At 69.3% G+C, this 115,343-nt stretch carries 102 protein-coding genes and 1 tRNA gene (2 of these 103 only partly in view); 44 read left to right on the forward strand and 59 right to left on the reverse strand.

The features are described 5' to 3' along the window. Nucleotides 1-615: 615 nt before the first annotated feature. Nucleotides 616-1,875 (reverse strand): UDP-N-acetylglucosamine 1-carboxyvinyltransferase, encoded by a 1,260-nt coding sequence (murA, locus tag ASG12_RS14520; protein WP_055791058.1) that lies wholly within the window; start codon nt 1,873-1,875, stop codon nt 616-618. A gap of 74 nt (nt 1,876-1,949) precedes the next feature. Here murA and ASG12_RS14525 point away from each other — a divergent pair, with 74 nt between their 5' ends. Then, entirely contained in the window at nt 1,950-2,543 is a 594-nt protein-coding gene (locus ASG12_RS14525; protein WP_055791061.1) for a cob(I)yrinic acid a,c-diamide adenosyltransferase, read from the forward strand. A 4-nt stretch (nt 2,544-2,547) separates the two neighbouring features. Here ASG12_RS14525 and ASG12_RS14530 read toward each other — a convergent pair whose 3' ends face one another. From ASG12_RS14530 to rpmE, 15 genes are all read right to left on the reverse strand, one after another. Further along, nucleotides 2,548-2,988, reverse strand: a complete 441-nt coding sequence (locus ASG12_RS14530; RefSeq protein ID WP_045822307.1) for a DUF2550 domain-containing protein — start codon at nt 2,986-2,988, stop codon at nt 2,548-2,550. 178 nt (nt 2,989-3,166) lie between these two features. Continuing rightward, nucleotides 3,167-3,553: a F0F1 ATP synthase subunit epsilon gene (locus tag ASG12_RS14535; protein ID WP_045822210.1), complete on the reverse strand. Its 387-nt coding sequence runs from the start codon at nt 3,551-3,553 to the stop codon at nt 3,167-3,169. A gap of 9 nt (nt 3,554-3,562) precedes the next feature. Further along, nucleotides 3,563-5,014: a F0F1 ATP synthase subunit beta gene (atpD, locus tag ASG12_RS14540; RefSeq protein WP_055792090.1), complete on the reverse strand. Its 1,452-nt coding sequence runs from the start codon at nt 5,012-5,014 to the stop codon at nt 3,563-3,565. A gap of 87 nt (nt 5,015-5,101) precedes the next feature. Then, nucleotides 5,102-6,046, reverse strand: coding sequence for a F0F1 ATP synthase subunit gamma (locus ASG12_RS14545; protein WP_055791064.1), 945 nt, complete (start codon nt 6,044-6,046; stop codon nt 5,102-5,104). Between the two features lie 54 nt (nt 6,047-6,100). Next, entirely contained in the window at nt 6,101-7,732 is a 1,632-nt protein-coding gene (atpA, locus tag ASG12_RS14550; protein WP_055791066.1) for a F0F1 ATP synthase subunit alpha, read from the reverse strand. A gap of 60 nt (nt 7,733-7,792) precedes the next feature. Then, on the reverse strand, nt 7,793-9,142 hold the full coding sequence (locus ASG12_RS14555; RefSeq protein ID WP_055791069.1) for a F0F1 ATP synthase subunit B/delta: 1,350 nt from the start codon (nt 9,140-9,142) through the stop codon (nt 7,793-7,795). A 2-nt stretch (nt 9,143-9,144) separates the two neighbouring features. Next, nucleotides 9,145-9,645 carry a F0F1 ATP synthase subunit B gene (locus ASG12_RS14560; protein WP_055791072.1) on the reverse strand — a complete coding sequence of 167 codons (501 nt, stop codon included), beginning with the start codon at nt 9,643-9,645 and terminating at the stop codon, nt 9,145-9,147. Between the two features lie 38 nt (nt 9,646-9,683). Further along, a complete protein-coding gene (locus tag ASG12_RS14565) occupies nt 9,684-9,935 on the reverse strand; it encodes a F0F1 ATP synthase subunit C (RefSeq protein ID WP_045822205.1) in 252 nt (83 codons plus the stop codon). Nucleotides 9,936-10,139: 204 nt separating this feature from the next. Beyond that, nucleotides 10,140-10,922, reverse strand: coding sequence for a F0F1 ATP synthase subunit A (gene atpB / locus ASG12_RS14570; protein ID WP_045822204.1), 783 nt, complete (start codon nt 10,920-10,922; stop codon nt 10,140-10,142). Then, nucleotides 10,919-11,335, reverse strand: coding sequence for an ATP synthase subunit I (locus ASG12_RS14575; protein WP_045822203.1), 417 nt, complete (start codon nt 11,333-11,335; stop codon nt 10,919-10,921). Before ASG12_RS14575 ends, atpB begins: the two co-directional genes overlap by 4 nt. A gap of 268 nt (nt 11,336-11,603) precedes the next feature. Next, the gene (locus ASG12_RS14580; RefSeq protein ID WP_082502084.1) at nt 11,604-12,755 is read right to left on the reverse strand and encodes a glycosyltransferase family 4 protein; all 1,152 of its coding nucleotides are present in this window, start codon (nt 12,753-12,755) and stop codon (nt 11,604-11,606) included. 134 nt (nt 12,756-12,889) lie between these two features. Continuing rightward, nucleotides 12,890-13,543: an L-threonylcarbamoyladenylate synthase gene (locus ASG12_RS14585; protein ID WP_055792093.1), complete on the reverse strand. Its 654-nt coding sequence runs from the start codon at nt 13,541-13,543 to the stop codon at nt 12,890-12,892. 4 nt (nt 13,544-13,547) lie between these two features. After that, nucleotides 13,548-14,486: a peptide chain release factor N(5)-glutamine methyltransferase gene (gene prmC, locus ASG12_RS14590; RefSeq protein ID WP_082502026.1), complete on the reverse strand. Its 939-nt coding sequence runs from the start codon at nt 14,484-14,486 to the stop codon at nt 13,548-13,550. Further along, on the reverse strand, nt 14,483-15,562 hold the full coding sequence (gene prfA / locus ASG12_RS14595; protein WP_443089098.1) for a peptide chain release factor 1: 1,080 nt from the start codon (nt 15,560-15,562) through the stop codon (nt 14,483-14,485). The genes prmC and prfA overlap by 4 nt, the downstream gene beginning before the upstream one ends. A gap of 87 nt (nt 15,563-15,649) precedes the next feature. Beyond that, complete coding sequence (gene rpmE, locus ASG12_RS14600) at nt 15,650-15,898, reverse strand: 50S ribosomal protein L31 (RefSeq protein WP_055791084.1); 249 nt, start codon at nt 15,896-15,898, stop codon at nt 15,650-15,652. A 272-nt stretch (nt 15,899-16,170) separates the two neighbouring features. Between rpmE and ASG12_RS14605 the strand changes: the two genes are divergently transcribed. After that, complete coding sequence (locus ASG12_RS14605; protein WP_082502027.1) at nt 16,171-16,884, forward strand: DUF3105 domain-containing protein; 714 nt, start codon at nt 16,171-16,173, stop codon at nt 16,882-16,884. A 33-nt stretch (nt 16,885-16,917) separates the two neighbouring features. Here ASG12_RS14605 and rho read toward each other — a convergent pair whose 3' ends face one another. The 7 genes from rho to ASG12_RS22120 form a co-directional block, all read right to left on the reverse strand. Beyond that, the gene (rho, locus tag ASG12_RS14610; RefSeq protein ID WP_055791089.1) at nt 16,918-19,086 is read right to left on the reverse strand and encodes a transcription termination factor Rho; all 2,169 of its coding nucleotides are present in this window, start codon (nt 19,084-19,086) and stop codon (nt 16,918-16,920) included. A 344-nt stretch (nt 19,087-19,430) separates the two neighbouring features. After that, nucleotides 19,431-20,354 (reverse strand): homoserine kinase, encoded by a 924-nt coding sequence (thrB, locus tag ASG12_RS14615; protein WP_055791093.1) that lies wholly within the window; start codon nt 20,352-20,354, stop codon nt 19,431-19,433. An 8-nt stretch (nt 20,355-20,362) separates the two neighbouring features. Then, nucleotides 20,363-21,454, reverse strand: coding sequence for a threonine synthase (gene thrC, locus ASG12_RS14620; RefSeq protein WP_055791096.1), 1,092 nt, complete (start codon nt 21,452-21,454; stop codon nt 20,363-20,365). Next, on the reverse strand, nt 21,447-22,757 hold the full coding sequence (locus tag ASG12_RS14625) for a homoserine dehydrogenase (RefSeq protein ID WP_055791098.1): 1,311 nt from the start codon (nt 22,755-22,757) through the stop codon (nt 21,447-21,449). The genes thrC and ASG12_RS14625 overlap by 8 nt, the downstream gene beginning before the upstream one ends. After that, a complete protein-coding gene (lysA, locus tag ASG12_RS14630; protein ID WP_055791101.1) occupies nt 22,754-24,175 on the reverse strand; it encodes a diaminopimelate decarboxylase in 1,422 nt (473 codons plus the stop codon). The genes ASG12_RS14625 and lysA overlap by 4 nt, the downstream gene beginning before the upstream one ends. Next, complete coding sequence (gene argS, locus ASG12_RS14635) at nt 24,172-25,824, reverse strand: arginine--tRNA ligase (RefSeq protein ID WP_055791105.1); 1,653 nt, start codon at nt 25,822-25,824, stop codon at nt 24,172-24,174. Before argS ends, lysA begins: the two co-directional genes overlap by 4 nt. A 22-nt stretch (nt 25,825-25,846) precedes the next feature. After that, a complete protein-coding gene (locus tag ASG12_RS22120; protein WP_235457268.1) occupies nt 25,847-26,149 on the reverse strand; it encodes a hypothetical protein in 303 nt (100 codons plus the stop codon). On the opposite strand from ASG12_RS22120, the gene ASG12_RS14645 reads away from it, so the two are divergent. From ASG12_RS14645 to ASG12_RS14660, 4 genes are all read left to right on the forward strand, one after another. After that, nucleotides 26,079-26,879 carry a DUF3105 domain-containing protein gene (locus tag ASG12_RS14645; RefSeq protein ID WP_055791111.1) on the forward strand — a complete coding sequence of 267 codons (801 nt, stop codon included), beginning with the start codon at nt 26,079-26,081 and terminating at the stop codon, nt 26,877-26,879. The two genes, ASG12_RS22120 and ASG12_RS14645, sit on opposite strands and share 71 nt — an antisense overlap. Nucleotides 26,880-26,883: 4 nt before the next feature. Then, nucleotides 26,884-27,639, forward strand: coding sequence for a DUF305 domain-containing protein (locus tag ASG12_RS14650; protein ID WP_055791113.1), 756 nt, complete (start codon nt 26,884-26,886; stop codon nt 27,637-27,639). Between the two features lie 118 nt (nt 27,640-27,757). After that, complete coding sequence (locus tag ASG12_RS14655) at nt 27,758-28,777, forward strand: fused (3R)-hydroxyacyl-ACP dehydratase subunits HadA/HadB (protein WP_055791116.1); 1,020 nt, start codon at nt 27,758-27,760, stop codon at nt 28,775-28,777. A gap of 115 nt (nt 28,778-28,892) precedes the next feature. Next, nucleotides 28,893-29,762: a cyclopropane mycolic acid synthase family methyltransferase gene (locus ASG12_RS14660; RefSeq protein WP_055791119.1), complete on the forward strand. Its 870-nt coding sequence runs from the start codon at nt 28,893-28,895 to the stop codon at nt 29,760-29,762. A 52-nt stretch (nt 29,763-29,814) separates the two neighbouring features. On the opposite strand, the gene ASG12_RS14665 is transcribed toward ASG12_RS14660, so the two are convergent. From ASG12_RS14665 to ASG12_RS14680, 4 genes are all read right to left on the reverse strand, one after another. Next, entirely contained in the window at nt 29,815-31,107 is a 1,293-nt protein-coding gene (locus tag ASG12_RS14665) for a glycosyltransferase (RefSeq protein WP_082502029.1), read from the reverse strand. A 48-nt stretch (nt 31,108-31,155) separates the two neighbouring features. Continuing rightward, a tRNA-Arg gene (locus tag ASG12_RS14670) sits at nt 31,156-31,231 on the reverse strand. Between the two features lie 74 nt (nt 31,232-31,305). Then, nucleotides 31,306-34,290, reverse strand: a complete 2,985-nt coding sequence (locus ASG12_RS14675) for an AAA family ATPase (protein WP_055791124.1) — start codon at nt 34,288-34,290, stop codon at nt 31,306-31,308. Then, nucleotides 34,287-35,474: an exonuclease SbcCD subunit D gene (locus ASG12_RS14680; RefSeq protein WP_055791127.1), complete on the reverse strand. Its 1,188-nt coding sequence runs from the start codon at nt 35,472-35,474 to the stop codon at nt 34,287-34,289. Before ASG12_RS14680 ends, ASG12_RS14675 begins: the two co-directional genes overlap by 4 nt. An 80-nt stretch (nt 35,475-35,554) precedes the next feature. Between ASG12_RS14680 and ASG12_RS14685 the strand changes: the two genes are divergently transcribed. Next, complete coding sequence (locus ASG12_RS14685) at nt 35,555-37,183, forward strand: molybdopterin-dependent oxidoreductase (RefSeq protein ID WP_055791130.1); 1,629 nt, start codon at nt 35,555-35,557, stop codon at nt 37,181-37,183. Here the strand turns inward: ASG12_RS14685 and ASG12_RS14690 are convergent. The 3 genes from ASG12_RS14690 to ASG12_RS14700 are packed head-to-tail and all read right to left on the reverse strand — an operon-like array spanning nt 37,170 to nt 40,171. Further along, nucleotides 37,170-37,853, reverse strand: a complete 684-nt coding sequence (locus ASG12_RS14690; protein ID WP_055791131.1) for a TetR/AcrR family transcriptional regulator — start codon at nt 37,851-37,853, stop codon at nt 37,170-37,172. The genes ASG12_RS14685 and ASG12_RS14690 overlap by 14 nt on opposite strands. Before the next feature lie 48 nt (nt 37,854-37,901). After that, complete coding sequence (locus tag ASG12_RS14695; RefSeq protein WP_082502030.1) at nt 37,902-39,470, reverse strand: MFS transporter; 1,569 nt, start codon at nt 39,468-39,470, stop codon at nt 37,902-37,904. After that, nucleotides 39,467-40,171 (reverse strand): PadR family transcriptional regulator, encoded by a 705-nt coding sequence (locus ASG12_RS14700; RefSeq protein WP_082502031.1) that lies wholly within the window; start codon nt 40,169-40,171, stop codon nt 39,467-39,469. The genes ASG12_RS14695 and ASG12_RS14700 overlap by 4 nt, the downstream gene beginning before the upstream one ends. A gap of 127 nt (nt 40,172-40,298) precedes the next feature. On the opposite strand from ASG12_RS14700, the gene ASG12_RS14705 reads away from it, so the two are divergent. The 4 genes from ASG12_RS14705 (at nt 40,299) to ASG12_RS14720 (ending at nt 50,196) form a co-directional block, all read left to right on the forward strand. Next, on the forward strand, nt 40,299-41,372 hold the full coding sequence (locus ASG12_RS14705; protein WP_055792098.1) for a glutathione S-transferase family protein: 1,074 nt from the start codon (nt 40,299-40,301) through the stop codon (nt 41,370-41,372). A 77-nt stretch (nt 41,373-41,449) separates the two neighbouring features. Further along, nucleotides 41,450-42,160: a hypothetical protein gene (locus ASG12_RS14710; RefSeq protein ID WP_055792101.1), complete on the forward strand. Its 711-nt coding sequence runs from the start codon at nt 41,450-41,452 to the stop codon at nt 42,158-42,160. A gap of 59 nt (nt 42,161-42,219) precedes the next feature. After that, nucleotides 42,220-46,002, forward strand: a complete 3,783-nt coding sequence (locus ASG12_RS14715; protein ID WP_443089099.1) for an ABC transporter ATP-binding protein — start codon at nt 42,220-42,222, stop codon at nt 46,000-46,002. A 336-nt stretch (nt 46,003-46,338) separates the two neighbouring features. Beyond that, a complete protein-coding gene (locus tag ASG12_RS14720) occupies nt 46,339-50,196 on the forward strand; it encodes a multifunctional oxoglutarate decarboxylase/oxoglutarate dehydrogenase thiamine pyrophosphate-binding subunit/dihydrolipoyllysine-residue succinyltransferase subunit (protein WP_055792108.1) in 3,858 nt (1,285 codons plus the stop codon). A gap of 18 nt (nt 50,197-50,214) precedes the next feature. Here the strand turns inward: ASG12_RS14720 and ASG12_RS14725 are convergent, their stop codons facing one another. Continuing rightward, a complete protein-coding gene (locus tag ASG12_RS14725; protein WP_082502085.1) occupies nt 50,215-50,814 on the reverse strand; it encodes a TetR/AcrR family transcriptional regulator in 600 nt (199 codons plus the stop codon). Between the two features lie 70 nt (nt 50,815-50,884). Between ASG12_RS14725 and ASG12_RS14730 the strand changes: the two genes are divergently transcribed. The 4 genes from ASG12_RS14730 to ASG12_RS14745 are packed head-to-tail and all read left to right on the forward strand — an operon-like array spanning nt 50,885 to nt 55,390. After that, nucleotides 50,885-52,405, forward strand: a complete 1,521-nt coding sequence (locus ASG12_RS14730) for a flavin-containing monooxygenase (RefSeq protein ID WP_055791136.1) — start codon at nt 50,885-50,887, stop codon at nt 52,403-52,405. 14 nt (nt 52,406-52,419) lie between these two features. Continuing rightward, entirely contained in the window at nt 52,420-53,247 is an 828-nt protein-coding gene (locus ASG12_RS14735; protein WP_055791138.1) for an SDR family NAD(P)-dependent oxidoreductase, read from the forward strand. A gap of 4 nt (nt 53,248-53,251) precedes the next feature. Next, nucleotides 53,252-54,166: an alpha/beta hydrolase gene (locus ASG12_RS14740; RefSeq protein WP_055791141.1), complete on the forward strand. Its 915-nt coding sequence runs from the start codon at nt 53,252-53,254 to the stop codon at nt 54,164-54,166. 30 nt (nt 54,167-54,196) lie between these two features. Then, the gene (locus ASG12_RS14745) at nt 54,197-55,390 is read left to right on the forward strand and encodes a hypothetical protein (protein ID WP_156378124.1); all 1,194 of its coding nucleotides are present in this window, start codon (nt 54,197-54,199) and stop codon (nt 55,388-55,390) included. Here the strand turns inward: ASG12_RS14745 and ASG12_RS14750 are convergent. Then, nucleotides 55,382-56,155 carry an MBL fold metallo-hydrolase gene (locus ASG12_RS14750; protein WP_235457068.1) on the reverse strand — a complete coding sequence of 258 codons (774 nt, stop codon included), beginning with the start codon at nt 56,153-56,155 and terminating at the stop codon, nt 55,382-55,384. The genes ASG12_RS14745 and ASG12_RS14750 overlap by 9 nt on opposite strands. A gap of 1 nt (nt 56,156) precedes the next feature. Then, nucleotides 56,157-57,128 (reverse strand): glycine betaine ABC transporter substrate-binding protein, encoded by a 972-nt coding sequence (locus ASG12_RS14755; RefSeq protein ID WP_156378125.1) that lies wholly within the window; start codon nt 57,126-57,128, stop codon nt 56,157-56,159. A 79-nt stretch (nt 57,129-57,207) separates the two neighbouring features. Between ASG12_RS14755 and ASG12_RS14760 the strand changes: the two genes are divergently transcribed. Beyond that, the gene (locus ASG12_RS14760; RefSeq protein WP_055791150.1) at nt 57,208-58,275 is read left to right on the forward strand and encodes a magnesium and cobalt transport protein CorA; all 1,068 of its coding nucleotides are present in this window, start codon (nt 57,208-57,210) and stop codon (nt 58,273-58,275) included. A 2-nt stretch (nt 58,276-58,277) separates the two neighbouring features. Here the strand turns inward: ASG12_RS14760 and ASG12_RS14765 are convergent, their stop codons facing one another. Then, the gene (locus ASG12_RS14765; RefSeq protein WP_055791153.1) at nt 58,278-58,877 is read right to left on the reverse strand and encodes a suppressor of fused domain protein; all 600 of its coding nucleotides are present in this window, start codon (nt 58,875-58,877) and stop codon (nt 58,278-58,280) included. Nucleotides 58,878-58,938: 61 nt separating this feature from the next. Between ASG12_RS14765 and ASG12_RS14770 the strand changes: the two genes are divergently transcribed. After that, entirely contained in the window at nt 58,939-59,721 is a 783-nt protein-coding gene (locus ASG12_RS14770; RefSeq protein ID WP_055791157.1) for a metallophosphoesterase family protein, read from the forward strand. After that, nucleotides 59,711-60,568, forward strand: a complete 858-nt coding sequence (locus ASG12_RS14775) for a chromosome partitioning protein ParB (RefSeq protein ID WP_055791159.1) — start codon at nt 59,711-59,713, stop codon at nt 60,566-60,568. The genes ASG12_RS14770 and ASG12_RS14775 overlap by 11 nt, the downstream gene beginning before the upstream one ends. A 69-nt stretch (nt 60,569-60,637) precedes the next feature. Here the strand turns inward: ASG12_RS14775 and ASG12_RS14780 are convergent, their stop codons facing one another. From ASG12_RS14780 to ASG12_RS14805, 6 genes are all read right to left on the reverse strand, one after another. Beyond that, entirely contained in the window at nt 60,638-61,813 is a 1,176-nt protein-coding gene (locus tag ASG12_RS14780) for an ABC transporter ATP-binding protein (RefSeq protein WP_055791162.1), read from the reverse strand. Between the two features lie 2 nt (nt 61,814-61,815). Next, the gene (locus tag ASG12_RS14785) at nt 61,816-62,646 is read right to left on the reverse strand and encodes a carbohydrate ABC transporter permease (RefSeq protein WP_055791164.1); all 831 of its coding nucleotides are present in this window, start codon (nt 62,644-62,646) and stop codon (nt 61,816-61,818) included. An 8-nt stretch (nt 62,647-62,654) separates the two neighbouring features. After that, complete coding sequence (locus ASG12_RS14790; RefSeq protein ID WP_082502034.1) at nt 62,655-63,662, reverse strand: carbohydrate ABC transporter permease; 1,008 nt, start codon at nt 63,660-63,662, stop codon at nt 62,655-62,657. Continuing rightward, nucleotides 63,659-65,230 carry an extracellular solute-binding protein gene (locus ASG12_RS14795; protein WP_082502035.1) on the reverse strand — a complete coding sequence of 524 codons (1,572 nt, stop codon included), beginning with the start codon at nt 65,228-65,230 and terminating at the stop codon, nt 63,659-63,661. Before ASG12_RS14795 ends, ASG12_RS14790 begins: the two co-directional genes overlap by 4 nt. A gap of 77 nt (nt 65,231-65,307) precedes the next feature. Further along, a complete protein-coding gene (locus ASG12_RS14800) occupies nt 65,308-65,799 on the reverse strand; it encodes a general stress protein (protein ID WP_055791170.1) in 492 nt (163 codons plus the stop codon). Between the two features lie 38 nt (nt 65,800-65,837). Next, nucleotides 65,838-66,806, reverse strand: a complete 969-nt coding sequence (locus ASG12_RS14805; RefSeq protein ID WP_055792116.1) for an HpcH/HpaI aldolase/citrate lyase family protein — start codon at nt 66,804-66,806, stop codon at nt 65,838-65,840. A gap of 128 nt (nt 66,807-66,934) precedes the next feature. On the opposite strand from ASG12_RS14805, the gene ASG12_RS14810 reads away from it, so the two are divergent. The 4 genes from ASG12_RS14810 (at nt 66,935) to ASG12_RS14825 (ending at nt 71,534) form a co-directional block, all read left to right on the forward strand. Then, complete coding sequence (locus tag ASG12_RS14810) at nt 66,935-68,254, forward strand: magnesium transporter MgtE N-terminal domain-containing protein (protein ID WP_055791174.1); 1,320 nt, start codon at nt 66,935-66,937, stop codon at nt 68,252-68,254. Continuing rightward, on the forward strand, nt 68,251-68,793 hold the full coding sequence (locus ASG12_RS14815; RefSeq protein WP_055791180.1) for a DUF1003 domain-containing protein: 543 nt from the start codon (nt 68,251-68,253) through the stop codon (nt 68,791-68,793). The genes ASG12_RS14810 and ASG12_RS14815 overlap by 4 nt, the downstream gene beginning before the upstream one ends. 220 nt (nt 68,794-69,013) lie before the next feature. Further along, complete coding sequence (locus tag ASG12_RS22350; RefSeq protein ID WP_443089100.1) at nt 69,014-70,336, forward strand: lytic murein transglycosylase; 1,323 nt, start codon at nt 69,014-69,016, stop codon at nt 70,334-70,336. Nucleotides 70,337-70,397: 61 nt separating this feature from the next. Further along, the gene (locus ASG12_RS14825) at nt 70,398-71,534 is read left to right on the forward strand and encodes an Mrp/NBP35 family ATP-binding protein (protein ID WP_055791185.1); all 1,137 of its coding nucleotides are present in this window, start codon (nt 70,398-70,400) and stop codon (nt 71,532-71,534) included. 19 nt (nt 71,535-71,553) lie between these two features. Here the strand turns inward: ASG12_RS14825 and tatB are convergent, their stop codons facing one another. The 4 genes from tatB to sigE all read right to left on the reverse strand — a co-directional run bounded on the left by tatB (nt 71,554) and on the right by sigE (nt 74,980). Next, the gene (gene tatB / locus ASG12_RS14830) at nt 71,554-72,066 is read right to left on the reverse strand and encodes a Sec-independent protein translocase protein TatB (protein ID WP_082502036.1); all 513 of its coding nucleotides are present in this window, start codon (nt 72,064-72,066) and stop codon (nt 71,554-71,556) included. 13 nt (nt 72,067-72,079) lie between these two features. After that, a complete protein-coding gene (locus ASG12_RS14835; RefSeq protein ID WP_082502037.1) occupies nt 72,080-73,606 on the reverse strand; it encodes a S1C family serine protease in 1,527 nt (508 codons plus the stop codon). A gap of 31 nt (nt 73,607-73,637) precedes the next feature. Continuing rightward, a complete protein-coding gene (locus tag ASG12_RS14840) occupies nt 73,638-74,174 on the reverse strand; it encodes a hypothetical protein (protein ID WP_327197955.1) in 537 nt (178 codons plus the stop codon). 143 nt (nt 74,175-74,317) lie between these two features. Next, nucleotides 74,318-74,980 (reverse strand): RNA polymerase sigma factor SigE, encoded by a 663-nt coding sequence (gene sigE, locus ASG12_RS14845; protein ID WP_082502088.1) that lies wholly within the window; start codon nt 74,978-74,980, stop codon nt 74,318-74,320. A 296-nt stretch (nt 74,981-75,276) separates the two neighbouring features. Here sigE and ASG12_RS14850 point away from each other — a divergent pair, with 296 nt between their 5' ends. Next, the gene (locus ASG12_RS14850) at nt 75,277-75,969 is read left to right on the forward strand and encodes an O-methyltransferase (protein WP_082502038.1); all 693 of its coding nucleotides are present in this window, start codon (nt 75,277-75,279) and stop codon (nt 75,967-75,969) included. A gap of 15 nt (nt 75,970-75,984) precedes the next feature. Here ASG12_RS14850 and ASG12_RS14855 read toward each other — a convergent pair whose 3' ends face one another. From ASG12_RS14855 to rfbD, 4 genes are read right to left on the reverse strand one after another with little or no spacing between them, the layout of a single operon-like run. After that, nucleotides 75,985-76,785 carry an SGNH/GDSL hydrolase family protein gene (locus ASG12_RS14855; RefSeq protein WP_055792124.1) on the reverse strand — a complete coding sequence of 267 codons (801 nt, stop codon included), beginning with the start codon at nt 76,783-76,785 and terminating at the stop codon, nt 75,985-75,987. Nucleotides 76,786-76,796: 11 nt separating this feature from the next. Beyond that, nucleotides 76,797-77,909, reverse strand: coding sequence for a sugar phosphate nucleotidyltransferase (locus tag ASG12_RS14860; RefSeq protein ID WP_235457106.1), 1,113 nt, complete (start codon nt 77,907-77,909; stop codon nt 76,797-76,799). Further along, nucleotides 77,910-78,824 (reverse strand): glycosyltransferase family 2 protein, encoded by a 915-nt coding sequence (locus tag ASG12_RS14865; protein WP_200932797.1) that lies wholly within the window; start codon nt 78,822-78,824, stop codon nt 77,910-77,912. A gap of 47 nt (nt 78,825-78,871) precedes the next feature. Beyond that, nucleotides 78,872-79,804 (reverse strand): dTDP-4-dehydrorhamnose reductase, encoded by a 933-nt coding sequence (gene rfbD, locus ASG12_RS14870; protein ID WP_055791190.1) that lies wholly within the window; start codon nt 79,802-79,804, stop codon nt 78,872-78,874. A gap of 224 nt (nt 79,805-80,028) precedes the next feature. On the opposite strand from rfbD, the gene ASG12_RS14875 reads away from it, so the two are divergent. After that, nucleotides 80,029-81,750, forward strand: a complete 1,722-nt coding sequence (locus tag ASG12_RS14875; RefSeq protein ID WP_235457108.1) for an LCP family protein — start codon at nt 80,029-80,031, stop codon at nt 81,748-81,750. A 70-nt stretch (nt 81,751-81,820) separates the two neighbouring features. Continuing rightward, a complete protein-coding gene (locus tag ASG12_RS14880) occupies nt 81,821-82,552 on the forward strand; it encodes a TIGR03089 family protein (RefSeq protein ID WP_055791194.1) in 732 nt (243 codons plus the stop codon). Between the two features lie 37 nt (nt 82,553-82,589). Here ASG12_RS14880 and ASG12_RS14885 read toward each other — a convergent pair whose 3' ends face one another. Next, nucleotides 82,590-83,750, reverse strand: a complete 1,161-nt coding sequence (locus ASG12_RS14885) for an acyl-CoA dehydrogenase (RefSeq protein WP_045822159.1) — start codon at nt 83,748-83,750, stop codon at nt 82,590-82,592. A 145-nt stretch (nt 83,751-83,895) separates the two neighbouring features. On the opposite strand from ASG12_RS14885, the gene ASG12_RS14890 reads away from it, so the two are divergent. After that, entirely contained in the window at nt 83,896-84,720 is an 825-nt protein-coding gene (locus ASG12_RS14890) for a dienelactone hydrolase family protein (protein WP_055791196.1), read from the forward strand. A 7-nt stretch (nt 84,721-84,727) separates the two neighbouring features. Here ASG12_RS14890 and purE read toward each other — a convergent pair whose 3' ends face one another. Beyond that, nucleotides 84,728-85,279: a 5-(carboxyamino)imidazole ribonucleotide mutase gene (purE, locus tag ASG12_RS14895; RefSeq protein ID WP_235457109.1), complete on the reverse strand. Its 552-nt coding sequence runs from the start codon at nt 85,277-85,279 to the stop codon at nt 84,728-84,730. Nucleotides 85,280-85,289: 10 nt separating this feature from the next. Then, entirely contained in the window at nt 85,290-86,549 is a 1,260-nt protein-coding gene (locus ASG12_RS14900) for a 5-(carboxyamino)imidazole ribonucleotide synthase (RefSeq protein WP_268810451.1), read from the reverse strand. A gap of 129 nt (nt 86,550-86,678) precedes the next feature. On the opposite strand from ASG12_RS14900, the gene ASG12_RS14905 reads away from it, so the two are divergent. Continuing rightward, on the forward strand, nt 86,679-87,245 hold the full coding sequence (locus ASG12_RS14905) for a GtrA family protein (protein ID WP_055791199.1): 567 nt from the start codon (nt 86,679-86,681) through the stop codon (nt 87,243-87,245). Nucleotides 87,246-87,259: 14 nt separating this feature from the next. On the opposite strand, the gene ASG12_RS14910 is transcribed toward ASG12_RS14905, so the two are convergent. The 3 genes from ASG12_RS14910 to ASG12_RS14920 are packed head-to-tail and all read right to left on the reverse strand — an operon-like array spanning nt 87,260 to nt 89,841. Beyond that, nucleotides 87,260-88,576, reverse strand: a complete 1,317-nt coding sequence (locus tag ASG12_RS14910) for an ATP-binding protein (RefSeq protein WP_055791202.1) — start codon at nt 88,574-88,576, stop codon at nt 87,260-87,262. Between the two features lie 31 nt (nt 88,577-88,607). Continuing rightward, nucleotides 88,608-89,285: a response regulator transcription factor gene (locus ASG12_RS14915; protein ID WP_055791205.1), complete on the reverse strand. Its 678-nt coding sequence runs from the start codon at nt 89,283-89,285 to the stop codon at nt 88,608-88,610. Nucleotides 89,286-89,301: 16 nt separating this feature from the next. After that, nucleotides 89,302-89,841, reverse strand: a complete 540-nt coding sequence (locus tag ASG12_RS14920) for a PH domain-containing protein (RefSeq protein ID WP_055791208.1) — start codon at nt 89,839-89,841, stop codon at nt 89,302-89,304. A 181-nt stretch (nt 89,842-90,022) separates the two neighbouring features. On the opposite strand from ASG12_RS14920, the gene ASG12_RS14925 reads away from it, so the two are divergent. Further along, nucleotides 90,023-90,694, forward strand: coding sequence for a DUF6069 family protein (locus tag ASG12_RS14925; protein WP_055791211.1), 672 nt, complete (start codon nt 90,023-90,025; stop codon nt 90,692-90,694). Between the two features lie 15 nt (nt 90,695-90,709). Here ASG12_RS14925 and ASG12_RS14930 read toward each other — a convergent pair whose 3' ends face one another. Then, on the reverse strand, nt 90,710-91,543 hold the full coding sequence (locus ASG12_RS14930; protein WP_082502040.1) for a biotin--[acetyl-CoA-carboxylase] ligase: 834 nt from the start codon (nt 91,541-91,543) through the stop codon (nt 90,710-90,712). An 88-nt stretch (nt 91,544-91,631) separates the two neighbouring features. Here ASG12_RS14930 and ASG12_RS14935 point away from each other — a divergent pair, with 88 nt between their 5' ends. From ASG12_RS14935 to ASG12_RS14985, 11 genes are all read left to right on the forward strand, one after another. Next, nucleotides 91,632-93,260, forward strand: coding sequence for an acyl-CoA carboxylase subunit beta (locus tag ASG12_RS14935; RefSeq protein ID WP_055791214.1), 1,629 nt, complete (start codon nt 91,632-91,634; stop codon nt 93,258-93,260). 80 nt (nt 93,261-93,340) lie between these two features. Then, nucleotides 93,341-93,610 (forward strand): acyl-CoA carboxylase subunit epsilon, encoded by a 270-nt coding sequence (locus ASG12_RS14940; protein WP_055791217.1) that lies wholly within the window; start codon nt 93,341-93,343, stop codon nt 93,608-93,610. Beyond that, complete coding sequence (locus ASG12_RS14945; protein WP_055792138.1) at nt 93,607-94,257, forward strand: nucleoside triphosphate pyrophosphatase; 651 nt, start codon at nt 93,607-93,609, stop codon at nt 94,255-94,257. The genes ASG12_RS14940 and ASG12_RS14945 overlap by 4 nt, the downstream gene beginning before the upstream one ends. Nucleotides 94,258-94,368: 111 nt before the next feature. Beyond that, on the forward strand, nt 94,369-95,496 hold the full coding sequence (locus ASG12_RS14950) for an ATP-binding cassette domain-containing protein (protein WP_156378126.1): 1,128 nt from the start codon (nt 94,369-94,371) through the stop codon (nt 95,494-95,496). A 65-nt stretch (nt 95,497-95,561) separates the two neighbouring features. Further along, a complete protein-coding gene (locus ASG12_RS14955) occupies nt 95,562-96,344 on the forward strand; it encodes an ABC transporter permease (RefSeq protein WP_055792145.1) in 783 nt (260 codons plus the stop codon). Between the two features lie 54 nt (nt 96,345-96,398). Continuing rightward, nucleotides 96,399-97,772: a hypothetical protein gene (locus tag ASG12_RS14960; RefSeq protein ID WP_156378127.1), complete on the forward strand. Its 1,374-nt coding sequence runs from the start codon at nt 96,399-96,401 to the stop codon at nt 97,770-97,772. Nucleotides 97,773-97,777: 5 nt separating this feature from the next. After that, complete coding sequence (locus ASG12_RS14965; RefSeq protein WP_055791226.1) at nt 97,778-99,058, forward strand: glycosyltransferase; 1,281 nt, start codon at nt 97,778-97,780, stop codon at nt 99,056-99,058. A gap of 161 nt (nt 99,059-99,219) precedes the next feature. Continuing rightward, nucleotides 99,220-100,197 (forward strand): alpha/beta hydrolase, encoded by a 978-nt coding sequence (locus ASG12_RS14970; protein ID WP_235457110.1) that lies wholly within the window; start codon nt 99,220-99,222, stop codon nt 100,195-100,197. A gap of 260 nt (nt 100,198-100,457) precedes the next feature. Continuing rightward, nucleotides 100,458-101,966 (forward strand): condensation domain-containing protein, encoded by a 1,509-nt coding sequence (locus tag ASG12_RS14975; protein ID WP_055791231.1) that lies wholly within the window; start codon nt 100,458-100,460, stop codon nt 101,964-101,966. After that, nucleotides 101,963-103,399, forward strand: a complete 1,437-nt coding sequence (locus tag ASG12_RS14980) for a hypothetical protein (protein ID WP_055791234.1) — start codon at nt 101,963-101,965, stop codon at nt 103,397-103,399. The genes ASG12_RS14975 and ASG12_RS14980 overlap by 4 nt, the downstream gene beginning before the upstream one ends. After that, nucleotides 103,396-104,754 carry a condensation domain-containing protein gene (locus ASG12_RS14985; RefSeq protein WP_055791237.1) on the forward strand — a complete coding sequence of 453 codons (1,359 nt, stop codon included), beginning with the start codon at nt 103,396-103,398 and terminating at the stop codon, nt 104,752-104,754. Before ASG12_RS14980 ends, ASG12_RS14985 begins: the two co-directional genes overlap by 4 nt. Nucleotides 104,755-104,764: 10 nt before the next feature. Here the strand turns inward: ASG12_RS14985 and ASG12_RS14990 are convergent, their stop codons facing one another. Both ASG12_RS14990 and ASG12_RS14995 read right to left on the reverse strand, forming a co-directional pair. Then, entirely contained in the window at nt 104,765-106,111 is a 1,347-nt protein-coding gene (locus tag ASG12_RS14990) for a hypothetical protein (RefSeq protein ID WP_055792147.1), read from the reverse strand. A gap of 43 nt (nt 106,112-106,154) precedes the next feature. Further along, the gene (locus tag ASG12_RS14995; protein WP_156378128.1) at nt 106,155-107,516 is read right to left on the reverse strand and encodes a hypothetical protein; all 1,362 of its coding nucleotides are present in this window, start codon (nt 107,514-107,516) and stop codon (nt 106,155-106,157) included. Between the two features lie 177 nt (nt 107,517-107,693). Between ASG12_RS14995 and ASG12_RS15000 the strand changes: the two genes are divergently transcribed. Together ASG12_RS15000 and ASG12_RS15005 are read left to right on the forward strand one after the other, a co-directional pair. Then, nucleotides 107,694-108,998, forward strand: coding sequence for a glycosyltransferase (locus tag ASG12_RS15000; protein WP_055791244.1), 1,305 nt, complete (start codon nt 107,694-107,696; stop codon nt 108,996-108,998). A 99-nt stretch (nt 108,999-109,097) separates the two neighbouring features. After that, nucleotides 109,098-110,000, forward strand: coding sequence for a glycosyltransferase family 2 protein (locus ASG12_RS15005; protein ID WP_235457117.1), 903 nt, complete (start codon nt 109,098-109,100; stop codon nt 109,998-110,000). A gap of 34 nt (nt 110,001-110,034) precedes the next feature. Here ASG12_RS15005 and ASG12_RS15010 read toward each other — a convergent pair whose 3' ends face one another. Next, nucleotides 110,035-110,841: an ABC transporter permease gene (locus tag ASG12_RS15010; RefSeq protein WP_055791251.1), complete on the reverse strand. Its 807-nt coding sequence runs from the start codon at nt 110,839-110,841 to the stop codon at nt 110,035-110,037. Further along, a complete protein-coding gene (locus ASG12_RS15015; protein ID WP_055792150.1) occupies nt 110,838-111,824 on the reverse strand; it encodes an ATP-binding cassette domain-containing protein in 987 nt (328 codons plus the stop codon). The genes ASG12_RS15010 and ASG12_RS15015 overlap by 4 nt, the downstream gene beginning before the upstream one ends. A 503-nt stretch (nt 111,825-112,327) precedes the next feature. Between ASG12_RS15015 and ASG12_RS15020 the strand changes: the two genes are divergently transcribed. Then, nucleotides 112,328-113,836 carry a condensation domain-containing protein gene (locus tag ASG12_RS15020; protein WP_055791253.1) on the forward strand — a complete coding sequence of 503 codons (1,509 nt, stop codon included), beginning with the start codon at nt 112,328-112,330 and terminating at the stop codon, nt 113,834-113,836. A gap of 7 nt (nt 113,837-113,843) precedes the next feature. Then, on the forward strand, nt 113,844-115,343 hold the 5' portion of the coding sequence (locus ASG12_RS15025; RefSeq protein ID WP_055791256.1) for a condensation domain-containing protein. 3 nt of this gene lie beyond the right edge of the window; the window shows 1,500 of its 1,503 coding nt (coding positions 1-1,500); the start codon lies at nt 113,844-113,846; its stop codon lies off the right edge, out of view. Beyond that, nucleotides 115,327-115,343, forward strand: the 5' portion of a protein-coding gene (locus ASG12_RS15030; RefSeq protein ID WP_082502044.1) for a condensation domain-containing protein. It continues 1,408 nt past the right edge of the window; the window shows 17 of its 1,425 coding nt (coding positions 1-17); the start codon lies at nt 115,327-115,329; its stop codon lies off the right edge, out of view. Before ASG12_RS15025 ends, ASG12_RS15030 begins: the two co-directional genes overlap by 20 nt.

A 115,343-nucleotide genomic window follows, 5' to 3' on the forward strand; every position in this document is an offset into this window, starting at 1 on the left:
CGATCGAGGTCGTAGAAGGCCACCAATCTTCCACAATCTTCCCAGCAGAGAAAAAATCCCAACCAAAAAAACAACTGACAACCACCCCCAAAAGGGCGGCATCAAAAAACAGTGCCGGACTCAAAACCGACACCACAAAAAATGGCATAAACAATCCATCAACACACTATCGAGTTCTCAAAGAACACACACCCACGTCGTCAGAACCTCGTCGAGGCCGTCCGTTCGTGGACTTGTTCAGATGTTGTCGCTCCGTCTCCGGGGCAACTTTTCCAGCCTAGCAGAGGTTTTCCGTGACGCCAACCCGGTGTTCGGGAGGCCATCTCGACTCTGCCCACCGCAGCCGCGACCGCCGCTCTCGCGGTGATCAGTCGATCTGTGGTGGTCTGCGCTGAAGCCCGGTTTCCTTCTACCCGGTGATCTCTCTCCGGGGCGGCGCCGTGGCGCGCTGACTTGGAAGAAGTTACGCGGATCGCGGCGCCGGCGTCAAATCGCGTGGTGACGAGCGTGTCGCACCCGACGTGACCTGCGACGTTCCTGGTACGTCCGCCCCGTTTTCGGTCGAATTCGACTGCTGGACAGCAATACTGAGACCCACGCCACACGAATCGACCCTCAGGTGCCGGTGACCCGCTCGATCTCGGCACCCAGGCCGCGCAGCTTGTCGATGAACTCCGGGTACCCACGATCGATGTGGAAGACGTCGTGCACCTCGGTCACACCGTCGGCGACCAACCCGGCCAACACCAGTCCGGCGCCGGCGCGGATGTCCGAGCACCACACCGGGGCACTCGAGAGCTGCTCGATCCCCCGGATCACCGCGTGGTGACCGTCGGTCCGTGCGTCGGCCCCGAGTCGGATCATCTCCTCCACGAAACGGAAGCGTGCCTCGAAGACGTTCTCGGTGATGACCGACATCCCCTCGGCGACGGCGGCCAGTCCGATCGCCATCGGCTGCAGGTCGGTCGGGAACCCCGGAAACGGAAGTGTGGAGAAGTTGACCGCGGTCGGTCGCTCGAGCTGACGCACGCGGAATCCGTTGTCGAAGCGATCGACCTGCGCGCCGGCATCGCCGAATTTGTGGAGCACGAGTTGCAGGTGTGCCGGGTTCACACCGGTGACGGTGATGTCCCCCCGTGTCATGGCCGCGGCCACTCCCCAGGTGGCGGCGACGATCCGGTCCCCCACCACCGAGTGTGTGGTCGGAGTCAGCGTCGTGACGCCCCGCACGGTGAGCGTCGAGGTCCCGGCACCTGCGATGTCGGCGCCCATCTGGATCAGCATCTCGCAGAGATCCACGATCTCCGGCTCGCGCGCGGCGTTGTCGATGGTGGTGACACCGTCAGCCAACACCGCCGCCATGAGGATGTTCTCGGTGGCGCCGACCGACGGGAACTCCAGAGCCACCGCCGCGCCGGTGAGCCGGTCGGCCTCGGCGACCACGCATCCGTGCTCGATCGTGCTCTGTGCACCCAGCGCGCGGAGACCGGCCTGGTGCATGTCCAAGGGTCGTGACCCGATGGCGTCGCCACCCGGCAACGCGACGACCGCCCGGTGACATCGGGCGAGCAACGGTCCGAGCACACAGACCGACGCGCGGAACTGCTTCACCGCGTCGAAATCGGCGTGGAAGCTCGGCTGCGCCGGTGTGTCGATGTGCACGGTCTCGCGGTCGAGAACCACCGTGGCACCCAGTCCGCGAAGCACTTCCGCCATCAACGGGACATCGGCGATCAGCGGGCAGTTGGTGATGGTCGTCCGCCCCTCTGCGAGCAAGGCAGCGGCCATGAGCTTCAGGACACTGTTCTTGGCTCCCACCACGGACACCTCACCCTGTAGGCGGGCACCTCCGGTGACGAGAAAGCGATCATTCACACCCCGAGCCTATCCACCCCCCGGCTACGGTCGGCCCCGGGAGCACCGGCGACGCAGACGGTAGGTTGACCTCCATGGCCGTTCACCTGACCAAGATCTACACACGCACCGGCGATGACGGCACCACCGGTCTCAGCGACTTCTCCCGCGTCAGCAAGACCGACACCCGCGTGGTCGCCTACGCCGACTGCGACGAGGCCAACGCCGCGATCGGGACCGCCGTTGCACTCGGTGCACCCGACGACCACGTCCGAGCGGTCCTGGTCACGATCCAGAACGATCTCTTCGACGCCGGCGCCGACCTCGCGACGCCCGTGGTCGCCGACCCGGAGTACCCGCCGCTGCGTGTGCAGCAGTCCTACGTCGACGCACTCGAGACGTGGTGCGACGAGTTCGCCGACGGTCAGCCGCCGCTCGACTCATTCATCCTGCCCGGCGGCAGCGTTCTCAGTGCGCTGCTCCACCAGGCGCGCACGGTGGTCCGTCGCGCGGAACGATCGGCGTGGGCCGCGATGGCGGCGCACCCCGACGACATGTCGGAGCTGCCGGCGAGATATCTGAACCGCCTGTCGGATCTGTTGTTCATCCTCTCGCGGGCGGTCAACACCGACGGGGATGTGCTGTGGACTCCCGGCGGGAAACGTCAACGTCCGTCGGCGAAGGACTGAGCCGTCAGGCCGAGCGGCGACGCTGCGACCGCACCGGCGGCCGGGACTCGACCCACGACTGGAACGCGGTGATCGCGCCGGGGGCCATGGCGAGCTCGTAGTCCGCCCCGTCGGCACCGATCTCCACGATCGTCATCGCGTCGATCACGTCGACCTCGGTGCCCTGGGGACGGCGGCGGCCCCGGGTCTCGATGGACTGCCGGGCGATCACCTCGCTCGGTCCCGTGCGGAGACTGCTCAGCCGGTAGAAGACCATCGTGTTGTCGTCGTAGCGGACGATGCCGTGCCGCCAACCCTGATCCGGTCCGGCGGGAAGTGGGCGCAGGAGTACCGCGGTTCCGCTGTTGCGCAACCGGTTCACGCGGGAGCCGACGACCACGACCATCCCCACCGCGAGGACGGCGAGCGCGACAGCGATGGTCACCACGACCGTCGTCGTGTTCATCGCCACCTCCTGTCCGAGCCCCGCCGACCGCAGGGCATCGTGTCCGCACCGGTGTGTCGTGCGCCGGATACAGCGATCCCCGCAAACACCAAGTGTTTGCGGGGATCGGCACCGTGTCGGCGCTGACCTCCCCAGAATGCCACGGCGACAACACCGTGGACATCTGGCGAGGTGGAGATCACTTCTCCTGGTTCAGCTGTTCCACCGCTCGGATCCGAGACAGCGCACGCTCGTGCTCCTCGGTGCCCTCCTCGGACGACTCGAGATCGGCGCGCGCGGCGTCGACATCGATGTCACGAGCCCATTCGGCGGACTCCGCCAGCACCGTGACCGTCTCGCCGGTGACGGAGAGGAACCCTCCCTGTACCGACGCGACGCGACGTTTGCCGTCGGACTGCTCGATCATCACGAACCCGCCGGGGATCAACTGTCCCAGGAGCGGCTCGTGATGGTTGAGGATGCCGAGTTCGCCCTCGGTGGTCTGAGCGATCACGAAGGTGGCCTCGCCCGAGTACAGCCGTTCCTCGACGGAGACGACCTCGACCGGAAAGCCTGTGTCAGCCATGGGCGTCGATCACTTCCCCGAGATCTTCTGGGCCGCGGCCTCCACGTCGTCGAGACCACCGCAGCTGTTGAACGCCTGCTCGGGCAGGTGATCGAACTCGCCCTTGGCGACACGGTCGAACGCCTCGATCGTGTCCGACAGCGGGACGACCGAACCCTTCTGTCCGGTGAACTTCTCGGCGACGATGAAGTTCTGGCCCAGGAACTTCTGGATGCGGCGGGCACGCTGAACGGTGACCTTGTCCTCTTCGGACAGTTCGTCCATACCGAGGATGGCGATGATGTCCTGCAGTTCCTTGTACTTCTGCAGGATGCGCTTGACCTCGTTGGCGACGCGGAAGTGCTCGTCGCCGACGATCGAGGCCTCGAGGATACGCGAGGTCGAGGTGAGCGGGTCGACGGCCGGGTAGATACCGAGCTGCGAGATGGGTCGCGAGAGCTCGGTGGTGGCGTCGAGGTGCGCGAACGTGGTCGCGGGCGCCGGGTCGGTGTAGTCGTCGGCGGGGACGTAGATCGCCTGCAGCGAGGTGATCGAGTTACCGCGCGTCGAGGTGATCCGCTCCTGGAGCTCGCCCATCTCGTCGGCCAGGGTCGGCTGGTAACCGACGGCCGACGGCATACGACCGAGCAGGGTCGAGACCTCGGATCCGGCCTGGGTGAAACGGAAGATGTTGTCGATGAACAACAACACGTCCTGGTGCTTCTCGTCGCGGAAGTACTCGGCCATGGTCAGGGCCGACAGGGCAACACGCATACGCGTGCCCGGCGGCTCGTCCATCTGACCGAACACCAGGGCGGTGTCCTGGAGGACGCCCATCTCCTCCATCTCGAGGTGGAGGTCGGTGCCCTCACGGGTGCGCTCGCCGACGCCGGCGAACACCGACGTACCGGCGAACTCGCGGGCGATACGGGTGATCATCTCCTGGATGAGAACCGTCTTGCCGACACCGGCACCACCGAACAGACCGATCTTGCCGCCCTTGACGTACGGGGTGAGCAGGTCGATGACCTTGATGCCGGTCTCGAGGATCTCGGTCTTGCCCTCGAGCTGATCGAAGGGCGGCGGCTTGCGGTGGATGCTCCACTGTTCGCCGTCGCGACCGGTTCCGGGGGCGTCCAGGCAGTCACCGAGGGCGTTGAACACGTGACCCTTGACCACGTCGCCGACGGGCACGGAGATGGACTTGCCGGTGTCGCTCACCTCGGTGCCGCGGGTGAGACCGTCGGTGGGCTGCATCGAGACGGTGCGCACGAGGTTGTCACCGAGGTGCTGCGCGACCTCGAGGGTCAGGGTCTTGGCGACAGACTTCAGTGCGATCTTCGCGTGGAGGGCGTTGAACAGTTCCGGAACCGACCCGCGCGGGAACTCCACGTCGACGACGGGGCCGATGACGCGGACTACGCGCCCCGCCGACTCGGTCGCCGAGGAGCCGCTGGGCGCTTCGGTTGTTGCTGTGCTCATGGTGGTCACTTCCTGGCTTCGGGGGCCGTTACGTCGTTGTCGTGTGTTCGTGGCCCCGACGAGCGATGCTCGCGCGCGGCCGTTGCGTCATTTCGCGAGTGCGCTGGCTCCGCCGACGATCTCGCTGATCTCCTGGGTGATCTGTGCCTGGCGGAGCTGGTTGGCCTGCCGCGACAGATCGGTGATCAGTTCGTCGGCGTTGTCGGTCGCCGCCTTCATGGCGGTGCGTCGTGCCGCCGACTCCGAGGCCGCGGCCTCGAGCAGCGCCGCGTAGACGCGCGTGGCGATGTACTTGGGCAGCAGGGCCGAGAGCAACGTCTCCGCGCCCGGCTCGAACGAGTAGTTCCGATCCGGGTTCGCATCCGAGTCGTCCACGTCGTCACCCTCGTCGTCGCTCGACACCACCAGCGGTGCCATGCGACGGACCTCGGGGACCTGGCTCAGCATCGACGCGAAGCGCGTGTAGACGATGTGCAGTTCGTCGACGCCCTCGGTCGACGGCAGATCCTCGTCGCCGTCGGCCTCCACCTGCTCACCCGAGCCGGCGACGAACAGGTCGACCAGTCGGTCGGTGGCCGTCTTGGCGTCGGAGTACCGCGGCTGCTGACTGAAGCCGGTCCACGAGCCGGCCACCTCGATGTCGCGGAAGGTGAAGTAGAGCAACCCCTTCCGTCCCATCACGAAGATGATCGGCTCTTTGCCCTCGTCACGCAGCAGGGAGAGCAGCTCGCGCGTCTCCCGCAGCACGTTCGAGTTGTAGCCACCACACTGGCCGCTGTCGCTGGTGACCACCAGCACGGCGGCCCGCTTGGGCTCGGGACGCTCGACGAGCAACGGATGGTCCAGCGTGCTCGACTTGCTCGCGAGCTCGGTCAGGACCGTCGTCATCTCCTCGGCGTAGGGCTTCGACGCGGTCACCCTGGCCTGGGCCTTGGTGATCCGGGACGTCGCGATCAGCTCCTGCGCCTTGGTGATCTTGCGCGTCGACTGCACCGACCTGATGCGTGAGCGCAGTTCACGGATGCTTGCCATCGGCTGCCTCACACCCCTTTCGGATTGGTCGTACGGACATGGTTGGTCACCGGTCTACTTCTTCTTGAGCTTGATCTCTTCGTTGGTGACCTCGTCGGGATCCAGCGAGCCGGACTCCTCCTCGTTCACCACACGCGAGCCGTCGCTCGTCAGGTAGCCCTGCTTGAACTTGTTGACCTCGGCGACCAGGGCCTCGGCCTGATCGTCGGACAGCGCCTTGCCGCCGGCGATCGACTCGTACACACCCGACGCCGCGTGGTGCAGGTGGCTGACGAGCTCGCCCTCGAAGCGCTTGACGTCGTCGACGGGAACCGAGTCGAAGTGACCCTCACCCGCGAGGTAGATCGTGATGATCTGGTCCTCGACCGACACCGGGCTGTACTGGTTCTGCTTGAGCAGCTCGACCCACCGGGCGCCTCGCTCGAGCTGCGCCTTCGACGCGTCGTCGAGGTCGGAGGCGAAGGCCGAGAAGGCCTCCAGCTCACGGAACTGCGCGAGCTCCAGACGCAGCGAACCACTGACCTTCTTCAGGCCCTTGGTCTGCGCGGCGCCACCGACGCGCGACACCGAGGTGCCGACGTTGATGGCCGGGCGGACACCCTTGTTGAAGAGGTCGGACTCGAGGAAGACCTGGCCGTCGGTGATCGAGATGACGTTGGTCGGGATGAACGCCGAGACGTCGTTGGCCTTGGTCTCGATGATCGGCAGGCCGGTCATCGAGCCGCCGCCGAGCTCGTCGGACAGCTTGGCGCACCGCTCCAGCAGACGCGAGTGCAAGTAGAAGACGTCGCCGGGGTACGCCTCGCGGCCCGGCGGGCGACGCAGCAGCAGGGAGATGGCGCGGTAGGCCTCGGCCTGCTTGGTCAGGTCGTCGAACACGATGAGGACGTGCTTGCCCTCGTACATCCAGTGCTGGCCGATCGCCGAGCCGGTGTAGGGCGCGAGCCACTTGAAGCCGGCCGAATCCGAGGCGGGAGCGGCGACGATGGTCGTGTACTCCAGCGCACCCGCGTCCTCGAGCGCCTTCTTGACGCCGGCGATCGTCGAACCCTTCTGACCGATGGCAACGTAGATGCAGCGCACCTGCTTGGCCGGGTCACCGGTCTCCCAGTTCGCCTTCTGGTTCAGGATCGCGTCGATGCAGACCGCGGTCTTGCCGGTCTTGCGGTCGCCGATGATGAGCTGGCGCTGGCCGCGGCCGATGGCCGTCATGGCGTCGATGGCCGTGATGCCCGTGGCGAGCGACTCCTCGACCGGCTGGCGCTCGAGCACGCTGGCGGCCTGGAGCTCGAGCACGCGGTCCTCGGCGGACTCGATCTCGCCCTGACCGTCGATGGGCTGGCCGAGCGGGTTGACCACGCGGCCGAGGAACTTGTCGCCGACCGGGACCGAGAGCACGTCGCCGGTACGCGAGACCTGCTGGCCCTCTTCGATGGACTCGTAGTCACCGAGGATGACCACGCCGATCTCGTCCTCGTCGAGGTTCAGCGCGACGCCGAGCACGCCGCCGGGGAACTCGAGGAGTTCGTTGGCCATCGCGCCGGGCAGGCCGCTGACGTGCGCGATGCCGTCGGAGGTGTCGGTCACGACGCCGACCTCCTCGCGGGATGCCTCTGCTGTGAACGACGAGACGTACTGCTCGATAGCGCCCTTGATCTCGTCAGATGAGATCGTCAACTCCGCCATGGGTTTTCGTCTTCCTTGCGTAGGGGTGTGATCTGTGGTTGGTGGGTCGCCGGTCGGCGACTACGTGGGCAGCTCGTCGGCCGCGCGGGCCAGACGGGTTGCGATGTCGGCGTCGATGACCTCGTCGCCGATGGCGATCCGCAGTCCACCGAGCAGGTCGGGGTCGACCTCCACCTGGGTGGAGATCTCACGGTCGTAGATCCGACCGAGGACGGTGGTCAACTTCTCGCGCTGATCGGCGGAGAGGTCGGTCGCGGCGACGACGTGCGCCACCGATTCCCCGCGCCGCGCCGCGGCCAGCTCGGCCAGGTCCGACACCGCCGAGGCGGCCGACTGGCCACGGAGCAGGCGCACGGTCTGGGTGATGAGGGCCGCGGTGGTCTCGTTCGCCTTGCCCGCCAACACGGTGTCGAGCAGTCCGAGACGTCCCTCGATCGGCGCGTTGACGTCGGACAGCAGTGCGCTCAGCTTGGGCTCGGCCACCAGCAGCCGACCGAAGCGGAACAGCTCGTCCTCGACGTCGTCGATCGAGTTGGCCTTCTCCGCCACGATGAGCAGCGCGTACCGCGCCAGACGCTCGATCGCGAAGGTGAAGTCGCTCGTCGCCGACCACCGGCCGGTCACCGCACTGCGCAGGAGCGCCCGGGTGTCCTCGCCCGAGGTGGCGAAGATGCGGTCGGAGAGTCCGGTCTTCGCCTCGGTGTCATCCGAGGGTTCGGCGAGATGCTTGCGCAGGACCGGTTCGCGGCCCAGGAGGTCGACGACGTCGGCGAGCTCCCCGGCGAGCCGGGTCAGTCCGTCGGCGTCGAGCGAGCCGGTGCGTGTCTCGAATTCCTTGCTGAGTGCGCGGACCGAATCACGGCTCGCCGCACGCATCGAGTGGAGTCCGACGAGATCCGACGGCGCGGAGATACGCGAGTCGACATCGTCCGGACCGGCCATGCCCTCGAGTTCGGAGATGACCCGGTCGATGGACTCCTGCTGGGCCGAGACGTCGCCGAGGTGCCGGCGGACGATCTGACCCGCGAGGTCGACCGAGGCCAGACCCAGGTCACCGCGCAGCTGGCGGACCAGGCTGGCCCGGTTGAGCGCGACCTGCGTCTTGCCGTGTTCGGTGATGCGCTTGACCTCGGCGTCGGCCTGCGCCGCCATCTCCTCGGCTATGGCCTGGGCGTCGCCGCGGGCCTCCTCGCGGATCTGACTGGCCGAGGCACGAGCCTCTTCCACGGCGTTGGCGTGGGCTTCTTTCGCCTCGACCAGACGCTTCTTCGCCTCTTCGCTCTCGGAGAGCTGGGTGGCGATGGTGTCCTGCTGCTTCTTCATCGCGGCCCGTACCGGTGGCGCGACGTAGCGCACCAGTACGAAGACGATGACGATGAAACCGACGAGCTGTCCGATGAAGATCCCCATGGTCAGCTCACCGTCCCGCTGGTCGCGGCCTGCTTGTCGAACGCCGCGTCGTCTGCGGAGACCTCGAAACCGAGGACCCTGCTCGCGAGCTCCGACGAGAGGCGGCCGACGTCCTCACGGGCCGCGGTCGCGGCCTGTTCGCCCTCCGACCGCAGCTGCGTGGTGGCCTCGGCGAGCACACCGTCGGACTCGGCGGTGGCGCGCTGGCGCATCTGCTCCAACGTCTCGCGCCCCTTGGCCCGGGCCTCGTCACGGATACCGGTGGCCTCGCCGCGAGCCGACTTCATCGCCTCGCGGTACTCCGCTTCGGCGTTCTCGAACTCCTCAGTGGCCGTCCGGTTGTCGTGCCCGGTCTGTGTGACCGTCTCCTCCCGCTCCTCGAGCACCGCCTTGATCGGCGGGACGACGAACTTGCCGATCACGGCCAGCACGATGAGGAAGATGATCAGCACGACGAAGAACGTGCCGTTCGGTATGAGGAAGTTCTGTGCGGCGAGCGCCATGGTGTCTACCTGATTCCGTGTCTACCCGGGCCCCGTGGTCAGGAAGCCGAGATCGGCGTGGCGAAGACGAACAACGCCATGAATGCCAGGTTGATGAAGTACGCGGCCTCGACGAGGCCGACGGTGATGAAGAAGGGCGTGAACAGGCGGCTCTGGGCCTCCGGCTGACGGGCGATTCCCGCGATCAGCTGAGCACCGGCCAGGCCGTCGCCGATGCCGGCGCCGATGGCACCGCCGCCGAGGATCAGGCCGCCGCCGATCAGTGCGCCCATTCCAATCGTTGGATCCATGTGACTTTCCCTTTCGCTGTACTGGCACTCACGGTGCCAGTTCTGGTGCCGGCCGATGCGGTCATCAGCCAGGTCTGGCGATCGACGCGGTGTCGACCGTCGTATTTCGTGGCCGTGGGGTCCGGCCTCGCGATCGAGGCCGGCCTCTCGGCGGTCCGGTCCGGTCCGGCGGGTGCCGAACGGAGATCTGGGTGCGCGGTGGAGCTAGTGCGCGTCCTCGGACTCCATCGACTGACTGAAGTAGAGGATGGTCAGCAGGGCGAAGATGAACGCCTGGATGAGTCCGACGAAGAGGTCGAACAGCTTCCAGATCGAGTTCGGCGCCCACATGATGTACGGCGGGAACAGCGTGATCAGCGAGACCATGATGCCACCGGCGAAGATGTTGCCGAAGAGTCGCAGCGACAGCGAGACGGGCTTCGCGATCTCCTCGATGATGTTGATCGGGGCCAGCCCGATCACGTGGCCGCGCACCAGTTTCGCCGGGTATCCGAGCGGACCGCGCTTGCGGAAGCCCGCGGCGTGGTACCAGACGAACACGGTCAGCGCTAGCGCGTAGACGTAGTTGATGTCCGACGCCGGGGGCTTGAGCCACTCGCCGGCGACACCCTCGGAGTTGCCGTACTGCGCGGGGAGCACGGCGAGCCAGTTCGAGATGAGGATGAAGGTGAACAACCCGACCGCGAGCGGGAGCACGAACGGCGCGACGCGCATGCCGATGGAGCTCTCGATCTGACCGCGCATCTGGTTGGTGACTGCCTCGAAGAACAGCTGCACACCGTTGGGGACGCCACGTGAGGTGACCTTCGCCCGCAGGATGAACGCCAGGCCGATCAGGATGATGGCGGCGACGGCGGTGCCGATGATGGTGTCGATGTTGAACGACATCCCGAAGAAGTCACGGACGATGTGGTGTCCGACCTCGATCTTGGAGTCGGACTCGGCCCCGGATTCGGCCTCTGCGGCCCATGTGGATACGGAGGTCATGACTGCTTGCGGAGTCCTTTCATGACGGGGATCACCGTGGAGAGGACCACGATCACCTGACACAGCGCCAGCCCGAACATCACGCCGAGTCCCTCGGGCCGGAAGATGAATGCCACCGCGAGCGCGGCGACGGTGATGATGCCGAGACGCACTGCCGTGTTGAGCACGACGGGCTTCTTGCGGGGGTTCTCGTCATCGGCGGTGGCGGCACCGACCGAAGCCTGGACCATCTTCGCGTTGGCGAGGGAGAGCACCATGCCGACGGCGAACCACACGCCGAAGAACACGTGTCCGACCACCGCACTGATGACGAGGACAGCGGTGGCCGCGACGCCGGCGATGATCGCCGGGCGCGCCAAGCTGAGCGGGATCTCGGGATAGAACTGTGTCGACTCGGGGGCTGACATCGTCATCTGCCTCTCCTCGGGTCGGGAGCGCGCGGTGCTCGTCGTCGAGCGCCGCGGTCGTGCGGGCGGGTGGCCTCACGGTCGGTCGTCCACTGCCCGTTGCCAGAGCACTGTCCATCGAGCGTGCGTGCCGCGCAAAGTAAAGCGGACGTAAGCTCACCGGTTGCTGTGACCATATCAACCTGCCGCCGGGGGTGTGACGTGGGGTGGGGCTCGGTGGAACAGGTCCCGGCTGAGGTCGACTGACCTACTACGCGCCATAGTACTACATTGGTTAATATGTCCGGTTCACCGCGTCCGGCGTCGGCGTCGCGGCGGGTTCCCCACGACGGTCGACAGCCCGTCGACGCAGTCGCGGCACGATCGTGGCGATCATCGCGAGGACCAGACCGGCGGCGAGCGCGGGCGCGACCACGGTCACCGGGAACACCGTGCTGGCGGCGACGCTGAACGCCAGGACCGCGACCCACAGGTAGATGACGAGCACCACGCGTCGCTGCGAGTGTCCCAGTTCGAGCAGCCGGTGGTGCAGGTGCATCTTGTCCGGCGTGTAGAAACCGACGCCCGCGCGGGTCCGACGGATGACCGCGAGCAGCATGTCGAGCATCGGGATGAACATGACCGCGGCGACGAGGATCAGCGGCGAGAGCAGCGAGAACAGGTCGGCCGGACCGTAGGCGTTGACCGCGATGCGCCCCGAGGCACTCGTCGACGCCGTGGCCAGCATCAGGCCGATGAGCATCGATCCCGAATCGCCCATGAAGATGCGTGCGGGCTGGAAGTTGTGCGGGAGGAATCCGAGGCACGCACCGGCCAGGCTGACCGAGATCAGCGCGGGCGGGTAGTAGCTGACGTCTCCCCCCTGGTCGCGGAGAAGACCGAGCGAGAACATGAGGATGGCCAGGGCGGCGATGAAGGCCAGGCCCGCGGCGAGACCGTCGAGGCCGTCGACGAAGTTGATCGCGTTGATGGTCGCGACCGTGATCGCGATGGTCAGCAGACCCGACTGCAGCGGGTCGAGCACGACGGTCCCGGTGTCGCCGATCGGGATGGGGACGACCGTCCAGCTCACGCCCATCAGCACCAGGACGCCCGCGGCGGTGAGTTGGCCGACGAACTTCGTCAACGCGTCGAGACCCCACCGGTCGTCGATGATGCCCACCGCGACGATGACCAGACCGGCGACCAGCACGGCGTTCATGTCGTCGGTGTAGGCGAAACCGCGCGTGAGCGCCGGGAGCTGTTGGGCGAGCACGATCGCGGCGAGCACTCCGAGGAGCATGCCCACCCCACCGAGACGGGGCGTGGGAATGGCGTGGACGTCGCGCACACGGGGAACGGCGACCGCGCCGACCCGTGTGGCCACGACACGGACGAATCCCGTCGCGAGGTAGGTGATGACGGCAGCGGTGAGGCCGACCAGCATCAACTCACGCAGGGGCACACCGGCACCGCCGGTGGACACATCTGCAGCCGCGAGAAACACGGCTCAACGGTACTGGTGCGGGACCACGATGTGGTCATCCGCACGCGCCCGTCGCCGGTGTGGCGCCCGGGGCGTCAGTCGAGGAGCGTGGCCGTCTCAACGCCGAGCACCTCGGCGATCTCCTCGGCGGCGACGGCCCCGGTCCGCAGGATGCGTGGGGCCGAACCGGTCAGGTCGACGATCGTCGATGGCGTGGCGTGGGCGGCGGGACCGCCGTCGAGGTACACCGCGACGTCGTCGCCGAGTTGGCCGCGGGCCTCCTCGGCGGTGGTGGCCGGCGGCTGTCCTGATCGGTTGGCACTCGACACCGCCATCGGACCGACCTCACGCAGGACCTCGATCGCCACGGGGTGCAGGGGCATGCGCACCATCACCGTCCCGCTGGTGTCACCGAGGTCCCACGCCAGCGACGGGGCCTGTTCGACGACGAGACTCAACCCGCCCGGCCAGAAGGCGCGGACGAGTTCGCGCATGCGGGTGCTGACCGACAGCACGAGGCCGTCGATGGTGTCCCAGGAACCCACGAGCACCGGCACCGGCATGTCGCGGCCCCGGTTCTTCGTCGCGAGGAGGGCGGTGACTGCGTCGGAATCGAAGGCGTCGCAACCCAATCCGTAGAGGGTGTCGGTCGGCATGACGACGAGCCGACCCTGCCGCACCGCACCGACGGCCGCGTGGACCCCTGCGCTGCGGGAATGGTCATCATTGCAATCGAACACCGTGCTCACGCAGTCATCCTTGCACGTGCCCGCGGGCGCCATCGGTCGCGCCCGTGCCCACCGACCCGGGGTCGTCGGACACCCGGCGGGCGGTCACGAAGCGCGGGCGACCGGCCAGATCGGCGTGCGCGGTGATGTCGGTGAAGGCACCCGAGGCGGCGAACGCCGCCACGACGGCGTCGGAGGTGGAGTCGTCGTGTTCGATGCCGCACGCTCCCCCGGCGCGCAGGATGCCCGCGATCACGCCGATCATCGGCGTGATCACCGACATGCCGTCGTCGCCGCCGAAGAGCGCGACCGCGGGGTCGTGGTCGACGACCTCCGGGTCGAGGGGAGCACCGAGCGGGACATACGGCGGGTTGCTCACCACGACATCGGCACGCAGGTCGCCGATCGCGTCGGGGTCGAGCACGTCGGCGCGCCGGGTCGTGATCCGTCCGCGCACCGCGTCGGTGGCCTCACCGGCGTTGCGCAGCAACCACGTCCACGCCCCGGGATCGTTCTCGACGGCGGTGACCGATGCATCGGGGACCGAGGCCGCCACCGCGAGGGCGAGGGCACCGCTGCCGGCACACAGATCGACCACCGCCGGCGCGGGGGCGTGGCGGGCGCACTCCCCCACCGCCCATTCGAGCAACGCCTCGGTCTCCGGGCGCGGCACGAAGACCCCGGGCCCGACGGCGAGGTCGATCGGGCCGAAGGCCGCTCGACCGATGATGTGCTGCAGGGGTTCTCGGGCCGCGCGGCGCGTGATCAGGCGCTCGAGGCGGTCACGTTGCCCGATGTCGATCGCGTCGACGACGAGCAGACGCCCGCGGTCGACGCCGAGCACGTGTGCGGTCAACAGCTCGGCGTCGACCCTCGGCGACGCGACACCCGCGGCGAGCAACAGGTCCGTCGCGGCACGCAGCGTCGCGCGCAGGTCGACGGTCGGCGAATCCGACCCGGTCACTGCGCCTCGAGCCGGGCCTGCTTGTCGGCGGCGGTCAGGGCGTCGAGCAATGCGTCGAGATCGCCGTCGAGGACCGAGTCGAGGTTGTTCGCCTTGTACCCGATCCGGTGGTCGGTGATCCGGTTCTCCGGGAAGTTGTAGGACCGGATCCGCTCGGAGCGGTCCACGGTCCGCACCTGGGCGGTCCGGCCCTCGGAGGCCTCGGCCTGGGCCTTCTCCTCGGCCGCGGCCTGGAGGCGGGCGGCCAGCACCTGCATGGCACGGGCCTTGTTCTGCAGCTGCGACCGCTCGTTCTGGCACGTGACCACGATGCCGGTCGGCAGGTGGGTGATGCGCACGGCGGAGTCGGTGGTGTTGACCCCCTGCCCACCCTTGCCGGAGCTGCGATAGACGTCGATGCGCAGATCGGATTCGTCGATCTCGATCTGCTCGACCTCGTCGGGCTCCGGGTATGCGAGGACGCCGGCGGCGGAGGTGTGGATGCGGCCCTGGGATTCGGTGACCGGAACCCGTTGTACGCGATGGACTCCGGCCTCGAACTTCAGTCGGGACCACACCCCGTCGGGGGAATCCCCCGCCGATTTGATCGACAGCGTCGCGTCCTTGTAGCCACCGAGGTCGGACTCGGTGACGCCGAGGATCTGCGCTTTCCAGCCGTGGCGTTCGCAGTACTTCAGGTACATCCGCGCGAGATCCGATGCGAACAGAGCCGATTCCTCACCGCCCGCCCCGGACTTGATCTCGAGGACCACGTCGTCGCCATCGTGCGGATCGCGCGGGGCGAGAAGATCGGTGAGGGCGGCGTCGAGGGTGGCGACCGCGAGTTCGAGTTCGGGGATCTCCGCGGCGAACGAGGGGTCGTCGGCGGCCAGTTCCCGCGCGGCCTCGAGATCGTCACGCGCGCTGGACAACCGGGTGTGGGTGGTCATCACCGGGGCGAGCTCGGCGAAGCGCTTGCCGACGCGCCGCGCGGTCGTGGGGTCGTCGTGCAGCGACGGGTCCGACATCTGCGACTCGAGGCCGGCGTACTCGGCCAGCACGTCGTCGATCGCGGTACCCGCGGGCTTCTCGGTCACGATGCGACTCCGTTCTGGCGATGAGGTGTGGAGAAAGCGAAGACGCCCGCCCCGTGCGTGTGCACGGGACGGGCGTCGACGGACGGGCTACTTCGAGGCGTCGGCCTCGGTGGCCGCGGCGCCCTTGGGGCTGCGCTTGCCGTAGCGCTTCTCGAACCGTGCGACGCGGCCGCCGGTGTCGAGGATCTTCTGCTTGCCCGTGTAGAACGGGTGGCACTGGGAGCAGACCTCGACCGTGATCTGGCCGCTCTCCTTCGTGCTCCGGGTCTGGAAGGTGTTCCCACAGCCGCAGACCACATTGGTCTCGACGTACTGGGGATGGATGCCCTGCTTCATCTGGTGTCCCTCTCATGGTCGCCGGGTCACCGATCTCCGCGTGTGCGGGGGCGGTGTGAACCGGAACCGGACTGTGATGATGTGCACCGGGGTGGTGCACAACCGTGACGAGTATGCCAGAACGACGCCTGCGGACCGAATCGGTGCCGCCGGTGCCGATCGCACCCGACATGGGCTTCAACCGGCGCTCACCTGGGATAATTCCCGCGGCTGCATACGCCACTACAGTGGCGGCCGGCGATGGGCGATCGCCGCGGACCGAGGGGACATCGATGGCGCACACACGACACGGACGCGTATTGGACGCGGTGATCGGTGTCCTTGTGGCCGCCGTGGTGGTCGGCGTCGGCGCGTTCGCGCTGACCCGCCCCGGCATCACCGACGACTCCCCCGCGTCGGCGTCGGGATTCGTGCCCACCACCGACGACCCCGATCCGGCGATGCGCATCCCCGGTGTGGTGAAGAAGTTCTACGTGGGCGGCCACGTGGGTCCGGGCAAACGCGTCCGCTACCAGTTCTCCCCGCCCATCGGGGGTCGTCACGACGCGGTCTGGGCGACCTGCACTGGCATCGTCTACCCCGTCGCCCTACGCAGCGAGAACGCCGTGCACTCCATGGAGCACGGCGCTGTGTGGGTGACCTATGACCCGGCGCGGGTCGACGCGGCGGGAGTGGCGGCGCTGGCCGGACGGGTGCAGGGACGCGACCACACGCTGATGTCGCCGTATCCCACGTTGGACCGACCGATCTCGATCCAGTCGTGGGGCCACCAACTGAAGGTCGACCGCGCCGACGACCCGCGCATCGACGAGTTCATCACCGCGACACGGCAGAACGGACAGCTCGGCGTGTATCCCGAGGACCGCCGCTACGCCGGACACCCGGAGGTCGGCGGGACGTGCGCGGCGACCGGCGTCTACGACGTCGCCGACCCGCCGCGGTTCGACACCTCGCCGCTGCCGGCCGACGCCGTCCCCGACGCCTGAAGCGACAGCCGAACGGCCGTCACCGGCGGCGGATCACTCCTGTCCGGGGACGTTCGGGGTGTTCTTCTGCACCTGCATCAGGAACTCGATGTTGGTGGTCGTCTTCTTCAGCTGCGAGATCAGCAGGTCGATCGCCTGCTGCGAATCGAGCCCCGACAGGACGCGACGGAGCTTGTGCACGATGGCGAACTCCTCGCGCGACATCAGCAGCTCGTCCTTACGGGTGTTCGACGGGTTCACGTCGACCGCGGGGAAGACGCGACGCTCGGCGATCTTGCGATCGAGCTTGAGCTCGGCGTTGCCGGTGCCCTTGAACTCCTCGTAGATGACCGTGTCACCCGTCGATCCGGTCTCCACCAGCGCCGAGGCGATGATCGTGAGCGACCCACCGTTCTCGATGTTGCGGGCCGCGCCGAGGAACCGCTTCGGCGGGTAGAGCGCAGTGGAGTCGACACCACCGGACAGGATGCGGCCCGATGCCGGCGACGCGTTGTTGTACGCACGCCCGAGACGGGTGATCGAGTCGAGGAGGACGACGACGTCCTTGCCGTTCTCCACGAGGCGCTTCGCGCGCTCGATGGCCAGCTCGGAGACCGAGGTGTGGTCCGACGGCGGCCGGTCGAAGGTCGAGGCGATGACCTCGCCCTTCACCGATCGCTGCATGTCGGTGACCTCTTCGGGCCGTTCGTCGACGAGGACCACCATGAGGTAGCACTCGGGGTTGTTGATCGAGATCGCGTTCGCGATGTCCTGCATGATCGTCGTCTTGCCCGCCTTGGGCGGCGAGACGATGAGGGCGCGCTGGCCCTTGCCGATCGGCATGATCAGGTCGATCACGCGGGTGTCGAGTTGCTCGGGACGGGTCTCGAGACGCAGTCGCTCGTTCGGGTACAGCGGGGTGAGCTTGCCGAACTCGGGCCGGTTGCGCGCCGATTCCACGTCGGCACCGTTCACCGAGTCCAGACGCACCAGGGGGTTGAACTTCTGGCGCTGGTTGCTCTGCTGCTCACCGTCGCGCGGCAGCTTCACCGCACCGGTGAGCGCGTCGCCGCGGCGAAGACCGTTCTTGCGCACCAGGTTCATCGACACGTAGACGTCGTTGGGCCCGGCGAGGTAGCCGGAGGTCCGCACGAAGGCGTAGTTGTCGAGCACGTCGAGGATGCCCGCGACCGGCTGCAACACGTCGTCGTCGTTGACCTGCGGCTCGCGCTCGTTGTTGCCGCCGCCCTGACCGTCGCGATCGCGTCCGCGACGACGCTCGCGGAAGCGACGACCCCGCCGACCCCGGCCCGTGCCGTCATCGTCGTCGTCGCGAGGACCGTTGGTGCGGTTGCCGTCACGGTTCTGGCTGCCGTCGCGATTGGTGTTGTCGCCGCGGTTGCCGTTCTCGCCGCGGTTCCCGTTGTCTCCGCGGTTGCCGTTGTCGCCGCGGTTACCGTTGTCTCCGCGGTTGCCACCGTTGGCGTTCTCACCTCGGTTGCCGCCGTTGGCGTTGTCGCCACGGTTACCGCCGTTGGCGTTGCCCGACCGGCCGCCGCCGTCGCCGCGGTTGGCGTTGCGTCCGCCGTCACGCGTGCGACCGGAGCCGTCCTGCTCGCCGCGGTCGTTCGCCGCACGATCGTTCGCGGGGCGGTCGGCTCCGCCGTCACGCTGGGTGGTGTCCCGTTCGCCGGCGTCGCGTCCGGAAGCATCACGGTTGCGGCGTCGGGTGCGGTCACCTGCGGTGTCGCTTGTCGCCGTCTCGCCGTTGCGGGACCCGTCGTTCTTCCCGCTGTCGTCCTTGGCGCCGTCGTTCTTGGCGCTGTCGGTCGTGCCGCTGCCGTTCGAGGCGCCGTCGTTCGAGGCGCCGTCGTTGGTCGGGGCGCCGTCGATCGTGCGGCCGGACGCGGCATCGGTGCGCACGGTCGTGTCGCCCGGCGCCTCGGTGGCCTTCGCTGCGGCGGGTGCATCTGCGGTCCGCTCCCGGGAGGCGCGCGAGGAATCGCCGCCCTGACGGTCGGCGATGGCCGCCACAAGGTCACCCTTGCGCATGCCCGAAGTCCCCTTGATGCCGAGCTCGCCGGCCAGTTGACGCAGTTCGGTGAGGACCATCGAGCTCAGTCCGCCGCCGCGGGCGGGTTTGGTCTTGGTGGGTGCGGCGGTCGCCGTCGTCCCCGACGACGCGTCGGCCGCAGGTGTCGAGATGAGGTCCGTATCGGTCACGGATTTCCTTTCGTTCCCCCGCAGGTCTTCGGCCTGCGCCGGGGGTGGCGATCATCCCCGCCATGGCGGCGCGGATCTCGTGCCCGTCGAGAAGGACGGGGTCAAGTGTGGTGGGTCTGCCGCCGTGATGGCGTCTGCAGGTGCGCCGTCGTCGATCGAGTCCCGATGGTGTGCCGGCACGCCCGATGGTCGGGCAGACACCGTGTGCAGGAATATCGGCGAAGAGGCGCAATGTGGACAGACGTCCGCAGCGAGACCTCTTCATGCTAACCACGAACCCGACGTCGGGCAATACCGGGCCTCCCGGCGCGTCGCGGTGGCCGGGTGTCGATGCGCGGTCGCGGTCAGCGCACGTCGACGGGACCGGCCACCCGCAACGACCGGGCCGCGAAGCCCACACGCGCGGCGTTTTCGACGGCGGCCGCGGGAAGCGGTTGGTCGTGCAGTGCGAGGACCGAGGGCCCCGCGCCGGAGACGAACGCCGCGACACCACGGCCGCGCAGTTCGTCGACGACGTGGGTGGTGTCGGGGAGCACCGGGGCGCGATAGTGCTGGTGGAGACGATCGGCGGTCGCGGCGTGAAGGCACCCGGGATCGCTGGTGAGCGCCACGACGGCCAGCGCGCTGCGGCTCACGTTGAACACCGCGTCGGACCGCGGGACCGCGTCGGGGAGCAGTCCGCGGGTCAGCGACGTCGACGACTCGGTCGTCGGGATGAACGCGGTCACCGCGATCGCGGGGTGCACGGCCAGCGGTCGGGCGTGATAACGCGCGACACCGTCGACGAACTCGGTCCACGACACCACCGCCGACCCGAGGACGCTCGCCGCGGCATTGTCGGGATGACCTTCGAACTCGCTCGCGAGCTGAATCAGCTCTTCAGTCGAGAATGGTTGCCGTAACCCGCTTTTCGCCATCAGACCCGAGGCCGCGGCGAGGCCCGAGACCACCGCGGCGGCCGAGGATCCGAGGCCCCGCGCATGGGGGATCGCGTTGCGACAGACGATCTCGAGTCCGGTCGATCCGATCCCGCCGGCATCGAGTCCGCGCAGCAGCGCCCGGACCACCAGATGGGTGTCGTCGAGGGGGACGGCACCGTCACCCTCGCCGTCGACGCTGACCCGCACGCCCGACGGGATGGTCGTGACGGTCAGATCGTCGTAGATGTCGAGCGCGAGACCGAGGGAGTCGAAACCCGCTCCGAGGTTGGCCGACGACGCCGGGACCCGTACCGAGCACGAGACGCCCAGCGGCAGTGGCTGATTCATCGCCGCGGTCAGCTCAGGTCGAGTGCGCGCGCGACGGCGGCGGGGTCGACGTCGATGGCCTGGACCTCGGGCATCCCGGCCAGCGCGGTGTCGGGGTCCTTCAGTCCGTTGCCGGTGACCGTGCACACCACCATCTCACCGGCGGAGATCCAGCCGTCGGCACGTGCGGCGAGCAACCCGGCGACGCTGGCCGCCGAGGCCGGCTCGACGAACACGCCCTCGCGTCCGGCCACGAGACGGTATGCCTCGAGCAGCTTCTCGTCGGTGGCGGCGAGGAACTGCCCGCCCGAGGAGTCCTTCGCGTCGACCGCCTGCTGCCAGCTCGCGGGCGAACCGATACGGATGGCGGTCGCGACGGTCTCCGGGTTCTTCACCGGGTGTCCGCTGACCAGCGGCGCCGCTCCCGCGGCCTGCACCCCGAGCATGCGGGGACGCGAGGAGGACACGCCGTCGGCGTGGTACTCGGCGTAACCCTTCCAGTAGGCGGTGATGTTGCCCGCGTTGCCGACCGGCAACGCGTGGACGTCGGGGGCGCGACCGAGGACGTCGACGATCTCGAACGCAGCGGTCTTCTGACCCTCGATCCGCGCCGGGTTGACCGAGTTGACGAGCTCGATCTCGGAGAACTCCGCCGTGGCCTTGCGCGCGAGCTCGAGGCAGTCGTCGAAGTTGCCCTTGACCTGGATGATCTTGGCCCCGTGCATGACGGCCTGGGCCAGCTTGCCCATGGCGATCTTGCCGGTGGGGATGAGCACGGCGCAGGTGATGCCCGCCCGGGTGGCATACGCCGCGGCCGACGCCGAGGTGTTGCCGGTGGAGGCACACAGGACGGCGGTCTTGCCCTGGTTGACGGCGTTGCTGACCGCCATCGTCATCCCGCGGTCCTTGAAGGACCCGGTCGGGTTGGCGCCCTCGACCTTGAGGTAGACCTCGCACCCGGTCAGCTCCGACAGGTGCGGCGCGCTGATCAGCGGGGTGCCACCCTCGAGCAGGGTGACCACCTTGCCGTCGGGTTCGACGGGGAGTCGGTGCCGGTAGGCCTCGATGAGCCCCGGCCAGGCTCGGTGAACGGCCCGACCTTGCGTTCCATTGTCAGTCATCTGTTCCCTCCAGGCGCAGGACGCTGGACACACTCAGCACGGAGTCGAGGTCGTTGAGTGCGTCGACCGTCTCCGACAGCGCCGAATCGGGCGCGCGGTGTGTGACGACGATGAGACGGGCGTTCTCCTCGGCGCCCTCCTGGCGGACGGTCGCGATGCTCACGTTGCGCGCGGAGAACTCCCCGGCCACGGTCGCCAGCACACCGGGCCGATCGGCCACCTTCATCGAGACGTAATAGCGGGTGTTCACGTCGCCCATCGGTGCGATCGGCAGGGACGCATAGGTCGACTCGAGCGGGCCACGGCCACCGTGCACCTTGTTGCGGGCGGCCATCACGAGGTCGCCCAGGACCGCCGACGCGGTGGGGGCACCGCCCGCGCCCTGTCCGTAGAACATCAGTCGACCGGCGTTCTCCGCCTCGACCACGACGGCGTTGAACGCGCCGTTGACGCTCGCCAGCGGGTGTGTCAGCGGCACCAGTGCCGGGTAGACCCGCGCCGAGATCCGTTGCCGTCCTGCGGAATCGACGATCCGCTCGCAGATCGACAGCAACTTGATCGTGCAGTCCAACGTCGCCGCCGACGCCAGGTCGGCGGCGGTGATCGACGAGATGCCCTCGCGGTGCACGTCGCCCGCGGTGACGCGGCTGTGGAACGCGATCGACGCGAGGATCGCGGCCTTCGCCGCCGCGTCGTACCCCTCGACGTCGGCGGTCGGGTCGGCCTCGGCGTACCCGAGGCGCCCAGCCTCTTTGAGCACGATGTCGTAGTCCTCGCCGTCGGCGTCCATGGCGGAGAGGATGAAGTTGGTGGTGCCGTTGACGATCCCGGCCACGCGCTGCACGGTGTCGCCGGCCAGCGACTGCATCAACGGCCGGATCACCGGGATGGCGCCGGCGACCGACGCCTCGAAGTAGAGGTCGACCTTGGCCTCGGCGGCCAGCGTCGCGAGTTCGCCGGTGTAGTCGGCGAGCAGCGCCTTGTTCGCGGTGACGACCGACTTGCCGTGCTCGAGTGCGCTCGCGATGAGCGCGCGGGGGATGTCGATCCCGCCGATGAGCTCGACGACGATGTCGACGTCGGGGCGCTTCACCAGGGCGGTGGGGTCATCGGTCAGCAGCGATGTCGCACACGCGCGCGCCTTGCCGAGGTCAGCCACGGCGATGCCGCGGATCTCGATGGGCGCGCCGACGCGGGCCTGGAGGTCGTCGGCGTTCTGCAGCAGGATGCGGACCACCTCGGCCCCCACGTTGCCCATGCCCAGTACCGCGACCCCGATGGGTCGTTGCGAGTGTTCGGTCATTCGGTCACCTCCAGACTCAACAGATCCGCGACGGTCTCCCGCCGCAGCACCGGCCGCGACACACCGTCACGCACGGCCACCACGGCCGGACGCGTCGCCATGTTGTACCGACTCGACATCGTGTAGCAGTACGCCCCGGTCGCCGCGACGGCGAGGAGGTCGCCGGGCGCCACGTCGGACGGCAGCCAACAGTCCTTGACGACGATGTCGCCGCTCTCGCAGTGCTTTCCGACGACGCGGCTCACGACGGCGGCGGCCTGCGACGTGCGCGACACCAGCCGGACGTCGTACTCGGCCTGGTACAGCGAGGTGCGGATGTTGTCGCTCATACCGCCGTCGACCGACACGTAGCGACGGTGTGCGCCACCGCCGATGGCGACGTCCTTCACCGTGCCGACGCGGTACAGGGTGACCGTGCCGGGCCCCGCGATCGCGCGTCCGGGCTCGACGGCGAGGATCGGGGTGGGCAGTCCGAGCTGGGCCGACTGGCGGGTCACGATGTCGACGAGGGTCGCGGCGACCTCCGCGACCGGCGGCGGGTCATCGCTCGGGATGTAGGAGATACCCAGTCCCCCACCGAGATCGAGCACCGAGAGCTGGGAGGTCTTGTCGACGCCGAACTCCGCGACGACATCGCTGAGCAGACCCAGCACCCGGTGGGCGGCGAGTTCGAAGCCGTCGAGATCGAAGATCTGCGAACCGATGTGGCTGTGCAGGCCCACGAGTCGGAGGTTGTCGGCGGCGAAGACACGGCGCACGGCGTCCATCGCCACACCGCCGCTGAGCGAGAACCCGAACTTCTGGTCCTCGTGGGCGGTGGAGATGAACTCGTGCGTGTGGGCCTCGACACCGACGGTCACGCGGATCAGGACATCGGCGACCACCCCGGCCGCACCGGCGGCGGCGTCGAGACGTTCGATCTCGATCGCCGAGTCGACCACGATGTGTCCGACACCGCTCTCGACCGCCTGCTGCAGTTCCTCGGGCGATTTGTTGTTGCCGTGCAACGCGATCCGATGGGCGGGGAACCCCGCGCGCAGCGCGACGGTGAGCTCGCCGCCCGAGCAGACGTCGAGCGAGAGACCCTCCTGCTCGACCCATCGCGCGATCTCGGTGCACAGGAACGCCTTCGAGGCGTAGTGCACCCGACCGGTCGCGCCGAACGCGGCGAGCATGTCGGCACAGCGCGAACGGAAGTCGGCCTCGTCGATGACGAACAGGGGTGTCCCGTGCTCGGCGGCGAGCGCGTCGACACCGACTCCGGCCAGGGTCACGACACCGTCGTCACCGCGGGCGGCGTTGCGCGGCCACACCGCGGCAGGCAGCTCGACGAGCTCGTCGGCCGACGCGGGACGCTCCGACGGGTGTGCGCGTGGTGTGTCCTCGGCGTGGCGGGGACCTGCGGGGTGGGCCATCACATCCGCTCCGGTGCGGTGACGCCGACGAGGGCGAGGCCGTTGGCGATCACCTGGCGCGTCGCCGAGCACAGGGCGAGGCGGGCGGCGTGGATGTCGCCGGGCTCCTCGTCGCCCTGGGGCAGCACGCGGCACCGGTCGTAGAACCGGTGGTACGACGCGGCCAGGCTCTCGAGGTACCGACAGATCCGGTGCGGTTCGCGCAGGTGCGCCGCGGTGGCCACCACGCCGGGGAAGTCTCCGAGGGTGCGGATGAGCTCGCCCTCGGCCGGTTCGGCGAGCAACTCCAGGTGCTCCTGCGACGCGGTGATCCCGAGGTCGGCGGCGTTGCGCGCGATCGCCGAGAGGCGTGCGTGCGCGTATTGCACGTAGTAGACCGGGTTCTCGTTCGACTGCGTGGTCAGCAGATCCAGATCGATGTCGAGGTTGACGTCGACCGACGACCGGATCAGCGAGTAGCGGGCGCCGTCGACCCCCACCGCGTCGACGAGGTCGTCGAGGGTGATGACCGTGCCCGCGCGCTTGCTCATCCGCACCGGCACGCCGTCACGCACGAGGTTCACCATCTGACCGATGAGCACCTCGACGGTGGCCGGGTCGTCACCGAGTGCGCCCGCAGCCGCCTTGAGGCGCTTGATGTATCCGTGGTGGTCGGCACCGAGCATGTAGATGCACAGGTCGAACCCGCGCCGCCGCTTGTCGCGGAAATAGGCGATGTCGCCGGCGATGTAGGCGGCCTCACCATCCCGTTTGATGACGACGCGGTCCTTGTCGTCGCCGAAGTCGGTGGAGCGCAACCACCACGCGCCGTCGTTCTCGTAGAGATTGCCGTTGGCCTTCAACTCCGCGATGCACTCGTCGACGCTCCCGGACGTGAACATCGAGTTCTCGTGGGTGAACACCTCGAAGTGCGTCCCGAAATCGTCGAGACTCCGCTTGATGTGGTCGAACATGAGCTCGACGCCGGTCGACCGGAAGGCCTCGAGTCGATCGGCCTCGGGGCGTTCGAGCACGCCGGGGTTCCCGGCGACGACCTCGGCGGCGATCTCACCGATGTAGGCGCCCGCGTACCCCTCCTCGGGGGTCTGTTCGCCCAGGGCCGCCGCCTCCAACGACCGCGCGAACCGGTCGATCTGGGTGCCGTGGTCGTTGAAGTAGTACTCGCGCGTCACCGCCGCGCCCTGCGCATCGAGGACACGGCCCAGGGCGTCGCCGACCGCGGCCCAGCGGGTGCCCCCGAGGTGGATCGGCCCGGTCGGGTTCGCCGAGACGAACTCCAGGTTGATCGCGGTGCCCTGCAGGTCGGTGCCCCGCCCGTAGGCGGACCCGGCCGAGAGAACGGTCGCGACGGTGGCGTTCTGGGTCGCCGCGGCGAGCCGCAGGTTGACGAATCCCGGACCGGCGATCTCGGCCGAGGCGATGCTCGGCTGCGACCGGAGTTCCTCGACGAGCCATCCGGCGAGATCCCGCGGCGCGGTGGCGACCCGCTTGCCGATCTGCAGGGCGATGTTGGTGGCGTAGTCGCCGTGGTCGGGGTTGCGGGGCCGCTCGACCACCACCGTTTCGGGGACCACCGAGGTGTCGAGCCCACGTCGGGTGAGCACCGTCGTGGTGGCATCACGCAACACGGTGGACAGATCGGTGGGAGTCACGAGGCATCATCCTATTGGCCTGTCACGGCGTGGCGACAATCGCGGTCACCCGTCCGCCGCGTTCGCGATCGACCGGCGCTGCGTCGGTGCCCAGTAGACTGTGGCGCGCATCCTCGAACCGAAAGGCAGTGATGGCGACCGAGAGCCCCCGGCCGGCACCGAACACGAGCTCGACGAACACCCCGTCGGCTCCGCCGGTCCCCCGCACGCCGTCCTCCCAGAAGAAGAAGAAAACCAAACCCGGCACCGTTCCCGTGGTCAAGGCCGGTGGACGCCGCCCGATCCCGTGGATGACGATCGCCGCGGTCGTGGTGGTCGTGGCCATCGTCGGTGGTCTCGCGGCCTACCTGGCCCCGAAGTACATCGACCGCGAGGAGACGCAGAAGTTCGTCCCCTCGGCGTCGAACCCCGACCCCTCCGACGACATCCCCGGTGTGGTGAAGGTCTTCTATCCCGCGGGCCAACACGTCTCCCCCACCCAGCGCGTCGCGTACGACCAGTCGCCGCCGTTCGGCGGGCCGCACGACGCGGTGTGGGCCACCTGCACCGGGATCGTCTACCCGAACCCGCTGCGCACCGAGAACGCCGTCCACGCCCTCGAGCACGGCTCGATCTGGATCACCTACAACCCCCAGACGGTGAAGGCCGGTGACGTCGACATCCTCAAGAGCAAGGTCGAGGGCAGGCCGTACACCCTCATGTCGCCCTACCCGGGTCTGAGCACACCGATCTCGCTGCAGTCGTGGGGACACCAGCTCAAGCTCGACTCCGCGAGCGACTCCCGTGTCGACCACTTCATCACCGCGCTGCGCCGCAACTCGCAGACCAACGTCTACCCCGGCCAGCCGCAGCAGTCGTCGTATCCCGAGGTCGGTGCCGAATGTGCCGCCATCCCCGGCGCGTTCGACCCGAGCAACCCCCCGCCCGCCGACTCCGGACCCGTACCCGCGAACGCGGTGCCCATGAACGGCGCGGGCACCCAGCAGGCGACCGACGAGACCGGCGCGACCGGTGGCGCCACGGTTCCGGCCCCGACCTCGACGCCGGCGGGCTGAGGCCATGAGCACCGACACGACCGTCGTCCACGACGACACCGACACCGAACCGGACCGGCGATCGTCGCTGCGCAGGCAGCTGCCGGCACTGCTCGTCCTCGGCGGCGTGGCGCTGCTGCTGATCGGTGTGGGTCTCGGCCTGCTGGTCGGTCGGACGGTGGACTCGAGCACCGGCTCCGACGCCACACCCGCCTCGAACTCCGCGGCCGTCGGTTTCGCCCAGGACATGTCCACCCATCACTCCCAGGGCGTGGAGATGGCGACGATCGCCCTGAGCAAGGGATCCGATCCGCAGGTCCGGTCACTGGCCTACGACATCCTCACCCAGCAGACCAACCAGATCGGTCAGATGCAGTCGTGGCTGACCCGGTGGGGCTACCCGTTGGACAACCCGTCGACGGCGATGGACTGGATGAGCGATCACCACGACATGTCGGGTGGGTCGATGGGGGCCTCGATGTCGATGACCGCGGGCAACGGGACGACGACGCCACTCATGCCGGGCATGGCGACCGCGAGCGAGATGAACCGTCTGCGGACCATGAGCGGGACCGAGCTCGACGCATATTTCCTGCAGCTGATGCTGCGGCACCACCAGGGTGGTCTGCCGATGATGGAGTACGCGTCCGATCCCGATCACGTCTCGCAGGATTACGTGCGGACTCTCGCGCAGCAGATGATCAACACCCAGGAGAACGAAGCACAGACGATGACGGCGATGCTCACCGAACGCGGTGTCGCACCTCTGTCGATGAACTGAGCACCGCCGGCCGCGTGCGGCCGCGGGTCGCGTCGATCGTCGTCGCCCGCGCACGTGTGCGACGATGATCGGCGATTCTTCGCCCCATCACAGTTGATCGCCAACCACCGAGGAGATCGTGAAGCCCGAGGACGTCAGCTCCGAAGATCGTGACTGGACGCAGTACTACCGCCCCGACGACCACTATCAGATCGGTCGCGAGGAGATCCGGGAGTTCGCCCGCTCGATGAAGGACGGCCACATCGTCCACTGGGACGAGAAGGCCGCCGCCGAGCAGGGACACAGCGGCCTGGTCGCGCCTCTGACCTTCACCGCGCGCCTCGCAGGCAGCGGCCTGAACTGGCTGCTCGACAACGTGCTCCTCGAGTACGACACCAGCGCGTTCGTGCAGACCGACCAGGTGTTCACCTATCACCGCCCCATGCACGCCGGCGACCGTCTCTCGCTGACCATGGGGCTGACGCCCATCCGCCAGAAGGCCGGCGGCGACACGATCATCGTCGAGGGTCTGCTGGTCAACGACAGCGGTGAACTCGTCGCGACGCTCCTGACGACCGCGGCGGGGCGACGCGGCGCACACGCCGAACCCGAGCTCGCCGCCGCGCTCTCCGACGTGATGATGGGCGACTTCTCACCACCCACGACGACCGGCTGGCAGGAGATCGACGGGGTCCCGACCCCACCGATCGGCACCTGGGACCATGAACTCGACGCCGCCGTTCCGCGGTTCGAGGATGTCTCCGTAGGAGACGCCCTGCCGCCGAAGACCGTCACCCTGCGTCGCGGCGACCTGGTCAACTACGCGGGCATCTCCGCCGACTGGAACCCCATCCACTGGAGCGAGCGGGCAGCGGGTGTCGTGGGACTCGACACCTGCGCCGCGCACGGGATGTTGACGATGGGCATCGGCTCGTCGTTCGTCACCGGGTGGGTGGGAGATCCGACAGCCGTTCGCGATTATCGTGTGCGGTTCACCGGAATCGCCTACGTCGCCGAGGATGCCCCCGCCGAGGTCGAATACACTGGACGCGTCAAATCGCTGGACGACGAGGCGAGGACGGCTACGATCGCGCTCGGTGCGACCTTCCGGGGCAAGCGGATCTTCGGTCGCGCAACCGCCACGGTGGCGCTGAGATGACCGCGGCGCCGGTGTCACCACGCCGGCGCGCAATCACCGATCGAGCCCACCGCAGTGTGGGCACCACACGACCACTGGCTCCTCGCTGGTGCGAGCACACGAAAGAGGTTCACCTGTGACCACCGAAACACCGTTCTTCGAGGACGTTCAGGCCCACTACGACCTGAGCGACGACTTCTTCGCCCTCTTCCTCGATGAGTCGCGCACCTACAGCTGCGCGTACTTCAAGGAAGAGGACTACACCCTCAACCAGGCCCAGATCGCGAAGATCGACCTGTCGCTGGGCAAGCTGGGTCTCGAGCCCGGCATGACCCTCCTCGACGTCGGCTGCGGCTGGGGCGCCACCGCGCTGCGCGCCATGGAGAAGTACGGCGTGAACGTGATCGGCCTGACGCTGAGCAAGAACCAGTACGGCCACGTCAAGCAGCTGGTGGAGGCCAAGGCCGCCGAGACCGGTCTCTCGGGCGACATCCGCCTGCAGGGCTGGGAGGAGTTCGACGGCAAGGTCGACCGCATCGTCAGCATCGGCGCGTTCGAGCACTTCCGTTTCGAGCGTTACGAGCAGTTCTTCAACTTCGCGTACAACGCGCTGCCCGCCGACGGCAAGATGCTGCTGCACACCATCACCGCCTACGGCCTCTCGCACCACCACGAGACCGGCAACAAGATCAGCAAGGACGATTTCGCGTTCCTGCGCTTCATCGCGACCGAGATCTTCCCGGGCGGGCAGCTCCCGCTTCCCAAGCAGGTCACCGACGGCGCCACCGCCGCTGGTTTCACCGTCGAGAAGATCCAGCCGCTGCAGCTGCACTACGCCCGCACCCTCGATGCGTGGAGCAAGGCTCTCGGCGAGCACCGCGACGAGGCCATCGCCCTGTGCGGCCGTGCGAACTACAACACCTACGTGAAGTACTTGAGCGGCTGCGCCGCGTCGTTCCGCAAGGACATGATCGACGTCATGCAGTTCACCTGCGTCAAGGGCTGATCACCCGGCGGTGAGAACCGCCCGAGAACAGTGCGACCATCGAGTCGGCGTCTCACACCGCGATGCGGGTGAACGCCGACTCGATGCGTTTCGCGGCATCGCTCACCGCGACGCCCGGTGCCGTCAGCTGTGTGCGGAGAGCGCGTGCGCGCCCCACCGTGGCCGGATCGGCCAGCACGCGCAGTCCCGCGGCCAGTGTGTCGGCGTCGAGCCCCGACAGCCTGGTCGCCGTCCCCACACCCAGCCGGGTGATCTGCGCACCCCAGTGGGCCTGGTCGGCGCCGGCCGCGCAGACCATCGTCGGCAGGCCCGCGCGCAGGGTGGCCGCGGTGGTGCCCGCCCCGCCGTGATGCACCGCGGCGGCGAGTCGGGGCAGCACGGTGGGATGGTCGAGCCGGCGGGCGACGAAGAGGTGCGGGTTGTCGGGATCGACGCCGACGGGTCGGCCACCCACACCCACCAGCGCGCGCACCCCCTCCCGGCGCGTGGCCTCGGCGACGGCACGGTGTACCGCCTCGGGGTCGCCGACGGGCGCACTGCCGAAGGCGATCAGCACCGGCGGCGCTCCCCCGTCCAGCCAGCCGTCGAGACCGTCGTCGCCCGACGGGGTGTCGCCGGCAGGGCGGCTGCCGGCCGGGAGGTCGAAGAAGCCGACGACGGGTTTGCGGTCGTCCCATTCCGCGGCCAGGCCCGGGAACAGCGCGGCGTCGTAGGCCTGGATCTGCAGCGTGTTCGACCGCCGCAGGCGCTCCGGCATCGACTCCGACGCCGCCGGCAGCCCCAGCGACGCACGGAACCGGTTCTGCGACGACCGTGAGAAGGTCCACGTGAGGGTGTCCACCAGGCGCCACGACGCGCGGTTCACCACCGGCGGCAGCCGGTGACGGGTCGGGACGGCACAGATCGCGCCGTTCTCCGACATCGCACACAGTCGCACGGTAGCCATCTCGACATCGAGGTGCTCGGCGAGATCGGCGACGCGGTCCTGGCCCAGCGGGCCGCTGATGAGACCGTCGAGGGCGGTGGTGTCCGCCAGGTCGCGCACGAGTGCCACGAGGTCGGCGTCGAATCGGGCGAACCCCTCGCGGACCTGCGCCTGCGCCAGACGGAATTTCGTGACGGGATTGCCGGTCGACAGGATGCGACGGGCGCGGTCGGACTCCCAGTACGACTCGCTGTCGAGTCCCACCGGGTGAGCCCGCAAGCCCATCGCCTCGGCGACGTCGACGTAGTTGGGGGGCAACGCCATCTCGACGTCGTGGCCGCGGCGGAGGAGTTCGAGCCCCAGGCACAGGCCCGGCTGCACATCGCCTCGACTGCCGTAGAAGGACAGCAGCATTCTCATGGGATGAGCCTAGATTCGCCCGGATACGACCGCAGGGCGAGAGATGTGTGGTGCCCCCGGCAGGATTCGAACCTGCGGCCTTCCGCTCCGGAGGCGGACGCTCTATCCCCTGAGCTACGGGGGCTCGATGGGCGATGGAAAGACTATCGCACCGGCGACCCCGCCCCCAAAGTCGGTGGTGGGGAGTGCCACGACGGGTCAGACCGCCGCGCCCACCATGGCCAGACGGGAACCGGCCTCGGCGCGGATCACGTGGAGTTGCGCAGGTATCCGCGCCTTCATCTCGTCGACGTGACTCACGACACCGACCACCCGCCCCCCGGAACGGAGGTCGTCGAGCACGCGCATCACGAGATCGAGCGCCTCGGGGTCGAGGGTGCCGAAGCCCTCGTCGATGAACATGGTGTCGAGGACGCGACCACCGGACTCCGCCGACACGACGTCGGCGAGGCCCAACGCGAGCGCGAGCGACGCGAAGAACGTCTCACCGCCCGAGAGTGTCGTGGCGGGGCGTACCGCGCCGGTGTACTCGTCGCGTACCTCGATCCCGAGCCCGCTGCGTCGGCCGCGCGATGCCGCGGCGTCGGTATGGGCGAATTCGTATCGCCCCGAGGACATCTCGCGCAGTCGTGTCGACGCCGCGACGAGCACCTCCTCGAGTCGTGCCGCCAGCACGTAGGAGCGCAGCGACATCTGCCGGGAGTTCTGTCCCCGGCCGGCGACCAGGTCGGCCAGTCCCTGGACCTCGCGGTCGCGTTCGAGCACCGGAGCGAGCACCGACAACGCCGACCAGTACCCCGCCGCGAGGTCCTGCAGTCGGGCGAAGCGGTCGGCGGCGCGCGAGTGTCGATGTGTGGCCGCGTCGAGTGCCGTCGCGCTCGCCTCGCGGTCGCGTGCACGCTGCGCGAGGTCGACAGGGTCCCCGCCGGCGGCCGCGGCCACCTCCGGGTCGTCGAGGGTCGCCACCGCGGCCGCGCGGATCGCCGACGCCTGCCGGATCTGCTCATCCCACGACGTGACCGTCGCCGGATCGGCCAGGGCCGCACAGGCCTGCCCGACGTCGACGAATCCGGCCTCGGCGGCGAGGGTCTCGATCCGCCGGGTGATCTCCCGCGCCCGGGCGTCGGCGTGCTCGGCGGCGACGCGCGCGTCCCGCAGCGCCGTCGACGACCGACACAGGGCCGCGAGGTGGTCGCGCCGCTCGTGCACCGTCCCGGTGCCGTCGGTCGCCGCCGACACCTCTGCGTCAAGGTCGGCGAGGTCGGCGCCCAGGGTCGCGATGCGTTCGCGTCGACCGGCCTGCGCCTCGCGTGTCGCGGCGGCGCGTGAGCGGAGATCGTCGACACGTGAGGCGATCTCGTCGGCGACTGCGATACGGGCGTCGAGGTCCGCGGCGATCGTCTCGACGGTGTCCGCCTCGTCGGCGATACGGGCCACCTCGGCTGCCGCGTCGGCGAGCGACACCCCGCGACAGGCCTCGCCCACCACCGCACGTTCCCGTTCGGCCGCTGCGAGTCGCTCGACCGTGGCCGCCCGGCGGTCGGCGGCCTGCTTCTCGGCGTAGTCCGCGTCGATCTGTTCCGCCTCCGACACCGGATGACCAGTCGCGACCGCGGGAGCCGGGTGCTCGAGGGCACCACACACCGCGCAGTGCTCGCCCGCGCGCAGACGCCCGGCGAGTTCGGCGGCCATCCCGTCGATACGGCGTTGCTGCAGCGTCAGCTGCCGCTCCCGTGTGGCGAGGTGACGCTCGTGGGCCCCCGCGGCGGCGGTACGGGCACGGGTCAGCGCTTCGTCGAGCGCGGGAAGACGTTGCGCCGCTGCGTGTCTCGACCGCGCCGCGGTCAGCCGCTCCCGCAGGCCGGGAAGTCGGGAGCCCGTCGTCCGGGATGCGTCGACCGCCTCTCGCGCTTCCAGCAGTGCGGCCGGCAGCGACACCGAGTCGCGGTCGATCTCCTCGAGGGTCGCGACCGCGGCCGCCGATGCGGTCTCGAGCGAGTCGATCGTGGCGACGATCTGCGGACGCCGACCCGCACGCTCGGCGATCGGGGCCAGGCGACCCGACTCGGCCGACCAGCGATCGATGTGGGCGTCGATGGTCGCGGTGTCGGAGTCCGCCGGGGGCCAGGAGAGTTCGCTGAGCAGACCCGCCCCCTCGGGGACGTCGCCCAGTGATCGGGTCGCGTCGGCGAGCGACGCCTGTGCTCGTCCACTGAGCTCCTGGGCGCGGTCGCGGTCGTCGATCAGGGGCCGGATCGGCTCGGCGCGCCGGGCCGCGTCGAGGGCGTCGCGCGCGGAGTCGAGAAGTTCGCGGTTGCCGTCGAGGGCGGCGAGGCGGGTACGGGCGAGTGCGGCACGCGACTGCAGGTCATGGGTGCGGGTGTCGGCGGCGAGTGCGGCATCGGCCATCTGCGCGGAGTCCCGGGCCCGCTGCAGTTCGGCGGCGGCGTCGGCCGCGTCGACGCGGGCGGCCTCGAGATGGGTCTGCGCCCAATCGGGATCGGCCTCCACCGGTTGCTCGTCACCGACGAGCCCGGCGATCTGCGCGGCGATCCGATCGACGGTCTGCTCGCGCTCGCTCCGTTCGGCGCGGGTCGACCGCGCCCGATCACGCAGCCACGCCTCGAGATCGTTGAAGCGATCGGTCTCGAACAGCTTCTCGAGCAACTTCTCCCGGTCGTCGGTGGCGGCGCGCAGGAAGCGGGCGAAATCGCCCTGGGGCAGCAGCACGACCTGGAAGAACTGCTCGGCGCTCATCCCGAGGATGCGGGAGATCACCTCGCCGATATCGCTCAGACGGCTCAACGACGGACCGGACCCGTCGAGCCACACCAGCGTGCCGGCGGCGGGAACGGTCGTGAACCCCTCCCCCCGCTTCTTCCGACGGCGGTGCTCGGGCGACCGGGACACGCGCATCCGTCGACCACCGATGGTGGCCTCCAGCACGACACGGGGGATGTCGCCCGCCGGTGCATGGTCGGACACCAGCCGCCGATCCTCGTCCCGTGCACCCGGTACGCGCCCGAACAGGGCGAACGCGACCGCGTCGAGGACGGTGGTCTTGCCCGCGCCGGTCTGGCCGTGCAACAGGAACAATCCGTCGCACCCGAGGGCGTCGAAGTCGACCACGGCCTCCTCGGCGAAGGGGCCGAAAGCACTCATCTGCAGTGTGTGCAGCCTCATGCGGTGAGGCCGGGGTCGAGCTCGAACAGCGTCAGTTCGACCGGGCGGTCGGACTCGGGTTCGCCGACGACGGCGCGGATCGCGAGGTCGAGCAGCGCGCGCTCACCGGGCGTCGGGGCGCTGCGCACGTCGGCGACGAACGACCGCACGATCTCGGTGTCGGACCGGTTCACCACGCGGCTGCGATAGTCGATGCCGTCAGCGGAGTGCGGACGATCCCACTCGACGTGGACGACCCGCGGGAACCGGGTTCGCAGGCGGCGCAACGCATCCACGGGCCGGATCGCATCGGTCAGCGACGCCTCGACGTAGTGCTCGACCGCGGGCTCGTGCTGCGGCGAGGTGAGAAGCTCCTCGAGCGTTCCGCGCAGCGAGCTCAGGCCGCGTACCGGTGCCAGCTCGACGGTGCGGATGTCGGTGACCCCGTCGGCACCCAGGTCGATGATGGTCACCGCCTTGGTGTGACTGCGCTCGCCGAACGAGTACGGCAGCGGTGAACCGCTGTAGCGCACGGTCTCCCGCACGACCTGCGGGGAGTGCAGGTGGCCCAGCGCGACGTAGTCGACACCGTCGAAGGTGTCGGCCGGGACCGTCTCGACGCCGCCGACCGCGATGGACCGCTCCGAGCCCGTCGCGACCGCACCCACCACGAACGCGTGGGCCAGCACCACCGAGCGGCGCGGACTCACGGCGAGATGGCCGCGCACGCGGTCCATCGCCGCGGCGAGCACCTCGGAGTGGCTGCGCGCCTGCGGGACCCCGAGTCGGTCACGGACGGTGTCCGGCTCGAGGTACGGGATGCCGTAGACCGCGACCTCGCCGTGGGCGTCGGACAGCACCACCGGTTCGTCGATGGCGTCGACGGTGGTCCGTAGATGCAGGCCACCGGCCGCGGCGAACGACGACCCCGCTCCGAGGCGGGTCGGCGAGTCGTGGTTGCCGGAGGTGACGACGAGGGTCGCGCCGGCGGCCGCCATCGCCTGCAGCGCCCCGTCGTAGACCTCGACGGCGTCGGATCCGGGCACCGACCGGTCGTAGACGTCGCCCGCCACCACCACGACATCGACGCGCTCGTCGGCCACCAGTCGCGCGAGATCTGCCAGCGCACGGCGTTGATCGTCGAGGAGCTCGACGCCGTGGAAGGTCCGACCGATGTGCCAGTCGGAGGTGTGCAGGATGCGCATGGTCCCACCGTAGGGGCGGGTACCGACAGGTCCCGGGAACCACGCAGGCGTGCCCGCCGACCGTGTGGATACTGGATCGGGTGACCACCACCGGCGACCGTCTCGACGAACCCGACTCGAGCGCGCCCGACAGGGCGACCCCGCGCCGCGGCCCCGACCGGGCCGTGATCGCCCTGCGTGCACTCAACGGCGTCGTCGCGGCGGCGGTGACGATCGGTGTCGGTCAACTCGTCGCGGCGCTGTTCGATCGCGCGGCCTCACCGCTCTACGCGGTCGGCTCGGCGGTCATCGATCTGACGCCCAAGGGCGTGCGTGAATTCGCGATCAGCACCTTCGGCACGGGAGACAAGGTCGCGCTCCTGGTCGGCATCGGGATCATCGTCGCCGTCCTGGCGGTGATCGCCGGTGTCATCGAACGTCGCGCGCGCTCCTGGGGGTCGGCGATGTTCGCCGCGTTCGGGATCCTCGGGGTCGCCGCCGCGGTCACCCGACCCGGCGGTGGCGCCGACTGGTTCGTGCCCACCGTCGTCGGTGTGGTCGCCGGGATCGTGTTCCTCCAGTGGATGGCCCGCCGGCTCGATCCTTCGCCCGGCCCGACTCCCGACGCCGAGGGCTCGCCCGACGAACCGGTCCGCGCGCAGACGGTCTCCACCACCGACCGACGGGCGTTCCTCATCGGGGCGGGCACGGCCGGCGCGGGCGCCGTGATCGCCGGGGTCGGTGGCGTCGCCCTCGACCATCGTCTCAACGACGTCGGGCGTGATCGCGCCGGTTTCGTGGTGCCGGACGCGACGAACTCGGTCGACACCGCCGCCGACGGCGGCGACGGACTGCCCTCGTTCATCACCTCGAACAGCGACTTCTACCGTATCGACACCGCGCTGTCCCCGCCGCAGATCACCAGCGGCGCATGGTCTCTGCGCGTCCACGGCATGGTCGACCGCGAATTCGAGATCGACATGGCAGAGCTCCGGCGCATGCCCGCCATCGAGAAGATGGTGACGCTCACCTGTGTGTCGAACGAGGTCGGCGGGACGCTGATCGGCAACGCGACGTGGACCGGGTACCGCGTACGGGACCTGCTGGCCCGCGCCGGACCGTCGCCCGACGCCGACATGGTGCTCTCACGCAGCTCCGACGGGTTCACCGCGGGCACCCCCATCGAGGCGTTCACCGACGACCGCGACTCCATCCTCGCCGTGGCGATGAACGGCGCGCCGCTCCCGGTCGAACACGGATACCCGGCGCGACTGGTGGTGCCGGGGCTCTACGGATACGTCTCGGCGACGAAATGGGTCACGTCACTGGAGGTCACGCGGTTCGATCGCGCGAAGGCGTACTGGTCGACGCGCGGGTGGTCGGAGAAGGGACCCATCAAGACGAGCTCCCGGATCGACGTACCCCGCGATCTGGCCGACGTACGAGCCGGCCGCGTGATGGTGGGCGGTGTGGCGTGGGCGCAGCCGCGCGGCATCAACGCCGTACAGGTGCGCGTGGACGACGGTGGGTGGCGCACCGCGACGCTGCGCGCCCCCGACCTCGTCGACACCTGGCGCCTCTGGAGTTGGGAGTGGGACGCCACGCCCGGCGATCACGTGCTCACGGTGCGGGCCATCGACGGCGAGGGTCGACAACAGTCGGCGGTCGAGTCGCGCCCCGACCCCGACGGGTCCACCGGCCTGCACTCGATCTCGGTCACCGTGCGCTGAGCGCACCCGGCACGACGGGCGTGGCGCGCTCGGTGATCCAGTCACACAGCAGCGCAATGGATGTCCGCGCCCGGTCGTCGTCGCGATCGACCAGCCACCACTGGATCATCCCGTAGATCAGCTGCAGCGCGGCGCGCACCACCGCACGCTCGGATCCGTCCCACGTCATCGCGGTGCGGGCACCGATCGCCGACAGGTAGCGCAATCCGTAGTCCTCGGCGAGGTCGTTCTGTCGCGCCGCGGTCGAATACGCCCCCGAGGTCGACGGCGCCCGTAGCGACACGACCGTCGACTCGATGAGCACCAGCCATCGCTCCGGCGAATCCTGGACCACGTCGAGCACCGATGTGAGGGCGCCGGCGAGGAGCGCACGCAACTCGTCGGCACCGACCGGGCCGGGTGTCTCCGTCGCCGCGACGTCGGCTCCGAGGTCGTCGAGGCTCTCCACCCGCAGGAACGCCTGCAGGTGGTCGCCGACCGCCCGTTCGATCATGGCGGCCATCAGGGCGTCCTTGCTGTCGAAGCAGTAGTGGACGATCCCCAGGGAGACGCCGGCCTCCTCGGCCACGGCGCGAACGGTCACCGAGGACATCCCGGTGCGCTGCGCCAGGTCGAGAGCGCAGTCGATCAGCTGGACACGGCGCTGATCGATCGAGAGGCGGGACAACATCGACCCAGTACATCCGACCTGTTCAGGCAGCGTCAACCGCGGTGGCGCTCAGCTCTGCGCGGGCGCCGACGTCGGTGTCGCGGCGGGCGCGGGCGTGCCGGACACAGGGGTGGGACCGGCGACCGCGGTGGTCGGTGCGGCCACCGGCACCGGCACGGCCGACATGTGCCGCGGACGGGCCAGGAACAGCGCGGCGATCACGCCGAGGCCCAGCACCGCGGCCGGCAGGTACATCGACTGACCCATCGCGGTCGCGAAACCCTCGCGGGCGATCTCGGGGACGCGGTCGGTGGCACCGGCCGAGGCGACCTGGGCGCCGGGGAGTTCGGCGGCGAGCCGCGTCTGCAGCAGCGCACCGACTGCGGCGCTGCCGAGCACCGACCCCACCACCCGCATCGTGTTGTAGACACCGGCACCGGCGCCGGCCTGCGCCATCGGCAGGTTGCGGTTGGCCGTGGCGGCCAACGGCGCCCAGATACCGGCGCTGGCCAGGCCCATCAACGCGATGGGCAGCAGCAGGACCCACACCGGGGTGTCGGGTCGGGCGAGGACGCCGAGGCTGCCGATCGCGATGGCGTTGAGCGCCAACGACGTCCCGATGATGTAACGCGGGTGCACGGTGTCGACGAGGCGGCCGACGACGGGCGCGAGCACTCCGGTGATCAGAGCCATCGGCACCAGCATGAGCGCCGATCGCGTCGGGGTCATGCCGCCGACGAGCTGCAGGAAGAACATCATCGGCACGAACAGTCCGGACGTCGCGAAGCCCATGGTGGCGATGCCGATGTTCGACAGCGAGAAGTTGCGGTCACGGAACAGCGACAGCGGGACCAGCGGCTGCGTGCGGATCTTCGACTGCCACCACACGAAGACACCCATGATGGCCACGCCGGCCGCGGCCAGTGTCCAGATCCAGGCCGCCCAGTCGTACTTCTCGCCGTCCTGGATGGCGAAGACGAGCGCGGTGAGACCGGCGGCGCTCAGCGCGACACCGATCAGGTCGAACTGGCGTCCGGTGGTCTCGACGGTCGGCACCAGCCACCAGGCGAGTACCAGCCCGACGACACCGACGGGGACGTTGACGAAGAAGATCCACTCCCAGCCGAGGCCGTCGACGAGCACGCCACCGAGCAGGGGGCCGACGAGGGTCGCGACTCCGGCGACGGTGCCCCACAATCCCATTGCGGCTCCACGCCTCTCGGCGGGGAACATGCGGGTGATGAGCGACATGGTCTGCGGTGTGATGAGTGCGGCGCCGAGTCCCTGCAGGGCGCGTGCGGCGATCAGCTCGCCGATCGATCCCGACAGTCCGCACCACACGCTGGCGATCGTGAACACCACGAGTCCGGCCTGATACATGAGCTTGGGGCCGAAGCGGTCGCCGAGGCGACCGGTGATGAGCAGCGGCACCGCGTAGGTCAGCAGGTAGGCGCTCGTCACCCAGATGACGCCGTTGAAGTCGGTGTCGAGACCCTCCTGGATCTTCGGCTGCGCGACGGCCACGATCGTCATGTCGACGAGGATCATGAAGAACCCGATGCACAGCGCACCGAGCGCGGCCCACGGCCTGTCGGTGACCGGCACGAACTTCGCCGGTGCGGGGTGTCCCTGTGTCATCGTGGGCTCTCTTCTCGGGTCGTGGGGTCGGTGGTGAAGTCGTCGGATGTGAGCGGCGGACCGCCGCCTCTGCACCCGCGGACGACGTCCCAGGGCAGAGTCCCGTCGACGAGTCGGGCGTGCAGGTCGGTCAGCCAGTCGATCTGCGCGGTGAGAGTGGCGCAGCGACAACCGATGTCGAGCAGGTAGATCTCCGACACCCCGCGACCGGTCGCCTGCTCGGCGGCCACGGTGAACAGGGCTCGCTCGGCGGAGAGGACATCGATCCGCACCGCCAGCGACTCGATCACGGTCGCCGCGGGCAGTTCGTGGGCCTCGGCGAGCCCGAGATAGAGCTCGGGATACTCCGCCGACGGCGTCTGGAGGAGCACGGTCAGCCGATGGGCCAGGGCCGCCCGCCCATGGTCGGTGATCGCGTAGACCGTGCGCTCAGGCCTGTTCCCCGAGCGTTCGATGTCGCTGACGCACAACAGCTCTCGCGCCAGCAGTCGGTCGACGGTGTGATACAGCGACCCCGGTCGGATGTTGGCGAACCGGTCCTCCTTGCGGGCGAGGAGGGTCTGGAGCATCTCGTAGGGGTGCATCGGTCGTTCGGCGGCCAGACCGAGCACCAGCACGGCGAGCGGGGTCATGGCGCGCTCGACCGCGGCCGCGGCCGCCGGCCCGACCGGGTGGGTCGGTGCCACGTGGTCGGTCGTCATCGAGTCCCTCCCGTCGAGGATCGATCGCATATGTTCCGCGTGGAATATTCGCACATCGATCATCGGTCCGGCAACCGTGTCCGTCGATCCGCCGACGTGTCACCGGGAGCCGCTAACCTGGGAATCGATGAGCACACAGGAGTCAGACGCCAGCGGCAACAGCACGTGGACCACGCCCGGCAAGTACGTCGAGCCGGGTTCGGACTTCGTCCGCGACACCAACTACATCGAGACCCGCATCACCCGCGACGGGTCCGACGGCTACCCGGTCGAGCCGGGCCGCTATCGGCTGGTCGTGGCGCGGGCCTGCCCGTGGGCCAACCGCACGATCATCGTCCGCCGGCTGCTGGGCCTCGAGGGCGTCATCTCCATGGGCTTGTGCGGCCCCACGCACGACGCCGACAGCTGGACCTTCGACCTCGATCCCGGCGGCGTCGACCCGGTACTGCAGATCCCGCGGATCAAGGACGCGTACCTCGCTCGCTTCCCCGACTACGAGAAGGGCATCACCGTCCCGGCGATGGTCGACGTCCCCACCGGACAGGTCGTGACCAACAACTTCCCGCAGATCACCATCGACTTCTCCACCGAGTGGACCGAGCACCACCGCGAAGGCGCCCCCGCGCTGTACCCCGAGCACCTGCGCGCCGAGATCGACGAGGTGAACCACGGCGTGTTCACCGAGATCAACAACGGCGTGTACCGCTGCGGGTTCGCCGGCAGCCAGCAGTCCTACGAACGCGCCTACGCCCGCCTGTTCACCCACCTCGACGTGATCAGCGAGCGCCTGTCTCGTCAGCGATACCTGGTGGGCGACACCATCACCGAGGCCGACGTCCGCCTGTTCACCACGCTGGCCCGCTTCGATCCCGTCTACCACGGGCACTTCAAGTGCAACCGGTCGAAGCTGTCGGAGATGCCGGTGCTGTGGGCCTACGCACGCGACCTGTACCAGACCCCGGGTTTCGGTGACACCACCGATTTCACCCAGATCAAACAGCACTATTACATCGTCCACACCGACATCAACCCGACCGGGATCGTCCCGCAGGGGCCGGATCTGAGCGGGTGGAACACCCCGCATCACCGCGAGGAGCTCGGCGGTCGTCCGTTCGGCGACGGCACCCCGCCTCCCCCGCCACCGGAGTCCGAGCAGGTCTCGCCGCGCGATGCCGCGCCGGTCGCCGCGGACCCGCTGTGATCTGGAACCGTTCGCGCGGCGACGACGCGGGCGCGCAGTCGGCGGCGGTCGCCAAGCAGGAGGGCAGTTCGGGCACGATCGTCTCGATCATCGATCGGGCACAGCGCCTGCAGTCACCGGCCGTCGCGGCCTATGTGCGTCGTATGCGTTCGTCGCACCCGGCCGATACGCCCGCGCAGATCATCGAACGGCTCGAGAAGCGCTACCTCACGACGGTGATGTCCTCCGGCGGTGCCGCCGGCGCCACCGCTGCCGTCCCCGGGGTGGGCACCATCGCCTCGATCGCGGCGATCGGCGGTGAGTCCGCGTTCTTCGTCGAGGCGTCGGCGCTGTTGGCGTTGGCCGTGGCCGAGGTACACGGCATCCCGATCGATCCCGCCGAACGGCGCAAGACCCTCGTCCTCGCCGTGGTCCTCGGCGAGGAGGGCGTCCTGGCACTCGGGAAAGCGCTCGGCTCCAAGCGGAATCCGCTGAAGAACATGGCCGGCGGCGCGATCCCGACACCGGCGCTCAACAATCTCAACAAGGCTCTGATGAAGCGGATCATCAAGAAGTACGCCGCGCGTCGGGCGCCGTTGATGATCGGCAAGATGTTGCCCGCCGGGGTGGGCGCCGCGATCGGCGGTGCGGGCAATCGTGCTCTCGGCAAACGCATCATCGCCAACGCCAACGAGGCCTTCGGACCGCCGCCACCCGCCTGGACGATCGAGGGCACCGTCGTCGAACCGACCCCGGCCCTGACGAAGCCCGACGACGAGAAGGGCCCCGCGAACACCGGACGTCGGTGAGATCGGGCTGGGTCGCGCGTCTGGCGCGCGAATGTCTGCACAACCGCACCCTGGTGACCGTGACACTCACGGTCACCGTGATCGGTGTGGCCATCGACCTCGGTGTCCCGCTGATCGCGAAGGCGGCCATCGACACCGCGACGCGCACGGCGTCGCACGGTTTCTCCATCGACACCCTCGCGGTGATGCTCGCGATCGCCGGCGTCGTGCGGTTCGGCTCGGCGTATCTGCGGCGACTGACGGCCGGCCGGCTGTCGCTGAACGTGCAGAACACGCTGCGCCTGTCCCTGCTGCGGACCCTCCTGCGTCTCGACGGCACGGCGCAGGACCAGATCGTCACCGGTCAGGTGGTGTCGCGCTCGATCTCCGATCTGCAGCTGGTGCAGGGACTGCTCGCCATGGTGCCGCTCTCGATCGGCGCGCTCCTGCAGGTCGTCCTGGCCTTCGGGATCATGGCCTATCTGTCGCCGCTGCTGACCGTCGTCGCCCTCCTGGTGATCCCGGCCATCGCCGTCGTCGCGTTCCGCACCCGTAAGGCCCTGTTCGCCGCGACCTGGTCGGCCCAGCAGTCCGCCGCCGACGTCGCCCAGCACGTCGAGGAGACCGTCACCGGGGTGCGAGTGGTGAAGGGCTTCGGCCAGGAGGACCGCTCGGTGGACGAGTTGGTCGGCCACGGTCGGCGGTTGTTCGCCCAACGGATGCGCGCTGCGCGGATCAACTCCCGCTTCACCCCGACGATGAACGCGATCCCCCAGATCGCCCTCGTCGCGGTCATCGCTCTCGGCGGCTACCTCACCGCCCGCGGCGACATCACCGTCGGCACATTCCTGGCCTTCGCCACCTACATCACCACGATGACCGGGCTCGCCCGGTTGCTGACGAACCTCATCGTGTCGGCGCAACTCGCGCGCGCCGCCGTCGAGCGCGTCTACGACGTCATCGACCACCCGACCGACCCCGCGCTGGCCAACACCGGGCGACTGTCCCCGGGCCCGGTCGGGCTGCACGCCCACGACCTGCGTTTCACGTTCCCCGACGGGACCCCGCTGTTCTCCGGGGTCGACCTCGACATCGCCGCCGGCGAGTGCGTCGCCGTCGTCGGTCCGCCGGGCAGCGGCAAGTCCACGCTGGCCGCGCTGATCGGGGGCATCTACCGGCCCGACTCGGGCGACCTCGACCTCACCGTCCCGGCCGCCGGTGACGACGCGGGGGCCGGACGCACCCGCCACCCGCTCGCCGATCTCGCCCCCGACAGCGCGCGCGAACACGTCGGGATCGTGTTCGACGAACCGTTCCTCTACTCCGACACCATCGCCGCCAACATCGGTCTCGGGCCGGGGTCGGACCACGAAGGATCGGTCCGCACCCGCGTCGAGGCCGCCGCCCGGCGCGCAGCGGCCCACGACTTCATCGCCGCGCTGCCCGACGGTTACGACACCGTCGTGGGCGAACGGGGCCTGACGCTCTCGGGCGGGCAGCGTCAGCGGATCGCCCTGGCGCGCGCCTTCTTCGCCGACCCGCCACTGCTGGTGCTCGACGACGCCACCTCCGCCGTCGACGCCACCACCGAGGCGGCGATCCTCGGGTCCCTGCGCTCGACCGGCGACCGGACACTGGTGCTCGTCGCCCACCGCCCGTCGACGCTCACCGTCGCCGACCGTGTCGTCGTCCTCGACGAGGGCCGTGTGATCGATTCCGGCACGCCGGCGGAGCTCGACGAGCGGTGTCCGCTGTTCCGTGCGCTGATGTCGCCGGCCGCACCGGTTGCCGCGCACGCCGACGAGCCGCCACGGATCGACGAGTCCGATCGCCTCGTCGACTCGACCGCCCTGTGGCCCGACGACCCCGACAACCCGGCAGATCCCGCCACCCTCGACCCGGCCGCACACCAGGCCGGCCTCGGCACGCCCCGGGTGGCCACGGCTCGCGTGGGTCGCCGCGGCGGCGGTGGCGTGTCGGGTGCGTTGGGATCGATGCCGGCGACGCCCGCCCTGCTGCGCGCCGTCGACGCCTTGCCACCCGCCGACGAGAACCCCGAGGTCGACGTCGACCGGGCCCGTCGCCACGACCCCTCCTTCTCCCTGCGCGGTCTGTTGCGGCCGGTGCGCCTGTTGCTCGCCGTCGCGATCGGCGCGATCGCAATCGACACCCTGGTCGGGCTCGCGTTCCCGTCCCTGGCGCGGGTGGGCGTCAACGCCTCGACCGCCGATCATCTCGACAACCTCCTGGTCGCCTCGATCGCCGGACTCGGGCTGGTGGCGATCGGCTGGGTCGCACTGTCGGTGGTGACGATCACGAGCACCCGTGCCGGCGAACGGATCCTGTTCACGTTGCGGGTCCGGAGTTACGCGCACCTGCAACGCCTCGGGCTCGACTACTACGAGCGCGAACTGTCCGGCCGCATCATGACGCGGATGACGACCGACATCGACGCGTTGTCGTCGTTCCTGCAGACCGGTCTGTCGACGGCGGTCATCTCGGTGCTGACGATCGTCGGGGTCGCGGTGGCCCTCGTGCTCACCGATCCCACCCTCGGCGCGGTGATGCTGATCGTGTTCCCGCCCCTGATCGTCGCCACCGTCGTGTTCCAGCGCGTGTCGTCCCGCGCCTACACCCGGTCGCGCGAGCTGGTCAGCGCGGTCAACGCCGACTTCCAGGAGAACGTCTCGGGCCTGCGCACCACGCTGCTCTACCGCAACGCCGCGCGGGCCGACGAGCGCTTCGCCGGGCGGGCCGACGAATACGTCGCCGCGCGCATGGTGTCGCAGCGGGCGATCTCGCTGTACTTCCCCTTCATCAGCCTGATGTCGGACCTCGCCACCGCCGGGGTCGTGGCCATCGGAGCGCGCCAGGTGCTCGACGGCAGCGCCGGGCCGGGCACCCTGGTCGCCTTCGTGCTGTACCTCGGCATGCTGTTCGCGCCGGTCCAGCAACTCTCACAGGTGTTCGACGGATACCAGCAGGCCGTCGTCGGGTTGCGTCGGATCGGCGACCTCCTGCGGACACCGAGCAGCGTGGTCACGCCCGACAGGGCGTCCGACGATCTCGCTGCCGCGCGGGCCGACATCGCGCCCCTGCGGTTCGACGGGCACGCCGAACTCGACGCCGTCGGGTTCCGGTACGCCGGTGCCTCGGCCGACGCGCTGGGCCGGGTGTCGTTGGACATTCCGGCGGGCACGTCGTTGGCCCTGGTCGGCGAGACGGGCGCGGGCAAGTCCACCATCGTCAAACTGCTCGCCCGCTTCTACGACCCGACCACCGGATCGGTGCGGATGGACGGCACCGACATCCGCAGGCATCCCCTCGCCGCCTACCGGGCGCGGCTCGGGGTGGTACCGCAGGAACCGCACCTGTTCACCGGCACGATCGCGTCGAACATCGCCTACGGCCGCCCCGGCGCCTCGCGCGCCGACGTCGTCGCGGCGGCGACCGCCGTCGGTGCCACGCAGATGATCGCCCGCCAGCGCGGTGGCATGCTGCACCGGGTCGGCGAGCGCGGGCAGGGGCTCTCGGCGGGCCAGCGCCAGCTGATCGCCCTCGCCCGCGCCGAGTTGGTCGACCCCGACCTGTTGCTGCTCGACGAGGCGACCGCCACCCTCGACCAGGCCACCGAGGCCCAGGTCCTCGACGCGAGCCGACGGCTGACCCGTGCCCGCACGTCGGTGATCGTCGCCCACCGCCTCGCCACCGCCGCGCGCGCCGACCGGATCGCCGTGGTGTCGTCGGGCGCGGTCATCGAGCTCGGAACTCATGACGAGCTGTTGGCGTTGGACGGGAAGTACCGCGAGCTGTGGGACAACGGGATGGCCACGGCCGACCCCGTGTCGAACGGTCGACGCTGACCGTCGAGACCCGTCAACCGGTCGACAACGCCGACCGGCCGACAACGACGTCGGCGCCCCGGCGAGCCGTCGGTGCGGCTTCCGCACCGCCTCGACGGCGGGTGTGACCGACAGTCCACGGAGTCCGTATGCGACGCAGGTGAGCGGGGACTAACCTCGACGTGGCAGGCGTTGTTCCACGGGGCCGTACGCGTTCGACGGGTTCGCTCCGGACCTCACGCCGAGACGACCGCGGTGCACGACGACGAACAGACGATCAGGGAATAGAGGCGAGATTCTGCCGTGAGCAGTAGTTCGGTTTCAGACTTCGGACAGAACGAGTGGTTGGTCGAGGAGATGTACGAGCGCTTCCGCGCCGACCCCGACTCGGTGGACCGGAGCTGGCACGACTTCCTCGAGACCTACACCCCCAAGGCGGCGGGTGGCGCGAACGGCGCGGCCGCGAAGACCAAGTCCACCAACGGAACCGGCGCCTCGACGGCATCGGCCGGTGCCCGGTCGTCGTCGGCGATGGAGGCGTCGTCACCCCGCTCGTCGAACGGCGTCAGCGAGGCCCCCGCGACGAAGGCCGCATCGGGTCAGGCCATCGAGAGCCGTGACAGCTCTGCGGGCAGCGACGCGACGCCGCCGCCCACCCGCACCGCACCGGTTGCCAAGACCGTCCCCGTCGAGAAGGCCGTGGCGAAGGCGCCGAACCCCAACAAGGGCACCGGCTCTGGCGCGAAGAGCTCCGCGAACGGCAACGGGGCGAGCGCGAACGGCGCGGCGAAGAAGGCCTCGGCATCGACCGAAGCCTCCCCCCAGGCCGCGTCGGCCCCGGCCGAGGACACCAGCAAGGTGCTCCGCGGTGCCGCCGCCGCGGTGGCCAAGAACATGGCGTTGTCGCTGCAGATCCCGACCGCGACCAGCGTCCGCGCGATCCCGGCGAAGCTCATGATCGACAACCGCGTCGTGGTCAACAACCACCTCGCGCGCACCCGCGGTGGGAAGATCTCGTTCACCCACATCCTCGGTTACGCGATCGTCCAGGCGGTCAAGTCGTTCCCGAACATGAACCGGCACTTCGCCGAGGTCGACGGCAAGCCCAACGCCGTGTCGCCCGCCCACATCAACCTCGGCCTGGCCATCGACCTGCCCGGCAAGGACGGCAGCCGGTCACTCGTCGTCGCCGCCATCAAGAACACCGAGACCATGAAGTTCGGTGAGTTCCACGCCGCCTACGAGGACATCGTGCGTCGGGCGCGCGACGGCAAGCTCACCGCCGACGACTTCGCCGGCGTCACCATCTCGCTGACCAACCCCGGCACCATCGGCACCGTGCACTCCGTGCCGCGCCTGATGAAGGGACAGGGCGCGATCATCGGCGCCGGCGCGATGGAGTACCCGGCCGAGTTCCAGGGTGCGAGCGACGAGCGGATCGCCGAGATGGGCGTCGGCAAGCTGATGACGCTGACCTCGACCTACGACCACCGCATCATCCAGGGCGCGGAGTCCGGCGATTTCCTGCGCACCATCCACAACCTGCTGCTCGACGACGCGTTCTTCGACGAGATCTTCACCGCGTTCCACATCCCGTACGAGCCGATCCGCTGGCGCAAGGACATCGCGTCGCCGTCGGTCGACAAGAACGCCCGTGTGCTGGAACTGATCGCGGCGTACCGCAACCGCGGACACCTCATGGCCGACATCGATCCCCTGATGATCGACTCCGACGCCCGTGCGGCGCACCCCGATCTCAACGTGCTGACCTACGACCTGACGCTGTGGGATCTCGACCGCGACTTCAAGGTCGGCGGCTTCCACGGCCAGGACACGATGAAGCTGCGCGACATCCTGTCGGTGTTGCGCGATGCCTACTGCCGCCACGTCGGGGTGGAGTACACCCACATCCTCGAGCCCGAGCAGCAGCAGTGGCTGCAGGAGCGCGTGGAGATCAAGCACTCCAAACCGCCTGTGGGCGAACAGAAGTACATCCTGAGCAAGCTGAACGCCGCCGAGGCGTTCGAGACGTTCCTGCAGACCAAGTACGTCGGGCAGAAGCGCTTCTCGCTCGAGGGCGCCGAGACGGTCATCCCGATGATGGACGGCGTGATCGACCAGAGCGCCGAGCACGGACTCGACGAGGTCGTCGTCGGCATGCCGCACCGCGGTCGCCTCAACGTGCTGGCCAACATCGTCGGCAAGCCCTACTCGAAGATCTTCTCGGAATTCGAGGGCAACCTGAACCCGTCGCAGGCGCACGGGTCGGGTGACGTGAAGTACCACCTCGGCGCGGAGGGCAAGTACTACCAGATGTTCGGCGAGAACGAGATCAACGTCTCGCTCACCGCCAACCCGTCGCACCTCGAGGCGGTCGACCCGGTCCTCGAGGGCCTCGTGCGCGCCAAGCAGGACCTGCTCGATCGCGCCGACGGCGTGTTCTCGGTGCTCCCGCTGATGCTCCACGGCGACGCCGCGTTCGCCGGGCAGGGTGTGGTCGCCGAGACGCTCAACCTCGCGATGCTCCCGGGCTACCAGACCGGCGGCACCGTCCACATCGTCGTCAACAACCAGGTCGGCTTCACCACCGCCCCGGAGCACTCGCGGTCGTCGGAGTACTGCACCGACGTCGCCAAGATGATCGGTGCGCCGATCTTCCACGTCAACGGCGACGACCCCGAGGCGTGCGTGTGGGCGGCCAAGCTCGCCGTGGACTACCGCCAGGAGTTCCACAAGGACGTCGTCATCGACCTCGTCTGCTACCGCCGTCGCGGCCACAACGAGGGCGACGACCCCTCGATGACGCAGCCGGCGATGTACGACGTGATCGACACCAAGCGCGGTGTCCGCAAGAGCTACACCGAGGCGCTGATCGGCCGCGGCGACATCTCCACCAAGGAGGCCGAGGACGCCCTGCGTGACTACCAGGGACAGCTCGAACGGGTCTTCAACGAGGTCAAGGAGCTCGAGAAGTACCAGGCGGCCCCCAGCCCGTCGGTCGAGTCCGACCAGACCCTGCCGACGAAGCTCATGACCGGCATCGACCGCGCGACCGTCGAGGCCATCGGCGACGCGTTCGGCAACGTGCCCGAGGGCTTCTCGGTCCATCAGCGAGTCAAGCCCGTGCTCCAGCGTCGCCAGGAGATGTCCCGTGAGGGCCACATCGACTGGGCGTTCGCCGAGCTGCTCGCGTTCGGTTCCCTCGTCGAGGAGGGACGGCGGGTACGACTCTCCGGCCAGGACTCCCGACGTGGCACGTTCAGCCAGCGGCACTCGGTGATCATCGACCGTAAGACCGGCGAGGAGTACACACCGCTCAACCAGCTGGTGCAGACCGAGGGCGACAACGCCGGCGGCCGCTTCAACGCCTACGACTCGGCGCTGAGCGAGTTCGCCGTCGTCGGTTTCGAGTACGGCTACTCCGTCGGCGACCCCGACTCCCTCGTGCTGTGGGAGGCGCAGTTCGGCGACTTCGTCAACGGCGCACAGTCGATCATCGACGAGTTCATCTCCTCAGGTGAGGCCAAGTGGGGCCAGCTGTCCGACGTGGTGCTGCTGCTCCCCCATGGCCACGAGGGTCAGGGCCCCGACCACACGTCGGGCCGTATCGAGCGGTTCCTGCAGCTGTGCGCCGAGGGCTCGATGACCGTCGCGCTTCCGTCGACCCCGGCGAGCTACTTCCACCTGCTGCGTCGTCACGTGCTCGATGGCATCAGCCGCCCGCTCGTGGTCTTCACCCCGAAGTCGATGCTGCGCAACAAGGCCGCGGTGAGCCCCGTCGAGGACTTCACCGAGGGCAAGTTCAAGTCGGTCATCGACGACCCGTCGATCACCGACCAGAAGGTGCGCGACAAGGTCACCCGCGTGCTGATGGTGAGCGGCAAGCTCTACTACGAACTCGCCGCCCGCAAGGAGAAGGACGGTCGCGACGACATCGCGATCGTGCGCATCGAGCAGCTCTACCCGATCCCGCACCGTCGGCTCGGTCAGGTCCTCGAGCAGTACCCCGGCGTCCAGGAGTTCTTCTGGGTGCAGGAGGAGCCGGCCAACCAGGGACCGTGGCCCTTCTTCGGCCTGCACCTCCCCGAGGTGCTGCCGGAGCACTTCGGCAACCTCAAGCGGGTGTCACGTCGCGCGATGTCCGCACCGTCGTCGGGCTCGAGCAAGGTCCACGCCGTCGAACAGCAGGAGATCATCGATCGGGCTTTCGGGTGATCCGACCGACCTGGTGATTCACTCACTCGCTGCCGCTGCGGCCAGCAGCGGCAGCGAGGACGTGATCAGGTCGAGGAGCGCCTCGCGGCGGATGCCGTCGTCGTCGGTCAGCCACGCGACGACGACCTCCTCGACGAACGCCATCCACCCGTCGACGGCGATACGGATCATCGGCGTCGGGGTGATGTCGAGGGAACCCGCCCGATCGAGCACACGCTGGGCCATCACGCGACGGGTGTCGGTGAAGACCTCCTGCATCGCCGGGTCGGCGCCGACCGCGCCGCGCAGCATGGTCAGGTAGACGTGCCGGTTCGCCGACACGTAGTCGACGAACTCCGACATCGATGCCCGCAGTATCGCGATCGGGTCCTCGAGCGAGAGATCCGGTTCGGTGCACTCGAGCATCCGGCGGCTCTGCTCGCGGGCGATCGCGACGTGGAAGTCGTGCTTGGACTCGAAGTAGTGGAACAGCAGGGCCCGCGACACGCCGACCGATTCGGCGATGGCGTCGATGGTGAGTTGATCGAGCGGCCGGTCGGACAGCATGGACATCCCGTGGGAGATGAGCTGCTCCCGACGGGCTTCCGGACTCATCCGCGTGCGCTTGGCCTGCGTCATGGAGATCAGTGTACTGAACATGGGTCAATAAGCTATTGACCCGTCGTCAATAGGGTGTACGATCGTTCCTATGAACGATGTCAAGATCGCAATCATCGGTGCGGGCTTCTCCGGCATGGGAGCAGCGATCAAGCTGCACCAGAACGGATTCGAGGATTTCGTCGTCCTCGATCGTGGATCGGACTTCGGCGGCACCTGGCGCGACAACACCTACCCCGGCGCGGCGTGCGACGTCCCGTCGCACCTGTACTCGTACTCCTTCGAGCTCAACCCCGACTGGTCGCGGTCGTTCTCGAAGCAGCCCGAGATCCACGCCTACATCAACCGTGTGGCGAGCAAGTACGACCTCGCTCGGCGCACCCGCTTCGGCACCGAGGTGACCGACGCGCGGTGGGACGAGAAGGCCAACCGCTGGATCGTCGAGACCAGCCACCCCGAGCACGGCGACATCACCGTCCGCGCGGAGATCCTCATCGGCGCGATCGGTCCGCTGTGCGAGCCGCGTCTGCCCGACGTGGCGGGCATCGGCGACTTCGCCGGCGAGATCTTCCACTCCGCACGGTGGAACCACGAGACCGACCTGCGCGGCAAGCGTGTCGCCGTGATCGGGACCGGCGCCTCGGCCATCCAGATCATCCCCGAGCTCGCGCCGAAGATCGGCCACATGGACGTCTACCAGCGCACCGCGCCGTGGGTGCTCCCCCGCGCCGACCGCCACTACACGCGCTTCGAGAACTGGCTGTTCCGCAAGGTTCCCGGCATCCAGCGCCTCTCGCGTAGCGGCATCTACCTGGCCCATGAGCTCGTCTCGTACGGGCTCACCCACCGTCCCGATGTCCTGCGCCCCGCCCACGCCGCGGGGAAGGCCAACATCCGTCGCGGCATCGCCGATCCGGCCAAGCGCGCCAAGGTGACCCCGAAGTTCAAGGTGGGCTGCAAGCGCATCCTGCTGTCGAACACCTACTACCCGGCCCTGGGCCAGGACAACGTCGACGTCGTCACCGACGGGATCGACCACGTCACCCCGACCGGGATCGTGACCAAGGACGGCACCGTGCGCGACGTCGACGCGATCGTCGTCGCCACCGGCTTCCACGTCACCGACTCCCCCGGTTTCGAGCACATCATCGGCAAGGACTCCGAGAGCCTGGCGCAGGTGTGGGCGCGCGGCGGCATGAGCGCCTACAAGGGTGCGATGGTGCACGGGTTCCCGAACATGTTCCTGATGGTCGGTCCGGCAACGGGTCTCGGCCACACCTCGATGGTGTTCATGATCGAGTCGCAGCTCAACTACCTGATCGACTTCCTCAAGACCACCGAACGCAACGCGATCGCACGCACCGAGGTGCGCGCCGCCGACCAGAAGGTCTACAACACGAACCTCCAGAAGACGCTGTCGACCAGCGTCTGGGAGAACGGCGGCTGCGCGAGCTGGTACAAGGACGAGTTCGGTAACATCACCACGCTCTGGCCCGGGTTCACCTTCAACTTCCGCAAGGCGACCAAGAACTTCGACATCGCCGCCTACGACACCAGCCGTGCGGACACCACGGGCACGTCCGATCGCAGCCCCGCGACGGTCAACTCCTGAGAGGCACCACCATCATGAAGAACTTCGCAGGCAAGGTCGTGGTCGTCACCGGAGCGGCATCGGGCATGGGACGCGAACTGGCGCTCCAGCTCGCCGACAAGGGTGCGCGACTGGCGATCTCGGACATGAACCCGAGTGGTCTCGAGGAGACCGCACGGTTGCTGGAGGCGAAGGGCGCGCAGGTGCACTCGCAGCTACTCAACGTCGCCGAGCGCGAGGCGATGCTCGAATACGCCGACACCGTCCTCGCACACTTCGGCAGGGTCAACGCGATCTTCAACAACGCAGGCATCGCCCACCACGGCGAGGTCGAGCTGACCGAGTTCAAGACCTTCGAGCGGATCATGGACGTCGACTACTGGGGCGTGGTCAACGGCACCAAGGCGTTCCTCCCTCACCTCATCGCCTCCGGCGACGGCCACATCGTCAACACCTCGTCGCTCTTCGGGCTGCTGTCCATCCCCGGCCAGAGCGCCTACAACGCAGCGAAGTTCGCCGTGCGCGGGTTCACCGAGTCCCTCGTGCAGGAGATGCGGCTCGCCGGCCACCCGGTGTCGGTGTCGTGTGTGCACCCCGGTGGCATCAAGACCGCCATCGCCCGCAACGCGACGGTCAACGAGGGCAGCGACATCGCCCAGTTCGCCGAACTGTTCGACAAGAAGCTGGCGCGGATGACCGCGGCCAAGGCGGCGTCGATCATCATCGCGGGTGCCGAGAAGAACAAGGCCCGCATCCTCGTCGGTGCCGACGCGCAGTTCCTCGACAAGCTCGTGCGCGTCCTCGGCCCGAAGTACATGCCGGTGGTGGCCCGTGCGGCCGGCGCGACCCTGAAGCCGCGCTGACCCGATGTCGTACCGTCCCGCCGGGCCGAAGCTGCCCATCGGTGTCGTGGAGCCGCTGACCCGGATCATGTACCGGGCCATGCTGCATCCTCGGCTCCCGCTGTCGACCCAGCGCGCTCTGGCCGACCGCGCGCTCGACGTCGAACCGCTCCCCCGCGACACGGTCGTCCGGACGCTCACCGTCGGCGGGCGGCCCACCGAACGGGTGACCGTCGGCGCCACCGAGACCGACACCGCCGTGCTGTTCCTGCACGGCGGCGGGTACACACTGGGTTCGCCGCACTCGCACCGCCACCTCGGTGCGCACCTGGCCGCGGTCACCGGGGCCGCGATCTTCCTGGTCGACTACCGGCTCGCGCCCGAGGATCCGTACCCGGCCGCGGTCATCGACGCGGTCGCGTCCTATCGCGATCTCGTCGACAACCACGGGTACTCACCGGATCGTGTGGCGATCTCCGGCGACTCGGCCGGCGGCGGATTGTCGGTGGCGACGGCTCGCCGGCTCCTCGACGACCACCAGATCACGCCCGCGGCACTCGGTCTCATCTCGCCGTGGGTCGACCCGGGCGACGACACCCACGAGACGTGGTCGACGGACTCGGTCGTCAACCGCGGATGGTCGCGATTCTGCGCCGATGCGTATCTCGGCGGCGGTGACCCCACCGACCCCGGCTACGCGCCGCTGCACGGCGACCTGACCGGTCTGCCGCCGACGGTGATCCACATCGGTCGTCGGGAGGCGCTGTACGCGCAGGTGATCCGGTTCGCCGAGAAGCTGCGGGCGTCCGACGTCGAGGTCGAGCTCCTCGAGTTCGACCGGCTGTGGCATGTCGGTCATCAGCAGGCCGGGATGCTCGTCGAGGCCGCCGACGCGGTCGACCACCTGGGGACGTTCCTGCGCCTGCGTCTCGACGCCTGACCTGCGCCACACCCGGGATAGGGTGTCGCGGTGGGTACAGCCGTCGTTCTCCTGGTGATCGCGGGACGGTTGTTGGTACCGCTGCTCATACCGCGGTTCCCCGTGCCCGCGATCATCGCGGCGTTGGTGCTCGACGCGGTGGACCAGACCATCTTCCAGCAGGTCCCCGGCCTCGACATCGCCGGTTATCAGCAGTACGACAAGGCGCTCGACGTCTACTATCTCGCGATCGCGTACCTGTCGACGCTGCAGAACTGGTCGGATCCCTTCGCCTTCGGCATCGCGCGGTTCCTCTTCTACTACCGCCTCGTCGGCGTCGTCGCGTTCGAGTTCAGCGACTCCCGATGGCTGCTCCTGGTGTTCCCCAACACCTTCGAGTACTTCTTCATCGCCTACGAGGTCATCCGGTGTCGGTGGGCGCCCACGCGCCTGAATCGCCGCACGCTGATCGCACTGGCCGCGGGCATCTGGATCGTCATCAAGCTGCCCCAGGAATGGTGGCTGCACATCGCCGAACTCGACGTGACCGACGAGGTGAAGACGAAGGTGTTCGGTGTCGGCCTGGCCGACGGGTGGGGCACCGCCCTCGCCCATCGGTGGTGGGTCGTGATCGTGGCCCTGGCGGTACTCGCCGCACTGACGGTCGCGGTCCGCGCCGGTGTCTCCCGACTGCCCGACGGTGATTGGCCGTTCGGGTTCGTCGTGTCGGCCCGCACGCGGGGCGGCAACGTCGCCCGCGTGCCCGCGAGCGTGCGTGCCTCCCAGAGTGCGTTCCTCCGCGGACCCCTCATCGAGAAGATCGTGCTGGTGTCGATGCTGCTGCTGGTGTTCTCCCGGATCGTGCCCGGCGTGCGCGCGACGAACACACAGATCGTCGTGACCGTGATCATCCTGGTGGTCGCCAACTCCGTCGTCAGCCACTGGATCGCCGGTCGCGGCACCGAGTGGACCTCGACGGTCTCGCAGTTCATCGCCGTCTCGGCCATCAACGCCGGCGTGGTCGTCGCCCTGGTGCTGCTGCCGACACCGGGTGGGGCCAGCGTCACGCCGCTGCCGACGCTGTTCTTCCTGCTGCTCATCTCGCTGATCGTGACGCTCTACGACCGGTATCGGATGCTGCGGAAACTGCGCAGCGGCAAGCCGTTCCCGATCTGGGTGCTGCGGCGGCGTCTGCTCGAACGCACCCGCCGGACCGTGGCGAACGTCGGCGGCCGCTCAGACTGACAGCGACTGTCCGGGGACGAGTTCGTGCGCTGTGATGTCGGGCGCGGCGGACGTCACCGCGTCGACGAACCTCGCCCCCGGGGGCAGGAACTCCTCGGGCGCGACCGCCGACAGGCCGATCGGCCAGAACGTGCCGAAGTGGACGGGCACGGCGTGGCGCGTTCGCAGCTCCCCCGCCGCGATCGCGGCACGTTCGGCGTCCATGTGTCCCTCACCGAGCCCCGGACCCCATCCGCCGACCGGCAGCAGAGCGAGATCGCAGTCGCCGACCTCCTCGGCCATCCCCGGGAAGAGGTCGGTGTCGCCCGCGAAATAGGTTCGTGCCGAACCGGTCACGACGAAGCCGAGGGGCTCGACGGTGTGCCGCGCCAGCGGGTGCCGGCGACCGTCGTGGCGGGCCGGGACCGCGCGGATCTCGACACCACCGATCTCGACCACCTCACCCACGGCCACCTCGCGGATGTCGCGGCCGCGCAGCCGGATCATGCCCGGTACCGCGGCACGCGTCCCCCGCGGGACGACGATGGGTGTGCCGGGGTCGAGCATCGCCAACGAGCGGACGTGCAGGTGGTCGGAATGCAGGTGCGACGCCACCACGACGTCCGCGTCGCGGGCCGCGGCACCCGGGATCGGCCCACGGCGCCGCCGCAGGTGTGCGACCCCGGCGGTGAGGACCGGATCGGTCAGCACCCGCACGCCGGAGTCGACGACGGTCAGCGTCGAGTGCCCCCACCACGTCACGCCCAGCGTCTGCTCGGTCGACACGTCAGAGGTTGTGTTCGGAGAGCCAGTCGGTGACAACCGACGAGGCGCTGGATTCCCCGGTCGAGACCTTCTGGGCCATCGCGGCGAGATCGGCGGTGGTCAGTTCGCCCGCGACCTTGTTGACCGCCTTGATGAGGTCTCGGTCGAGGGCCGCGGTGGCGAACACCGGGACGAGGTTCTGCGCACGGATAGCCGGCTGATCCGAAGGGTCGGGTGCACCCGTGGCGGTGGGGGCGGCACGCGCGTCGGCCGACACCTGCTTCTTGTCGGCGAGGACCGTCAACGCGGCGTCGTTACCCGCCGTCGACAGCGTCGAGACGAGCCCCACCGCTCGTCCCGAGGTCACCTCGGCGGTCACCGCGGCGACGTCGGCGACCTTCCGGAACGGACCGAATCGACACCCCACGGTCGCCAATGCGGCCAACGTGCCCTCGTCGGGGGTGCGGTCGCTCACCACGGGGAGTCCGGCGGGCAGCCGTGAACACTCCGACAGTTCGTCGACGCCGGCCGCCGACGCCGTCGAACCCGCGACCACCACCTGCAGCTGATCGACCACGGTCGTCGGATCGCCCACCGAGACGCCCTGCGGCAGAGCACGGTTGAGGTCGTCGTAGACGGCGTCGGTGGAGGTCGCGGTCGAGCCGGGCGCCAGCGCCGACAGCAGCGATCCGCTGAACGCGCCGAAGAGGTCGACCGTGCCACCGTCGACCCCGTCGAGCAGTTGCCGGTAGGAGCCCGTCACCAGGCCCGAGCGCACGGTCGCCCCCTCGTGGCGCAGTACCTCGGCGTAGATGTCGGCGGCGATCGCCGGAGCCGTGCCCGGTCCGGTGCCGACGACGAGCGTGCGATCGGGCTCCGACGCCGACGACGAACACCCCGCGGCGACCGCGGACACCGCGAGCAGCGACACCATCAGCGCGACGATGCGGGCCCACCGACGGGGCGACACGGCGGGGGCTCGATGGGCGATCACGGCGTCCACGCTAGTCGAGGCGGCCACCCGTACGATGATGCCGCGAGGTCGTCACGCCCGAACCCGAGGAGGTAGCACCATGCCGTCGTTGCCGTCACTGCGCCCCTCCGGCGGTGGTCCGCCGCGTCCCCGGGTGCCCATCCCGCCCGCACGTGCGGTGGTCGACTGCGCTGTCTACGTCGACGGGGAACGCAAATCCGGGAGACGTTCCTACAGCGAGGCGCTCGCCGAGGTCACCGCGACCGGCGAGGGTTTCGTGTGGGTCGGTCTGCACGCCCCCGACGATCAACAGATGGCCGGTGTCGCCGACACCTTCGGACTCCACGAACTCATGGTCGAAGACGCCGTCCACGCCCATCAGCGGCCGAAACTCGAGCGGTACGACGACACCCAGTTCATCGTGTTGCGGACCGTCAAGTACGTCGAACACGATTCACTCACCTCGGCCAAGGAGGTGGTGGAGACCGGCGAGATCATGATCTTCGTGGGCCGCAATTTCGTGATCACCGTGCGCCACGGCGATTTCACCCACCTCGCCGGTGTGCGGTCCCATCTCGAGGGTCGACCCGACCGCCTCACCCTCGGGCCGTACGCGGTGATGCATGCGATCGCCGACCACGTCGTGGACACCTACCTCGATGTGACGGCCGCCGTCGAGAACGACGTCGACGCCATCGAGGAGAGCATCTTCTCGCCCCGTGGATCGATCGACATCGACTCGGTGTACCTCCTCAAGCGGGAGATGACCGAACTGCGTCGGGCGGTGGCCCCGCTCGCGACCCCCCTGCAGCGCCTCACCTCCTCCGACAACGACCTGTGCCCCAAGGAGGTCCGGCGGTACATGCGCGACGTGGCCGACCACCACACCACCGTGTCGGAGCAGATCTCGACCTTCGACGAGGTCCTGACCTCGCTGTTGGAGGCCGCATCGGCCAAGGTCGCGATCCAGCAGAACACCGACATGCGCAAGATCACCTCGTGGGTGGCCATCGCCTCGGTACCCACGATGGTCGCGGGCATCTACGGCATGAACTTCGACAACATCCCCGAACTGCACTGGCGTTACGGCTATTTCCTGGTTCTGGCGTTGCTGGCGACGGCGTGTATCGGGTTGTGGCGCACCTTCCGGCGCAATCACTGGCTCTAGGGTCAGGCGCGACCGGGCGTGGCCGAGACGCGGCGCACGTCGGTGACGTCGATGCCCGCCTCCTCCCAGGCGCGGCGCAGTTCATCGACTCCCCGCAGCCGCACCCAGGCGGCCTCGTTGGCCGTGATGGGGATGGCCCGCAGGAACGTGACCGGCGACATCGGGTCGTCGAGGGGACAGTCGGCGATCTCGTCGACCGAGAGCACGACCGCGGTGCACGCCGATCCCGACCACAGCGGTTCGCCGAGGTCGATCAGCGCGTCGGCCAGCAGCACGACACCCTCCACCGAGGGGGTCGCGGCGAGCAGGGCGACACTGCGGTGCAGGTTCACCAGCGGGTCGCCCGCGTGCATGCGGACGACGATCTCCGCGCGGGGTCCGCGTACCGGGTCGGCACCGAGGTCGGTGGGGTCGGCCATCGGGTGTCGGGAGCACCCGACCGACGCGAACACGACGTCGGCGACATCGGCGCGGCCGGCGTCGGTGAACCGCAGGACGTCGATCGCCTCGACACCCAGGAACGTGACCGAGGCGCGCTGCGGATCGCCGGGCAGGGCCGCGCGGAGGTGGTCGGTGACCCGGTCGGTGACGGAGGTGCTCATCGCCTACGAGTCAACACCATCGCACTCCGGCCGCACCCATCGCGCGCGGTAGCCTCGTCGCATGGTGCGGGTGCTGGCGGTGGCCGACGAGGTGGTCGACGGACTCACCCACGGCCTCGTCGAGCAGCTCGCCCCCGACCTGATCCTCGGCGCCGGCGACCTGCCCTTCGACTACCTCGAGGCACTGTCGACCCGCAGCGGTGCCCCGTGTGTGTTCGTCCCCGGTAACCACGACCGCGACCTCGCCGGGTTTCACCGCGGGCGCTCCGGCTGGACACGGGCCGGGCTCCCGGCCAACGACCCCGGACCGGCCGGCGCGGTCAACGCCGACGGCCGCGTGGTGACGGTGGCCGGTCTGCGCATCGCGGGGCTCGGGGGCTCGATCCGCTACAACGACGGCCCGAACCAGTACCGGGAGGGCGCACAACGTCGGCGCGCGGATCTGCTCCGCTGGCGTCACGGCGTCGCGGTGCGGACCCGACGGATCGGCGCGAGGCCGCACTCCGGCCCGCTGGTCGACATCCTGCTGACCCACAGCCCCGCCCGCGGCTACGGCGACGGCGACGACGGCCCCCACATCGGTTTCCGATGCCTCGTCGATCTCGTGCAGTCGCTGCGGCCCCAGGCCCTCATCCACGGACACATCCACCCCTACGGCCAGACCCCGCAGGACCGGCGGATCCCACTGCACCGGGACGGCGACACCACGCGGCGTCCGACGGCCGACGAGAGCGCGACACCGGCGCCCTCGACACTCTCGCTGAACACGGTGGGCTACACCGTGTTCGACATCGAGGCCGGCGGTACCGGCATCACCGTGCGGAGGCGACGACATGGCTCGTGACACCGGATTCCCCGACGCCGACGCCGAGAACGACTTCAGCCGACTCCGGCGACAGGCCGAACTGGCGCGCCTGTCGGCGTGGTTCACCCGCGCGCCCGCCGACGTCAACACCATCCTGCCGTTCGATGAGGTCGTCACCGCGCTCGGACGCACCGGCGAGACCTCTCTCGGGCTCGTCGTCGTCGAGGTCTCGTCCATCGTCGGCAGTGTCGACCGCACAAGGGATTTCGACCGCTACTTCCGTCCCACGTCGACCCGTGTCCGGGCGCGATGGCAGCGGTTGGCCGCGGCTCAACGTCGTGGCGAGGCGATGCCGCCGATCGTGCTCTATCGGGTCGGCTCGATGCACTTCGTGGTCGACGGACACCACCGTGTGTCGATCGCGATCGCGCGCCACCTCAAGACCATCGACGCCTACGTCACCGAGATCCACACCCGCATCTCCCCCGACGGGATCAGCGCACCGTCCGATCTCCTGCTCAAGGACCACCGCCGACTGTTCCTCGCGCGGGTCCCGTTGCAGGGCAAGCAGGCCGAGGCCATCACCGTGGCCGATCCGTTCGACTACGCCGAACTGGCCGAGAACGTCGAGGCCTGGGGGTTCCGTCTGAGCCAGGAGGTGGGCGAGTTCCTCGGCCGAGGCGAGGTGGCCCGGCGCTGGTTCGGCGAGGAGTTCCTGCCGGTGGTCCGCATGGCGCGGCGCGCGGAGGTGTTGCCGCGGGTCACCAGCGACGCCGAGCTGTACATGTGGCTGGCCTGCGAGCGCTACCGCCTGGTGCGCAAGCACATCTGGGACGAGTCGATCATCGACGAGCTCCGCGACCTCGCCCCGCGCACACTGCGCTGACTCCCCATACGACACCGCCGCCCCGCGACGTGGTCGTCGGAGGGCGGCGGTGTCGTGTGTGCAGGTGTCCTACGGGAGCAGCAGGTTGTGTCCGCTCGACTGGTCGAACAACGCCACCTTGGAGGCGTCGTAGAACAGTTCGGCGTTGGTGCCCTTGGTGATCGACGACTCCGGCGAGAGGCGCGCGATCAGCTGGTTCGACCCGAAGTCGGCGCCGGAGTCGGCGGCGAGTTCGGCGAGGGCGTCGCTCGATGCCCGCTGACCGTCGACGGTGAAGTACGCGAACTTGTCCGAACCCATCGACTCCAACACCTCGACGTGGGCGGTGAAGGTCCCGCCGGCGCCGCGCGCCGTCGGGTCGAGCAGACGTGCATCCTCGAAATGCTCGGGGCGGATGCCGACGAGCACCTCGCCGTTACTGCCGACCGACCGGGCGGCCGACACCGCGCGCTGGTGCTCGGGAACGGTGATGTCGCCGAGGGCCGTCTGCACCGAGTGGGCGCCGAGGGTGCCGGGGATGAAGTTCATCGCCGGCGAGCCGATGAAGCCGGCCACGAACAGGTTCGCGGGGTTGGCGTACAGCTCCTGCGGGGAACCGATCTGCTGGACGTGACCGCCCCGCAACACCACGACCCGGTCGCCGAGGGTCATGGCCTCGGTCTGATCGTGGGTCACGTAGACCGTCGTGGTGCCCAGACGCTGCTGCAGACGCGAGATCTCGGTGCGCATCTGCACACGCAGCTTCGCGTCGAGGTTCGACAGCGGCTCGTCCATGAGGAAGGCCTTGGGGTTGCGCACGATCGCGCGACCCATCGCCACCCGCTGGCGCTGACCGCCCGAGAGGTTCGCGGGCTTGCGGTCCATGTACTGGCCGAGATCGAGGATCTTCGCGGCCTCGTCGACCTTCGACGCGATCTCCGACTTCGACAGCTTCGCCAGGGTCAGCGGGAAGGCGATGTTGTCGCGCACCGACATGTGCGGGTAGAGCGCGTAGCTCTGGAACACCATCGCGATGTCGCGGTCCTTCGGCGCCTTCTCGTTGACGCGTGAACCGCCGATGCGCAGCTCGCCCGAGGAGATGTCCTCGAGGCCGGCGATCATGTTCAGCGTCGTCGACTTACCGCAGCCCGAGGGTCCCACCAGGATGATGAACTCGCCGTCGGCGATTTCGATGTTCACCTCACTGACCGCCAGCGAGCCGTCGGGGTACTTCTTGCTCACCTTGTCCAGAACGATGTCGGCCATGGTTATCCCTTCACAGCGCCGGAGGTCAGGCCGGCAACGATACGACGTTGGAAGAACAGTACGAAGACGATGATCGGAATCGTGATCACCACGGCGGCCGCCGCGATCGACCCGGTCGGCTCCTCGAACTGCGAGCTACCGGTGAAGTTCGAGATGGCCACCGGCGCGGTGATCGAGTTGTTGGTCGAGGTCAACGAGATCGCCAGGAGCAGGTCGTTCCAGGCGAAGATGAACACCAGGATCGCCGCGGTGACGATGCCGGGAGCGGCCAGCGGGGCGATCACCTTGCGGAACGCCTGGGCCGGGGTGGCGCCGTCCATCTTGGCCGCCTTCTCGAGCTCCCACGGGATCTCGCGGAAGAACGCCGAGAGCGTGTAGATCGCCAACGGCAGCGCGAAGGTGATGTACGGCAGGATCAGGCCGGGCCAGGTGTCGAACAGCCCGATCTTGCGCTCGATGTTGAACAGCGGTGTCACCAGCGAGATCTGCGGGAACATGGCGATGAGCAACGCCGCACCGATGAACAACTTCTTACCCGGGAAGTCCAGGCGCGCAACCGCATACGCCGCGACGGTCCCGAGCACCACCGCGATCACCGTGGTGATGAGACCGATGCCGATCGAGTTGATGAGCGCACTCGTGAAGTCGTTCGTGTCGAAGATGCCGCTGTAGTTGTCGAACGTCCACTTCTTCGGGATGAAGCTGCCGTCGGTGACCGAGCCCGGGGGCTTGAACGAGAGGCTGACGATCCACAGCACCGGGATGAGGGCGTAGAGAACGACCAGCAGATTGATGACGGACCAGCCGACCTTTTTTCCCACCGTCTGATTCATGTCCGGCGCTACCGCCCCTCGTTGTCGGATCCGGGCGCCGACGCACCGAATCCCTTGATGAACAGTGCGGCGATGATCGCGACGGCCAGGAAGATCAGCACGCTGATCGCCGAGCCGACACCGAGATTGAACGCCTTGAACAGGTTGTCGTATCCCAGGACGGACACCGAGTAGGTGGTGTTCGCGCCCTTCGTCAGCACGTAGATGTTGTCGAAGATGCGGAATGCGTCGAGCGTGCGGAACAGCAGCGCGACCAGGATGGCCGGCTTCATCAACGGGATCGTGATGCGGATCAACCGCGTCCACGCCCCCGCGCCGTCGACCTGGGCCGCCTTGAGCAGGTCGTCGGGGACGAGCGCGAGACCGGCCAGCAACAGCAGCGCCATGAACGGTGTCGTCTTCCACACCTCGGCGAGGACGATCACCGCCAGCGACGGAAGCTGGTGGGTCAGCGGAGCCGACCCGGCGGGCAGCAGGTTCGCCAGGTAGCCCGTCTCCGGTGTCCACGCGTAGTACCACGAGAAGGCGGCGGCGACGGTGACGATGCCGTACGGGATGAGCACGACCGTGCGGACGAGTCCCTTGCCGAAGATGGTGCGGTGCATGACGAGTGCGATCGCCAGGCCCAACACGAACTCGATGGCGACCGACACCACGGTGATGCCCAGGGTGATCCCGAACGCCGTCCACCAGTAGCTGTCGCTCAGCGCGGTCACGTAGTTGGTGAACCAGACGAACTCGCTCTTGCCCGGCGCCGAGAGGCTCGCCTTGAACAGGCTGAGGTACACCGAGTACACGATCGGATAGCCCGTGACGACCAGCATCACGATGGCGGCCGGCGCGATCAGCAACAGCCCGAGGCGCCGATCGGCTTTCTTGCCGTCGCTGACGTTCTTCGCCGTGGGCGGCGCGCCGGCGGTCTTCGTGCGCGCCACGGTCGTGGGCGCGGGCCGGTCGGCCTCGCTGCGCGCGTGACGTCCCCGGGGCTGTGAGAGGCCCCCATCCGCCGCTGTCATGGAATCAGTCCCTTACCGTCGATTGCCTTGCGGACCTGGTCGGCCAGCACATCCACACCGCTCTTCGGATCGAGTCCACCGGGAGGGCTGAGCTTCGCGACGAGCAGCGTCGAGATCGCCTGGTAGACCGGCGATGCCGGTCGGTTCGACGACGCGTTCGCCTCGAGCTGGGCCTTGATGTCGTCGCCCATCGGGTAGGTCTGCTTGAAGTCGGGATCGTCGTAGATCGACGAGATCGTCGGCGGGGTACCGCCGCTGATCGAGTAAACCTTCTGCGCGTCGGAGTTCGTCAGACACGCAGCCGCCTTGAACGCCAACGACTTCTGCTTCGAGGTGCTCGCGACGGCGAGGTTCACCCCACCCACGGTGACCTTCGCCGGACTACCGGAGGTCACACCGGGGTAGCGCGCGAAGTCGAATCGGGTGCGCACCAGTTGGTTCACCGGTCCGAGCTCGGAGTCCTTCGGCGGGTTGTCGGGATCGGCGTAGAGGTTGGCGTACTTCTTCATCTCGGGGAAGAACGCGACGTCACCGGATGCGGCGTTCGACCGCATGCTGGGGAACACGAAGGGGTAGTTGATCTGGAAGGTCGCCAGGCCGTTCTCCATGGCGAGGCGTCCCTCGTTCTCCTTGTTGTTGCTCAGCGACGGGTCGGCGCCGGGGGCGCGGGCGACCGAACGCATGATCTCGAGCGCCTTCTCGGTGGCGGCGCGGTGTGCCGGGGTGTCGTTGAGCGTGATCTTGGTCGGATCGTTGGCGTCGACCACCGAACCTCCCGCGCTGGTGAGGAGGGTGTTGAACCACACCATGAGTCCCTCGTACTGCGCGCCCTGGACCTCGATGTAACTCGGTGCCGCGCCGGGGCCCTTCCAGGCCGTGCGGATCTTCTCGTTCGCCGCGAGGACCTCGTCCCACGTCGAGGGCGCCTTCGTCGACCCCAGGTACTGCTTGAGGATGTCGGGGCGGAACCAGAGCAGCTGCGTGTTGGTCCACGTCGGGATCGCGTAGAGCCGCTTGGCGTTGTCGGACTTGGTCTTCCACTCCGCGGTCTCCAACGGGCCGGGCAGCGACTGCGAGCTGATGTCGGAGACCAGGTCCTGGGGAACGGGTTCGAGCCAACCGGCGTCGGCGAACTCGGCGGTCCAGACGACGTCCATGCCCATGAGGTCGAGCCCGGCGTCGTTGCCCGCGAGCCGTCGCGCCAGCTGCAGCCGCTGGTCGTCGGCGGCCTTGGGCAGCGCGTGGGTGACGATGTTGTACTCGCCGTTCGATGCGGCACTGCACTTCTTGCCGACCTGCTCGATGAACGAGGCACCGTCGGCCGGTGCGTACGCGTTCAGCGTCCGGGGTGTGTACCCGGATCCGCACGCGCTCACCGCCGGCAGCACGACCGCTGCGGCCGCGAGAGCGGCGACGGCGAGTTTCGCCCGCCTACCGCTCCCGCTGGTGTGTCCCTTGCCCGCCACGTACGCCTCCTTGCGACCGGAGCGCACGCGTCGACCACGGCGTGCACCTTCGAATGCCTGAGGCGATACGTTATAGGTGGCAATTCGTGACTCGCAACACATTCGGCATGAACGTGCCAACTCGTGTCGGAATCGACGCCGCAGGTCCCATCAGATGCCCGAACGGGCACATTCGGACCTCAGATGGTGGTACGGGCCAACAGATCGCGCGCCTGCGGCGCACTCTTGGGATCGCAGATCACGTCATAACGACCCGCCACCAGCTGCATGGTGGAGGCGAAGTCGCGGGTGCCACGCGTGGCCGCGTACGGGATGGACGTCGAGATGACGCCGAACACGATGCCGCCGATGATGCCGAAGGCGATGGGCACCACGATGGCCCCGGTGACGACCAGGCTCAGCAGCAGTCCGAAGAACAGTCCGAGCCACGCGCCCGAGGCGACGCCGCCGCCGATGACCTTGCCCCAGGTGAGCCGACCGAGCACGCGCTCGACCTGCATGAGATCGACACCGACGATGGTCACGTCCTGCACCGGGAACTCGGCGTCGGACAGGTAGTCGACGGCCTTCTGCGCCTCGGCGTAGGTGCGGTAGGAGCCGATGGGCCAGCCCGACGGGGGTGTTGGCAACCCCGGGGCCTCGCGTCCTCTGGGTCGGATCGGGTTGGTCATGTCATGCCCTTCGTCGTCGCGCTCGGAATCTGTCGTTCTCAGGTGGTGCGGTCGTCGCGCGCCGGCGTCCGGGTCAGCCCCGCGGCGCGTCCGGTGCGTGCGAGCGCGGTCGCCATCGCCGCACTCGCCTCGTCGATCATCTCACCGCGGTGCCGCACCGCGCCGCGGGCTCCGCCCGCCGCCGACGTCGCCGTGGCGTACGCGTCGAGAAGCTCTTCGGCCGCGTCGTAGTCGGTCTGGCGGGGTGTGAACACCTCGTTGACGACGTCGATCTGCGCCGGGTGGATGACCCATTTCCCGTCGTAACCGAGTGCCGCGGCGGCAGAGGCGATGGCACGCAGTCGATCCGGTGCGTCGAAGGCCAGATACGGTCCGTCGACGGCAGCGAGTCCGTGTGCGCGGGCCGCGACCAGCACGCTCATCAGCACGTGGTGGTGGGCGTCGCCGAGCGTGTACCCCTGCGGTTGTTCACCGGTGGTGAGGGTGCGCATGCCCAGGCTCGCCGCCATGTCCGCCGGGCCGAGCACCAGCGCTTCGAGACGCGCACTGGCCGAGGCGATCTCGTCGATCCGACGCAGAGCGCCCGCGTCCTCGATCTGCGCCTGGATGCCGATGGCGCCCAGGGGGAGGTCGTGGATCCGTTCGAGCTGGGTCAGCAGGAGGTCGAGGGCGATCACGTCGGCGCCCCGCCCGACCTTCGGGAGCACGACGGAGTGGAGGCGGGCGCCCGCGCCGGCGACGACGTCGATGACGTCGGCATGGGTCCACGGTGTCGACCACGCGTTGACCCGCACCGACCGTCGCGGGCATGTCCAGTCGTCGGCGGTGAGGGCGTCGACGACGGCGGCGCGCGCGGCGACCTTCGCATCGGGTGCCACGGCGTCCTCGAGATCACAGAAAACCTCGTCGGCCGACAGCGCCCGCGCCTTCGCCAGCATGGCCGCCGAACTGCCCGGCACGGCCAGGACCGATCGGCGCAACACGCCCCGGGGGTCGGCTCGATCCATCGCGTCTCCCGTCACGTCGGTCTCTCGATCCCGGCATCGCGGTCGGTATTCCGGCATCTCGGTCCGCGCGGGTGTCGTCATCGACACACCACGTCGACCAGCCGAGGGCTCGCACTACCCTGTCAGCCATGGCAGCAGTGAGCAAGGTGTTCGTGGCCAGGCTCGCGGGCCTCGCGGTCCTCGGTCCCGACGGCGAGTCGATAGGTCGGGTACGCGATCTCGTCCTGTCGCTGCGCTTCGACTCGGCGCCGCCGCGAGCGCTCGGTCTGGCCGTCGAACTCAGCACCCGGCGACGCATCTTCGTGCCCATGTTGCGGGTCACCAGCATCGAACCGACGTCGGTGAACCTCAACACCGGCACCGTCAGCATGCGGCGGCTGAACCTGCGTCCCGGCGAGTCGCTGGCGATCGGGCAGATCCTCGACAGTCGCGTGCAGGTCGTCGATCCCGATCTCCCCGAGCTCGCCGGCGCCGACATGCACGTCGTCGACCTGGGCATCGAGCGCAACCGCACCCGCGACTGGGTGATCTCCCGGGTCGCGCTGCGCGGCACCCGCTCGCGACTCGGCCGACGCGGCGAGACCCACGTGGTGGGGTGGTCGTCGGTGCGCGGCCTCACCCACAGCAGTCTCGAGGAGCCCGGACAGGGTGTGACACAGGCACTCTCGCAGTTCGAGGGCATGCGCGCGGCCGACGTCGCCAACGCGTTGCGCGAGCTGCCGTCCAAACGCCGCCAGGAGATCGCCGGCGCCCTCGACGACGAACGACTCGCCGACGTGATCCAGGAGCTCCCCGTCGACGACCAGACCGAGCTGATCGGTCGGATGGAGGTCGACCGGGCCGCCGACGTCCTCGAGGCGATGGATCCCGACGACGCCGCCGACCTCCTCGGCGAGCTGCCCGACACCGAGGCCGAAGCCCTCCTGCAACGCATGGACCCGGAGGAGTCGGCACCGGTGCGACGGCTGCTGTCGCACTCCCCCGACACCGCCGGTGGCCTCATGACACCCGAGCCGCTCATCGTGACGGCGAGCACGACCATCGCCGAGGCGCTGGCCCGCGCCCGCAACCCCGATCTCACCCCGGCGTCGGCGAGCCTGACCTTCGTGGTCCGCCCGCCGACGGCCACGCCGACGGGCAAATACCTCGGGTGCGTGCACCTGCAGGCTCTGCTGCGCGAACCGCCGGCCGACCTCGTCGGCGGCATCCTCGACACCGATCTCGCACGGCTGGGTCCCGAGGACTCGCTCGAGGCCGTGACCCGCTACTTCGCCACCTACAACCTCGTGTGCGGACCGGTCGTGGACGCCGAGGGGCACCTCCTCGGTGCGGTCACCGTCGACGACCTCCTCGACCATCTGCTGCCCGAGGACTGGCGAGAGAACGAACCCGGTGACGACGACACCGTCGTCGCGGGGCGGTCGAGGGTGCGGGGAGGCCTGTCGTGAGCCCCGAGTCCTCCGCACGGGGCGGACGCCGCCTCGACACCCCGACCAAGGGCCGGCGCCGTCTGCCGTTCCATCTCGACGCCGACATCGTCGGGGTCTACAGCGAACGACTCGCACGATTCCTCGGCACCGGCCGCTACCTCGCGATCCAGACCGTCGTGGTGATCGTGTGGATCGCGCTGAACATGGTGGCGCTGAGCATCCAGTGGGATCCCTACCCGTTCATCCTGCTCAACCTCGCGTTCTCGACCCAGGCCGCTTACGCGGCACCGTTGATCCTGTTGGCGCAGAACCGTCAGGAGAACCGCGACCGGGTGGCCCTCGAGGAAGATCGGATGCGTGCGGAGCAGACCAAGGCCGACACCGAGTTCCTCGCCCGCGAGCTCGCCGCGGTTCGCCTGGCCGTCGGCGACACCGTGACCCGCGACTACCTACGGCGCGAACTCGACGACCTCCTGACCGAACTGCGGACGGCCCTGCGCGATCCCGAGACCGCCGACGTCACCGACACCGATCACCGCCGGGGACCGCGTACCTGACCGTTCGCCTCCCGCACGCTCGTCCCATATGTATCGTGGATCACAGCCCGGTCCGGGGGACGGTACCGACCGAGCACGATCGACACGCCACCGTCGAAGTCGACTGTCCCGTCGGCGAACTCGTGTGTGAGAAAGCGGTGCCCCTGTGCAGTCCCGAGGCGTCATCGACGCGGCCCTGGCCCGACAACGTGCCCGCAAGCCCGGTCGAGAGGGACGTCCCGTGCGACCCCCCATGAACGCCGGCCGGTACGTGCCGATGGGTGTCGCGACACTGCTGGTCGGCGTCTTCGTCCTCGGCGCCGCTACCTCGAGCGCACAACGCCAACCGGCGTCGGCCCTGGCCGCCGCCGAGGTGACCCCCGCCGCCGCGATCGTCGACTCCGGACCCCGCACGCTGGGGTTCGCCCCGCCTGCGGCACTCGCGACCGCGGCCGAGGTCGTCCCGGCCGGTGTGCGCACCCTCGCCCCCGCCCTCCCCTCGGGCCCCCTGGGGATACCGGGGATCATGCTGCGCGCCTACAAGCTCGCCGCCGACCGCGTGGGCTCGGAGAACGCCGCCTGCAAGCTGCCGTGGTTCCTCCTCGCCGGCATCGGCCGCATCGAGTCCGGGCACGCCGGCGACGGTTCGGTCGACGCCTCGGGCACCACCATCAACCCCATCGCCGGCCCCGTGCTCGACGGCAGTCTCGCGGGCAACGCGGTCATCACCGACACCGACCGCGGAGCCATCGACGGCGACCCCACCCACGATCGCGCCATGGGTCCGATGCAGTTCATCCCCAGCACCTGGGCGTCCTGGGGCTCCGACGGCAACGGCGACGGCCGGGCCGATCCGAACAACATCTTCGACGCCACCTACTCCGCGGGTCGGTACCTGTGCGCCGGGGTCAGCGACATCATGAGCCCGCAGCACCGCGTCGCCGCCGTCCTGCGATACAACAACTCCCTCGAGTACGTCTCGAACGTCCTCACCTGGGCTCTGGCCTACGCGACGGGCGCGGTGCCGACTGCATCGGTCCTGGAGGTCAAGCGACCCGCGACCAGCGCCGCGCCGACCCCGCGCGCACCCGGCGCCCCGCCGGCGCCGTCGGGTGCACCCGGTGCCTCGCCGACCCCCGGTGCCCCCGGTGCGACCGAACCGGCACCGACCGCACGCCTGCGTGCGGCGAAGGCGGCCTTCGACGTCCCGGCCACGATCGCGGTCACCTCGCCGGCCGGACCGGTGTCGTGCACCGTCGATCTCACGGTCACGATTGCACCCGACGGCACGTCGGCGACGGTCGGCAAGGCCGTGTTGAGCGGACCGAACCCGCTCTGCGCCATCGCCCGGACCGCGGCGCTCCCCTGGACCATCACCCCGACCGGCCCGACGACCATCGAGGTCACCGGTGTCGGTGTCGACGCCCTGGGTACGCGATGCGGCCCGATCGGACTCGCCGGCGAGCTCACCGGTGCCCTGACCGCTGCCGCACCGCCCGCCGGGCCGTGCGTGATCCGTTCGCTCACCCTGCGTCCCACACCGTCGCTGGCGCTGGAACCGTAGAAGCGGCCGCTCGCCCACCGGCGGCTCAGGGGTCGCTCGCCGGCGGATACGCTGGGCGACGATGAACGACGACACCGAATCCGCGATCCGTACCGCCCTGGCCAAGGTGACCGACCCCGAGATCGGGAAACCGATCACCGACCTCGGCATGCTGAAGTCGGTCACCGTGGCCGACGACGGCAGCGTCGACATCGGGATCTACCTCACGACGTCGGGCTGCCCCCTGCGCACCGAGATCACCGAGCGCGTCACGACCGCCGCCTCCGACGTCCCCGGCGTCGGCGCGGTCCGAGTGGAACTCGACGTGATGGACGACGAACAGCGCACCGAACTGCGCAAGTCGTTGCGTGGCGACCGGGCCGAACCGGTGATCCCGTTCGCCCAACCCGGATCCCTGACCCGCGTCTACGCCGTCGCCTCGGGCAAGGGCGGTGTCGGCAAGTCCAGCGTGACGGTCAACCTCGCGGCGGCCCTCGCCGAGCGCGGACTCACGGTGGGGGTCCTCGACGCCGACATCTACGGCCACTCGGTGCCCCGCATGATGGGCAACGACGCCAAGCCCACGCAGGTCGAGAAGATGATCATGCCGCCGATGGCGCACGGCGTGAAGTTCATCTCCATCGCCCAGTTCACCAGCGGCAACACCCCGGTCGTGTGGCGCGGACCGATGTTGCACCGCGCACTGCAGCAGTTCCTCGCCGACGTCTACTGGGGCGACCTCGACGTGTTGCTCCTCGATCTGCCGCCGGGCACCGGCGACATCGCCATCTCCATCGCCCAGCTCATCCCCGGGGCCGAGATCCTCGTCGTCACCACCCCCCAGCAGGCCGCCGCCGAGGTCGCCGAGCGTGCCGGTGCGATCGCCCTGCAGACCAGGCAGAAGATCGCCGGCGTGGTGGAGAACATGTCGTGGATGGAACTGCCCGACGGCAGCCGCATCGAGCCGTTCGGTTCCGGCGGCGGCGCGTTGGTGGCCGAAAGGCTCACCCGCGCGGTCGGAGCCGAGGTCGCCCTGCTCGGTTCGATCCCGTTGGAGACGGCACTACGCGAGGGCGGCGACAGCGGCGTGCCGCTGGTGCTCTCCGATCCGACATCCCCGGCCGGGGCCGCGCTGCGCGACATCGCCCAGCGCCTCGCCGTGCGTCGTCGGGGCCTGGCGGGGATGTCGCTGGGCATCGACACCGCGCGCAACGCCTGACCGTCCGGGATACGGACCGCTAGGTCGCGTCCCAGTCGACGACCGAGCGCTTTGTGGGCTGATCCGGCGTCGTCGTGCGTGTCGCGGACTTCTCGGCCGCGGGCCGCGTCGCCTTCGACAGATCGGGAGAGGTCTTCTTGGTGAGCGACGGACCGGGGCCGTCGGTCGTCAGCGCGGGCGCCGGGGTCGGGTTGATCTCGGGCATCGGCGCCGACACCGGTTTGATGCGGGTGTCGTCGTCGAAGTTGCCCGAGAAGAACGAGTCGTCGCCGTCGAGCAGGTGCTTGGTGATCAGCGATCGGGGCGTCATCCCCCGCAGCTCGTTGAGTTCGGCCAGCGGTTTGCGGAAATCCTCGAAATCCGGTCCGAGGTCGTCCTTGAGCTGGTTGGTCGCCCCTGCCGCGTACTCGCGGACCTGCCGCAGCGATTTCATCGTCCAGCTGACGGCACCGGGCAACCGCTCGGGTCCGAGGATGACCAGACCGGCCACCAGGAGTACCAGGAGCTCGCCCCATCCGACGCTGCTGAACACAGTTGCAGGCTACTCAGTCGGCCGCGGGTGTGATGGACGCGGTGAAGGTTCGATTGTCCCGCCAGTAGGTGAACGGCACCGACTTGCCGATGGTCGAGGTGCGTACCGCGACCGTGAGCTCGTCGGCTCCGTCGATGGGCCGGTTGTCGAACGCGGTGATGACGTCGCCCTCACGCAGGCCCGCCCCCGCTGCCGGGGATCCACCCACGATGTTGCGGATCTGCGCGCCGAGCACCGCGGCGTTGCGGACCGTGCTGGCGTTCACACCGATCTGGGCGTGGACGGCCTTGCCGTCGCGGATCAGCTCGTCGGCCACCTGCCTGGCCTCGTTGATCGGGATCGCGAATCCCAACCCGAACGAGCTGCCGTCGGCGCCGGCCCTCGCGGTGTTGATCCCGACCACGTTCGCGTTGTCGTCGACCAACGGGCCACCGGAGTTGCCGGGGTTGATCGCGGCGTCGGTCTGGATGCCGTCGAGCACCGCGTCGGTGTCGGACGTGTCGTCCGGGCGGAGCGGGACCGCGCGGTTCGTCGCGCTGACGATGCCGCTGGTGACGGTCCGGTCGAGACCCAGCGGCGAGCCGAACGCGATGACCTCCTGGCCTATCTCGAGATCGGCGGAGTTCCCCAGCGACGCGACGGTGAGGTCGTCGACGCCGTCGACCTTGATCACCGCGAGGTCGGTCCGGATGTCACGACCCACGATGCGGGCCGGGACCCGCTGTCGGTCGAAGAACGTCACCTCGAGCGCGGCGCGCTCGGTGGCGGCCTGGGAGATGACGTGGTTGTTGGTGAGGATGTACCCGGATTTGTCGAGCACCACGCCCGATCCGGTCCCGATCGAGTTCGCCGTGCGGACGTTGATGGCGACGACCGCCCTCTCCACCGCCTGGGCGACCTGTGCGACACGTCCTCCGTCGGCGCGTGGCGCGTTCTCGCCGGATCCCAGCGAGACCGAGTCGGAGTGCAGTGGCGGCACGACCTCGGCGGTCAGGCGACCGAACAACCCGCCCACCAGCCCGATGGCCAGCGCGACGACCCCGAGGACGGCCAGGGCGCGCCAGCTGACGATGCGGTCGAAGAGCAGTTCACGGACGCCGAGCTTGGCGCCGGGAAGCACGGGTGCCGCCGCCTGTGCGGTGGCCAGCGCCGGTGCGTCGAGACCGGCCACGCTCGCCGGGTCGCGCCACGGGTCGGGGGTCGTCTCGGTCTCTGCGCTCTCGCCGTAGCGCGAGTCGGGATCGCGCTGCACGGCCTCGTCGGCACCCGGCGGACGGGAGAACGCCTCGCGCAGAACGGGATCGGGTGCACCGACCACTGGTTGCACGGCGCGGGCGCGCTGGTGTTCCGGCGCGGCGAACGAACCGTCGACGCCGGCGGGGCGCCCGAACACCGCTGCGGTCTGCGGCGACACCGGCGAGTGTCGACCCTGCCGCGGACCCGCACTCGGTTCGGATTTCGAGGTGTTCACCGGAGTGACGTCCGGGGACGACGTCGAGGAGGACGTGTCGGAGGTGTCGTCGGGTGGGGGCGGGGTCATCGCGTCGTGCCCGCGGCCGCCGTCGCCGGGATCACCGATGGCGCCAACGGCTCGGACGATGCACCGGGAAACCCGGGGCCGACAGCGGTCCCCCGCGATCGGGGGCACGGCGATCGGTGTCGCGCGACCGCTCCAGGGCACTGCGGAGATCGATCTCCCGACTCGGGATGTCGGTGAGGGCGCCCAACAGCCCCAGGGGCATGGTGATGTCCGCGCAGCCGCGCAGCGCGGTACGCGCGGCTGCCTGCGCATCGACCTCGGCGGCGCAGTCGGCGCAGGCCGCGATGTGGCGCGCGGCGCGCAGGTGGGCGTTCATCCGGAGCTCGCCGTCGACGTAGGCCGCGACGGCCTCGGTGGCGAGATGATCGGTGGGGGCGAACGAACGCCCTCCGGCCGAACCGGGCGCACGATAGGCGGTGTTCGGCGACAGCGACGACGATGCCGGGCGCCGTGCAGCTCGGCGGTCGCGAGATCCTGCGTCGCGCGGGTCTGCGTCGTCAGGATCGGGGCCGAACGGACCTCGTAGCCGGTCCACGGTCATCACCCCTTCGAGTCGGCGGTCTCTCACGGTCGGACCCGAGAGCGACGAGCCGCGGGCGTGCCCCACGATAGCGAAAGCTCTCGGCGGTGTCGTGTGTCCGGCACCGAGGGGACAACGATCACCACCCCTGTCGGGTTCCCGAAGAACCCGCCCGGCCTCGGCCGTGGCGTCTAGATCGAGGTGGTGACCGAGCGACTGCTGGTGTGACCGTTGGCGGCGAGGTGATCGCGGATGGCCTGTCGACCACGATGGATGCGACTGCGCACGGTACCGAGCTTCACGCCGAGCGTCGTCGCGATCTCCTCGTACGACAGACCCTCGATGTCACACAGGACGACCGCGGCACGGAACTCCGGTGCCAACGCGTCGAGCGCCTGCTGCAGATCGGGGTCGAGGTTGGCGTCGTCGTAGGCGCGTCCCGGATCGGGCGCCGAGCCGGGAACGCGCTCGTAGTCCTCGGGCAGTGCCTCCATACGGATCTTGGCGCGACGGCGGACCATGTCGAGGAACAGGTTGGTCGTGATGCGGTGCAACCAGCCCTCGAACGTGCCGGGGCGGTAGTTCGACAGCGACCGGAAGACCCGGATGAACGTCTCCTGGGTCAGATCCTCGGCGTCGTGCTGGTTGCCCGACAGGCGGTAGGCGAGGCGGTACACACGATCGGCGTGTTCGCGGACCAACTCGTCCCACGACGGCATGAGCGCACCGTCACCGGTCTCGTCGAACCGGGCGGTGCCTGTCCGCTCCCCCGCGACGGAGTCGGTGGACGCAGCGGTCTCCACCGTGGCCTGTGTGCTGTCTGCGATGTCGGCGGATCGGGGGGTGTCGATCATGTGCGCGGCTCCACTTCCTCTCGGGGTCGACGCGCGGGATGTCATCTCTGCCAGGAGAACCTCGTCATGGTCCGGGATGTTCCCGAACCGACGCGGTCCGCGGTGTCCCGCGGTGACGATCGCTGTGTCGTTGTCCATGACTCTGGTACATCGGGGTATGTGAGCCGTATGAGTGGCCTGAGCGTTGCCTGAGAGTCGCGACGAGGCCCTGTGGCGACACCGACGGGCCGTCGCCGCCACGCGCAGGCGACCCCGACCTGGCCGATCGAGCGACCGCTGACGGTTAACCTGTCTGCGTGTCCGACACCCCCGGTGACCAGCCGACCGACAGCCCGACCCGCGACCCCGGCCATGAGTCGCTCCGCGAGTACGCCGAGTCGGCGATCGCCGAGGACGACACCCTCCTCGCCGCACGCGAACGCGCCCACGAACTCGGCGCCGCCGCCGTCTCCCCCGCCGTCGGAGCGACGCTCTGCCTGCTGACCCGGCTGACCGATGCCCGCAACGTGGTCGAGATCGGCACCGGCGCCGGAGTCAGCGGCCTCTGGTTGCTCGCCGGGATGCGGGCCGACGGGGTGCTCACCACCATCGACCCGGACTCCGAGCATCAGCGGGCGGCCAGGGTCGCCTTCGCCGCCGCCGGTGTCGCCTCGTCACGGACCCGACTGATCAACGGACGCGCCGCCGACGTGCTGCCACGACTCGCCGACGCGTCCTACGACGTTGTGTTCGTCGACGGCGCCGTCATCGACCAGCCGCGCTACGTCACCGAGGGGCTGCGACTCCTCCGTCCCGGCGGCGTGCTGCTGGTGCACGACGCCACCGCCGACGGGCGGATCGCCGACCCGTCGCGGACCGATCCCGAGACCTCGGCCGCCCGCGCCGCGGCGCTGATGATCTCCGAGGACGACGGCCTGCTGCCGGTGGTCATCCCGCTCGGGCGTGGCCTGCTCGCCGCCGCGCGCACCGCTCCGACCGACGAGGAATGACCCTGGTGGGTGGAGCTAGGGCGTGGGCGCGAGCTCGGTGAGCTCGGGGTACTTCGGCGACATGTTGTCCCCGCGCGACCGACCCCGTAGACGACGCCCGATCCACGGCGCGGCCGCCTGGGTCGCCCACTGCCGGTTGCCCTTTCGTCGCTGCGCGGCCGAGACCTCCTCCGCGGGGCCGAAGGTCACGGGGACGAGATCGTGGGCCACGCCCAGGGATTCGAGCACGCAGATCGCCATCTGATGATGACCGGCCGGCGACAGATGCATCCGGTCGAACTCCCACATCCGCCGATCGGCGAACTCGCGCATCCGCCAGAAGTCGACCAGATGGACCCCGCGGCGGTCGGCGATCTCGCGCAACAGTTCGTTGTAGATGGCGAAACGTCCACGCAGCGCGGCGAACAGCGGTCGGGCTGCGGTGTCGAACGCGGTGAACGTGAACACGAGCGCACCGGTGTCGACGAGCGCTCCGATCGCGGAGTCGTACCGCGCCATGAGGTCGTCGATGTCGACCGACGGGCGCAACAGATCGTTGACGCCCGCGCAGATCGCCACCAGATCCGGCGCCATACGCAGTGCCGGGTCGAGCTGATCGGTCACCACCGGACCGAGCAACTTCCCGCGGATCGCGAGGTTCGCGTACCGCAGCGGCTCGTCACCGCGACGCGCCGCACGACGTGCCAGCACCTCCGCGGTGCGGTCGGCCCACCCACGGACACCGTTGGGGCACAGGGGTTCGTCGTCGCCGACACCCTCGGGGAATGAGTCGCCCACGGCGACGAACCGTGTGACGGGTCGGTCCGGATCGATCATCGGTCGCGTCATCACACGTCGGTGGAGAACCGCACCCCGCCGTCGGGGATCGTGACCCCCGGCCACACGCGGGCGCCACGGAGCAGTTCGCACCGCGCACCGATGTCCGCGCCGTCGCCGATCACCCCGTCACGCACCAGCGCCCGGGGACCGATACGGGCCCCGAACCCGATGATGCTGCGTTCCACGACCGCTCCGGCCTCGATCACCGCACCGTCGAAGACCACCGCACCGTCGAGTCGTGCGCGGGCGCCGATCTCGGCTCCGCGTCCGACGACCGTGCCGCCGACGAGGACGGCCCCGGGGGCGACACCGGCACCCTCGTGCACGAGGGACTCACCGCGCGGTCCCGACAACGCCGGCGACGGCGCGATCCCGCGCACCAGATCGGCCGAACCCTGCACGAAGTCCTCCGGGGTCCCCATGTCGCGCCAGTACCCGGTGTCGACGTGGGCGTGGACGTGCCTGCCGTGCGCGAGCAGGCCGGGAAACACCTCACGTTCGACCGAGACCGGTCGGCCGGCGTCGATCTCCTCGATGACCGACCGCTTGAAGACGTAGCAGCCCGCATTGATCTGATCGGTCGGCGGATCCTGCGTCTTCTCCAGGAACGCCGTCACGCGACCGTCGTCGTCGGTCGGGACACACCCGAACGCACGCGGATCGCCCACGCGCACCAGGTGGATCGTGACGTCGGCACCCGACGAGTGATGGGTGTCGAGCACCGCGCGGACGTCGGTGCCGCCCAACACGTCTCCGTTGAAGACGAGGATCGTGTCCGCGGTGAGCTCTGGCAGCACGTTGCGGATCGCCCCGCCCGTGCCCAGGGGTTCGGTCTCGGTCACGTACGACAGATGCATGCCGAGCTTCGACCCGTCACCGAAGTGTTCGGCGAACACCTCGGCCTTGAACGACGTACCGAGCACCACGTCGGTGATACCTGCCGCGCCGATCCGCGACAGCAGATGGGTGAGGAACGGCATCCCGGCGGTGGGAAGCATCGGCTTGGGGGCCGAGAGGGTGAGCGGCCGTAGCCGGGTCCCCTTGCCGCCCACCAGGATCACTGCCTGGACGCCACCCCCGGACGTGCCGGTGTGCGTGATGTCGCCATCGGTCGGTGCCACTCATGCCTCCATCGTGGGTGGTTGAACTGCGTTCACAGTAGGCGAGACCGCCCGGTTTCTCGCGGCCCGGCGGGCCGAGGCCACGGCCACCTTCGACCGGACCCACAGACCCGCGCCGAGCCCCGCGCGCAACGGCGCCCAGCGGGCGCCCGGGTGTCGATCGGCCTGGAATCGGTAGGCGCTCTGGTGATGGGCGGGCAGCATGAGTTCAGGGTGTTCACCGGCGACGTGGCCCTTGCGGTGGATCACCTCGGCGCTCGGTGCGTAGACGTTGAGCCACCCGGCGCGCGCCAGACGGTCACCGAGGTCGACGTCCTCCATGTACATGAAGTAGCGGGAATCGAACCCGTCGATGGAGTCGAAGGCGGCGCGGCGCAGCAGCAGGCACGATCCCGACAGCCACCCGACGGTCCGTTCGGCGATGTCGGCGTCCTGCTGGCGGTAGGCGGTGGTCCAGGGATTGGACTTCCACACCTTGCCCAGGACGGCGTGGCCGGTTCCCGACACCAGGTCGGGGACGCGTCGGGCCGAGGGGTAGACGGTGCCGTCGGGTTCGCGGATCAGCGGACCGATCGATCCGGCGCGCGGACGACGACGAGCGACGGCGAGGAGTTCGTCGATGGACCCCGGGGTCCATTCGACGTCGGGGTTGGCCACGATCACGAACTCGATCGCGGGATCCACCTCGGCGACCGCACGGTTCGCGGCACCGCCGTAACCGATGTTGGCGCCGGTGTCGACGAGGGTGACGTTGTCGAAGTCGCGTTCGGCGGCCTCGGGGGCGCCGTCGGTCGAGCCGTTGTCGGCGATGATCACCCGGTGGTCGACGGTGGTCGCGGTGCGGAGGCTGCGGAGAAAGGCGGCGAGATGGTCCCCCGACGAGTAGGTCACGGTCACCACAGCCAGGTCAGTCACCGAGCAAGGGTAACCAACCGTCGGTGACCCACCGCCCGGGCGGGTTCTCACACACTCGGCCCGGCCACCCCGTCTGCGGCCAGCGCCGCGGTGAGCCCGGAACGCCAGTCGCGCAGCGGCGGCAGCCCCGCGGCCGCCCATGACCGACCCGACAGAACCGAGTAGGACGGCCGGGGCGCCGGGCGGGGGAACGCCGCGGTCGTCGTGGGGGCGACCCGCTCCGGATCGGCGCCCACCCCGGCGAACACCGCACGTGCGAGGTCGAACCACGAGCAGCTCCCGGCGTTGGTCGCGTGCAGCGTCGCCCCCGTGACGTCGGGACGGTCGGCGAGCGCGAGCAGCCCGGCCGCGAGATCGACGGCGTAGGTGGGTGATCCGACCTGGTCGTCGACCACCGACACCGTGTCGCGTTCGGCTTCGAGGCGACGCATCGTGGCGACGAAATCGCTGCCGCCGAGGGCGCCGGTGTAGACCCATGCCGTCCGTACGACGGTCGCGCGCGGGTCGATCCGGGCGACGGCGCGTTCACCGGCGAGCTTGGTGCGCCCGTACACCGACGCCGGCTGCGCCTCGGGATCGAGGTCACCGGGCTCCCTGGGCACCCGGTCGCCACCCGCCGCATCCGAGAACACATAGTCGGTGGAGAGATGGATCAGTCGCGCTCCGTACCGTGCGGTCGCCCGCGCGAGGTTCGCCGGACCGATCTCGTTGCCCAGGCGGGCCGCCTCGACGTCGGTCTCGGCCGCGTCGACCGCGGTGTGGGCCGCGCAGTTGACCACGACGTCGTCGGGGGTGAGGTCGGCGAGCGCACGGTCCACGTGCACGGCGTCGGCGATGTCGATGTCCTCGCGACCCAGGGCCACCGCGTCGGGTCCGGCGGCGAGCAGACGCCCGACCTGCCCGCCGGCACCGATCACGATGAGACGGCCGGGTCGAGTCGCCGCCTGCCCCTGCGTGTCCTGGTCGTGTGTGTCGCTCATCACCGGTAGACCCCTTCCCCTCGTTCGACGCAACCCCACATCTCGCGACCGAGCGTATCGGCCGGTCACCGACTCCACCGATCGACGCGATCGCGCGAGCCCGGGGGAACGACGCCGACCGTGCGGCGTTGCGTTCCCCGGTTCGGGGTCCCCGGGGACGTACCGTGAGGTCTCAGACCCGTTCGCCCCACCCGCCCCACCCGTCACGACCTCGAGAGGACCCCGTGCAGCAGCCACCCGACGACCCCCGTGGTCGTCGAGCCGCCCCTCGGCGCGGTGGTCCCGCCGATCGTCGCGCCCGCCCGGCTGCATCGCGGACCACCCCTGCTCGCACCTCGACTCCCCGCACCTCGGTTCCCGGTACCCCGAACCCCCGCGCCGCCGGTCCCGCCGCAGGCGCACCCGGCACACGCACGCGCACTGCGGCGCGAGCTGCGACGACGTCATCGGGGGCTGCCGCCACCCGCGCGCCCGTCGCCGCCACCCCCGACGCCGTGGCGAAGCGCCGCGGACCAATGGCCGGGCGGTTGGCGATCGCGCTGGCCTCGGTCGCCGTCCTCGTCCTCACCGGATACGCATGGAACGGCATCACCGACCTCGAGAACAACGTCACCCGTCTCGGCGGCCTGTCGCTGGGGTCGGGCCAGGACGGCGCCGTCGACATCCTCATGGTGGGCACCGACTCCCGCACCGACGCCCAGGGCAACCCGCTGTCGCCGGCCGAGGCCGCGAAGCTCCACGCGGGCGACGAGGTCGCCACCAACACCGACACCATCCTGTTGATCCGCATCCCCAACGACGGATCCTCGGCGACGGCCATCTCGATCCCCCGCGACTCCTACGTCGACGTGCCGGGGATCGGGATGAGCAAGATCAACGCCGCCTACGGGGCGACGAAAGAGGCACGCCGGGAAGCACTCGTCGAATCGGGCACCTCGCCCGAGCAGGCCCAGACCGAGTCGACCGCCGCCGGCCGCAAGGCGCTCATCGACACCGTCGCCAAGCTCACCGGGGTGCAGGTCGACCACTACGCCGAGGTCGGGCTGGTCGGGTTCGTCCTGCTCACCGACGCCGTCGGCGGCGTCGACGTGTGCCTCAAGAACCCGGTGGACGAACCCCTCTCGGGGGCGCGGTTCCGGGCCGGCAGGCAGGTCCTCGACGGCGCCCAGGCCCTGAGCTTTGTCCGCCAGCGCCACGACCTCCCCCGCGGCGACCTCGACCGCATCGTGCGGCAGCAGGTGTTCATGGCGTCGCTGGCCCAGAAGGTGCTCTCGGCGGGCACCCTCACCAACCCCGGCAAACTGTCCGATCTCGAGCAGGCGGTGTCACGGTCGATCGTGATCGACGACAACTGGGACATCCTGAAGTTCGTCGAGCAGCTCAAGGACCTCAGCGGCGGCAAGGTGAAGTTCGCGACCATCCCGGTGACCGACGAACAGGGATGGAGCGAGGACGGGCAGCAATCCGTCGTCACCGTGAACCCTGTTGCGGTGCAGCGGTTCACCAGTGCCCTGCTCACGAAGCCCGCTCCCGGTCGCCTCGACCGGGCCGACTACACCGTCGACGTCGTCAACGCCGGTTCGGTGGACGGGCTCGCCACGAACGTCTCCAACATCGCCACCAGCCGCGGGTTCCTGCGCGGCACCACGGGCAACGCCTCCAGTCCCGACGCCACCAGCGCGGTCATGACGTCGGAACGCAATGCCGCGGCGACCGATCTCGCCCGCCAGATGGGTGGCCTGCCGGTGCAGGTCGATCCGTCGATCCCCGCCGGACACCTCAAGCTGATGCTCACCGACGCCTACACCGGTCCGGGATCGATCACCGACACCGGCGCACAGCCGGGCAGCACCGACACCGCCGCGACACCGGCGGGTGTGACCTCGACAACGACCACCACCCCACCCATCACGGCGTCGGGGTCGGGTCCGGCCTGCGTCAACTGATCTGTCCCCCGACCCGTTCGAGCCGACCCCGTCGCAATCGACCCGGGCGCGTACCGACAGGATCACCACCATGAGCACTCGTCCCGCGCGCGACGTCGCGACCGTCACCGACGCGGTGTTCGGCCCGGCTATGGCCACCGACCCCGCGAGCCCGCTGTTCACCTTCTACGACGACGCCTCCGGGGAACGCACCGAGCTGTCGACGCTGACCGCGGTGAACTGGGCCGCGAAGACGGCGAACTTCCTGCGCGACGAGATCGGCGTGGCACCCGGCGACCGGGTCGCCGTCGACCTCCCCGAGCACTGGCAGACGTTCACGATCCTGCTCGGCGCCTGGTGGGCCGGCGCCGAGGTGGTGCTCGGCAGCGATCCGTCGGTGTCGGTCGCGTTCTGCGCGCGCGACCGCCTCGACGCGCACGCCGACGTCGACGAGGTCGTCGTCGCCCCGCTCGACCCGTTCGCGCTCCCCGTCGCCGATCTGCCGATCGGCGTCACCGACTTCGGGTCGGGGGTGCGGGTGCACGGCGACCAGTTCGCACCGATCGTGGGCGGGCCCGCCGCGCTGGACGGCCGCACCGTCGCCGAGATCGTCGCCGCCGCGACCGCCCGGGCCGCGGCCGACGACGTCACCGCGGGTTCTCGCGTGGTGTCGACCTGCCGCTGGGACACCGCCGACGGCCTCATCCGCGGCGTGCTCGCGACACCTGTCGTCGGCGCGAGCCTGGTGCATGTCTCCCACCCCGACGCCGGCGCGATGGCGAGGCGTGCCGACACGGAAAAGGCGACCGTCTCACTGTCGTGAGGCGGCCGCCCGGATCCGTCGGTGGGTGCGGCGGAGGTCAGCGCAGCAGTGCGCGCGACATCACGACCCGCTGGATCTGGTTGGTGCCCTCGTAGATCTGCGTGATCTTGGCGTCGCGCATCATCCGCTCCACGGGGAAGTCACGGGTGTAGCCCGCGCCGCCGAACAGCTGGACCGCGTCGGTGGTGACCGACATCGCGACATCGGAGGCGAAGCACTTCGAGGCCGAGGAGATGAACCCGAGGTTGGGCTCGCCGCGTTCGGCGCGCGCCGCGGAGGTGTAGACCATGAGCCGCGCGGCCTCCACCTTCATCGCCATGTCGGCGATCATGAACTCGACGCCCTGGAACTGCGAGATCGTCTTGCCGAACTGCTTGCGCTCCTTGACGTACTCGATGGTCTTGTCGAGCGCGCCCTGCGCGATACCGACGGCCTGCGCGCCGATGGTGGGACGGGTGTGGTCGAGGGTCTGCAGCGCGGTCTTGAAGCCGGTGCCCTCCTCGCCGATGAGGCGATCGGCGGGGATCTCACAGTTCTCGAAGTAGAGCTCCGCGGTCGGCGAACCCTTGATGCCGAGCTTGCGCTCGTAGCCGCCGGTGGAGAAACCCGGATCGTCCTTGTGCACCATGAACGCCGAGATGCCGTTGGAGCCCTGCTCGGGATCGGTCACGGCCATGACGGTGTACCAGGTCGACTTGCCGCCGTTGGTGATCCACGCCTTGCCGCCGTTGAGGACCCAGCCCTCGGAGGTCTTCTTGGCCCGGGTCCGCATGGAGGCGGCGTCGGAACCGGCCTCACGCTCGGACAGACCGTAGGAGGCGAGCAGACCACCGGAGGCGATGTCGGGCAGGACCTGCTTCTTGAGCTCGTCGGATCCGCTGAGGATGAGCCCCATCGTGCCGAGCTTGTTCACCGCGGGGATCAGCGAGGCCGAGGCGTCGACGCGGGCGACCTCCTCGATGACGATGCAGGCGGCGACGGAATCACCGCCCTGGCCCTCGAACTCCTCGGGGACGTGGATCGCGTTGAAGCCCGATGCGTTGAGGGCATCGAGGGCCTCCTGCGGGAAGCGGGAGTTCTCGTCGACGTCGGCCGCGTGGGGCTCGATCTCCTTCTCCGACAACGCGCGGATGGCCTCGCGCAGCGCCTCGTGCTCCTCCGGCAGCGCGAAGAGGTCGAAATCTGGGTTGCCGGACATGTCGCGTCTCCTCAAATGTGATGTGTCACCTCCCATGCTAACCCTCGACTCGACGAGTGTTACCGGGCGGTAACCGGCGCGACGCTGGTGTGACGGCACGCACTCTGCGACGCTTGCGCCATGCCCACAGCCCCCGGAGGACCCCGTGACGAATGACTCCCTCGCCGACTTCGACCGCATCGAGTTCTCCGCCGAGGGACGCACCGCACCGGTGTACCGACTCGGCTCGGGGCCCGCGGTGATCGTCATCTCCGAGATGCCGGGCATCACCCCCGCGGTGGCGGGGTTCGCGCGCACCGTGGCCGGGTTGGGACTGACCGCGGTCATGCCGCACCTGTTCGGCGTCGACGGCAAGGACCCCCTCGACGCACGCATCCCCGCACTCGGCGCCGCGGCGACGATCGCCCGCGCCATCGTCCCGGCCTGCATCAGTCGCGAGTTCACGGTGCTGGCGACCGGCAAGTCGTCACCGGTGGTGCAGTGGTTGCGCGCCCTCGGCGCGGCCGAACACGAGCGGTGTGGCGGTCCGGGCATCGGCGCGGTGGGCATGTGTTTCACCGGAGGGTTCGCGCTCGCCATGGCCGCCGACGACCGACTCATCGCGCCGGTGCTGTCGCAGCCGTCGTTGCCGTTCGGCGTCAGCCGGAGTCGCACCCACAACATCGACATCTCCCCTGCCGACCTCGCGACAGTCAAGAACCGGTGCGCCGCAGGCGGTCTCGGCGTGCTGGGGCTGCGGTTCGCGGGCGATCGCGCCTGCCCTCCCGCGCGCTTCCAGTGGCTCGCCGAGCAACTCGGCGACGCGTTCACCGCGATCGAGATCCCCGACGACGCGGCGAACCCCGACGCACTGGCCCCGCCGCACTCGGTGCTCACCGAGCATCTCGTCGATGCTCCCGGGGAACCGACGCGTGCCGCCCTCGACGAGGTGCTCGACCTCTTCCGACGGCGACTGCTCCCCACCGGGTAGCGCGCAGTCAGTCGCCGATGAGGGTGCGGCGCAACGCCGCGTCCTTCTCGAGGACCATCTGTTCGAGGTTGCGCTGGAACGCCTGCATCCGGGCCAGCAGGACCGGGTCGCCGGTGGCGATGATCCGCACCGCCAGCAGCCCCGCGTTGCGGGCCCCACCGATCGACACCGTCGCGACCGGGACGCCGGCCGGCATCTGCACGATCGACAGCAGTGAATCCATGCCGTCGAGATACTTCAGCGGCACGGGGACGCCGATCACCGGTAGCGGCGTGGCCGACGCCACCATCCCGGGGAGGTGTGCGGCACCACCGGCGCCGGCGATGATCACCGAGATCCCGCGGTCGGCGGCACCGGCGGCGTAATCGAGCATGCGCTGCGGCGTGCGGTGCGCCGAGACGACACCCACCTCGAACGGCACCTCGAACTCGGCGAGCGCCTCGGCGGCGGCCTCCATCGTCGGCCAGTCGGAATCGCTGCCCATGATGAGGCCCACACGGGGACCCGAGGGACTCGTACCCACCGGATCGGGTCGCATCGCATCATCCATCGTGTTCATCCCATCCGGCTCATTCCCGCCCATGTTCATCCCACCCGTCGGCCCACACCGCGGTCGACATCCAGTGTGCCGCCCGCTCGGCGCGTTCGCGCACCCCTGCGACATCGTCGCCGGGTGTACCGACGATGTTGACATGGCCGATCTTGCGTTCGGGCCGTTCACCTTTCGCATACAGGTGCACACGGGCGTCGGGCATCCGGGCCATCAGGTGGTGGCACCGCTCGTCCATCGACATCGTCGGCGCCGAGTCGGCGCCCAGGATGTTGGCCATCACGGTGACCTCGGCGCGGGCGCGGGTGTCCCCCAACGGATAGTCGAGGACCGCACGCAGGTGCTGCTCGAACTGCCCGGTGACCGCCCCGTCCATCGACCAGTGACCGCTGTTGTGGGGACGCATCGCGAGCTCGTTGATCGACAGCCGGCCGTCCTCGGTCTCGAACAGCTCGACCGCCATCACGCCGACGACGCCGAGCTCGTTCGCCAGTCGCAACGCGATGGTCTGCGCCTGGGTGGCGAGTTCGTCGGAGAGATCCGGTGCGGGGGCGATCACGACCGCACACTGGCCGTTGCGCTGCACCGTCTCCACCACCGGCCACACCGCGCCCTGACCGAACGGCGAGCGCGCCACCATCGCCGACAGTTCACGGCGCATCGCGACCCGGGCCTCGGCCAGCAACGGCGTCCCGTCGGCGACCGACCGTGTCAGCACCTCGACGGCGTCGTCGAGGTCGTCGGGCATCCACACGCCGCGCCCGTCGTACCCGCCGCGGATCGCCTTGAGCACGACGCGCCCGTCGTGGCGGGCGAAGAAGTCACGCAGTGTCGCCTCGGCGTCGGGGCCGTCAAGGTCGACGAAGTCGGGAACCGGCAGCCCCATCTCCGACAGGCGGCGGCGCATCACCGACTTGTCCTGCGCGTGGACGAGGGCCTCCGGTGGCGGGAGCACGTTCACGCCCTCGGCCACCAGCGTGTGCAGGAGGTCGGTCGGCACCCCCTCGTGGTCGAACGTGACCGCGACCGCGCCCACGGCGACCCGTCGCAGGTCCTCGAGGTCGTCGTGGGAGCCGAGCACGACGTCGGGGGTGACGAGTGCTGCGGGTTCGTCGGCCGAGGCCGCCAACACACGCAGGCGCTGTCCGAGTGCGATCGCGGCCTGGTGCGTCATCCGCGCGAGCTGTCCCCCGCCGATCATCGCCACCGTCGGCAGCGCGCCCGGTGCGCTCGCGACGGCGCGCGGCGCTGTGTTCTGACCCGTCGACTCTTGGCTCACGGCTGACCATGCTGTCACGCCCGACCTGCTCGGCGACCACGTACCACCGTCGGGAGGGTCACCCGCCGACCCTGCAGTTCACCGCCACGATGACAATGTTTCGCCGATCGTTTCGTAGACTCGTGACTTGTGTCGACTATCGACGGGCTCCTCGCCCGTACCCCGGCGCCGATCCGGCGACTGGCGCTCCGCCACCACGAACTGATCAAGTTCGCGATGGTCGGTGGCACCACGATGGTCTTCGACATGGCCATCTTCTACTCGCTCAGCCTCACGATCCTCGAGCAGAAGCCCGTGATCGCGAAGGTCATCTCCGGCACGCTCGCGACCGTGTTGAGCTACGTCCTCAACCGTGAGTGGGCGTTCAAGAACCGCGGCGGTCGCGAGACCCACCACGAGGCGTTGCTGTTCTTCGTCATCAGCGGCATGGGCGTGGTCCTGCAGGCCGCTCCCCTGTTCATCGCCAACAACCTGTTCGACGTGCGCAACCACGCGAGCGTCGCCGCCCTGGTGGTCATCGACTTCATCCTCGGCTACATCATCGGCAACGTCCTGCAGATGGTGTTCCGGTTCTGGGCGCTGCGGAAGTTCGCGTTCCCCGAGACCCAGGGCGACGAGGACGCAGAGATCGAGGCCCTTGCCACCGGTCAGGTCACCATCGGCGACGCCGACCCCGACGCCCTCGGACGTCGCTGACGCAATAGAGCGCCTCAGCGCGGCTCGCGGACGGCCACGGCCACCCGATCACGCGGTCCGGTGAGCGGTCCGCCCTCGCCGGTCGGCACCACGATGCTGAACGTCGCCGGGCGTCGGGTGGTCAGTTCCAGCCGCCCGCCGTCGGCCTCGACCAGCGCCCGCGCCAGCGACAGCCCGACGCCGCTGGAGCCGGCCGCGGAGTACCCGCGGCGGAAGATCAGCTGCACGCGGTCGTCGGGGACGCCGGACCCCTCATCACCCACCGCGACCCGCAACATCCCCGCCCCCACGAGTTCGGCGACCTCCACCCGGCACACCCCGCCGCCGTGGCGCAGGGAGTTGTCGATGAGCACCGAGACCGCCTCACGCAGCCGGCTCGGGGTCGCCCAGGCGGTGCTCTCGCCCGAGTAGGTCACCTCCAGCTCACGCCCGGCCTGGTGGAACGACTCGGTGAAGTCCCGGACCAGCGGATCGACGGTCCCGTGGACGTCGATCGGTCCCTTGGGCAGCACGGCGGAGTCGCGGGACACCGCGATGAGCTCGTCGAGCTCGCGGTTGAGTCGCTCCACCTGCTCGTGTGCCGCCTCGGCCTCGTCGACGACGTCGGGGTCGGGATGCAACGAGAGCTCGTCGAGCCGCAACTGGATCGCGGTGAGACGACTACGCAGCTGATGGGAGACCTCGCCGACGATCTCGCCCTCGCGTTCGAGGCGCAGGGCGATCTCCCGGTTGGCGACCTCGAGCGCGCTCGACACCCGGTCGAGTTCGACGATGCCGTGCGATTTCCACGCGGAGTGGAAATCGCCCTGCGCCATGCTCGAGGCACGTTCGGCGAGTTCCTCGAGGGGGTCGGCGAGGCGTTTCGCGGTGACCGCCGCGACGACGGTGCCCGCGGCGACCGACGCGGTGAGAACCAGGGCCACCACGCCCACCGCGGTCCACTGGTTGCCCCGCACCTGCGACAGCGGGATCTCCATCGTGATCGCGCCGGCGTCGCCGAGGCTCACCGACTCGCTCACCGTCGCCCCCGCGAGGGTGTCGCCGATCGCGGTGCGGTCACTCTCACCGGGCGCCGCCGGGTACTCCAGTTCGAGGCGACCGCCCGCGGGGAGCAGGAGGCGGAACGGGGCGGTGTCGAGCGCCACGGCGTTCGGCCCACCGTCGGACTCCTGGTCGATCAGCTCACCCGAGACCCGCTTGAGGCGCTGGTCGAGATCCTGATGGGCGAGGTCGTCGACCCACCACCACGCGGTGAACATGAGCGGCAGCCCGAGCAGGAACCCGATGCCCATCACCATGGCGATCATCGACAGCAGGATCCGTCTGCGCACCGCGCGCCTCTTCTCGGTCGGGGATGGCTATCTAGTCGGGATCGAACCGGAAGCCGACACCGCGCACGGTGACGATCCGCTTCGTGCGACCGGCCTGATCGTCCCCGATCTTCCGCCGCAGCCACGACACGTGCATGTCCAGGGTCTTCGACGATCGCAGATCGGCCGATCCCCACACCTCGGTGAGGATCTCCTCGCGACTGACCACCTCGCCGCCCCGTTCCATCAGGAAGCGCAGCAGATCGAACTCGCGGTTGGCCAGCGTCGCGTCCTTGCCGCCCACCAACACCCGTCGACCGCGGGCGTCTAGTTGGATGTCGCCGGCCTCGAGGACCAGGTCGACGCCCTGCTTGCGGCGCAGCAGCGCGCGCACCCGGGCCAGCAGCTCGGCGAGTCGGAACGGTTTGCCGACATAGTCGTCGGCGCCGGCGTCGAGCCCCACCACGAAGTCGACCTCGTCGGTGCGGGCGGTGAGCATGAGGACCGCGAGCTGCGGGCGGGCGGCCCGCACGCGACGGCACACCTCGAGGCCGTCCATCTCGGGGAGCCCGAGGTCGAGGACCAGCAGCTCGAACCGGTTGTCCCGGGCCCGTTCGAGGGCGTCGGGCCCGGTCGTCACGATCTCGCACCCGTACCCCTCACGGGTGAGTGCACGGGCCAGGGGCCCGGCGATGGCCTCGTCGTCTTCGGCCAGCAATACGTCGGTCACGACAACACGGTACGGATCAGCGCCGTCGACCGCCGTCGAACCCGTCCCCGGGCCGCGCGCCGGACTCGGGGTCGAACACCTCGTGGTAGAGCAGCGAGTGGACCTTCTCGACCTGCGGGATGTCGTCGAACGACAGCGGATCCTCCGACGCCGACTCGATGATGAGCGTCCCGGTGCGCAGCATCCGGTCGATCACGCCGTGTCGGAACTCGACGGAGTTGATCCGCTGCAACGGGATGTCGATGCCCGACCGTGTGAGGATCCCGTTGCGGAACGTGACACGCCGGTCGGTCAGCACGAAGTGCGTGGTGCGCCAGGAGATCAGGGGTCGCAGGAAGAACCAGACGACGACCACCGCCCACACGACGGCGATCACGATCCACAGCACCGACCGTGTCGATCCGGTGAGATCACTCGAGGTGTACCCCGCGGCGATACCCGCGAGGGCGGTGACCACCAGGAAGATCAGCGTGGGGACGATCAGGCACTTCCAGTGCGGATGACGGTGCAGGACGACGTGCTCGCCGTCGGCGAGGATGTTCTCCGGGTACCCCATCGGTGCGCCTTTCGCCAGGTGTCCGCGCGGGTGCGGCGATGATGAGGCTAGTCGTAGATCGGACATCACGGGCCCGGTGTCGCGGTGTCGGCGGGTACCCACTCGCTACACTCGGACGACGATCGCTCCGAACCGAACGCCGGTCCCGGCGGCGGGAACACACCCGAGCGGGAGGCGCCTTATGAGCCCACGACCCCAGTACCCGAACGAGCCCGACGACCCGCGCACCCGCGCGTACGGCCAGGCCGACAACGACCCCTACCGGGCCGACGCGTACCGCGGGGACTCCTACGGCAACACCTCCGCCTACGCGGCCGACTCGTATGCGGCCGACTCGTACGGAGGCGATCCGTACGGTCGCGACCGCTACGCCGATCCCTATCCGGCGCAGGCGAAGCGGGCACGCGCGCCTCGACCGCCGCGGCGCGGCCCCCAGATCAACACCGGACTGTTCATCGGCGGCGTGTTGGCGACCGCGGTCGTCACGGCCCTCGCGGCGTGGTTGATCGCGTGGATCATCCGGGTCATCAGCCAGCGCATCACCGAGACCGGCAAGTTCGGCGTCTGGAACCCGGTGTCGCAGGACGAGTACTGGTTCGCCGTCGTCGGGGCGTTGTGCGCGCTGCTCGCCGGTGCGCTCTGGTACGTGCTGCAGCTGACCACGCCGTCGCCCGATCAATTCTTCAGCTGGATCGTGGGCCTGCTCATCGCGGCCGCGGTCCTGCTGCCCCTGCTGCTGTCGCAGGAGTGGACCACCGGCATCGGCACCGCGATCATGCACCTCGTGATCGGACTGCCGATCCTCTTCCTCATCTCGGCGATGGGTTCGAAGAGCGTGGAGAGCTACCGCTGATCAGGCCAGTGTCGATCAGGCCAGGGGCCGCAGGTGGGTCACGTCACCGGCGTTGATCGCGATGGCGGCACCGCCGGACTCCGGGATGACCACGATCCGTCCGGTCTCGTCGACGTCGGTCGCGGTCCCGACTAGCACCTGCGATTGGGGCAGGTCCACCCGCACACGGGTCCCGAGCGTCCCGCACACCGCGCGGTAGTCCTCGGCGAGCGCACCGAGGTCGTGAGGCCATCGAGACAGCTCCCGCGCCATCGAGGCCAGGATCGCCCCGGCCAACCGTGAACGGTCCACCGACGTGCCGGTGACGAGGTTCAACGATGTCGCCGTCGGGACGGGCAAGGCGTCGGCCGCCAGCCCCGTGTTGACGCCGACACCGACCACCACCGAACGCCCGACCCCCGAATCCTGAAGGCCGTGCGCGAGTTCGGCGAGGATCCCCGACACCTTCAGGCCGCCGACGAGGACGTCATTGGGCCACTTCACCCGGGACGAGACGCCGGTGACCTCGGTGATCGCGGAGACCACCGCGACACCGGTGAGCAGGGGGATCCATCCCAACGCGCCGGCCGCGGCCGCGCCGTGGGCGTCGACGACCATCGACATCGCCAGGTGGGTGCCGGGGACCGACTCCCACCGACGCCCCTGCCGGCCCCGCCCGTCGACCTGCTCCTCGGCGATGAGCACCGCACCGACACAGTCCCGGTCGGAGCATCGGGCCACCAGATCGGCGTTCGTCGACCCGGTGCGGTCGACCACCTCGATCGGCCCCCACGAGGGCCCGGCGGCAGATCGGACGACGTCGGGCCGTACCGGCTCGAACGGGACGGGGTCGGGGGGCGCCGCGGACATGCGATCACCCTAGGCTCGCGCAAACATGAGACACACTCAGGTTGGGTCGGTCCGCACGACCGAGCGTGCGCTCGTTAGCATCGTTGCCATGACGACTGCCTCGCGCGACGCCGACAGCGCACCCGACATCCACACCACCGCGGGAAAGCTCGCCGACCTGCGCGGACGCCTCGCCGAGGCCGCCGAACCGGTTGGGCCGGCCGCGATCGAGAAGGTCCACGAGAAGGGCAAGCTCACCGCGCGTGAGCGCATCACCCACCTCCTCGACGAGGGATCGTTCGTCGAACTCGACGCGTTGGCGCGGCACCGGAGCACCAATTTCGGACTCGCCACACGCCGTCCCGTCGGCGACGGCGTGGTGACCGGATACGGCACCATCGACGGTCGCGAGGTGTGTGTCTTCAGCCAGGACTCGACGGTGTTCGGCGGCAGCCTCGGCGAGGTCTACGGCGAGAAGATCGTCAAGGTGATGGACCTCGCGGTGAAGACCGGCCGTCCGCTCATCGGCATCAACGACGGCGCCGGGGCCCGCATCCAGGAGGGTGTGGTGTCCCTCGGCCTCTACGGCGAGATCTTCCACCGCAACGTCCGCGCGTCGGGTGTCATCCCCCAGATCTCGCTGATCCTCGGTGCCGCCGCCGGTGGCCACGTCTACTCCCCCGCGCTCACCGACTTCGTCGTGATGGTCGACAAGACCAGCCAGATGTTCATCACCGGCCCCGATGTCATCAAGACCGTCACCGGTGAGGACGTCACGATGGAGGATCTCGGCGGCGCGCAGACCCACATGTCGAAGTCGGGTACGGCGCACTATGTCGCCTCCGACGAGGAGGACGCCCTCGACTACGTCCGTGAGCTGCTCGGGTACCTGCCGAGCAACAATCGCGGCGAGGCCCCGCGTCTGTCCGTCGACCAGCCCGCGGCCGGGTCGATCGAGGACACCCTCACCGACGAGGACCTCGAGCTCGACACCCTGATCCCCGACTCGCCGAACCAGCCCTACGACATGCACGAGGTGATCCGCCGGATCCTCGACGACGACGAGTTCCTCGAGGTGCAGGCGGGGTACGCCGCGAACGTGATCATCGGGTTCGGTCGGGTCGACGGCCGCAGCGTCGGCATCGTGGCCAACCAGCCGACCCAGTTCGCCGGTTGCCTCGACATCAACGCCTCGGAGAAGGCGGCCCGATTCGTGCGCACCTGCGACTGCTTCAACATCCCGATCATCACCCTCGTCGACGTCCCCGGCTTCCTGCCGGGCACCGAGCAGGAATACAACGGGATCATCCGTCGCGGAGCGAAGCTGCTCTACGCCTACGGCGAGGCCACCGTCGGCAAGATCACCGTCATCACGCGCAAGGCCTACGGCGGCGCGTACGACGTCATGGGCTCCAAGCACATGGGTGCCGACGTGAACCTGGCCTGGCCGACCGCCCAGATCGCTGTCATGGGTGCCTCGGGCGCCGTCGGGTTCGTCTACCGCGGCCGCCTCAAGGAGGCCGCGGCCAACGGCGAGGATGTCGACGCGTTGCGCCTGCAGCTGCAGCAGGAGTACGAGGACACACTGGTGAACCCGTATGTCGCCGCCGAGCGTGGCTACGTCGACGCGGTCATCCCGCCGTCGCACACCCGCGGCCAGATCGCCACCGCCCTCAAGCTCCTCGAGCGCAAGATGGTGTCGATGCCGCCGAAGAAGCACGGGAACATTCCCCTGTGAGCGCAGCGAACGAAAATGATGTCGCTGTGAGCGCAGCGAACGAAAATGATGTCACTGTGAGCGCAGCGAATGGAGATGCCGTGACCGACACCCCTGACACCGACGCCACCGACAACGACACCACGGCCTCCGACGCCGCGGCTCCGGCTCGTCCGCTGTTGCGCATCGTCGGCGGCAACCCGTCCGACACCGACGTCGCGGTGCTCGTCGCCGTGCTGGCCGGTGCGGGCGGCAGCGAGGACAGCGGACCGCCGCCGGCGCGGGATCTGTGGGGCACGCCGACCGATCGTCTGCGTCCCGCGTGGCCGACGGCCCCGACCGCGTTCCTCAACCTCACCTTCGGCCACTGAGTCCACGGCCGCCGGTCGTCGTCCTCGGGTCGGCGTCGCCTGCCCGATTGCGGGTGCTGCGCGCGGCCGGTCTCGATCCGCGGGTGGTGGTGTCCCACGTCGACGAGGACGCCGTCGTCGCCGAACTGGGGTCCGACGCCGCACCGGCGACGGTCGTCACCCGCCTCGCGGAGGCGAAGGCCGATGCGGTGGCGGGCATGCTGGTCGGTTCCCGCGACGCCCCGTCGGACGCGGTGGTCATCGGCTGCGACTCGATGCTGCTCCTCGACGGTCGGTTGAGCGGCAAACCCCACACCGCCGATGTCGCCCGCGCGCACTGGCATTCGGTACGGGGACGGTCCGCCGAGCTGGTGACCGGCCACTGCGTGCTGCGGGTCATCGACGGCACGGTGAGCGCCCGCGCCCGCGAGTCGTCGTCGACGGTCGTGCGCTTCGCCGACGTCGACGACGCCACCATCGACGCCTATGTCGCCTCGACTGAACCGCTCGAGGTCGCGGGCGGCTTCACCCTCGACGGTCTCGGCGGATGGCTCATCGACGGCATCGACGGCGACCCGTCGTCGGTGATCGGGATCGGCCTGCCGCTGGTGCGCCGACTCCTCGGCGACGTCGGCGTCGCGGTGGCCGATCTGTGGTCGACGGGATGACACCGGTCACGATCGCCGGATTCCGGACCTCTCCGCCGCGTCCGTCGAGCGGCCTCCCAGTACCCTGACGGGCGATGACGTCACGGGGACGACGTCGGGGGAGGTCTGGAGATGTCGATTCCGCACGGGTCACCGTGGACGGAGGGGCCGAGCCCGTCGGGGACGACCGCACGCGTCGGACGTCACGCACGCCGTGACCCCGAGCCCGACCCGACTCCTGCCGTGGCCCCCCACGCCCACCCCGACCCGCCGCGCAGGAATCCGATCCACCTACCGAGCTCCGATGCCGCGACCAACGGTCCCCCGGCCGTCGACGTCGTCGGACTGACCAAGGTGTTCGGTGGCCGCCGCGTCGTCGACGACGTCGACTTCGCGGTCCCCGCCGGCACGGTCTGCGGACTGCTCGGACCCAACGGTGCGGGCAAGACGACGATCGTGCGGATGATGGCGACGCTGCTCCGTCCCGACGCCGGGCACATCAGCGTGCTGGGACGTGATGTCGTCTCCGACTCGACGGCCGTGCGGTCGGTCATCTCGCTCACCGGGCAGTACGCCTCGGTCGACAACGACCTCACCGCCCTGGAAAACCTCGACATCTACGGCCGCCTCGTCGGTCTGCGCGGATCGCAGGCCCGTCGCCGTGCGGCGGAGTTGGTCGAGCAGTTCGGTCTCACCGATTCCGCGAAGCGCCCCATCGCCCAGTTCTCCGGCGGCATGCGCCGGCGACTCGACCTGGCCGCCAGCATGATCCGTCGGCCCGCCCTGTTGTTCCTCGACGAACCGACCACCGGTCTCGACCCGCGCACACGCACCCAGTTGTGGGAGATCGTGCGCGACGTCGTCGCGGCGGGCACCACGGTCGTGTTGACCACGCAGTACCTCGACGAGGCCGATGCGCTCGCCGACCAGCTCGTCGTGATCGACCACGGTCGGGTGGTGGGGCGCGGTACGCCGGAGACGCTCAAGAAGCAGGTCGGCACCTTCACGCTGTCGGTCCGGCTCTCCGACCCGGGCCACGGTTCCACCGCCGCGACGACGATCGAGGGTCTGCTCGGCCACAGCGTCGACATCGACCGCCGCACCGGAGAACTCACGGTCCCCGTGCCCGATTCGGCTCGCGCGGCCCAGGTGATCGCCGCGTTGTCCGACCGCCGCATCAGCGTCGACGAGTTCGGGGTGCACGCACCATCTCTCGACGACGTCTTCCTGGCCCTCACCGAAGAACGGCGGCCCACATGACCACCGACGCCTTCGGCCGTCTCGACACCGTCGACGACCTCGAGAACCGCTTCACGACCATCCCGATGGCGACGGTCACCGAACGCGTCGGGTTCGGCAAGGCCGTCCTCGACACCCTCACGCTGGCGCGCCGCGGCCTGCTGAAGTTCAAGCACTCGCCGCAGCTGCTCGTCGACGTCATCGTCGTCCCGATCATCCTCACCGTGCTGCTCGGGACGATCTTCGGCGGCGTCGTCGCCGGCAGCGTCGCGTCCTACCTCCCGCTGCTGGTGCCCGGGGTGCTGGTCAACGTGGCCGTGAGCTCCACCGTCGTCGTCGGGATCCAGCTGCGACAGGACATGGACAAGGGCCTGATGGACAGGTTCGTGTCTCTGCCCATCTCGCGGCTGGCACCCCTGTCGGGCCTGCTGGTGGCCGCGCTGCTGCGCTACCTCATCGCCGGGTTCATCACCATCGGCGTCGGGCTGGCCATGGGATACCGACCGGGCAGCATCCCCGGCGTGGTGGCGTCGGTCCTGCTGGTGGTGTTCTCCGCGTTCGCCCTGAGCTGGGTGTTCGCCCTCATGGGGGTGATGTTGTCGAAGATCTCCGCCGTGCAGAGCTTCTCGGCACTGATCCTCACCGTCCTGGGCTTCATGTCGAACGCGTTCGTGCCGACCCAGACCATGCCGGCCTGGATGCGCACCATCGCCGACCTGAATCCGGTGTCGCAGCTGGTGTCGGCGGTGCGCCTGCTGGCGGGCGAGGGACGGGTCGATTCCCACCTCGCGTACTCGCTCATCGGATCGTTCGTGCTCATCGCGGTTCTCGCGCCGTTGACCGTCCGGATTTATCTGCGCAAACTCTGATCGCTAGGCTCCCACTCGTCTCGTCCGTCCCACCCGGCGGCAGACGTCCCAGCCGTGAGAGAGGTGGACGCGACGATGCCCTCGGTGTTGCGCACAACCGTCGACGACGACCTGTTCATCCGCATGGACCGCGCCCTCGGTGTGCCCGTGGTCAACCAGGCCGTGTGGCGGCTGCACTCCCTGCCGTCGGACGCAGAACTGGACCGGCTCGCGCAACGCCTCGCCGTCGGCCGTATCGGTCGTCTGCTCCGCCGCAGCTCGCTGCCGCTGGTCCGCGACCACTGGGTCGCCGAACCCACCCGGTCGGGTGGCCGGGTCGTCGACGACACCCCGGTGCCCGCGGGCGGTGTCACCGCGTGGATCGACGCCGCGGCATCGACCCGGTTCGATCTGACCGAGGGCCCGGTGTGGGAGCTCCGATCAGCACCCCTGGAGCAGGGCGGCGCGATCGTCACCCTGTGCGTCGCGCACGCCGCCGGGGACGGTGCCCTCATCGTGCGCGCCATCCTCGACGCGTTGAGCGGCGACGACGTCGGCCGCTTCGAGGCGCGCTCGCCGTCGGTGTTCGAGCAGGCGCGTGACGCGACCGGCCAGGCCGCCGCCATCACCACCAACCTCGCGGCGCTCGCCACCGACCTCGTGACCCGCCGCGTCCGTCGCGACCCGGATCAGACCACGACCCCGGCAGCCGTCACCGCGAAGACGAGCCGGACCGTCGACGTCGATCCCACCGCCGCGGAGAACGACGGTGCGCTGGCCCCGCTCTGCATCACGAGCGTCCCGACCGAGGCCTGGCGCGCCGTGGCCGCCGAGGCCGGCGGCTCCAGCAACGCCCTGTTCGTGGCCATCGTGCTCGGCATCATCGTGGCCAGCGGCCGCGTGGGGGCCGACGACACCGTCCGGATCTCCATCCCGATGTCGCTGCGCACCCCCGACGACGACCGCGCGAACGCCACGACCGGGCTGTCCCTCGACATCCCGGCGTCGGCGGCGCTCGAGAAGGACCTCGGTGTCATCCGCGCGCTGGCCAAAGAGGTCTACGCGGTGGGCACCGGCCGACCGAGCACCTTCGTCCGCCTCCAACCCGCGATGCAGGCTCTCTCCGACCGCACCGTCGCGGCACTGAGCGGTGGGGCGACGACCCCGTTGGCGCTGGCCTCGAACCTCGGGACCCTCGACGGCCAGTTCGCCGGCCTCGGCGACCCCGACCGCGCCAACGGCGTAGTCACCCGCTCCACGACCCAGGCCGTGACCGCCGAGAAGCTGCGGTCGCTGCGCGGCGGTCTGGCCGCCTGGACGAACGAGGCCTGCGGGATCACCACCCTGTCGGTCATCGGGCTCGATCCCGACGGCCTCGGCCGGTCCACCCTCCCCGACATCGTGCACGCCGAGTTCGCGCGCTGGTCACTCGAGCCCGAGGACTGGTGAGCCCGATGCGGGTGGCGTTTGCGCTCAACGGGAGTCGCGGTGACGTGCAGCCGGGCCTGGCCGTGGCGAAGGCCCTGACCGAACGTGGCCACGACGTCGCGGTCGGCGTACCGGAGAACCTGCTCGAGTTCTCTACCGACCACGGTGTCGATGCCACCGTGTTCGCCCCCGACACCGCGGACCTCCTGGCGTCACCGCTGGTGCAGCGCGACCTGAAGTCACGAAATCCGCGCACCCGGTCGCGCGCTCTTCGCGAGGTGACCGGGTTCGGCGCGACCGCCATGGATGAACGCTTCCTGGAGATCAGTGACGGCGCCGACCTCGTGGTGACCGGACTGATGGGTCAGGAGCGCGCGGCGACCATCGCCGAGTACCGCGGGGCACGATATGTCCCACTGCACTACTGCCCCATCCGTCCGAGTCGCAGCGTGCCGGTGCCGCTGGGACCACTCGCCCACCTCGCCGCGGTCCCCCGTCTGAGCGTGGCGGTGTGGCGAGGGGTCGAACTCGCCTACTGGCACCTGTCGGCGAAGAGCTCCGACGCGGCACTCCGGCGACGGCTCGGGATGGCGCCGGCGAGCGGTCCGCTCGCCGATCGCCTCGCCGACGCCGACACCCCGGAGATCCAGGCCTATGAACCGGGACTGTTCCCCCGGCTGGCCGATGAGTGGGGTGCACACCGTCCGATGACGGGGTTCCTCACCACCACACCCGACGGCGGGGACACCGGTGCCGACGACGCCGACACGGCAGCCTGGCTCGACGCCGGCCCACCGCCGGTCTACGTCGGGTTCGGGAGCATGCCGTTGACCGACGCCGCGGCGACCGTCGGCGCCGTCGTCGGCGCACTGCGTGACCGCGGGAAGCGGGTGCTCGTGGCCGCGGGCCCGAACCTGGCCGTGGTGACCGAGTCGGAATCGATCGATGAACGTCCGGACGTGCGCGTGGTCGGCTCGGCCGATCACGCGTCGGTCCTCCCCCGGTGCGCGGCCGCGGTCCACCACGGCGGGGCGGGCACCACCGGCGCGAGCCTGCGCGCGGGACTGCCGACGCTGATCGCCGCCTTCAGCGCAGATCAGCCGATGTGGGGTCGAGCGATCGTTGATTCCGGACTCGGTGCCACCTGCCCGATCGGGAAGCTCACCGATACGGCCGTTCTGGCCTCGGCGCTGTCGGTGATTCTCGACGACGCCGTGGCGAATAGGTGCTCGGACTTCTCCGGTGCGATGATCGACCCGACGACGGCGGCAAATGCCGCGGTGGAGACGATGGAGTCCGCACTGTGACGTCCGTCGGTGAATTCCGTACTCGTGTCGATCGTTTCGCTTGCCTATGAGACACTGTGGCCTGACTCACGTAAAGGAAATCCATGCCTTCTGAAAGCTCTCGCGCGGCGCGCACATCTTCGTCTACGGACACCGGCTTGCCGCGTCGTTCACGAAGGTTTGTGACATTTCTCAGCGTCGCACTCGTCTCGTTGTTCTTCGGCACATCACTGAGCGCGGTGGCGTCGGCGGCTCCCGGCGTCTCCACTCTCGAGAAGGTGGAATCGGAGGGACCGAACCAGTTCGTCGCATCCATCTACTCGGCCTCGATGGCGAAGACGATCAAGGTGCAGGTGCTGGTGCCCGCCGTCGAGCGCGGCCCGCGCCCGGTGCTGACGATGCTGAGCGGCCTCGGTGAAGAGGACCCGAACAACAGCATGTGGTTCCGCAAGACCGACGCGAAGGATTTCTTCCGCGACAAGAACGTCACCGTCGCGTTCCCCCTCGCCGGCAACGGCAGCTTCTACACCGACTGGCAGCGTGACGATCCCAAGCTCGGGCGCTACCAGTGGGAGACATTCCTCACCAAGGAGATGCCCCCGCTCATCGATGCACGGTTCAACGGCAACGGGATTCGCGGTATCGCGGGTCTGTCGATGGGTGCGGGCTCGGCGCTGATGCTCGCCGCGCGCAACCCCGGGTTCTTCCGTTCCGTCGGCTCGTACAGCGGCTGCTACTCCACCGCCGACCTTCTTTCGCAGGGCATCCCGCGCGGTGTCGTCGCGGCCTTCGGTGGCGACGCGAACAACATGTGGGGCCCGCCGAACAACCCGGCATGGGCCGCTCACGACGTGCTGTTGAAGGCCGACGGCCTGCGTGGCAGCACCGTCTACGTGTCGTCGGGAAGCGGACTCCCGGGTCCGTTCGACGACCCGAAGTACCCCGGCAACGACAACCCGACCGATCGCTACATCATCGGTGGCGGCATCGAGGCCGGAGCCAACTTCTGTACCCATCGCCTCGCCGACACCCTCGCCGCTCGGCGCATCCCGGCGACCTTCGATTTCGAAGGCCACGGCACGCATTCCTGGCCGTATTGGCAGGTGCAGATGAAGCGCAGTTGGCCCATTCTTTCGCGCGGCATGGGCGTGACGGGATAACGGAAGGCGACTTTCCTGTTACACCCCGTCGCATACCGGACGTATTCCCCGCATCGAAGCGGGGGATATGTCCGGAAGCGTCTGTGAATCCCACGACGACGTGGGATCCGAGCATTAAATATCGACGATGTTCGCGTTAGTCTCTCGGTAGTGTGCCGGGGGTCCGACCGCCGGGCGAAACGTGTCGACACGACCGTTTCGTGTTCGAGATCGACGATGTGCCCAGATCGACACGAGCATGGACAGTGAGGAGATCTCCGATGGAATACACCGAACTCGCCGATTACCCGCTCCCCGCGGGGACCGTGACCGAGTGGACCCCCTCGGCGGTCGACAGTGACTGGACCGACGACGAGCGCCGCCTCTCGTACGCACATCTCGAGCACGCCCGCCGCGCTCTAGAGGTGGGCGAGGACTGGTACAGCCAGTGGATCGGCACCGCCTTCCGGATCGCCCATCGCCTCGACGCCGACGCCCTGCGCACCACCCTCATCCGCTGGTTCGCCCGCCATGAGGCCTTCCGGTCGACCGTCGTGCCGCAGCCGGTGTCCGCCGAGACCGGCATCGAGGACGAGTTCGGACGACGGATCATCGCCGCCGAGTCGGTGTCGATCGCCGTCGCCCGCGACGATCACAGCTCGAGCAGCAGCGCGGTCTACGAGCGGATCAACGAGCTGTTCAACACCACGATCACGCCGCTGCAGTGGCCGCACTGCCGGGTGCTCACCGTCGAACCCGACGACACCACCGACTCCTTCCTCGTGATCTTCGGCGCCGATCACACCGTGATGGACGCCTACACCCAGGTGTTCGCGATCAAGGAGCTCACCAAGCTCTACGAATCCGCGCTGCTCGGCCACGACGACGCGTTGGCGACCTTCGGCAGCTACCTCGACTTCAGCCACGCCGAGCGCGCCAGCGGCGCCCGCCTCGACGCCGAGACGGTCGAGGTCACCCGGTGGGCCGACTTCCTGCGGTCGCACACGCCGTCGCAGCCCGACCCGATGCCGGCGTTCCCCCGACCGCTGCCGGAACCGGAGCCCGAGGCCGGACACGCCGACCCGATCCCCCACGTCGGCAGCGTCCCCTCGACGTTCCAGGGCAGCCTGTCGACCTGGCTGCTCGACGCCGAGCAGACCCAGCGTTTCCACAGCACCTGCAAGGCGCTGGGCGCCAACATGCAGGCCGGCATCTACACGGCCCTGTCGATCACCACGCACCGGTTGTCGGGCTCGGGTGAGCTGCGCTTCATCAGCCCCGTGCACACCCGCACCGAGCTCCAGTGGGGCGAGGCGGCGGGGTGGTTCGTCGGACTCATCCCGGTGCACCTCAAGCCCGGTGTCGCGAGCACCTTCTCCGAGGCGATCGGTCCGGTCGCGGAGTGCGCCCGCGAGTACAAGGACCTCGGCACCGTGCCGTTCCACCCGATCGCCGATCTCGTCGGCCACCAGACCCCGCCGCAACTGGTCGTGTCCTACATCGACCTGCGCGCGGCCGAGGGCGCCGATCAGTGGGAGGCCATCGACGCGCGGGTCCTACGCAGCGCGTGCGCCCAGTCCGATGAGGTCTACTTCTGGATCAACCGATTCGCGACCGGCACCAACCTCTCGACCCGTTTCCCCAGCGGACACCCGGGTGCGAACGACGTGCACCGGTTCCTGCGGACCTTCACCGACGTGTTGCTCGAGGTCGTCGAGAACGCCGACACCACCTACGACGCACCCGCCCTGTCGTCGGTCGACGTGCAGTCACGAGGCAGCACGTCGTGAAGGCAGGCACCCTGCACGGGTGGACACCGGCCCCGGGCCGGCACATCGAGTGGATCGTCGCCGACGAGGCGACGGCGCGCTCGAACGCCCGCATCGACGCCGTCGGGCCGTCGTTCCTGCAGCGTGACCACCTCGCGGCCGCCAAGGCCAAACGGGCCACCGGCCTCCCCCATCGGGCGACCGTCGGGACCACGACACGTATCGACGAACCGCTCGACGCCGACGCGATGGCCGCCGCGATCACCGACTACGTCCGCGCCCACGACGAGGTGCGCAGCTTCTTCGACGTGACCGACGCGGGCGAGATGATCCGCCACCTGGCCGCGCCGGAAGACATCGCGATGGTCACGACTCCCGCGGACGGCGGCGACAGCCACGCCGCGCTGACCGAGCGGCTGCTGGTCCGCATCGACGCCGAGGCGACCTACGACCGCGTGCCCGGCGTGATCTTCGGGGCGGTCGATGCAGGCTCGTCGTTCGCGTTCTACACCATCTCCGACCACTCGCACACCGATGGGTCCGCCTCGATCCAGGCTCTGTCGGAGATCTTCACGCGCTACCGCGCGCATCAGCGGGGTGTCGCTCCCGACCTCCCCGCGGCGGGCAGCCATCTCACCGACATCGTCGACGAGTACCGACGGGCATCGCAGGTGACGCCCGACGACCCCGCGGTCGACGTGTGGCGCACGGTGCTGCGCGACCACGGCCGTACGGTGCCCCGGTGCAAGCTCGACCTGGGACTGATCGGCCCGGATTCGGCGCCGTCGACCGAGGTGATCCGCACGATGCTCACCGCCGAGCAGACCGAGGCCTGTGAACGTCGCGCCCGCGCCGCCGGCGGATCGCTGGCCGGGTCGATGTTCGCGGCCCTGGCCCGCGGTGAGTACGAGGTGACCGGCGAGTCGGATTTCTTCACCTCCACCGTCCTGTCCACCCGGGATCCGCAGTACCCGGGGACGCAGGGCTGGCTCTGCAACTTCGCGCCGGTCGCGGTCGACGGCGACGAACCCGACGCCGACGCCCTTGTCGTCGCCGCGTCGAACGCGTTGCGCGCCAATCGAGATCTCGTCCCGGTTCCCGCCCACGCCATCCTCGGCCTTCTCGCTGCGAGCGGCGATTTCGTTCCCGACGCCACGAGCCCACAGATGGTGTCCTACCTCGACTTCCGTCGGCTCGCCGACGCCGACTCCCCCGAGATCTCCGCCGCCGGGGTCATGCCGGGGTCGGGACGCACCCGCAACGCGAACCTCTGGGTCAATCGCAACGACGAGGGGATCCACCTGTTGACCCACATCCCGGACAACCCCACGTCGATCGCGTCGGTCGACGCCTTCCACGACCGCGTCATCGCGTTCCTCGTGGAGTACGCGGCGGGAGCGGCCCCGGTCGCCGCCGCGGGCGTACCCGTCAGCGCCGTGGCGGGTGATCGGTGAAACTCACCACGTTCGACAACCTCGACATCGCCGGCGGGGCGTTGCACCGCTGGACCGTGTCGACCACGTCGGCAGCGGTGCCGCACCCGACGGGACCCTCGGAGAACGAGCGCTTCCATCTCGACGCCGTCCGCGACGGCGGGCTCGGATGGCTCGCCATCACCTTCGACATCGATTCGGCGACACTCGATCTCGCACACCTTCGCGCGGCGTTCGCCGCGGTCGTCAACCACCACGAGGTGTTGCGCGCCCACTTCGCGCTCGATCCCTCCGAGCCCGATTCCATCCGTCGCCTCCTCCACCCCGCCGGCAGCCTCGAGGTCTCCGACGTCGAGAGCGTCGATCACTCCACCGCCGGGGACAACCGCGCCGCTCTGAGCGCCGCGATCATCGACGGGTGCACCGCGCTGACCCCCGGATCGCATGTGCTGGCCGCGATCGAGGGGCGCACCACGACGACGGTCATCTGCGGCTTCGACCACTGCTACGTCGACGCGCACTCCCTCGCGGTCATCGCCGAGGACGTGCTGTCGGCCTATGAGGGTCAGGCGCCGCGATCGGCGGGCAGCTTCCTCGATCACCAGGCCGCCGCGGCCGAACGCGCGCGGCAGAGCACGGGGGACGGCACCCTCGTGGAGAAGTGGGGCGAGTTCCTCGCCTCGACCGGGTGGACGGTGCCGGAGTTCCCCATCGACCTCGGGGTGGCGCCGGGACAGTTCGCGCCGGCCCGCATCCATGTCGACACGGTGTTGACCGCCGACCAGGCCCATCGGTTCTCGGCGTTGTGCGCGTCGCGGTCCATCCGCTTCTATCCCGCACTGCTCGCGGCACTGGCCGTGGCCACCCGAGATCTCGGCGGCCCCGACCGCCTGCCCCTGGTGCTCCCGGTGCACACCCGCCGCAGCGATCTCTGGTCGCGGTCGGTCGGATGGTTCGTGGCGAACGCGCCGATGGTCCTCGACGCGACCGGCGACATCGATGCCGCCATGGCGTCGGCGACCACGCGACTCTCGGCGGCGCTACCACTCGCCGAGGTCGACCTCACGACGGTCTACGGCACGTTCGGGAGCCGGATGATCAAGCCCCGTCACGACGTCTTCATGGTGTCCTACATGGACTATCGACGGTTCGACCGGCTCGCGCACCACAACGTGCACCACGTCTCCAGCGACGGCCGCGCCGACACCCTGCAGGTGTGGTTCTGGCGCGACGAGAACGGCGTGCACCTGCGTACCCGCTACCCCGACACCGGAACCGCCGCGGCGGTCGTGAAGGGACTCGTCGACGACATGATCGCCGTCGTCGCCGAGCGGTTGGCCGCGACCGGCCCGCGGATTCCCGCCACCACCCACTGATCGGTCCGCGTCACCACGCGGAATAGGCGAGTTCCCAGGAATCCAGTTCGGCGCGGATGTCGTCGTGCAGCGCGTCGGCGTCACCGAAGTGGTCGGGGCTGATCCCGAAGAACGCGATGGTGACCGTCGATCCGTACTCCACCGCCCATGCCGCCAGCGCCGGACCGGTCACGCGACGCATCTCCGGTGTCTGCCCCTGCATCAGCGCACGGATCGAGAACGACTCGGCGGTGACGTCGCCGATCCGTAGGGCCGACTCCGGTACGGCCCCCAGGTTCGACACGGTGGTGTCGGGCCCCGGGATCGAGCGCATCATCGTCGCGATGAGTCGTCGCGGGAGCAGTCGGACCACCGGTTGCAGGTTGTCGGCCGCCTGCCGGTCACCCGTGGCGGCGTAATCGGCGAAGGCCTGCTTGCTCGCGGCGCGGATCCCGGAGAGGCCGGTCGCCGCGGTCGTCGGTGTCGGCACCGTGATCCACACGCCACCTGAGGCATTGGCACGCAGGTCCTCGTCGCCCTCCCGTGTGCTCACCGCCATGCACACACGCATGTCCCCGGTGTCGGCGGCGACACCCGCCCGGTGCGCCAGGCCGCTGATGAACCCGGTGAACAGACTGTTCGAGGTGCCTCCCAGTTCTTCGGCGCGAGAACGCCATCGGTCGCGATCGAGGTCGTAGAAGGCCAGCGTGGGTTCCGGTACGGGATCCGACGCCGCCGGGGTGCTCGCCGCAGGGACCGAACGACGCGGCCGCGACGGGGAACGTCGGGCGGCCAGCAGGGCGCGCGGGGTCGCGGCGAGCAACAGACCGAGTGACCGCGCGGCGGAACAGATCTGGACCACCGCATCGACCGCGTCGGCGCGCAGACCACCGATCCCACGTGCCGCCGATGCGGGTGCGAGCGTGGTGTGCGAGGCGGATGCGGCCGCGGCATCAAGTGCGCGGTACACCCCCTGGCCGTCGGACACCATGTGCGACACCAGCAATGAGACCGCCATGCGTCCCGATCGCAGCGGGACGGCCTCGAGTTCCCATCCACGGCCACCCGCCGGGTCGAGGCGCACCGACCGCACCCGGGAGTCGAACCACCCGGCCACGTCGGCGTCGTCGATCGCCGCGGTCGAGGTGACCACGTCTGCGGGGCGCTCACTCCGTACCCACCGTGCGCGAGCGAACGGCACCTTGGGTTCGACGACTCTGCGCGACAACGATCCTCGACACAGTTCGGCATGCAGGTCGGCGAGGGCGCGCGGTCCGGGGTCGCGTGGCAGGACCCAGCAGAACTGGATGGGTGCCGAGAGCCCGAAGAGCTGCTCTGCCAACAGATACGACTCGTCGTTGCCCGTCACCCGATCCATCGGGACCACGGTAGTTGCTGCTGCGTACCACCGCAGCGCGAGCTCACCAGATGCGATGTACGACACCCCACCCGTCGAGCTCGGCCGCCACACCCGACCGGAGAGCGGCGCCGTCACCGAAGGCGGTCTCGTCGAAGGCCGCCACCGAGATGGTCACGGTGTCGCCGGCCTGCAGCAACCAGGCCTGCAATCCGTCGCCGAAGCGGTAGGGCTCGTTCGCGTCGACGCCGATCGCGTCCCCGCGAAACGCCATACCCGTGGCCTGGATTCCCGCGAGTGTGGCGACGTCGTCGGGATAGGTCCCGATGTTGGAGGTCATCACGTCGGGCATGCCGTCGCCGGTCGTGACCGCCGCGACCACCACCGAGAGGGGCAGCAGGCGCAGTGCCGGCTGCAGATGCACGATCATCGCCCTCTCGCCGGCGCTCAGTTCGGAATAGGCGCGTTTGCAGTCCCGCCGTAACGACCCGAGATCGTCTCCGGCGCGCAGGGACTCGGGCACCAGCACCGACACCCCCGCCGTTGCGTTCGCGCGGTCGTCGTCGATACCCCGTTGATCGACCGGGATCCCCACCTTGAGGTGCTCGCCAGGTCCTGTCGGCGAGGCCGATCGCAGTGCACCGGTGATCAGGGCGATGAAGAGCGTGTTGACGGTCCCGCCGTGGCGCTTCGCCGCGGCGGCGAAGTCGGCCGCCGGCATCGAGACGATCGCCCAGGTCGTCTGTGCCCGGGGCGACCGGTCCCGAATCGGTGTCCGTGGTCGGCGACGACGGGTCGGCTCGGTACCCACCGCCGGGAGCGCGCTCTGCGATCGCCCCGTCATCGCCTTGCGGATGAGAGCGCCTGTCGCGGTCGCGATCCCCGTTCCGGCGGACATCACGCCGCCGACTGCGTCCCCGGCGTCGGCGACGAGGGTTCGTGCCGACGGTCCCGGGTCGATCCCGAGGGTGTCGGGTGTGGCACGACCGGCCAGGGCGTCGGCGGCCGCGGTCACGAGCCCCTTGCCGTCGGTGACGAGGTGCAGAGCGGTCAGCGACACCACGCACCCGCCGTCCTCGGTCGCCACCGCCCGCAGTCGATACGTCGCACCGTGTTCGGGGTCGAGGGGCACGGTGTCGAGTTCTCGTGCGGCCCAGGCCTCGACGGAGTCGCCGGCGATGGGGTGGGTGTCGCAGATCACGTCGGGTACGTCGGGTGCGTGCCCCCACCGGGGGCGGGCGGTCATCACCGAGGCACGGGTGACCCGGCGGTTCAGCGGGCCGACGCCCAACGCCGCGTTGACCGCCTCGAGGTCATCGACGGACACGGCCCGGGGGAACGTCCAGACCAGCTGCAACACCACCGACCAACCGAACGCCCGATGCATGAACCAGTACGTGAAGTCCTGCCCGTGAAGACGTCTCACGCCCACCCTTCCCGGGCCACTCGTCCGAGCGGCCCGTGTCGACTGCGAACGGTAGTGCCGACGCGGGTGGTCCGCAGCACACGACGACCTGCCGCTCGCGCTGCCGCGCTGGAGATCTGTGGTTACCGTCGGCCACGGGATCCGAGAGCCGGGTCGGCGAGCGGGGGTGGTCGGTTCATGCGCCTCGTCCTCGCGTTCCACGGCAGTCGCGGTGACGTGCAACCGGGCATCGTGCTGGGGAGGGCTCTCGTCGACCGCGGTCACTCGGTCGTGTTGGCCGTCCCACCCAACCTCGTGGACTTCGCCGCACGGTCGGGGCTCGACGCGCACGCGTGCGGACCGGACACCGGTGAGCTGCTGGCCTCCGATCTCGTGGTGTCGCGGAGCAAGTCGCGCAACCCGGTGCGCCGCGGTCGAGCGATCGCCGAACTGGCGCTCCAGGGCGGACTGGCCGCGCAGTCCGATCTCGTGGACCTGGCCACCGGCGCGGACGCGATCGTGGGCGGCAGTGTCGGGCAGGAGCGGGTGCTCAACGTCGCGGAGTCGCTCGGTGTGCCCTACCTGCCGGTCCACCTGTGCCCCATGCGCGCGAACCGGTCGGTCGCGCTCGTGGCGCCCGGGGGGCGACACCTCGGGCCGAGGTCCACGCGTGCGTCGTGGTGGGCGATCGAGCAGGCGCTGTGGTGGGCGGGCCGGCGCGGTGAGAACCGTCTGCGCGCAGAACTGGGGTTGCCGACCGCCCACGGCCCGACCGCCCGACGGATCGTCGGCCAGGGGGTTCCCGAGGTCCAGGCCTACGATCCCGCGGTGTTCGCCGACCTGGGACGCGAATGGGGATCGCGACGGCCACTGGTCGGATTCCTCGATCTCGACCCGGCCACCCGCGCGATGATCGGCGACGCGCACGACACCGATGACCTCGACGACTGGCTCGATGCCGGGCCCGCACCGGTGTACATCGGATTCGGCAGCATGAGCGCGATCGATCCTCACCGGCTCGCCGCCGCGGTTGTCGACGGCACCGCCGGGCACCGTGTGCTCGTGGCCACGGGGTGGAGCGACTTCCTGCGGCCGCAGTCGCTCGATCCGGATGTGCGGCAACGGCTCGTCGATGCCGGTGACCGGATCCGGGCCGTGCGCACGGTCGACCACTCGACGGTGCTCCCACGGTGCGGTGTCGCGGTCCATCACGGCGGTGCGGGCTCGACCGCGGCATCGCTGCGATCGGGTGTGCCGACGGTGATCTGCTGGCTCGGCGCCGATCAGCCGCTGTGGGGTCGGGCGGTGACCGGTCTCGGCGTGGGCACCGCCTTCGCCCAGGCGACGATCTCCGCGGACACCCTGGGTGACGCGATCGCCCGAGTGGACACCGCACCGACGCGAGAGGCGGCCGCGACCCTGCGCGGTCACCTCATCCCGGCCGCGACGGCCGCCGACCGTGCTGCCGCGGTGGTGGAATCGGCGATCACACAGCACCAGTGACGGTCGCCACCATGCGCGGCGCTCACCCGGCCGGGCCACGCCCGATCCCCTAGTCTCGTGATCGGACAGCACCTTTCGTCGACCAAGGGGGGACACGACGTGTCGGAGGCATCGCATCCATCCGGACTCGGTCTGTCGGTGGTCATCCCGACCTTCGACGAGGAGGAGGTCATCGCCGACTGCCTCGACCGCCTCGTCGCCCAGATCGATCAGATCGCCGACATCGTGGTGGTGGACAACAATTCCCGCGACAAGACCGCAGACATCGTCGCGACCTATGTCGACCGGTACCCGCAGGTGCGGATGATCACCGAGTCGCGCCAGGGGCTCGTCTTCGCACGCAACGCAGGGCTCGACGCCGCCACCGGCGACGCGATCGCCCGCATCGACTCCGACACCCTGGTCGGACCGACCTGGGCGCGCGACATCCTCGATTTCCTCGGCGCGGACACCGACCACGAGTGGGCCGCCCTGTGCGGACGCGGGGAGGCCTACGGGCTGCCGTACGGCGACGCCATGGCCGGTGTGAAGAGACGACTGCGGTTCGTGCCCTTCACGTCTCGACCCGATGCCTCCGCCGCCGACGTGCGACCGGTCATGGTGCTCTACGGCTCGAACATGGTGCTGCGCCGTGCGACATGGCTCGCGATCCGCGGCGCGGTCAGCATGCGCCGCGACATCTTCGAGGATGTCGACACGGGGCTCTGTGTCGGCGAGATCGGCGGGCGCAACGCTTTTCTCCCGCATATCGGGGTCGGTGTGTCACCCCGGCGCATGGAGACCGGGGTCGTCTCGTTCCTCCGCTACATGAGCTTCCTGCCACGCACCCTGTTCCTGCACCGCCGGTACGCACTCGGGGTGGGCGCCTGGGTTCTCTACATCCCCTGGGTCACCGCGGTGCACGTCGCACGGCTTCTCCTGATCCGCAGCTGGGATCCGGACACGCGTGGATTCTCGCCGCGGAACCTGCTGCGGCGCAGGGTCGATCGGGTCGCTCCCTGACCGCTGGGCCATCAGCCCCGCCCGGTGACGGGTGTCAGGTGCGGCGCATGTAGACCCGCAGCGTCAACGGTGCGACGACCGCGAGCACGCACGCCGCACCGAGCAGCGACCATGCGATCTCCGCGCCGAAACGACCGTCGGTCATCTGACGCACTGCCGACACCAGGTGGGAGACCGGGTTGACGTGGGCGAAGGCCTGCATCCATCCGGGCATCGTCGTCACCGGCACGAGGGCGTTCGACATGAAGGTCAGCGGCATGAGGACCAGCATCGACACCCCCTGCACGGTCGACGCCTTGTCCATCAGCACCCCCATGAGGGCGAACACCCAGCTCAGCGCGAAGGCCACGACCACCACGAGCAGGCAGGCGCCGATCGTCCCGATCACGCTGGCGGGCCGGTAGCCCATGATCAGTCCGACGATGATCGTGATGGTGGTGCCGACGACGTAGCGCACCATGTCCGACAGCAACGACCCGGCCAGCGGGGCGATCCGTGCGATCGGCAACGAGGTGAAGCGGTCGAACACCCCCTTGTCCATGTCCTCGCGCAGCTGCACACCGGTGGTCACCGATGCGGCGAGCACCACCTGCACCAGCACGCCGGGGATCAGGATGGGGAGGTAGCCGACGACGTCGCCGGCGATGGCACCACCGAAGATCGACGAGAACATCACCGTGAACACGATCGGCAGGATGATGACGTCGAACAGCAGCTGCGGGTTGTGTTTGATGCGCAGCAGACCGCGCGCCGCCATGGTCAACGACTGCGACACCGCATCGGCGAGGGTCACCCGGACGGCGATCGGGACGGCCGTGGTGACAGTGGTGTCGACGCTCATGCCGCGTCCTCCTCGGTGTCGATGGACACCGACGCGCCGGCACGATCCGGCCGCGCGGTGAGTGCGAAGAACACGTCGTCGAGACTGGGTCGCGCAACCGACATCTCGGCTACCTCGACCCCCGCTGCGCTCAGCGCCACGAGGATGGTGCCGACCAGAGCGGTGTCGTCGATGGGGACCGAGAGCGTCAACACACGGTTCCCGGTCCCCCGCCCCGGCGGCATCGGGGACGCGGTCACGATGGTCGACGTATGCCGGCCGATCACCCCGGCCGCCACCGCGTGGTCCCCGGGATCGGTGAGGGTCAGCAGCAGGCTCGACGACCCGACCGAGGACTTCAGTTCGTCGGCGGTCCCCTCGGCGACCATCGCCCCCCGGTCGATGACCGCGATCCGATCAGCCAGCTGGTCGGCCTCCTCGAGGTATTGCGTGGTCAGCAGGACGGTCGCACCGTCGGCGACGAGCGCGCGCACCGTCTCCCACATCTGCACGCGCGTACGGGGATCGAGCCCGGTGGTCGGTTCGTCGAGAAAGATCAGGGGTGGACGCGACACCAGGCTGGCGGCGAGATCGAGTCGGCGCCGCATGCCGCCGGAGAAGGTCTTCACGATGGCCGACGCCGACTCGGTCAACGCGAACGACTCGAGCAGCTCGTCCGAACGCGCCCTGGCGTCGGCCCGTGAGCGGCCCAGCAGGCGCGCGAAGATCATCAGGTTCTCCCTGGCAGTGAGATCCTCGTCCACCGACGCGTACTGGCCGGTGAGGCCGATCAACGAACGGACCTCGGTCGCACGGGCGACCACGTCGTGACCGAAGACCCGCGCCGACCCCACGTCGGGGCGCAGCAGCGTCGCGAGCATCCGGACCAAGGTGGTCTTGCCTGCGCCGTTCGGACCGAGCACCGCGTACACCGAACCCGCCGGGACCGTGAGATCCACACCGGAGACGGCCACCTTGCCGCCGAAACGCTTTCCCAGTCCCATCGTCTCGATGGCTGCGACATCGACATCGCTCACGATGTCTCCTCCCCTGTCCACGTCGACGACCCCGTGGGTTCGTCGACCATCGCCTGACGTGTCGGTGGAAGTCTATCCAGGCCGGGGCGACCGTCGAAGGTTCCGACAGCTCGCGACGAAGCTGCAGTCGCGCCAAAACCACAGTGATCGAATCGATTTCACGGCCACGTAACATGACGGTCATATGTGGTACGTGCGTACCCTTGATGCGATATCTCAAATACCGCTGCGATGCTGGGCTTTTGGCGCGTCGCACGGCCTGCGAGGTGGTGCCCGTCATCACCGCACCGGCCAGTGAGCAAGCCCACTGGTTACTCGAGTGAACAATCTCCACGGGCCGCCCTAGACTTGCCCCATCGACTCCCCGGGCCGTCCGACAGGCGGCACGACGGGACGTTTTCGCCCGATGACGCGCGAGTGTCGAGACCGATCCCGCCCACGTCGCGAACCGCGAATACCGAGAGGTGACAGTGGAATTCACCGAACTGGCCGACTACCCCCTGCCCGCAGGCGAGGTGACCGAGTGGATCCCGCGACTGATCGACCACGAGTCCGCAGGCGACACCTGGGGCGAGGATCCGAGGCCGCTGAGCTATCTCCACGAGGAGTACTGCACGCGCGGCAGCATCGCCCGTAGCGCGCGCGCCGAAGGCGATCGCCATCCCGGGTCGTGGCTCGGCGCGGTCTTCGTGGTCCCCCACCGTCACGACCCGACCGCGCTGGGGCGGGCGCTGACGACCTGGATGCGTACCCACGAGGTGTTCCGGACGACGGTGGAACGATCCCACGACACCGACGGCCCGGTGCTGCGCCGGCGCGGCACCGACCTCGATGTCGAGGTGGCCCAGAAGGCCGTCGGCATCCTGCCCAGTGGCACCGCGGTCCACCACCACCTGCTGGACCGGTTCGAGGCGCTGTCGCCGCTGCGCTGGCCCCACTGTGTGCTCGCGACGATCACCCGCGCCGAACCGATCGTCGACGCCGACCATCTCGACGACCGCCCCGAGATCGGCGACGACGAGTTCCTGCTGGTGTTCGGCGCAGACCACTCGGTGATGGACGCATACTCGATGCTGCTCGCCATCGGCGAGATCCAGGGCCTGTATGCGGCCGAACTGTCCGGGACACCGACCCGGCCCGCCGAGGTCGGCAGTCACGTCGACTTCAGCGAACAGGACCGTCTCCGCGGTGCGGATCTCCACGATCGACACGACGCCGTGCGGACGTGGGAAGAGTTCCTGGCACAGGAGGGCAACAGGTTCCCCGGTTTCCCGCTTCCGGTGGCCGACACCGCCGCCCCGTGCGAGAGCACCCGTCGCCCCAATCAGAGCGGGATGTCGTCGTGGGTGCTGTCGGCGGAGCAGGCCGACGACATCAACCGATGGGCCCGCGCATCCGGCCACTCGATGCAGACCGCGGTGATGGCGGCGCTCGCGGTGGCCGCGCGCTCGCTGTCGGGTGAGGAGACGATCCGGTTCGCCATGCCGATGCACACGCGCACCGACACCCGGTACTCGTCGTCCATCGGGTGGTTCGTGGGCGTCGTCCCGATCGAGATCGACCTCGCCGGCGCACAGACGTTGGAGGAGTGCCTCGCGACCACAGGCGCCGCCATCGCCGACCGCAAGTCGCTGGCGCAGTATCCGTTCCCCCGCGTCGCCGAGATCACCGGCATCGATGCGACCCCACGGTTCGTCGTGTCCTACATCGACGCTCGGTACGTCCCGGAGTCATCTCACTGGTCACGCTGGGGTGCACGCACGTTGCGGGGTGCCGCCGACTCCGACGACGAGGTGTACCTGTGGATCGTCCGGTCCCCCAAGGGCATCTCGGTCTCGGCGCGATTCCCCGGCAATCGAGTGGCGACCGAGAACGTGCACGCATGCCTGCACCGACTCAACGCCGTGTTGGCGCTCCCCGCCGGAGCGCACGTCCGCCACGACACCGTTCGGGCCATCGACGTGTCGGCTGCGGGGTGACGGCCCGATGATGATCGACATGCTCGCCCACTGGAACCCCGGGCGCGGGACGGTGATGGAGGTGTTCGCCACCGACGACTCGCGGGCAGCCGCCTCTGCGGCGCAGGCACATCCGGCACCCGCGTCGTTCCTCCAGGAGAACCATCTGCGCGGCACACGTGCCGCCGCCGACCGCGGCGACCGGCACTCCGCGTACCTCACGGCCACCACCGAGGTCGACGGTGACTTCGACGCAGCGGCCCTCGTCGGTGCCCTGCGCCGCTTCACCACCCGCCACGACGGCCTGCGGTGCTGGTTCGACGTCGACGACGGCGTGGTCACCCGTCACCTCGTCGATGCGGACGACGTCGACTTCCGCGTGGAGCGCGTCGGCGAGGTCGACGACTACGGATACCTGACCGGCGCGACGGACTCGAACCGCTTCCGCGACCACGTCACCTCCCGGTTCGCGCGCGAGGCGAACGCCCTGCGCTGGCCCGGGTTCGCGGTCGGGGTCGTGGTGCGGCCGCACGATTTCACGCTCTACATCGGGTGCGACCACGCCCTGAGCGACGGTCTGTCGCAGGCGTTGGCGCTGGCCGAGGTTACCGACCTGTACTACTCCGAACGCGACGGGACCGACGTCGGACCGTTCACCGCCGCCCCGACCGGCTCGGCGCTCGCCTACGCCGTCGCCGAACGGGAACGGGCCGAACGGTTCACGCCCGAGTCGCCCGAGGTGGCCGCGTGGTGTTCGGCGGCTGCGCCCACCGGGGGCGGGATGCCGAGGTTCCCCATCGATCTCGGCCTGGCCGACGGGGAGACCGCACCGGTGAAGCCCGTGAAGTTCGACGTCCTCGACGCGGCCGGCGCCGCGGAGTTCGAGGCGATCTGCCGTGCCCACGGGTCGCGGATGATCGGCGGCATCACCGCGGTGCTCGCGATCGTCGATCGCGAACTCGCCGGGGTGGACGACTACTTCGCGATCACCGCCCTCTCCGACCGCACCCTCGCCGACGTCGCCCTGACACAGGGCTGGTTCTGCCGGTTCGCACCCGTCGCCTTCGGCGTCGACACCGCGCGCACCTTCACCGAACTCGTCGGCACGGCGCAGACGGCCTGCGAACGCGGCGCTGCGTGCTCGGAGGTCCCGGTGCCGACGGTGATCGGCGCACTTCTCGCCGCCGGGGCCGCACCCGAGCGGGTTCTCGTCACCCCACAGCTGTTGTCGTACATCGACTTCCGGCGGTTCCCGATGGCCGGCACACCTGCCTACGACCGCGGGATGCAATCGACCGGCGAAGGGCGGACGGCGAACGCCTCGATGTGGTTCAACCGCGACGACCGCAGCCTGTACCTGGGGTCACAGATCCCGGACACACCGCGAGCGACCAGGGTGCTCGCCGCCCACCACCGTCGGATCCGGGAGATCTTCGCCGACATCGTGTCGACCGGTGACCATGTGATCGGCGCCGTCGCCGACGCTGACACCCGCGTGAAGAGGTCGTCGCTTGCGCGTCACCACGAT

It is taken from the genome of Williamsia sp. Leaf354 (assembly GCF_001424365.1).
Taxonomy (GTDB): Bacteria; Actinomycetota; Actinomycetes; order Mycobacteriales; family Mycobacteriaceae; genus Williamsia_A.

Excerpts from the sequence above, each read along its gene's own strand:
- ASG12_RS14880 (WP_055791194.1), top strand. The coding sequence starts at position 81,821 with ATGAGCACTCGTCCCGCGCGCGACGTCGCGACCGTCACCGACGCGGTG.
- ASG12_RS14565 (WP_045822205.1), bottom strand. The coding sequence starts at position 9,935 with ATGGATCCAACGATTGGAATGGGCGCACTGATCGGCGGCGGCCTGATC.
- ASG12_RS14770 (WP_055791157.1), top strand. The coding sequence starts at position 58,939 with ATGGTGCGGGTGCTGGCGGTGGCCGACGAGGTGGTCGACGGACTCACC.
- ASG12_RS14975 (WP_055791231.1), top strand. The coding sequence starts at position 100,458 with ATGGAATACACCGAACTCGCCGATTACCCGCTCCCCGCGGGGACCGTG.
- ASG12_RS14780 (WP_055791162.1), bottom strand. The coding sequence starts at position 61,813 with ATGGCCGACATCGTTCTGGACAAGGTGAGCAAGAAGTACCCCGACGGC.
- purE (WP_235457109.1), bottom strand. The coding sequence starts at position 85,279 with ATGAACACGATGGATGATGCGATGCGACCCGATCCGGTGGGTACGAGT.
- ASG12_RS14560 (WP_055791072.1), bottom strand. The coding sequence starts at position 9,645 with ATGGCGCTCGCCGCACAGAACTTCCTCATACCGAACGGCACGTTCTTC.
- ASG12_RS14935 (WP_055791214.1), top strand. The coding sequence starts at position 91,632 with ATGACGACTGCCTCGCGCGACGCCGACAGCGCACCCGACATCCACACC.
- ASG12_RS14555 (WP_055791069.1), bottom strand. The coding sequence starts at position 9,142 with ATGGGGATCTTCATCGGACAGCTCGTCGGTTTCATCGTCATCGTCTTC.
- ASG12_RS15015 (WP_055792150.1), bottom strand. The coding sequence starts at position 111,824 with ATGGGACTGGGAAAGCGTTTCGGCGGCAAGGTGGCCGTCTCCGGTGTG.
- thrB (WP_055791093.1), bottom strand. The coding sequence starts at position 20,354 with ATGAATCAGCCACTGCCGCTGGGCGTCTCGTGCTCGGTACGGGTCCCG.
- ASG12_RS14675 (WP_055791124.1), bottom strand. The coding sequence starts at position 34,290 with ATGAGGCTGCACACACTGCAGATGAGTGCTTTCGGCCCCTTCGCCGAG.
- ASG12_RS14625 (WP_055791098.1), bottom strand. The coding sequence starts at position 22,757 with ATGACCGAACACTCGCAACGACCCATCGGGGTCGCGGTACTGGGCATG.
- ASG12_RS14800 (WP_055791170.1), bottom strand. The coding sequence starts at position 65,799 with ATGACCAACCCGATCCGACCCAGAGGACGCGAGGCCCCGGGGTTGCCA.
- sigE (WP_082502088.1), bottom strand. The coding sequence starts at position 74,980 with ATGATCGACACCCCCCGATCCGCCGACATCGCAGACAGCACACAGGCC.
- ASG12_RS14725 (WP_082502085.1), bottom strand. The coding sequence starts at position 50,814 with ATGACGCAGGCCAAGCGCACGCGGATGAGTCCGGAAGCCCGTCGGGAG.
- ASG12_RS14735 (WP_055791138.1), top strand. The coding sequence starts at position 52,420 with ATGAAGAACTTCGCAGGCAAGGTCGTGGTCGTCACCGGAGCGGCATCG.
- ASG12_RS14810 (WP_055791174.1), top strand. The coding sequence starts at position 66,935 with ATGGCAGCAGTGAGCAAGGTGTTCGTGGCCAGGCTCGCGGGCCTCGCG.
- ASG12_RS14965 (WP_055791226.1), top strand. The coding sequence starts at position 97,778 with ATGCGGGTGGCGTTTGCGCTCAACGGGAGTCGCGGTGACGTGCAGCCG.
- ASG12_RS14545 (WP_055791064.1), bottom strand. The coding sequence starts at position 6,046 with ATGGCAAGCATCCGTGAACTGCGCTCACGCATCAGGTCGGTGCAGTCG.
- ASG12_RS14805 (WP_055792116.1), bottom strand. The coding sequence starts at position 66,806 with ATGGATCGAGCCGACCCCCGGGGCGTGTTGCGCCGATCGGTCCTGGCC.
- ASG12_RS14730 (WP_055791136.1), top strand. The coding sequence starts at position 50,885 with ATGAACGATGTCAAGATCGCAATCATCGGTGCGGGCTTCTCCGGCATG.
- atpD (WP_055792090.1), bottom strand. The coding sequence starts at position 5,014 with ATGAGCACAGCAACAACCGAAGCGCCCAGCGGCTCCTCGGCGACCGAG.
- ASG12_RS14575 (WP_045822203.1), bottom strand. The coding sequence starts at position 11,335 with ATGACGATGTCAGCCCCCGAGTCGACACAGTTCTATCCCGAGATCCCG.
- ASG12_RS14790 (WP_082502034.1), bottom strand. The coding sequence starts at position 63,662 with ATGACAGCGGCGGATGGGGGCCTCTCACAGCCCCGGGGACGTCACGCG.
- rfbD (WP_055791190.1), bottom strand. The coding sequence starts at position 79,804 with ATGAGCGACACACACGACCAGGACACGCAGGGGCAGGCGGCGACTCGA.
- thrC (WP_055791096.1), bottom strand. The coding sequence starts at position 21,454 with ATGACTGACAATGGAACGCAAGGTCGGGCCGTTCACCGAGCCTGGCCG.
- ASG12_RS14690 (WP_055791131.1), bottom strand. The coding sequence starts at position 37,853 with ATGTTGTCCCGCCTCTCGATCGATCAGCGCCGTGTCCAGCTGATCGAC.
- rpmE (WP_055791084.1), bottom strand. The coding sequence starts at position 15,898 with ATGAAGCAGGGCATCCATCCCCAGTACGTCGAGACCAATGTGGTCTGC.
- ASG12_RS14700 (WP_082502031.1), bottom strand. The coding sequence starts at position 40,171 with ATGACGACCGACCACGTGGCACCGACCCACCCGGTCGGGCCGGCGGCC.
- ASG12_RS14740 (WP_055791141.1), top strand. The coding sequence starts at position 53,252 with ATGTCGTACCGTCCCGCCGGGCCGAAGCTGCCCATCGGTGTCGTGGAG.
- ASG12_RS14825 (WP_055791185.1), top strand. The coding sequence starts at position 70,398 with ATGAACGACGACACCGAATCCGCGATCCGTACCGCCCTGGCCAAGGTG.
- ASG12_RS14605 (WP_082502027.1), top strand. The coding sequence starts at position 16,171 with ATGGCGCACACACGACACGGACGCGTATTGGACGCGGTGATCGGTGTC.
- ASG12_RS15010 (WP_055791251.1), bottom strand. The coding sequence starts at position 110,841 with ATGAGCGTCGACACCACTGTCACCACGGCCGTCCCGATCGCCGTCCGG.
- ASG12_RS14525 (WP_055791061.1), top strand. The coding sequence starts at position 1,950 with ATGGCCGTTCACCTGACCAAGATCTACACACGCACCGGCGATGACGGC.
- ASG12_RS14930 (WP_082502040.1), bottom strand. The coding sequence starts at position 91,543 with ATGTCCGCGGCGCCCCCCGACCCCGTCCCGTTCGAGCCGGTACGGCCC.
- ASG12_RS14920 (WP_055791208.1), bottom strand. The coding sequence starts at position 89,841 with ATGGGGTACCCGGAGAACATCCTCGCCGACGGCGAGCACGTCGTCCTG.
- ASG12_RS14765 (WP_055791153.1), bottom strand. The coding sequence starts at position 58,877 with ATGAGCACCTCCGTCACCGACCGGGTCACCGACCACCTCCGCGCGGCC.
- ASG12_RS14580 (WP_082502084.1), bottom strand. The coding sequence starts at position 12,755 with ATGCTGGTCGGCCTCACCGCTGCCGTCATCACCTACCTCGCGACGGGA.
- ASG12_RS14530 (WP_045822307.1), bottom strand. The coding sequence starts at position 2,988 with ATGAACACGACGACGGTCGTGGTGACCATCGCTGTCGCGCTCGCCGTC.
- ASG12_RS14955 (WP_055792145.1), top strand. The coding sequence starts at position 95,562 with ATGGCGACGGTCACCGAACGCGTCGGGTTCGGCAAGGCCGTCCTCGAC.
- ASG12_RS14705 (WP_055792098.1), top strand. The coding sequence starts at position 40,299 with ATGAGCACACAGGAGTCAGACGCCAGCGGCAACAGCACGTGGACCACG.
- ASG12_RS14990 (WP_055792147.1), bottom strand. The coding sequence starts at position 106,111 with ATGGATCGGGTGACGGGCAACGACGAGTCGTATCTGTTGGCAGAGCAG.
- ASG12_RS14535 (WP_045822210.1), bottom strand. The coding sequence starts at position 3,553 with ATGGCTGACACAGGCTTTCCGGTCGAGGTCGTCTCCGTCGAGGAACGG.
- ASG12_RS14720 (WP_055792108.1), top strand. The coding sequence starts at position 46,339 with ATGTACGAGCGCTTCCGCGCCGACCCCGACTCGGTGGACCGGAGCTGG.
- ASG12_RS14775 (WP_055791159.1), top strand. The coding sequence starts at position 59,711 with ATGGCTCGTGACACCGGATTCCCCGACGCCGACGCCGAGAACGACTTC.
- ASG12_RS14695 (WP_082502030.1), bottom strand. The coding sequence starts at position 39,470 with ATGACACAGGGACACCCCGCACCGGCGAAGTTCGTGCCGGTCACCGAC.
- ASG12_RS14680 (WP_055791127.1), bottom strand. The coding sequence starts at position 35,474 with ATGCGCATCCTGCACACCTCCGACTGGCACATCGGTCGGACCTTCCAC.
- ASG12_RS14950 (WP_156378126.1), top strand. The coding sequence starts at position 94,369 with ATGTCGATTCCGCACGGGTCACCGTGGACGGAGGGGCCGAGCCCGTCG.
- ASG12_RS14665 (WP_082502029.1), bottom strand. The coding sequence starts at position 31,107 with ATGAGAATGCTGCTGTCCTTCTACGGCAGTCGAGGCGATGTGCAGCCG.
- ASG12_RS14835 (WP_082502037.1), bottom strand. The coding sequence starts at position 73,606 with ATGACCCCGCCCCCACCCGACGACACCTCCGACACGTCCTCCTCGACG.
- ASG12_RS14785 (WP_055791164.1), bottom strand. The coding sequence starts at position 62,646 with ATGAATCAGACGGTGGGAAAAAAGGTCGGCTGGTCCGTCATCAATCTG.
- ASG12_RS14795 (WP_082502035.1), bottom strand. The coding sequence starts at position 65,230 with ATGTGTTGCGAGTCACGAATTGCCACCTATAACGTATCGCCTCAGGCA.
- ASG12_RS14925 (WP_055791211.1), top strand. The coding sequence starts at position 90,023 with ATGAGCCCACGACCCCAGTACCCGAACGAGCCCGACGACCCGCGCACC.
- atpA (WP_055791066.1), bottom strand. The coding sequence starts at position 7,732 with ATGGCGGAGTTGACGATCTCATCTGACGAGATCAAGGGCGCTATCGAG.
- ASG12_RS14855 (WP_055792124.1), bottom strand. The coding sequence starts at position 76,785 with ATGATCGATCCGGACCGACCCGTCACACGGTTCGTCGCCGTGGGCGAC.
- ASG12_RS22120 (WP_235457268.1), bottom strand. The coding sequence starts at position 26,149 with ATGGCCACGACCACCACGACCGCGGCGATCGTCATCCACGGGATCGGG.
- ASG12_RS14760 (WP_055791150.1), top strand. The coding sequence starts at position 57,208 with ATGCCGTCGTTGCCGTCACTGCGCCCCTCCGGCGGTGGTCCGCCGCGT.
- ASG12_RS14650 (WP_055791113.1), top strand. The coding sequence starts at position 26,884 with ATGAGCACCGACACGACCGTCGTCCACGACGACACCGACACCGAACCG.
- ASG12_RS15000 (WP_055791244.1), top strand. The coding sequence starts at position 107,694 with ATGCGCCTCGTCCTCGCGTTCCACGGCAGTCGCGGTGACGTGCAACCG.
- atpB (WP_045822204.1), bottom strand. The coding sequence starts at position 10,922 with ATGACCTCCGTATCCACATGGGCCGCAGAGGCCGAATCCGGGGCCGAG.
- ASG12_RS14885 (WP_045822159.1), bottom strand. The coding sequence starts at position 83,750 with ATGTCCGGCAACCCAGATTTCGACCTCTTCGCGCTGCCGGAGGAGCAC.